Here is a 115,343-nt window from a genome sequence, read left to right on the forward strand (position 1 = left end):
TGTAAATACTCCAGATTGAGATGATCCTGAATTGATATTTCTATAGGCATAAACCAATAATGATTGTAGTCCATCACCATCACCGCAACTGTTATTATTGTCATTTACAGAGACAGTAGTGACATTGCCTGTTATTGTACCTCTATACACCCTCACATTACTTGATCCACCCGTAACTTGTACTTCATTTAAGGTGTAATTTCCAAGGTTAGAACTAACTTGAACTGTAGTTCCTTGATTTTCATTCTTATAAACAACTTCGACCACTGCTTGATACACATTAGAAGGTGTTGGAATATTTACTAATGCATCAGGACTTGTATTGCACAAATTTGCACCTTGCCCATAAGTATCTACTCTTTGTTGATCACCGCAATCAAAAGTGAATACATTTGAGTTTTGACCAAATGCGTCATTTAAAATAAATGTTGTTATTAAAAAAAATATTAATTTATAATAAAAATTAATAAAATTAAGATTGACATGGGATGTCATACTTTTGCTTTTCATTCTCAAAATTTTTAGGTTCATTATAATTGAAAATTTTTCAATCTTCAAAACTTTAGACACATAAAGATAGAAAAGCCACTATCTAAAAAATTTTAAAATACCAAAGAAAACATTTAGATGTTAAACAAAATTATATTATTTTTATAAATAGCATTTGTGTGTACTAATTCGTGGAATTTACAATAAGGGTATTTACAAAAGAGCCCTCACGCTTTTGTGAAGGCCCCTCTTTATGAAAGCTATTCTTTATTGCAGTTGAGATTAAGATTTAGGCCGAGAATCTACTTAATCTTAGACTTAATCTTAATTTCCATTGACCTGTATTGTCGCTGTTCCACATTTAGGTGTTGGGCAGTCATTCGGAAGACCTCCAGTACATTGCACATTTCCGATCACGTCAATAAATCCTTGACAAGTTGTTCCCGTTACTTGATCTGTAACCGTAATTCTAAATGTTGCACCACCGCCAGCAGTTCCTGGTCCTAATGTATAAACTTGAGGCACTCCATAAGTTCCTGTTGTTGGATTTATTGTGGTACCGCCATTTACAGATACTGTAAAATTGGACAAACTATTATTTAAATTAGTTACTAATATTCCAACCAACATACGATTGTCCGTTATCTTGGAAAGTGTGCCATTGTCATCGCATTCATTACTCAGTAACGTGATTGGATTTATGGCACAACATCCTGTAGGAGCATTAAATGTAGTGCTACAAGTCGTGCTACAATTATTGAAGTCTGTTACTGTAACTGTATAAGTTCCAGCACCAAGATTCATTCTAGTTGACCCCATAATACCTCCACCCCAATTATATGAAAATGGTGCAGTGCCATTAGATACATTTACGGTCACAGACCCATTGGTCGAATTACTACAAGTAGGTTCAGAATTTTGAGTAATTGTACAACTTGGAGGATTTAAGTTGGATGCCACCATTGCGGAACAAGTTGCCGTACAACCTGTGGTCGTGCTCGTCACCGTCACGGTATAGGTTGCATTGCTCAATCCTGTGATCATCGAGGTAGTGCCTCCATTGCTCCACAAATACGTTACTCCGGTGGCTGTTGCTGTGGCTGTACCATTTGGTGTAGCACAATTGCTATTGTCCGTCTTTGCGCAGGTTACAGTAGGTGGTGTCACTGTGCTACCAACTATGGCCTGGCAAGTATTGGTACAGCTTGTCGTAGTATTGGTTACAGTCACTGTATAGGTGCCTGCACTCAACCCGGTGATATTCGCTGTCGTTGCCCCTGTGCTCCATAATATCTGATTAGCATTGGTGGTCACCATCGCAGAACCGTTCGGAGTAGCGCAATTGGTATTATCCATCGGAGTACATGTTGCTGTAGGCAAGGTTGTCGTCGTTGCTACTATAGCAGAGCACGTATTGGTACAACCTGTAGTCGTGCTCGTCACCGTGACGGTATAGGTCGCATTGCTTAAACCTGTGATCGTCGAGGTAGTGCCTCCATTGCTCCACAAATAGGTCACTCCTGTGGCGGTCGCTGTGGCGGTCCCGTTTGGTGTGGCACAATTGCTGTTGTCCGTCTTTGCGCAGGTCACTGTAGGAGGTGTCACTGTGCTTCCAACTATGGCTTGGCAAGTATTGGTACAGCTTGTCGTAGTATTGGTTACTGTCACTGTATAGGTGCCCGCACTCAACCCGGTGATATTCGCTGTCGTTGCCCCTGTGCTCCATAATATCTGATTAGCATTGGTGGTCACCATCGCAGAACCGTTCGGAGTAGCGCAATTGGTATTATCCATCGGAGTACATGTTGCTGTAGGCAAGGTTGTCGTCGTAGCAACTATAGCAGAGCACGTATTTGTACAACCTGTGCTCGTGCTCGTCACCGTAACTGTGTAGGTCGCATTGCTTAAGCCTGTGATCATCGCGGTAGTACCTCCATTGCTCCACAAATACGTTACTCCGGTGGCTGTTGCTGTGGCTGTACCATTTGGTGTAGCACAATTGCTATTGTCAGTCTTTGCGCAGGTTACCGTAGGTGGTGTCACTGTGCTGCCTACTATCGCTTGGCATGTATTCGTACAGCTTGTTGTGGTATTAGTCACTGTAACGGAATAGATGCCTGCACTCAAGCCGGTAATACTCGCAGTCGTTGCGCCTGTACTCCATAATATTTGATTCGCATTGGTGGTTACCGTTGCAGAACCATTAGGAGTAGCGCAATTGGTATTATCCATAGGTGTACATGTTGCTGTAGGCAAGGTTGTCGTCGTAGCAACTATAGCAGAGCACGTATTTGTACAACCTGTGGTCGTGCTCGTCACCGTAACTGTGTAGGTCGTATTGCTTAAGCCTGTGATCATCGCGGTAGTACCTCCATTGCTCCACAAATACGTCACTCCGGTGGCTGTTGCTGTGGCTGTACCATTTGGTGTAGCACAATTGCTATTGTCAGTCTTTGCGCAGGTTACCGTAGGTGGTGTCACTGTGCTGCCTACTATCGCTTGGCATGTATTCGTACAGCTTGTTGTGGTATTAGTCACTGTAACGGTATAGGTGCCTGCACTCAAGCCGGTAATACTCGCAGTCATTGCGCCTGTACTCCATAATATTTGATTTGCATTGGTGGTTACCATCGCAGAACCATTAGGAGTAGCGCAATTGGTATTATCCATAGGTGTACATGTTGCTGTAGGCAAGGTTGTCGTTGTAGCAACTATAGCAGAGTACGTATTTGTACAACCTGTGCTCGTGCTCGTCACCGTAACTGTGTAGGTCGCATTGCTTAAGCCTGTGATCATCGCGGTAGTACCTCCATTGCTCCACAAATAAGTCACTCCGGTGGCTGTTGCTGTGGCTGTACCATTTGGTGTGGCACAATTGCTATTGTCCGTCTTGGCGCAGGTTACCGTAGGTGGTGTTGTATTATTGTTGATAGTGGTTTGACAAGTACTTGTACATCCAACAGAAATGTCATCTGTCACCGTGACTGTATATGTTCCAGATGCCTTTCCCGTAATGCTAGCAGTGGTCTCTCCACTACTCCATAGGTAGGTGATGTTTCCTTGTCCTCCTGTGACTGTTGTGCTCACAGCGCCATTTAGTGGCGTACAATTCGTTTGGTGAGATGGGTTACATGTGATTGATACACTGCAAAGTGGTGTTAGATAAAACCCAACATCATAAGTATGATTTACAGCTCCTTCTATGGGGCTAGCATTTATTGTAATTCGCGGTAGCCCACTGACTAAAGTAGCGTCTGAATCATTGGAATTATTTGCTGGGGCTGGAGATTCGTTGTTAGGAACAGTAAGGTTATAGTTGTTACCACCTAATACTAATTGTCCACCGCTATATTGACTTGATCCAAAAACTAAATAATAAGGTGAAGATGGCTGAATCATAGCATCCATCCCTGTGCCTACCCAGTTTAAATTTGGATCTGCCATTTGCGGGTTACTAGATGAAAAATAATATTCTCCTGATGAATTTGTAAGAGTGGTAGCTATCAAAGTACCATCTTGTTTATAAAGTTGCACTCGGACACCACTCAGTGGTGATTCATCAGGATCTTGTGTTCCATCATTATCAGCATCTACCCAGACTCTATTTCCAATTTCTATAAAGGTAGGCAAGGCACATCCTACTTCTATGTCTCCCAAACCTGCGGCTTTACCTTGTGTTCCAGCATCATTAGCAGTACCACCTGTAGTTCTATATAAGACAAACCCATAGTCTGTCAAGCCAGTTGTATTATTATAATGTCTCACACCCCCTGACCAGCTGATGCCATCCACGGGATCTACATGTGTCACTATAATCTGCCCCGAACCCGGACGCAATGCCAAGCCTCCAATAACACATTCAGAGTGTCTAAGTTTTGGAGTTGCGTCACCATTAAACCAATCGTCATTATAATATTCCCCAAAACCAGGTCCTTGATTATTATCAGGATCATATCCCATATTAGGTCCAGCTTTTGAAGCATTTTCTAGTACAAACCTACCCGTACCATTGTTAAAAGCTCTTAGTACGTCCCCACCAACATACCCTGTATATTGACGACCATTATCGCCCCCGGGGTGCTGATTTCGATATCCTGTTTGCATAGCACCTCTGTCTCCAAATCCCAATACCAGTGTGCCATCTACATCAATTTCTAAGTCTGTAAACATGGGTTGTGGATAAACGACATCATCTCTATTACTTGATGTATTGGTTATTATAAAATCATTAAAGTCATCAGTCCAAGGAAACCAACCTGTTGCTGTTCTATCATCTGCAGTAGGAAAACCTTTAGGATACGTCAATGGAAAATCAAATATTGTAGTCCAAACACTTGTTAAAGGATTTAATCTATATACATATGCCCTTAAATTTGATTTTGTACCACTACCACTGCTTGCATCGCATACAGCACCTACATAAACTTGACCTTTGTACCATTTTAATGCAAATGGCCTAAACTGCCCATTAGTACACCCAGGGTCTGGTATGGTCCAGTTGGCATCAGTAGATGGCGTAGTTGCTGACGTATTATATCCTGTCAAGTCTATACGATATACTTTTTTATCAAAAAGGTTGACCATATACAATTGATTTCCATTTTCAGTGATATCAATATCACCAATACCAACTTTACCAATACTAGTAAAACCTTGATTGTCAACACTCCAAGCAGATAAAGAAGATCCAAGGCCTCTCGTTGCATTACTTGCAAGTGTTCCTACATTGATCCCAAAATCTGTATTTACATTCCAACTTGTGACGACACCAGCAACATTGGGATTGAGAACATATATTCCACCCAATCCTTCTGGCCCCATACCCACATGTCTTTTTATGGTAGCAGATGTAAAAATTCTGTTGGTGTATTTATTATGTGCTACACCCCAAAGTGACCCTACTTCTGATGCAGATGCTAGTACATCCATTTTGGAAGGGTCTTTGGCCCCACTTGCGTCGTAGTCAAAGCGCACAAAAGCATCTGCACTCCCTGCCCCACCGCCTGCTAATGGATCGCCGTTGACATAACAAGGTACAAAAATAGGCGGCTCGTCGTCGCAATAATCCACATTATTTAAGACACCTAAATCCACATTACAATTATTTGAAGCAATAAATTGTACTGTGGTATTTCCATCAGTACCCCTTGGAGTACCTTGACGAGCATATCCAGGCAAATTACTAAATTCTACCCTAACAGGGTATTTTCCTGCTGGAATCCCCGTGATCACCCATCTACCATAACGTTGGCTTGTGGTTGTGTATACGGTACCATCAATATCAATAGCTGTTACTGTGACATTATTAATTCCAGTTTCTACTTCATCTGTCTGCTTAATTCCATCAGCATTAAAATCAAAAAAAACTGTGCCCCCCTAAATTTCCCGAAGCACACGCTAAAGGTTGACAAGCCGTTGGCGCGTTAAAGGGATTACTAGTTGCATTACAGCTAGCTGTGCTTGAAAATGCAGCAGAAACATTTAAACCTGTTGTACCATTTGCAGGTATTTCGAAAGCCACTAATTGTGGTGAAACAATAAATTGAGTAGAATTTACAAATGTACTTATACCATCATTATATTGTACTGTAATCGTCCCAGGAGTGATAATACGGGTAGCTGGCACTGATCCAGGAGGACCAGTGATTATGATATTTTGTCCTGTAGGAGCATTTGTCCATCCAACCTCAACTGTTATCGTAGACCTTGACTGGCCCCCTGATATATAACAACCTGATGTCCCAGCATCCAATGTTATACTACACTGTGCGTTTAGTCCAAAATTAACACATAAAATAAATAATGTAATGGTAATAATTCTAAAAACTTTCATAAAGAATAATATTAAAGTAAATAATAATTTAATGATTATTCTATTATCAAAAATCAGGTAAGAAGCAACTTATTGGTTGTTCTTTTTATCTAGGCTGCACAATATTAGATCTATCTAGGCTGCACAATATTAGATCATTTCATATTACAGAAAAATAGAATAGAAATAGATATACATTTTAATGTACATGAAATTTTGATTTTTATTAATATTTATATTTTATAAGCATTAACAAGATTGCTTGATATAATTTAATATCACCTTTCACTCTTTATTTTTTTTGTATACTTTATATCTTATTAAATTTACCAGAAAACAAGAATCCTTTCTCATTAACCACCGTGTAATAATACTGTCCTGAATGCCAAGTATTGATATTTATGCTAAGTTTTGTGGCTTCAAGCTTTTCAAAATGTAAAATCCTTCCCATTACATCTTTAACGTAAATAAAGCAATCCTCACAATACTCATCTCCATACAAAATAAAGGATTCAGTAGCTGGATTGGATAAAACTTTCCATGCTTTATCGTTTTTAATAAAAAAGATGTGGATAACATTACTGTAACTTATTTGACTATCAAAATCTATAATTTTAAGCCTGTAAAAGACAGAAGGCATTTTTGTATTATGCTTAAATTGATAAACTTTATTGAAATTCAATTCATGAATAGTACCAGCAATTTCCCAATAGATTCCATTTTCTGAGTATTCGATTTCATATTTTTCAACATTAATTTCTTGGGCAACTATCCAGTTTAAAACGTTAGTATCATCTTTTCTAATACCATCAAATGAAATCAAAGAGATAGGAAGTGCTCCAGCCAATTTAAACTCAATTTGATCAATGATCAAGTTTGCTCCAGATTGATTCCATATCCGAATAGAAGTAGCATCGAATACAATGGTGCTAAATGGTAACCATTCTGTATAAGCCAATTGACCATTTGTGTTAGACAATGATAGTATTCCTAAAGTATTTCCACCTAAGACAGCCTTAGATGTGTTATTTCCCGTGGTCTTGTATCTTAATCTAACTTCGTAATTTCCATTTTCGATGACATGGAAAGGATAAGATACCCATACACCACTTGACAATGAGAATTCATCATCTGATAAAGTACTATTTCTCCAATTAGTGCCTCCGTTATCTCTATTAGAAACCATCCATCTATCCCCTCTGATCATTGTAGTTCCACTCATTTGTATGGGATATCCAATCGCTACTGCTTGAGCAGGAGCATTTTTTATGGCATCAATCCCTTGCATTTTATAAGAATTACTATGCGTAGGGTGTTGAAAAAAGCCCCATCTTTCGTCACCACCTAATACAAAGAACGTAAATAAGTCACCCCCATACTGTGTCCAAATATTTTGATGTGAAATAATTTCATCCTTAATACGAGAGTCTTGTAAAGCTTGAGGTGCCAAAGCATTCATTCCACCAGCACCATTTTGGTCACCGAATGAAGGGCCTCCTTCATAGACTATCCTTTTGATGCCAAACGCAGATGTTATAAATGATGAATACTCTAATTTTGGTATTGCAAAGTTTGCGGGCACAAATTCGCCCATGTCCCATAAATTATTAATACTAGCACCTTCATCTATGGTTGAAGCTTGATAGTATCCTGATCCGCCCCCACCATAAATATAATAATTAACTGGCCGAGAATAATTTTTTTCAATAAAAATAAGGCCTTGTGTTCCCGTCCTGTTAGCATTGCCATAATCTGAGTCATTTTTGCCTTTTTGCCATTCATATAATGGCCTCACACGTGAATGCATTTGGTCATTTCCAAAACATTCCTAAAAATATTGCTAATTTGCACGATTCGTCTGGCTGCCCAACGATATCTTCTAAAATTTTGATTCGTGGTCCCGTCATAAAAAATATTAGAGTTGCTGGGTTCGAGAGCAACCTGTTCGTCAATATAAGAGAAAGCAGGAAATCCACTATTCCATATTTCATTACTATACTCTACATAGAGTTTTAAGTTTGGATTTAATGGTGGAAAGACCGGGTTTGCTTGTGGGCTAGAATACGGATTACGACCATCACTTCCATATTTGATTAACTTTGCGAGATTATTTATATAATTATCATCAGCTGCATGTGGAACATTAATCCAACAATCAGTATTGGTTTCATTGGCTAATAAAATGACATATTCCCAACTTACACCTTTACCTTGGTAACTATGCCATTCATTTCCATTTATAGGATTGTCTTTTTGATAAGTCACTATATTCCATGCAACAGATTGTGTTGCATATGCTGGGTATGTTCTTGTCTCCCAGTCCTTATTGATGTCTTGTTTATCTGAATTAGATCCCGTAAAATCCATGTACCTCACGACATTAAAGCGACTTAAAGCGTCTTTTATTTGATTTGTAAATGTGGTACTAGGAGAATATGATTGGTTGCTACCTGGAAAAGTGGGGCGCATCATTTTTATATCCCTTACCCCGTTTGCACCAACATTAGTCAACCTCAGTCGAATATAGTGCTTTAATGGGTCAGTTACGGTAAATATTGCAGTGGTTTTGTTTTGTGATGCATTATACACCACATTAGTTATAGTCCCGCCGTATCCAGTAGGAGTTGCTTGACCCGTAAAAGTCAAAGTATAAACACCATGTAAATCATCAGTATTCCCAAAAAACACCTCAGCATTTTCCATGGGCCATCCGTCAACATCCACTGTAGCTGCTAAATTATCATCAAGACCAACCCACTGCCTAGCATGTTTCATTGCATTAGCGAAAATGGCTGGACATTCTTCATAATCTTTGGCACTATTTAGACCTATGCCTATATAATTGGTTTGTGATATAAGTTGACCTGAAAAAATAAATAATAATAAAAGAATACTTGGGTGCTTAAAATAAATCATAAAATCTTTTTAAGAATTTGACACCAATATTTTGCCATACCCTAAAGATTTTATAAACACCTACATTTGTATGTATATGAATTAAATTAAAAAAGGACCGTCAAATATCACAAGACAGTCCTTCGAATCAATAATCGAGAGAAATTAAAACAACAATATGCTGAATTCCATTAACTTGCTGTTTATTTTCTTAAGATAGAGCTTTATTCTTTTAAATAAATTCTTATAGCTGCACCTTTATTATTTACATTTAATTTTTTATATAAAGACTTTATATAATACCTAACTGAATCCATTGATTTTTCGATTCCGACAGCAATCTCATCATAGCTTTTGCCTTCAGATAAGAGTCTCAATACTTCATTTTCTGTGTAATTCAATCTATATTTTAAACCTTCTTTTGAAATTCCTGTAGCGCTATCAAATTTAGGTTTATAAAAGAGATTTTGCAATGCTGTTTTAATTTCTTGGTCTAATAAAAATACATCATTCAAGATCAGTTCATTTATTGCACAGGCAGATCTAAAAAATGTCACAGAATTTAAAACACTACATATCGAATAATCAAATAAATTAGACATCGGCAAGTCTCTAACATTATCTATAACTAAAACAATTTTGATTTCTTTGTTCATAGACCAAATCATTTTTAATATGCCATGGTGAGACTCTTTCCATTCTCCTAAACAAAGGTATATAACAATGGCTTCAGAAATGTCTTTATATTCTAAAAGTGCTAAAACATCATGATCTAAAAAACCCAGATTCACATTTGGATTTTCTAAAAAAATATTAAAATTACTTTTTTTGTATGCCTTGGCATTGTATAATATTGCAATTTGATTCTGTCTTTCGTAATCATATTTATTAAGTGTGTGCTCTTTTTCATTTAAAAGATTTGTGATGGTCATGTGACAAAAATTTTAATAATTTAACAACGGATTATTTGAATAAATGTAGAGAAGCAATTTTAGCTTTCATGTTTATATTCGGTTATTAAACATGCAAACTTCAATCGTTTCCCTACAATAAGATACTTACAAAAAAATTAAACTTAATCTATTGGCACATTTCAATTGTAATATCCTAGTCCAAAAATAACACTTATTGCATTAAATAAAACCAATATATATCACTCTTGACATTTTTGTGTATTTAGAACTTAATTTTATATGGCATTTTCTCAAATATGTACATTTTTTTTGTATTTATTTCCAAATTATCTATTTTTTTTTAAAAAAAAAGAGTGTCAAGAATAGACGAATTGAAAGTACGTTTATTTCGGTTACTAAATTAAGTATCTAATTCTAACTTGTACAGTTAATAATGCTTCAATCTTACAAAAAAAAAAGCCAACACTCTTTTGTGAAGGCCCCTCTTTATGAAAGCTATTCTTTATAAAAGTTGAGATTAAGATTTAGGATGATAATCAAACTGATCTCAAACTTGATCTTAGTCTTAACCTTAGTTCCCATTCACCTGAATCGTCGCTGTACCACATTTAGGTGTTGGGCAATCATTCGGAAGACCTCCAGCACACTGCACATTTCCGATCACATCTATAAACCCTTGACAAGTCGTTCCCGTTACTTGATCTGTAATAGTAATTCTAAATGTTGCACCTCCACCAGCAGTTCCCGGTCCTAATCTAAATAACTGCGGAATTCCATAAATCCCAGTAGAAGGAGTTATTGAAGTACCGCCATTTACAGAAACCGTATAATTTGTTAATAGACTATTTTGGTTTGTCACAAGTATTCTTGCTAAGATACGATTGTCCGTTATCTTAGAAAGTGTTCCATTATCATCGCATTCATTACTAATTAATGAAATAGGATTAATGGCACAACAAGATCCAATTACTGTCACATTCACCACTGAAGCATCATCCGAACAAGGCATGATTCCTGCTACCGTATATTGAAAAATGGATGATGTGGCGCCTGCTGTTAGTGCATAAGTTCCACCAACCGCATCGAATACACCACCACTTCCAGAAACCCTTGTCCAAACACCACCTAAATCTTCATTACTGATATTATTAAATAAATTTATTACGACCGTTCCACCCTCACACCCTTCTGCTATACCATCATTGCCTGCATTTGGCGCTCTTACTATATTAACCGTCACTACTTCCGTATCTGTAGGACAGCCACCACCACCTACTTGGTAGGTAAATGTACTTGTCGTAGCACCAGGTGCTGGTGTAAACATACCTGTGGCAGCTACGAAGGTGCCTCCTGTACCTGTGGTTCTTGTCCATGTCCCACCTGCATCTTCTCCTGTCAATAAGCTATATAAATCTATCGCTGTGGTACTGTTGTCACAGACTGTTGTCGCACTTCCTGTGCCTGCTGTGGGTGCAGGATTTACTGTGACTGTCACATCTTCTGTATCATTTGGACATGGAGCCGTACCTGTGACTGTATATCTAAACACACTTGTTGTTGCTGTGGATGTGATCGTATAGGTACCACTTGCAGCTGTAAAAGTACCGCCTGTACCACTTACTCTTGTCCATGTGCCACCACTTTGCTCTCCTGCCAATAAATCAAAAAGATTTACTATTACATTATTTCCAGCACACTCTGTGACTGAACTTCCTGTTCCTGCATTCACTGCCGCATTGATATTTACTGTTACTACTTCTGTATCTGTAGGACAGCCTCCACCTCCTACTGTGTAGGTAAATGTACTTGTCGTAGCACCAGGTGTAGGTGTAAACATACCTGTGGCAGCTACGAAAGTACCTCCTGTACCTGTGGTTCTTGTCCATGTCCCACCTGCATCTTCTCCAGTCAATAAGCTATATAAATCTATGGCTGTGGTACTATTATCACATACGGTGGTACTACTTCCTGTACCAGCTGTAGGTGCTGCTGTTACTGTAACCGTGACATCTTCTGTATCATTTGGACATGGAGACGTACCTGTGACTGTATATCTAAACACACTATTTGTTGCTGTGGATGTGATCGTATAGGTACCACTTGCAGCTGTAAAAGTACCGCCTGTACCACTTACTCTTGTCCATGTGCCACCACTTTGCTCTCCTGCCAATAAATCAAAAAGATTTACTATTACATTATTTCCAGCACACTCTGTGACCGAACTTCCTGTTCCGGCATTCACTGCTGCATTGATATTTACAGTCACTACTTCCGTATCTGTAGGACAGCCTCCACCTCCTACTTGGTAGGTAAATGTACTTGTCGTAGCACCTGGTACAGGTGTAAACATACCTGTGGCAGCTACGAAGGTACCGCCTGTACCTGTGGTTCTTGTCCATGTACCTCCTGCATCTTCTCCTGTTAATAAGCTGAATAAATCTATCGCTGTCGTACCGTTGTCACAGACTGTTGTCGCACTTCCTGTGCCTGCTGTGGGTGCAGGATTTACTGTGACTGTCACATCTTCTGTATCATTTGGACATGGAGCCGTACCTGTGACTGTATATCTAAACACACTTGTTGTTGCTGCGGATGTGATCGTATAGCTGCCACTCGCTGCCGTAAAAGTCCCTCCTGTACCACTCACTCTTGTCCATGTGCCGCCACTTTGCTCCCCTGTCAACAAATCAAATAGATTTACTATTACATTATTTCCAGCACACTCTATGACCGAACTTCCTGTTCCTGCATTCGCTGCAGCATTGATATTTACAGTCACTACTTCCGTATCTGTAGGGCAGCCTCCACCTCCTACTGTGTAGGTAAATGTACTTGTCGTAGCACCAGGTGATGGCGTAAACAAACCTGTCGCAGCTACGAAGGTACCGCCCGTTCCTGTGGTTCTTGTCCATGTACCACCTGCATCTTCTCCTGTTAATAAGCTGAATAAATCTATCGCTGTCGTACTGTTGTCACAGACTGGCGTCGCACTTCCTGTGCCCGCTGTAGGTGCTGACGTTACCGTGACTGTCACATCTTCTGTATCATTTGGACATGGAGATGTACCTGTGACTGTATATCTAAACACACTATTTGTGGCTGTAGATGTGATCGTATAGCTGCCACTCGCAGCAGTAAACGTACCGCCTGTGCCACTCACTCTTGTCCACGTGCCGCCACTTTGCTCTCCTGTCAACAAATCAAATAGATTGACTACGGTTCCCGATCCTGCACACTCTATGACCGAACTTCCTGTTCCTGCATTCGCTGCAGCATTGATATTTACTGTTACCACTTCTGTATCTGTAGGACAGCCTCCACCTCCTACTGTGTAGGTAAATGTACTTGTCGTAGCACCAGGTGCTGGTGTAAACATACCTGTGGCAGCTACGAAGGTACCGCCCGTTCCTGTGGTTCTTGTCCATGTACCACCTGCATCTTCTCCTGTTAATAAGCTGAATAAATCTATCGCTGTCGTACTGTTGTCACAGACTGGCGTCGCACTTCCTGTGCCCGCTGTAGGTGCTGACGTTACCGTGACTGTCACATCTTCTGTATCATTTGGACATGGAGATGTACCTGTGACTGTATATCTAAACACACTATTTGTGGCTGTAGATGTGATCGTATAGCTGCCACTCGCAGCAGTAAACGTACCGCCTGTGCCACTCACTCTTGTCCACGTGTCGGCACTTTGCTCTCCTGTCAATAAATTAAATAGATTTACTACGGTTCCTGAACCTGCACATTCTATAATGGAACTTCCTGTTCCTGCATTCGCCGCAGCATTGATATTTACAGTCACTACTTCCGTATCTGTAGGGCAGCCTCCACCTCCTACTGTGTAGGTAAATGTACTTGTCGTAGCACCAGGTGATGGCGTAAACAAACCTGTCGCAGCTACGAAGGTACCGCCCGTTCCTGTGGTTCTTGTCCATGTACCACCTGCATCTTCTCCTGTTAATAAGCTGAATAAATCTATCGCTGTCGTACTGTTGTCACAGACTGGCGTCGCACTTCCTGTGCCCGCTGTAGGTGCTGACGTTACCGTGACTGTCACATCTTCTGTATCATTTGGACATGGAGATGTACCTGTGACTGTATATCTAAACACACTATTTGTGGCTGTAGATGTGATCGTATAGCTGCCACTCGCAGCAGTAAACGTACCGCCTGTGCCACTCACTCTTGTCCACGTGCCGCCACTTTGCTCTCCTGTCAATAAATTAAATAGATTTACTACGGTTCCTGAACCTGCACATTCTATAATGGAACTTCCTGTTCCTGCATTCGCCGCAGCATTGATATTTACTGTTACCACTTCCGTATCTGTAGGACAGCCTCCACCTCCTACTGTGTAGGTAAATGTACTTGTCGTAGCACCAGGTGCAGGCGTAAACATACCTGTGGCAGCTACGAAGGCCCCTCCTGTACCTGTGGTTCTTGTCCATGTACCACCTGTATCTTCTCCAGTCAACAAACTAAATAAATCTATGACCGTCGTACTGTTGTCACAAACTGTTGTAGGGCTACCTGTACCTGCTTCGGGGCAAGTATAGAATCCTACATCATACGTGTGATTTACAGCTCCTTCTATAGGAGACGTAATTTGTATAGTAGGAAAACTGCTAATAATTGTCGCATCACTATCATTGATATCATTTCCAGTTCCAATAGTAGAATTTGCTACTGTTAAAAAATAATCAGTTCCCGACAATGTTAACATGCCAGATGAAAATTGTGTCTCTCCAAATACGATATTGTAGGCTGTACTGGGCAAAACAATGGTATCTGCTCCTGTTCCTATCCAATTTAAATTAGGGTCAGAAGCAGATGTTGATGAAAAGTAATACTGACCTATCGAATTTGTCAATGTTTCTGCAATTTTGACACCGCCTTTATATAAGCTTACCCTTACACCGTTTAATGGTGTTTCATCTGGGTCCTGAACACCATCAAGATCCCTATCATACCATACATAATTACCTATTTCTATATACGTGGGACGCGCACATGCCAATTCAGCATCTCCCAAGCCAGTTGCTTTAGCAAAGGTTCCAGCCTCCGTGTTTGTACCAGTTGTATTATATAATTGAAATGCATTTTCACTCAAACCAGTAGTATTACTTAAAAATCGTACACCACCTGCATTGGCATTATTATCAATTGGGTCCATAACCGAATGTATAACTTGTCCAGAACCGTTCCGAATAGCTAAGCCGCCAACACCATTCTCAGCATGTTGTAATTTAATACCAAATGGCGAAGATGTGCCAAAGTCAAAGTAAAAATTATCGTTATAAAATTCACCAAACCCAGGTCCTTGGCTATTGCCGACACCTGCTCCTATACTTTCACCTACGATTCCATTATTTTCTAACACAAATGAAGTCCCAGTACTTCTAAGTCCTCTCAATATATCTCCTCCATTTATAGTATTAAAGTTTCCTGTTCCCGCTGCATTAGAAGTACCAGTACCATCAGGAGCTAAATTTCTAAATCCTCCTTGAAATCCAGTCAAATCTCCGAAAGCCAATACAATAGATTCGTCTACATCTAAATCAATATCCAATAATATTGGTTCAGGATGAATTAAAATGGAGTCTCTTCCATTTCCAGCTACGCCGTTTACTTTTGTATTCCAGTCATATGTCCAAGGATGCCAACCTGTTTCATTTGGATAGTTTCTTTGTGGATATCCTTTGGGATAAGTTAATGGAAAATCAAACGCGGGTGCAGCTACAAAAGTGGTAGTATTATTATTAAAAGTATATACATATGCTCTCAGATCTTTCTTATCTTGAGACGTGATAGCATTACATACACCACCCACATAAACTAGCCCCTTTTTCCATTTCAGTGCCCAAGGCTTGAACTCACCTCCTGTACAGTTTGGATCAGGAATGTCATAAGAAGTTACATTCGCTGCAGTAGGTAATGTATTTGATGTGTTATATCCATTTAAATCTACTCTGTACAGTTTTTTGTCAAATAGATTTACAAAAAATAAGAATCTTCCATTATCTGAAATATCAATATCACCAATACCTACATTTCCTATAGCTAAATAAGCTGCAGCATCAGCAGAAGGGCCTCCTGTAGTTGTTGCCAATCCTCTTGCACTATTGGAAGGTATGGAACCTACATTGATACCCAAATCAGCTGCTACATCTAAGGAAGCTACAACTTTACTGCCTGATGTGATTGATGGGTCAATAAAATAAATACCACCAAGACCCTCAGGACCAAGACCTACATGTCTTTTGAGCGTGGCAGAAGCTATTAATTGTTTCTTTAGATTATTATAGGCAATCCCCCAGGTAGAACCAACTTGTGCCCCTGTTGCTAAATGCTGAATCAACGCAGGATTGTCCCCACTGGCTGTGTATGGAAATCCTACTATAGCATCCAAATTAGCAACTGCACTACCTGAAGCTAATGGGTCTCCATTAATATAACAAGGGACATAAACTGTAGGGTTTGCATCGCAATAGTCTTCGTTATTCAGCACCCCTAGATCGATGTTACAACTTGGAGCATTTACAAATTGCGTTGTAGTATTACCATCGGATCCATTTGGAGTTCCCATTCTCAAAATTACTCCAAGCGTAAATTCAACCCTCACAGGATATTTATTTAACGGCACATTTACGGACCAAAAACCAAATCTACCACTAGTTGTATTGTAAACTGTTCCATCTACATCTATGACACTTATGGCAACATTAGATTGTCCTGAAAAAGCTTCTGAACTATTCTTAACGCCATTCGCATCATAAGCAAAAAAAACTTGGCCTCCTACATCGTTTGTAGGGCTGCAACTCATCGGAAAACAACTCACAGGTAAATTAAAGGTACCGGAAGTATTACATCCAGCATTGGTAGTAAAAGCAGCAGTTATGGGATTTCCTGTACTTCCATTAGCATCCAGTGTAAATGCTATGATCTGCGGTGATACTAAGTTTGTAACCCCTGTCGTATCATCATACACTAATGTCCTCATACCCGTGTATACATATCTTGTTTGCCCACCCGCGACTACAGCTATACTATCATTTAGGGGAGCATTTTGCCAGGCAACTTCTATACTTAATGTAGCTTTAGCTTCTCCACTGGCAATATAACATCGAGAAACAGTAATTTTTGGAATGTAATACTACATTGTCCAAATGAAAATGACCTACTAAGGTAAAAATAATTAAAAATAAAATTTTTGCTTTCATGTTTTTTTAAATGATTTTATAATTATACATATGGCGTATTAATGTATAAGGTCATTATCATTTATATAAGAAAACAGGTTGGTTGGTTCAAATTAAAGTGCAAATAAAATACACTTTAATTAATAAGAATACACATCATAATGTTCAGTACATTTTTATGTATAATAATATTGAATATTTTTATCATATGTTAAAATAAAGACGGTTTAATTTGTTTTACTTTTCCAAATTTAAAACTTTACTAAGGTGTTGCCATAAAATAGGTTTCTCAGTTGATAAATCTCATTCGAAAAGACGACTTATGTTTATTTTTTGGTTGAGAATAAGTGGGTTCCAAAATGTCGATTCCACTTACTCTACTACATTCCAATTTTCAAAGCTTCATTTCGATTCATGGAAAGGTGAGGAATCTGATTTGGATGTAAATTGACAAAGTACAATTAGTTGTTTTTAACAGATATTCGTAGCCACTTCTCACATTAGAATTAAACCAAAATTGCGTTTTTGTCAGTTTATAATGTAGAATCAGGTTTTAAGTAAAAAAAAAGAGCCTTCACTCTTTTGCAAAGACCCCTCTTTATGAAAGCGTTATTCTTTATGTTGCTTGATTTGAAGAACTTCTTTATCCCGCCTGATGCGGGACATCGCTGCGCTTCGTTTGCTAGATATACAGATTTGCTTGCAAGCAGTTCTGTGATTCAGCAATTCAACAATTCAGCAAATCAACAAATCTGCATTTTTATTTAATTTCCATTCACCTGAATCGTCGCTGTACCACATTTAGGTGTTGGGCAATCATTCGGAAGACCTCCAGCACACTGCACATTTCCGATCACATCTATAAACCCTTGACAAGTCGTTCCCGTTACTTGATCTGTAATAGTAATTCTAAATGTTGCACCTCCACCAGCAGTTCCCGGTCCTAATCTAAATAACTGCGGAATTCCATAAATCCCAGTAGAAGGAGTTATTGAAGTACCGCCATTTACAGAAACCGTATAATTTGTTAATAGACTATTTTGGTTTGTCACAAGTATTCTTGCTAAGATACGATTGTCCGTTATCTTAGAAAGTGTTCCATTATCATCGCATTCATTACTTATTAGCGAAATAGGATTAATGGCACAACATCCTGTAGGAGCATTAAATGTAGTGCTACAAGTAGTGCTACAATTATTGAAGTCTGTTACTGTAACTGTATAAGTTCCAGCACCAAGATTCATTCTAGTTGACCCCATAATACCTCCACCCCAATTATATGAAAATGGTGCAGTGCCATTAGATACATTTACGGTCACAGACCCATTGGTCGAATTACTACAAGTAGGTTCAGAATTTTGAGTAATTGTACAACTTGGAGGATTTAAGTTGGATGCCACCATTGCGGAACAAGTTGCCGTACAACCTGTAGTCGTGCTCGTCACCGTGACGGTATAGGTCGCATTGCTTAAACCTGTGATCGTCAGGTAGTGCCTCCATTGCTCCACAAATAGGTCACTCCTGTGGCGGTCACTGTGGCGGTCCCGTTTGGTGTGGCACAATTGCTGTTGTCCGTCTTTGCGCAGGTCACTGTAGGAGGTGTCACTGTGCTTCCAACTATGGCTTGGCAAGTATTGGTACAGCTTGTCGTAGTATTGGTTACTGTCACTGTATAGGTGCCCGCACTCAACCCGGTGATATTCGCTGTCGTTGCCCCCGTACTCCATAATATCTGATTAGCATTGGTGGTCACTATCGCAGAACCGTTCGGAGTAGCGCAATTGGTATTATCCATCGGAGTACATGTTGCTGTAGGCAAGGTTGTCGTCGTTGCTACTATAGCAGAGCACGTATTGGTACAACCTGTAGTCGTGCTCGTCACCGTGACGGTATAGGTCGCATTGCTTAAACCTGTGATCATCGAGGTAGTGCCTCCATTGCTCCACAAGTAGGCCACTCCAGTAGCCGTTGCTGTTGCTGTCCCGTTTGGTGTAGCACAGTTGCTGTTGTCCATCTTTGAGCAAGTCACTGTTGGATTTGTAGTAGTATTTGTTATCACAGCCTGACAAGTAGCTGTACAATTAGGTAGAAAATCATCTGTAACAGTAACTGTATAAGTTCCTGATAATTTGCCTGAGATGGATGAAGTCGTTTCACCACTGCTCCACAAATAGGTAATCGTACCTTGTCCTCCCGTTACGGTTATGCTTGCGCTGCCATTTATAGGGGTACAATTGGTTTGTGGCATAGGATTACAAGTTACCATTATATTGCATGAATTGCAAGTAATAGCAGGCGTCATCACTGTATAGTCCACAAAACAATTAGCGCGAAGAAAAACTCTTACTGTGTACTGTGTATTATGAACGAGATTAGGTATAGTTGCTGTTCCACCAACTATTTGAGTAGCTCCAGCAAAATTTGGACCAGTATATGTTGCACCCGTACTAAAACCATATCTTGTAACGAAAGTAGCTCCTGTAATATTAATACTTGCATTATTATTCGGTGTGCTTCCTGTACATGTGCCTTGGACAGGTGTAACTGTCGCAGCCGGCGTACCAGCACAGATGGTAAACATAGATGTTTGTGCAGTGCAACCTTTACCAGGACTTGCACCCAATGATAAAGCGAATGTTCCGCAACCTTCCCCTGTGATGGTAACACTATTGTCACATGGGTCAAAAGTCATACCTGTAAGCGTACCTTGTGGCACCCAGGATGATCCACAAACAACTCCGTCACAGTCATCAAAAGCTTCCACATTCAAAAAGTATTTAGCCCCTACGGTGGCACATACTCTCCTGTTAAAAGTTGACTGTAATGTAGGGCAGCACTCTTTTAATATCCCTATAGCTTTGGCTGCTGTAAAACCTCCTGGTCCTGAATTACCCGGCACACTTGCGCCTAGATAATTCAAATTAAGGTCAAAAGAAGACACACAATCATCATTATTAGATGCTGTGGACACATGAAGACAATTGCAAGTTTCGCTGTATGCTACTCCTGCCGCTAAATACCATCCTCCATCACCATCAGTACCATCATAGGCAGTGGCGGCCACAAACTCACCGTTGCTATTATACTTTAAAAGTCTTGCTGTTGCCTGATTAGACTGTCTTTCTACAATATATAGATTTCCTGCCATATCTGTAGTCATACCTCTCATGAAAGTATTAGGAACTGTCTCTTTTACTCCTACAGTTAGTGTACCATCTCCAGGACTTATCCACTCTGGGATACATACTCCGCTACCAAAATCTGCTGCGGTATATCTTAGCACTGCTGCTTTATTTTCTGTATTATTTCCTGTGCCTTTATATGCAGAATAAAAGTATCCAGTTCTTTTATCATAATAAAATCCCCAATCATTTCCCTCTCCTTCACAATTATCAATACCATTGATATAATTTCCAGTGCATAAATTAAATGCTCCTACATCAGACTGGCTATTTCTATTAATGTAAAGCGTATTTCCAATGGAAGCAAAATTCCATCCACCTTCACCTGAAATCACAAAATTAGATTCAGGAAAGATATTACCCTCACAATCCAATTTCCTTACATCACCACTACTCGTTTCGGCGATGTACAAAAATCCGTTAAGATCAAAAGCGATACCATGTGGCTCATCCAGGTCATCACCTGTGGTATTATTATCATACCATGCCAGTGGATTGGTAGGTGTGACCACACCACTTGCATTAACCTCTGTAAGACTGCCATCTGCATTAACAAGGTACTTATGCACTTTCCCTCCTCCTGACGGCTCATTGAGATAGATGTATTCTTGACAATTACAAACCCCTGCTGGCATACAACTTACAGGAGCAGTATAGTTTACGGTACCTATACAAGTATTATCTGCTGAAAATACTGCATTGATTGTTTTATTACCTCCATCAGATATTTGGCCAGTAATTGTATAGTTCAGTGGGCTAGTAAAAGGCGCATTGAATACTTGAGTGCCTCCTCCAATGATACTAACAGTAAGGGTACCGGTCGATGGGGGGTTGCTAAAAATGACTTGTCCTGATACCGAATATCTATTATTAGCTGGATTACACGTTCCAGGTGTAGCAGTTACATTGGTAATCATACAGATTGCTACCGCATTAAATTGCAAATCCAAATCCCCTAGACCTGCTGCCTTCCCAAAAACGGTTGGGTCGTCGGTAGGAAAGGCTTGTTGAGAATAGATGGTGTTATTCATCCATAATCCACCATTATCTTTGATCTCCCCTGTGGTTGCATCTATAAAGCCTACTGAACCTTGGTCACCTCCCGGTGACATAGGAATGAGTATTTCATTTTCGCCTGGTTTTATTGCTAAACTTCCTCCAAAATCCCAATTATCGTGGGCATAGTGATTCCTAAAAAAACTAATAGAATTATAACCAGCTGTTCCAGTAGGACATTGTCCACCACTCTCAATAGTCCAAGGCCCGCCAGCTGCACCACATGCCTTTAACATTTGACCTCCAAAACCATTATATTGTACAGCATCTTGTCCTCCACTTGGAAAGGTATACCCTGATATTACAGTTGACCAATCCTTAGAAATATTTCTAAGACCAATTATCATGTTATTTCCATCAAATTCAATATCTGCTATAACAGGACGTGGTAAGTCTCGTAACCATTGACCCCCACTTGTTGGATATGCTGAATTGGCAGGCAACCAATAATACCACTTCGATTCATTACTACCTGCATCTCCCCCCGAACACTGCCCATCATTCCATGTTGCACCTTGAAAACCAAAAGATAATACCGGAGTCAAATTATAAGTAGATGATGTAACATTAAATTCAAATACATGTGCTCCAAGATTTGGCGTTGTCAAACTGGAGCAATTGTTTGTATTATGTGTAGATGGCAATGAAACTGATTCTCCTGAACTAATGATCCCTACAAATACTTTGGTAGCTGTAACTTTCAACCCAAAAGGACGAAAATCTAAATTTTCATTACTAGTATATGTACTATTATATGTTGGCCCTCCTGTAATACCTGGTATAGGGTAAGTCCCCAAAATTGTTCCTGATGGTAATGCTATTTTATACAATGACCTATTGAACAAATTCATAGCCCACAGTGTATTGCCATCAGGCGAAACATCAATATCTCCCCAACCTACACGTCCTATATGATTAAAAGAAGCAGGGTCAGCATTCATACCACTACCATTGGAAGCTCTTGGTGTTGTCCCCGCAGCTGCGCCAATATCAAGCAATACCGTAACTGTAGATGGTCCACCACCAGATGTAGGCGGTGTAAGCGCGTATATAGCTCCTGCAGATCCAAATCCAGCAGGATTGCCTCCGTTTCCGGGTCCAAGCATGGCAAAAGATTTAACATATGCTGCTGCATAAGCTCTATTTTGTGTAGGTGAATATGCAATACCATATACAGAACCCACTTGACCTGCGTTAGCCCATATCTTATCATGTGTTGGCATAACATTGCCAGGTACTTCTACCCTTGTATTATATGGGTCTGATATAACTGCAGCTGCGGTGTTTTGTGGTGCAGTTCTGATATCTCCTCCTACAAAACAGGAGATAATAACATCAGGATTTGCAGGATAGGTTTGACCCATCAAAAAGGTGCATCCTGATAGAAAAATCATTAGAACTAAAATCTTTGCTTTCATGAGAATGAATATTTTTTATATTAATAAAACAATTAGAGCATCACGATACATGATGCAAGCTTATAGGTAAAATATCATTCTTTGTCAGATAGGTGGTTCAAAATTTAGACATCTTGCAAAAAAATGAAAATAAGTATCGCTCGATGTGCAAAATTCTGATGCAAATGTAAAATGCTAAATATTATAAATAATAATAATATAAATTAAGTACATTTTCATGTATATCATTTTTAATTAAATGATGATTAAATGCCGTTTAATAAAGTAAAACCATTTTAAATTCTAAATTTGCAGCAAAATAGTACTGATTAATGTTGAGATATAAAGGCTTTTTGATATTGATAATTATTCATCTTTGTGTGTTCAAAGCAAAAGGTATAGATACTTTTAAAGATAGGGCTGCTTCTCTGAAGGCTATCAATAAATTATACAAGGAAAATAGAGACTCTTTGGTGGTCCAGCTTGGCCTTGAATATCTTAAGAAATATCCCAATCAAGTTTCTGATTCCATATATTGTAAAATACAAAAGAAGATAGGTGACAGCTTCCAAAGATTAAAAGACTACCAACTAGCTCAAAAACATTTAAACACTGCGTTGACATGTTTTAAGGAAATACCCGATAGTATTGGTATGATGAACACTTTGTACAAACTAAGTTTAAACGCTTTTTATCAATCTCAATACAGGGAAGGTCTTGAACAATGTGATCAATTGCTTGCTATTGCAGATCCATGCAAAAATATACAATGGGTAGAAGCGATGAATTTCAAAGGTGTTATTTATAGAAATACTGGTTCATATCAGAAAGCTATCAAAACATACCAATTAGTTCTGCAATACATTGACAAAAGTCATGAATATTACAAAATGACGATCACAAATCTTGCAAGTGCTTTAGAAAACAACGGAGATTATCTTGACGCCATTAGTTACCTTAATATACTTTTAAAATTATCATTAGATGAGCAAAATATAACGGGTCAGGTATTAGCATATAATGGTATTGGGTATTGCTATTATGCTCTAGGTAATGATACTAAGGCATTAGAAATGTACCATAAGGCTTTTCATTTAGCTCCTAATGCAGAAAAACAAATAGAACTTTCCACCTTAAGGGAACGTATGGGCCTGTCGTATAAAAGACTAGGGAATATAAAAAAGGCTGAAGCACTATTTCAACAAAATTATAAAGAAGCAATACAAGAAAAAGATTCTAGCTCATTAGCTTATGCGCTGCTTCAACTTGGCGAAATGGATCATCAAAATGGTAAATATACTGAATCAGAAATAAAACTTTTCGAATCACTCCAGTTATTTGAACGTTTTGACATCAGGAGTGGTCATACCTTTGCATTACTTGAACTAGCAATATTATATCGCAAAAAAGGAGAAAATGCATTGTATCAAAAATATATAAAGGCGGCTTATCAGAAAAGTAAAACCCTTGATGATAAAATTTTAACACTTACGATATACAATGAATTGGCTAGTATTAAAGACAAAGTGCCTTTTTTAAAAATGGAAGATTATGAATCCATTAACAATATTTTGTTTGAAGAGTATTCCAATAAAAACAAGTTGACTACCCAGCTTTTGCAAATGCAAATGAAAGAAATACAATTAGAAAATTTAGTCAATCAACAAAAGCAACAAAAATTGATTGAAGATAAAAAAGACTTATTTACTAATCTAATAATCCTCGCTGTAGTATTAATATTGCTTTCGATGTTTTTCATTTATTATATATTTCAAAATAATAAAACTATCAAGTTATATAAACTTATAGAAGATCAGCATCAAAATATGAAATTGTATTACATGGCTTTATCTCATGATTTAAAACATCCATTACTGTCCATACAGAGCCAAATCAAACAATTAGAAACAACTAGCCAAAGTGAAGAAGAAAAGAATATTATCACAAAAAGAATCTTATCAGTACTTCATTTGAGCCAAAGATTGATCCATATTTTTGATCTAGAGTCGTCTGAATTACATTTTAGGAAAATCAATATTATAGAACTCATGGATGATATTTTAGATATGCTAGATCATGAATATCAAGGAATAAAGTCAATGGTACATGTTAAAAGCGAAACGCATACTTTTGTTGCAGATACTTTTTTAATGCGACAATTATTCAATAATCTATTGATCAATTCCTTGCAACACAATTCAAATAAGGAAAATTTGAAAATTTTGATACATCATTTCAATGAAAATGACATTCAATATCTTGAATATAGTGATAATGGAAAAGGAATTCAGAATGAGTTAATTGATCAGATTTTCCAACCAGGTTTCACTACTAAAAACACCAATAATAAATCTGTAGCTGGATTAGGAATGTTTATTATAAAAAAGATCATTGAAAAACATAATGGCTTGGTTAAGATTATACCCAATGCAAACTTTAATGGATTTAAAATAGTATTACAATTACCTATAAAAGCATAAAATTAAAACATTATAAATTCCTATATTTATTTATAGCTTGTACTTTTGAAGATACATTGAGTTTTGAATACAAACTTCTAATTCTTCCCCGCACACCATCTAACGTAATTCCAATTTTATCACTTATCTTATTGTAAGACCACCCTTCAGCCAAGAGATTTAACAATTCCATATCTTTTTTAGAAAGCTTTGCTTCTAGCTTTTTAGAATTTTCCCCTTTCGATAGATACTGAAGCAGTTTTGTAGCCATAATAGGAGATATTATAGCTCCTCCATTTCTGATGATATTAAAGTTTTGTATGAGTCTTTCAGTGTTAAAATCTTTAATGATATAGCCTCTAGCACCCAAATGAATGGCATCAATCAAATGATTATATTCTTCACTAATGGAATACATTATGATTTCTATTTTGGGAAAAGAAGCAATGATTTGTGGGATAAAATGAATACTTAATGAATTGGCTAAATATATGTCAAGAAATAAGTAAATTTTTTGATTTTCAAATACCTTTAGCCTTAGAAATTCTTCAATAGAATTTGTTGCAGACAAACAAACCACATTTTCTGCTTGTAAAGTAGCTTTCCTAAATGTATTTAAAACATTATCATCATCATCTATGATGGATACATTCATGGTAAAAAATTTGCTCATTGAATATAAATTTTGATGTAAATGTATGTCTTTCACACATAAACCAAAAATAGAAACATAATAAATAGCATTATCATGTACATTTAATTCTGCGAATTAAAATTTTAATTAAGTTGATTAAATAAAAATGAATTTGCTTCTATTGGTTCAAAATTAAATCCAAATTTATTGCACAAATGGATTCAAAAGATGTGTAAATTTGTTACCAAGTTATAATAGTTATTAAATTTTATGATGTTTAAGTATACACAATATGATTTCAAATTCTAGTCTTCATTACCAAATCCTTAAAGGAATAATTGAAGTTGGCTATGCACCAACAATAACTGAGCTTTCAATTATTTTCAATTCTGATTCTTACGAAATAATTAAAGCATTAAATGACTTACAAGATTATCATGGAGTTGTTTTGCACCCCAACGAACCAAAAATATGGGTTATTCACCCATTTTCGTTAGCACCTACAAATTTTTATGTTGAAACCCAAAACGGACAATGGTGGGGAAACTGTGCTTGGTGCTCCTTAGGTATTGCAGTCATTTTAAAAGAAGACGTCAAAATCACCACAAACATCGGTGCAGAAACCAAACAAGTGGAAATCAATATTGTAGACGGAGAAATAGTAGAAAATAATTATTTCATTCATTTTCCTATTCCCATGAAAAATGCTTGGGATAATGTAATTTATACTTGCAGCAATATGTTAATATTTGAAAACGAACAGCAAATAAAAGCATGGTCAAAAAAACATAACATACCTGAGGGAGACATTCAACCAATAGAAAAAATATGGGCATTTTCAAAAAATGGTACGGCAACCACTTAAACCCAGAATGGACTAAATGGACCGTGGAAGATGCCAAACGTATATTTAAAGAATATAATCTCGTTGGAAACATTTGGAACTTAGGAGACTCCAAAGATAGATTTTGATTTATGAGCTATAATTGAAATTAAACCTTAAACATCCAACCATAAACCTTAAACTTACCCTTAGTTTTCTTAATGAAAACCTATTGCTATCTAACGCTTCAGCTCAAAGCTCTTAATTTCCCTTAGTGACTCCTCTGTGCCTTATGACTAAAATTACTTATTCATAGTTTACTTTAGTGACCCTTTAATGCTTTGAGTGGATATGTTTCTTCAATTCCAATCGATCATAAAACTCATTGCTAGAGCAAGTTTCAGTCTGTTTTAAGCATGGTTTTCTACCCCATAGTGGATAGACTTGTCTACCCCATAGTGGGTAGATAAATGTAGCTTGTGCTTATTCCACACAACATCCACCTTACAAATAAAAATTAAATCTTACCGTATCGAATGCATGCCACTTTTTTTCAGAAAGATTAAACTCTGGAGAAGTTACAGTTAAACCATAGGTCAAACTAGAGTTTTTAAATCTCAAAGAAGTAAACAGCTTTGAATTAAATACTATTCTTTGCACTTCATTGGACTTTAATTCTCTAAATGAATTCGGGTCGTCATCAAAAGGATCATTTTCGAAAGTTTGGTAAATCCCTACACCTTCAAGCATAGTATTGTGTATCACATAATTCAAATTGGGCGTGCAGAAACATCTGATATCAACGCCAACACTAGAAATAATAATAACATCGTATGGCGCAGTCTCAATATTGTAATTTTATCTGCAGATCAGGAAATAGAAGTATCTATGGATGTTTCCAACCCATCAAAATTTGCATCTCAAATAGTTTTCCAAGATCTTACCAAATTTCCAACGAGACCATTTTTCAAAACAGGTCAGATCACTACAATACCAGACGAAGCATTGTTGAAAATTTGGGTTCGAGGAAAAGCAAAGCCAGTAGGTTTTAAGTTTGACGGTAAATCTATGTTAGTAAACAGTGTACTATCTTCACTTGACAATCTGATCATACCACCAAATTTTAAAGGTAAGCTCAAAATCAGATTTAAAAAGAACAAATACACCCCAAATAGCGAATTCCATTTTAGTGTAAAACAGTACCTATTTGGCCGCAATAGCAAAAAAAATATTGTAGGCGGTGTAGACTATACCATCCAAAATTTCATCACACAGTAATCACAGTTTAGGTATGTTGTCGTCTTTTGTGCGTCAGCATACCTTTTTTTACTTCAATTTTCCTAACCATAAGTCGGAGTCTGTTTTATGCCTAACATATACAACTTGTCATCCTTAATGGGTACCGAAATTCATTTCGGTAAAAAATATCCACCGTTGGCCGAAGCGTCTCCGCTACGATGCAGTATCACCAGTCATCCTGCCTGTACTCCGTTCCCGTTGTCCAAAGTCTCGGAATCGTGGACCCTTATCCAACGGTCTCCTGACCGCCGACAAGAATCCATTTTACTGGCCTTTTAATCTCCGATTGAAAGCAACAATTTTTGCTCTCTAACACTTCAGCCTAAATTTCTTAGTTCCCGTAGTGAAAACCTTTGTGCCATTAGTGGTAAAGTATCTTTAACGCTTCAGCGTCACAAGAGTGGTTAATCAAATAAACGATGTGGTCTCATGAAATACGTTGACAGCAAAAATGTGGAAAACTTTTCACAAATTTGCAAATATGAGTACAAAAGAACGAGAAAAGTATTCTCAGAGAGCTTTAAGAAGCAAAAAGTAGACTTAATAGAAAGTGGCAAAATGACCACTGGATCAGTTGCTGCCCAATTTGATGTGAGTTATGCGGCTGTTTACCAATGGGTCAAAAAGTATGGAAAGGTCAGTCCACCGGATAAGATAGTCATTGAGACGGACAGCGATTATCTGAAAGTTTTGGAATTGCAGAAAGAGAAGTCTAATCTTGAGCGGATCTTAGGCAAGCAACAGATCAGAATTGATTATTATGAGACACTTATCGAAATGGCCAAAGAGCATTACAAAGAGGATATTGAGAAAAAATTTTTAAAAAAGTAATCACCCGTCTTCATAGCAATAAAAAGTCGTACAGTATGCAATCAGTGTATAGAGAATTAGGGCTGAGCAGACAAGCCGTGCATCAGCAGTGGAGTCGGGATGATAGACAAACAATGCAATATGAGCAAATTATCCCCATAGTGAGGGAATGGAGGATCAAACATCCACGTATGGGAAGCCGTGCATTGTATTATAGTATAAAAAATGTTGGTGGCATTGACCTTGGACTGGGAGTCAATAGGTTTGAACAACTCATGAGTACTTCAGGTTTGACCATCAAGCCTGGTAGAACAAGAATAGTAAAGACAAGTGACGGAAAAGGTAAAGGCGATTATCCCAACCTGATCAATGGGCTCATATTGGATAATGTGAATCAACTCATTGCTGGTGATATTACGTATTATAATATTGATGGTCAGTGCAGTTACATATTCACGTTAAAGGATATTTATTCGCAAAGGGTACTAGGACTGATACCGTCTTTAACTATGGAAGCTTCCATCGCCATACAGTGCCTGGAACAAGTATTTATGTTGCGTAAAGATATAAATTTACAGGGATGTATCCATCATTCTGACAATGGCTCTCAATACAACTCAACAGCTTATAAAAAAATGTTGACAGATGCAGGGATGCTAATTAGCAGAGCTGAAAATTGTTTGGAAAATGGAAGTGCCGAAAATTTAAATTCCATTGTTAAAAATATGTACCTCAAACCTTGGAGTATACGCACCTTCAAAGAGCTAGAGCAAGCGTGCCAGGAATTGATTTATATCAATAATCACCAAAGAGCCATCGAACAATTAGGACAGCTAAGCCCTGTACAATTTGAACAATTAGTGGCAAAGTTGCATCCTGAAGAAAGACCTAAAAAAGTATTATATGATTTTGACAGCTAAGCGGGACATGGGGTTTTTAAGGCATGATTCCCTAAATTGGAATGTAGGTTATAAAAAGTCAAGGAGCATTTTAAATGTGCTCCTCGACCGAACCTTACGTTCCACTTTGAGTAATTATGATATTCCTTCCAAGGTTGCTCCCCAGCAGAGCCTTAGTCCGCTTCACATAATCGTCAAAACAAAGGTACAGTATTATTATTTATTTCTTAACTTTACGTTTTCCACATGTTGTTATAAGTTACAACATTGTTGTCAACGAAAATCATGAGAGCTCACGACTCAACTTTAAACATTCAACATTAAACCTTAAACTTTCAACCATAAACCTAAAACTTACCCTTAGTTTCCTTAATGAAAACCTTAGTGCTATCTAACGCTTCAGCGCAAAACTCTTAGCTCCCTTAGTGAAAGCTTTGTGTTCTTAGTGGTAAAGTATCCTGATAAATAAATTTTACTTTGTACGGCAGCTACTCAGAAACATTTTATCTTTTTCTATCCTTATTGAAACTTAATTTTTCATTTTGTAGTTAATGTACTTAAATAAATATTTCATCTAGCTTGAGAGTATTATTACAAGATATTGCTGAAATCCAAACAGGTGTATTTGCAAAACCAAATGTAGATGGTGATGTGGTATGCCTTCAGGCCAATGATTTTGATGAAAATGGAAACCATTTGGGATTTTGGACACCAACTATTTCTGGAGATAATCTCCACTCAAAACATTTTCTAAACCAAGGTGATGTCTTATTTGCAGCCAAGGGAAACAAAAATTTCGCAGCTGTTCGTAACCATAGTCTACCTTTAGCTGTAGCATCCACCTCTTTTTTTGTCATTCGGCTTTATAATACTGATATCTTGCCCGAATATTTAAAATGGTTCCTTAATCATCATGATACACTAAACATACTAAAATCCGAAGCCAAAGGAACTGCTATTCCTTCTATTTCCAAAAAGTCCTTAGAACAAATAGAAATACCATCCATTCCTTTACACAAACAAAACTTAATCCTAAAAATTGATCAATTAAGGATCAGTCAAAAAGTACTCTTGCAAAAAATCGCATCTTTGAGAGACCAATTAATTCAACGACAATTAAACAAAGCAATAAACAGTTAATATGACCAAAACAATCACACAAAAAGACATCAATGATGCCGTTTGGAAAGCTTGTGATACCTTCCGTGGTAGTATAGACCCTAGTATTTACAAGGATTATATACTCACCATGTTGTTTATCAAGTACCTGAGCGATGTCCACGATGACAAATTTGACGCTTATCTAGCCAAATATAATGGAGACCAGGAACGAGCCAAAAGAGCTATGCAACACGAACGTTTTGTGGTTCCTGAGCATAGCCATTTTAACTATCTCTACGAACATCGCAATGATTCCAATATTGGTGAGCTAATAGACATCGAACTCGAAGATCTCGAAGAAGCCAATAGAGAGAAGCTCTACAGCGATGATGGTGCAGGTATCTTCCAAAATATCAATTTTAATAGTTCTGTCTTAGGTGATACCAAAGATAAAAATACGAGACTCAAAAACCTCTTATTAGACTTCAACAAAGATGCACTCAACCTGCGTCCATCAAGATTGGCAGGCAATGATATCATAGGTGGAGCGTATGAATACCTCATATCCAATTTTGCTAGTGATGCCGGTAAAAAAGCTGGGGAATTTTTCACACCTGCAGAAGTTTCCACTTTACTCGCGAGATTAACAAAGTCAGCTCCAGGTTCACGAATATGTGACCCAACTTGTGGCTCAGGATCATTACTAATCAAAGCTGGCCAGGAAGTCGGTTCTGACAATTTTTCGCTTTATGGTCAGGAAGCCAATGGATCCACTTGGGCATTGGCAGTGATGAACATGTTTCTACATGGATTTGACAATGCTACTATCCGATGGGGAGACACCATCCGAAATCCGAAGCTCAAAGAAGGAGATGCGCTGATGAAGTTTGATACCGTAGTGGCCAATCCACCTTTCTCATTAGACAAATGGGGCAAGGTCGAAGATAAAGACGGTGACAAAACCACCATTTCTTACGATCCAGAGACAGACCAATATCAACGATTTTGGCGTGGAGTTCCTCCCAAAAGTAAAGGAGACTGGGCGTTTATCTCCCACATGATTGAGACCACCTACGAAGGCAAGGGCAAAGTAGGTGTAGTGGTCCCGCATGGTGTCCTATTCCGTGGGGCAAGTGAAGGCAAAATCAGACAAAAGACTATCGAAGAAAATATCCTGGAAGCTGTCATCGGACTTCCTGCCAATTTGTTTTTTGGCACAGGCATTCCAGCGGCCATCTTAATCTTTAATAAAGCGAAGGGCGATAATAAAAATGTTCTTTTTATCGACGCTAGCAAACACTTTGAAAACGCCAAAAACCAAAACAAACTTAGAGAATCAGACATAGCGCACATTGTAGATACCTATCGCAAATTTAATGAAGGAACTTTGGCACCAGGTGTCATAGAAGATAAATATAGCTACGTAGCCACGCATGATGAAATCGTCGAAAACGACTTTAATCTCAATATACCTCGATATGTAGACACCTTTGAAGAAGAAGCGGAAGTGGATATTGCTACAGTACAGACAGAAATCGAGCGCTTAGAAAGTGAACTTAAGGAAGTAGAATCCCAAATGAGTAGGTATTTACAAGAGTTAATAGACTAAGACCTTATGGCAAAAGAATTAAAAAAGGCAGCAGAAGGATTTAATGAGGTATTACTTTATACCACTCCAAATGGGAAAGTAAAGGTAGAGATCTATTTGCAAAACGAAACCATCTGGCTTACCCAACAGAAAATTGCAGAGCTTTTTGGGGTACAACGACCGGCGATCACAAAGCATTTGAAAAATATTTTCGAATCAGGGGAATTAAAAGAAGAAGTGGTTAGTTCCATTTTGGAACAGCCCACCCAACACGGTGCAATAGCGGATAAAATCCAAGTATCTAAAGTAAAATTTTATAATCTAGATGCCATCATTTCAGTAGGCTATCGTGTGAATAGTAGCCAAGCCACTGCTTTCAGAATATGGGCAACAGAAAGGCTAAAAGAATACATCATCAAAGGATTTACTATGGATGATGAACGGCTCAAAAACCCTAACAACATCTTTGGCAAAGATTATTTTGAAGAACAACTCGCACGCATACGTGACATACGTAGCAGTGAACGCAGGTTCTATCAAAAGATCACAGACATCTATGCACAATGCAGTGCCGACTATAGACCAGATGATGATATCACTAAAACCTTTTTCGCTACTGTACAAAACAAATTGCATTGGGCGATCACAGGACAGACAGCTGCAGAAATTGTATCATCCCGAGCAGACAGCACGAAAGAAAACATGGGTCTGACCCACTGGAAAAATGGTCCTGATGGCAAAATCAGAAAAACAGATGTAAGCATAGCCAAAAATTATCTGGATGAAAAAGAACTAGATGGGCTCAATCGTATAGTCTCCATGTATCTCGATTATGCAGAGTTACAAGCCAATAAAGGTGTCGTAATGAATATGAAAGATTGGATAGTGAAATTAGATGCATTTTTGCAGTTTAATGAGCAAGCCATATTACACAATGCAGGCAATGTAAGTCATGAAGTGGCCAAAGCACTCGCGGAAGGAGAATTTGAAAAATTCAGTAAAAACCAAGACATAATTTATGAGAGCGATTTTGATAAACTGGCAAAAAAGCTAACCAATTAAATCCTAATCCTATACAATACATAATATCAGCATATATGTCAAAAGAAAAAAATTCAACCATCAATGTACAAGGCACAGCAATCACTATCATCAATCAAAAGGAAGACGATTTTATAAGTCTGACTGATATGGCTAAAAAATTTGGGGGAGATGATTTAATTTATAGTTGGATGCGAAACAGAAACACACTGGAGTTTTTGGGGATTTGGGAGCAAATACATAATTCCTATTTTAAAGGTGGCGAATTCGAGACCTTTAAAAAAGAGGCTGACCTAAACAGTTTTCATCTTACACCAAAAACGATGAATCGAAAGTTCAAATGCCTCAATTAGATAAACAATAAAATGATCCAACAATTTCAAATCAGTTTAAATAATTTCAAACCAATGACAAAAAAATCAAATAGAAGTTGGTTATGGTTTGCAGGTGCAGTTATATTATGGCTTGCAAGTTATTTCGTAATTAGATTTATATTTAAATTAGAAAATGGAGCAGCTGGCACATTTGGTGATCAATTTGGTGCCATAAATGCATTATTCACTGGTCTGTCTTTTGCAGGTATTATTATAACACTGAGACTACAACAAGAAGAGTTATCAGCTCAAAGAAGAGAATTTATGACTAGTAGAGCTATGACGATTGTTTATAAGCAATTAGAGTTGATCAGTTTTGAATTATCACAAATCCAAAGGATAGAAGGTATGAAAACAAAAAATGAATGGATATATAAAAGAGAATATGATGGTGTTATAGCATTAACAAGGTGGGAAGATATTCTCATTAGTTCAACAAATAAAGTTGAAGCGTTCGAAAATTTAAAATCTGGGGAGTGTAAGAAAGATTGTGTAAACTAGTATCAAGGAGTTAGGCTTCCATCTGTGGGGGGGTACCCCCCACAGATGGAAAATTTTTTAATATGTTTGTGCGACCAAGTACAGACACATTTTTTAACCTAACAAATTTAATAGTTATGCAAAGTAACAAATTTAATCTTAATCTCTCTGAATTTCTTCAGGATGTCAAGTCTCTTAATGATTTTGACAATGTTATGAATGGCCTTTACAAAGATGGCATTCAAGAACTTTTAAAAGCTGAACTAAGTCATCATTTAGGCTATTCAAAACACTCGCCCGATGGGATTAATTCAGGTAATTCCCGGAATGGGTCTTATAAGAAAAAGATACGCACTACACAAGGACAGGTAGAGTTGGATATTCCACGGGATCGTAACGGTGAATTTGAGCCTATCATTGTTCCCAAGGGCCAAACTACCACTGAGAAAGTAGAATCTGTCATTACATCTCTTTACAGCAGAGGTATGAGCACCGATGACATAACAGCTCAAATTCAGGAAATTTATGGCTTAGACGTTTCTAAAACCTTTGTTTCAGATATTACAAACAAAATGATTCCGGCTATCCAGGAATGGCAAAACAGACCTTTGGATAATACTTATTACATCGTTTGGATGGATTGTATTTGTTTTAAAATCCGGCAGGATAATAAAATCATCAACAAGAGTATTTATATCGTTATAGGACTGAAAACCAATGGGATCAAAGAAGTTTTGGGCATCTGGATGAGCGCCAACGAGTCTGCCGCGTTTTGGCTTTCTGTCTTAAATGAGCTCAAAGACAGGGGCGTTAAAAAGATGCTCATTGCATGCACTGACAATCTTACAGGATTCACTCAGGCCATTCAAACTGCTTTCCCCGATACCGTATCCCAGCTTTGTATCGTTCATCAAATCAGAAACTCTATGAAGTTTGTCCCATGGAAAGATAGAAGGGCCTTCCTGGCTGATTTAAAAACTGTTTATGCCGCTTTAAATATGGAAACTGCTCTCATTGCTTTTGAAGCTTTTAAAGCAAAATGGGGGTCTAAATATGCCTATGCCATTAAAAGTTGGGAAGCAAACTGGTCAAATCTATCTCCCATGTTTCAGTATCCTACTAACATTCGTAAAATTATGTATACCACTAATACCATTGAAGGCCTCAACAGAGCCATCAGAAAATTTACCAAAACCAAAACACTTTTTCCAAATGATCAGGCAGCCTTGAAATCTGTATATCTTGCTATTCAGCAAATTCAAGTTAAATGGACAATGCCAATTCATAACTGGCATATTACTCATAATGAAATTTTAATTATCTTTGAGGATAATTTGATTCAGCCATAATTCTTTGAAGTTTTGTTTACACAAAATATTTTACAGCCTCATAAGCTCTTGTTTCTTTTCTTTCAAAATCTCATTACATTCCATAGCAAATTTACCTGGATCCCTTCTCCTATACAACTCGTGGGTATAGATATGAATATCATTAATCTCAACGCCCCAAAAATGACTCAAGGTTCTATGTATTTCATCTAAACTTGCTTTTCCATTGTTAAAACATCCTTTCAGATTACAATAGTTCACTAATTCTACATATTCTATTTTGGGCCTTGTCCACTCCAAATGAAACATTGGGGTCAATTGATTTCCATCAGATTGACCAAGACAGATTTCCAAATACTTTTCAATCATTTCGTAGGAAATAATAATAGCAATTATGTCCACCTTAGTAGAATTCCTGACAAACCATTCTTTATCACTATCTGAATCCTGCGTTCTGAAATACACAATCTCATCAATGATATTTAATGAATCATTTTTTAATTGATTTAAGGCTTCCTGATAGTAATTTTTATCCCCAAATGGCCTTCTTGCTTCAATATTAAGTAATTTCTTGTAATAGTGAAAATACCTTGTGAGCTCCGGTTTATCTGTTTTGTAGTATTGTATTTCTTCCTCCTCCTCTTGGAATGTATATTTGTTCTCTTCTTCTTGGAGTTCGTTAAGAATAGTTTCAATAAATCCCCATCTTTCTTTAATAACCTTTATTGGCAGCTTGCTCACATGGCGGTACCCCTGACACTTGGTGTCAAAATCTTGTACGCACCCTTGTAGCTTCTGCAATAGCATGCTATCACATTTGATTTATTAATTTGCATAATATTTAGGCTTTTCTTATTCTGCTTATAATAAATCATAAAACGATACTGGTTTTAGTTTTTGTATATAAATCAAAACAATTAACATTTTTGCTATTGCAACATAAAAAAAAGCAGTCTATTGACTGCTTTTCCTATTATAACAAATTGTGGAAATACTATTTTGCCTTTTTGATATCCGTCTTTTTAATATCGTCCTTTTTCGATGCGAACAGTTTTTCGCTAAGCTGGTCCATCTCCGCTCCTACTCTACTCTCTACAATCTTGCCATAAATCTGGGTGGTCTTAATGCTACTATGCCCTAACATCTTACTCGTGGCTTCCATACTCACGCCATTGGCCAATAGTACTGTAGTCGCAAACGTGTGTCTTGCAATGTGGGTGGTTAGTGGTTTTTTAATTTCGCAAATATCGGCAATTTCCTTCAAGTACGCGTTAAGCTTCTGATTGCTCTTCATAGGTAACAATCTGTTTTTACTTATGCAAATAGGATGATCTTTATATTTATCTATGATCTCCAGTGCAGGCTCCAGGAGTGGCACGTTACTAACGTTGTCATTTTTCTGTCTTGATTTATAAATCCAATTTTTTCCATTGATGCCGGTCCCTATATGTTCAGGAGTCAGTTGAGTGGCATCTTTATAGGCATACCCTGTGTAGCAGCAAAATACAAAACAATCTCGTACTTCACTTAATCTTGGTAATGTAATCTCTTTTTCAATGAGTCTTTGCAACTCTGCCCCAGTCAAATATTCTCTCTTAGTTTCTTTTACTGAACATTTATGCCCGGCTAAAATATTTTTTTCAACCCATTCATACTTTACTGCAAAGTCAACTACACGGATCAGATATTGCATGTATTTAACTAAAGTATTTTGATGTAGCTTCGCTTCAGTTTTCAAATAATGCTCAAACTCAATTGCAAAAGAATATTTCAAATCCGTAAGAAGGATATCTTTTGATTTAAAACTATACCTAATAAAGGCTCCAATCTTAGTTTTGAAAGCGCCATACCTCCTGAAGGTATCTTTTTCAATTTCTATTCCGACAAGTGAAGAATACTTTTCATTGTATACTTCACAAACTTCAAGCAATGTTTTGGATTGCTTTTCTTCTTCACCTTTCAACTTTCGTCTTAAGTCATCAACTGTCACATCCAGATTTTGTGATTTCATTTCGTTATACATCCGGATGACATCCATTTTTAGCCTGTCCATGTATTCATTCATGGTCAAGAATTTTGCACTATTCCCCCTGTACTTTCCATTTTCTGAATCCCATTCAGAAAAATTGGCCTTGTATCCGGTACCAATATAAGCTCGCCTACCATTCAGGTAAATCTGCATAAGCACCGGTGACGCACCGGTATCTTTTTTATCCGATCTCAGGATAAAAGTCACTTTAAGAAGTTCTAACTTTTTCATTTGTATTGCATGGTTTTAAAACGTGAAAAAATATTTTCCTGTTGCCATGCAGCGGCTGTAAAGTGAAGTTTTGTTGCAAGATATCAGTTTTTGACCATAAGGCTGTCGCAAATAACAAACTTATTTAGTATCACTTGTCGCAAACTGTCGCAAATAAAAAGGTAGTTTTAATCCAAGAATCTCCCAATTAGCTGCGAATAACATTTGCGACACCTATTTTCATAATTGCGACTGTCGCAATATTGTCGCAAATAATAGGCGTTCTGTGTTATTGTCGCAGTATTGTCGCATAAAATTTAGTCGAAAAAACATCATTTTAAGCATTTTGACATTCATAACTCCTTGAAAAACAAACGCCAAACAGAATTTTACTTCTATTTGGCGTTATGTTTTGCGGACTGGACGGGACTCGAACCCGTGACCCCATGCGTGACAGGCATGTATTCTAACCAACTGAACTACCAATCCTTTCTTTGCTTTTCTTCAAAAGCGACGCAAAGATAGGTATACTTTTATAATGTCAAAACACTTTGCCAAAAATTATTTTTTATTTTTTTTATAGCCATATTTCTGTTTATCAAGCTTCATATGGTTAACTTTGCAGCTTAGAATATGTTTAAACTTTTATCATTTGGCTCCAAGTGGCAAATTTAATTTTAGCCGGCATTATATTTTTCGCCGTACCGTGTCAAGCTATGCTTGAGCTTTCGGGACGCTTCTGTCCCGATCAAGACATTTTTCAAAAAATCGTCTTGACCGGCTACGACTGCAAAATATGCCTTGTCCAAAATCAAATTTCCTCACTTTCGCTCAAACATAAAAATTTGAACATACTCCTAGTTTGATTATGTAACCTATTAGCAGGATAGTATGGTATTTCTAGATTTTGAAAAGCCACTTGAAAACCTTTATGAACAGCTTGATAAACTCAAACAAGTGGGTGATGAAGGCATTATTGATATGACCGAAAGTATCAAAGAACTTGAAAAAAAGATTCAAAATTTAAAAAAAGATATTTATGCCAATCTGACAGGATGGCAAAGGGTACAGCTTTCCAGGCATCCGGAGAGACCTTATACTTTGTATTATATAGATCAGATGTGCAAAAGATTTACTGAGTTGCACGGTGACAGATATTGCAAAGATGATAAAGCTATAGTCGGAGGAATTGCCAAACTTGACAATCAGAGTGTCGTCATACTCGGACATCAGAAAGGAATCAACACTAAAATGCGCCAATACCGCAACTTTGGAATGGCAAATCCTGATGGATATCGTAAGGCGCTTCGTCTCATGAAATTGGCGGAAAGGTTCAATATGCCTGTAATATGCCTTATCGACACTCCCGGGGCTTTTCCCGGACTCGAAGCTGAAGAACGCGGTCAGGCAGAAGCTATTGCACGTAATCTTTTTGAAATGGCCCAACTCAAGGTGCCTATTTTGTGCTACATCATCGGTGAAGGCGCTTCAGGTGGTGCATTGGGCATCGGCCTTGGGGACAGGGTGTGCATGCTTGAAAATACTTGGTATACAGTGATATCTCCCGAATCATGTTCTTCCATACTATGGAGAAGTTGGGACCACAAAGAAGAAGCGGCAGAAGCTTTGAAGTTAACCCCTGAGCACATGCTTGATTTCAAACTTATCGACGATATCATAAAGGAACCTCTCGGAGGTGCCCATACTGATCCGGAGAAAATGGCAAAAACGCTTAAATCTCATATTAAATCGGCCTTGGCAGAATTACTTCCAATGGATCCTGATCAACGAATTACTATGAGAATCGAAAAATATTCTCAGATGGGTAGAGTCACTACCACCGATGATTAATTGAAATAAAAAAATGATTGATAAGATAAAAGCGTGGTTTTTTTATAGGGATTTTCGGGTTGATGGGTTAACAAATAAAACCCAAAATGCCGGATTAAATTCAGAACAGAATATAGCCATATTATTTGATGGTACCAATGAAGAAGACAGGAAGACGGTACATAGGTTTAAAAAAAAATTAAACCCGGATGGTAAAAAGAATATTTATTCATTAGCATTTATAGACAATGCTTTGCCATTGGACAATGTAGATTATGCAGCTTACAATCACAAAAATCTTAAATGGTATGGCGTGCCTTTCGGCTCCAAAGTAGAAGAATTTATGGAGCAAAATAACGATATGCTGATTGTTTTGTGCAAAGAAATGAAACCACATTTTGAATTCATCATTGCTCATTGTCATTCGAGATTTAAAGTCGGACCGGATATCAAGCACTCTGAAAAATACTTGAACCTAATTATAGAATGCAATGAATATAAAGATATTGAAAGCATAGCAAACTCGATAATAAAAGGAATAGATAAAATAGCAGTTAAATAAGAATTAAAAAATGAAGGATCAACGGTTTATAGGCACAGGTGTAGCCATCATCACACCATTCAGAAACAACGAAATAGACTTTCCGGCCTTTGAACGGATCATCAATTATGTTATCAATGGTGGTGTAAATTATATAGTTGCCCTTGGGTCCACTGGTGAAACTGCCACCCTCAATGAAGATGAAGCAAGAAGTGTTCTTGACTTTTGTATTGAAAAAATTGACAATCGAGTGCCACTTGTTGCAGGAAATTTCGGGTGGAATGATACCAAAGAGTTGGTAAAAAAGATCAAAGAATATAATTTTAACGGTATTGACGCTATACTTTCATCCAGTCCAGCTTACGTCAAACCATCTCAGGAAGGTATATTCAGACATTACGCTGCTGTAGCGGATGTGTGCCCTAAACCTGTGATTTTGTATAATGTACCTGGAAGGACCAGATCAAATATGGAGTGGGAGACCACTGTCAGACTGGCAGAGTACAGCAAAACATTTGTCGGGATCAAAGAAGCTTCCGGAGACCTCATCCAAACCACAAGAATCATAAAAAACAAACCAGATCATTTTATTGTCACATCAGGAGACGACGAGGTGGCACTTCCTATGACTGCTGTTGGTGGCGACGGTGTCATTTCTGTGATGGCCAATGCTTTACCCAAGGCATTCAGCCAAATGATCAATTTTGCGCTCGATCAGGATTATTATGCAGCACGGGAATTAAATTTCAAAACTTATGACTTGCACAAATGGCTGTATATAGAAGGTAATCCTGTAGGTATCAAGTCCGCTATGGAAATCCTGGGGTATGGTACCAATGAAGTCAGACTACCTCTTGCACCTCTATCTGAAATCAACTATGCCAAACTTAAGGACGAATTAGTAAAAATTGTAAACTCCATTGATATTGGACAATAACCAGAGAGTAAGCTTTATATTATAGTGGACATAAAATATTCTGCGAAAAATTTAAATCATAATGTATTGTAATTTAAAAAATTATGATTATAAATTTTCGCAATCAATTTTCTGTTTGGTATATTCACTGAAAATGAGCATCATAACGCTACACTTATCTGATATCCGATGTAAGCTACATAGCAAAAAATAAAAATAATCCCTTCTACTCTTGTAACTTTGTGACGTTCCATGGTGTAAGCTGACATCAGAAGCAAAACGCTGGCAAAAATACAAGCCAGCAAATCAAAATCGGTGATATTTCCTTTGGGCAACGGAGAGATAATCGCACTTGTGCCCAAAATAAAAAATATATTAAATATATTACTACCTACAATATTACCCACTGCTATGTCTGAATTTCGCTTCAAAGCTGCCACCACGCTGGTAGCAAGTTCAGGCAATGAAGTGCCAATAGCTACGATTGTAAGCCCAATGATCGCCTTGCTCATCCCGAATCCTTCTGCAATGCCAACGGCTGCATCTACAAAAAACTTACCTCCGCCCACCAACAATATCAAACCGAAAACAATATAAATGACTGACTTTGCAACCGTCATTTTTTGTATTTCAAGGTCTTCATCTTCTCCGCTACTCTTTGCAAGGTGAAGCATATAATACATAAATATGGTCATAAAACCCAACAAAATAATACCATCAGCCAAAGAAATAACATCTTTTTGATGTCCGGAAAATCTGATATCATTGATCATCAAGTATAGCACAATGGCTGCTAAAAGGCTCAGGGGAATCTCTTTCAACACCGTATTTTTCAATATAGTTAATGGGAAAATTGTTGCTGTAATGCCCAAGATCAAAAGAATGTTTACAATATTACTACCTACAACGTTACCTATAGCAATTTCTGCATTTCCTGTATAGGCAGAATAAGCACTTACAGCCAACTCAGGTGATGATGTGCCAAAGGCGACAATAGTCAATCCAATGACAATATTGGGAATATTATATTTTTTAGCCAGAGAAGAAGCTCCATCAACAAGAAAATTAGCCCCGTATATGATAGCTGCCAGACTCGCAGCAAGGATGATAAAATTCAGCATATGTGTAATCCAAAATTAAAACGCAATGATAGCTAAAAGAAGATAATTTTGTAAAGGTTTTAAAACTCATTAACTTTCCATAGCATAAATTCGTTCCAGATTTTTACTCTCCACTGCAATGACCAACTCCACAATCATGTTTTTTTCTTTATCAGATAAGTTATGGAAGAGACCAAAACCGGCATTAAGAATTTCATAACCCGTCGTGATGCCTATTATATCAGTTTCACTGTATATATCGGGCTTCTTTTTCATTTTTATGATCAATTCACTGATCACATCAAGTCCTTTTTTCAGCAGTACAATATCCGTCAGTAACCTAAACAACTCCTCTGAACTCTCAATAAATGCTTCCACTCGGTTTCTTGGCAAACTGCGTATCAAAGTATCAAATTCTTCAACCGAAATAGGTGGTTTCAATCCTTTGCGCTTTGCAACTGTAAATAATATCTCTTCAAATTGAGTAGCTACTTTAAACGAATCCAATGTATGCATTGCCGCTCTGAGTGCTTTTGGGAAGCTAAAACCCAATTTAAATGCCATGCCCACACCGCTACCCAAGAGGTCAAATAGATGTTTTGGATTCTTAAAATGATTATCAAGGTTATCAAAAGCACTGTTTAGTGCACGCCTGGCATCACGATCCGGATATATATAATGCAAAAAGAATTCTCGCAACTCGTCAATGCGTTCTTTCGTGATAAAAGGGTCTGAGAGAACCACTTTTTTGATATTTTTATACTGATATCTTTCATTGACTGTTATTCTCAGCGTCTCAATGATCTCTTCACTCAATGTAGTGTCCGAAACCTGATTAGGTTCAGTAATCATATTTGTACTCATTTCCGATTTTCAAATAAAAGGTTAATACCTTACAATAACAATACAATTTCATGTGAATTAGTTCATGAATTTGTAACTTTGTAGTTTAAAAATTAAAAATTTCATGTTAAATTTAATTTTATTTGGCCCTCCGGGTTCAGGTAAAGGAACTCAAGCTGAAAATTTGATAGAAAAATATGGATTATTGCATATTTCTACGGGAGATTTATTCAGGAGTGAGATAGGTAAGAAAACACCTTTGGGTATAAAGGCTCAGGAATATATGTCAAGAGGAGAGTTGGTACCCGATGAAATTACCATTGGAATGCTCCAAAACAAGGTAAATGCCAGTCCTGATGTAAGTGGAATTATTTTTGATGGATTTCCGCGTACTATTTCACAAGCTCGTGCTCTGGATGAATTTTTATCAGACAGAGGAACCACAGTCACCATACTGGTATCACTTGATGTACCTGATGATGAGCTCGTAAAAAGAATCCTGCTCAGAGGAAAAACTTCAGGCAGAAATGACGATAATGATGAAACCATCATCAGGAACAGAATAAAAGTATATGAAGAAGAAACTGCCCCCATTTTTAATTATTACGCTGAATATGGAAAATCCATAAAAGTAAGAGGTGTGGGTTCCGTTGACTCGATATTTGAAAATATAGCATCTCATATAGATACTTTGTGCTGAAACCTAAATTTACTGTTTGGTCTAAACGACCAACCTTTCATCCTCATCAATAATCAACTGTGGCAGAACAAAATTTTGTAGATTACGTAAAAATTTGCTGCAGATCAGGAGCTGGCGGTGCTGGTTCTTCTCATTTTTACAGGGACAAGCTCAATAGTATGGGTGGTCCTGATGGTGGTGACGGTGGACGTGGAGGACACATCATCCTGAAAGGCAACTCCAATGTCTGGACACTGCTTGCATTAAAATACCAAAAACACGTCATCGCTACACCCGGTGTCAATGGCTCAGGTAACAATAGTACAGGTGCTGATGGAAAAGACATCATTCTGGAAGTACCTCTTGGCACCGTAGCCAGAGACTTTGAAACAGGTAAGATTGACTTCGAAATAACTACCCACAATGAAACCAAGATACTTGCTCGTGGCGGCCGCGGGGGCATGGGAAATGCCAACTTCAAGTCTTCTACCAGACAAACTCCGGACTACGCTCAACCGGGAGAATCAGGTACAGAAGTCTGGAAAGTCCTTGAACTAAAGGTACTGGCAGATGTAGGTCTGGTAGGATTTCCAAATGCCGGAAAATCAAGTCTTTTGGCTAGTATTACAGCAGCAAAACCTGAAATAGCCAATTATCCGTTTACTACTTTAGTCCCCAATCTAGGGATAGTCAAATACAGAGACCACAGATCATTTGTCATGGCAGACATTCCGGGTATCATCGAGAATGCACATCTTGGGAAAGGTCTGGGACTGCGGTTTCTCAGGCATATCGAAAGAAATGCCGTGCTTTTATTTATGGTACCAATAGACACTGAAGATATTTCAAAAGAATACCACATCTTATTGAATGAGCTAAAGATGTATAATCCTGATCTGGTAGACAAACCTAAAATACTTGCTATAACTAAATGTGACATCACCGACGAAGAATATCTGGAACTGATCAGACCGGAAATAATGGTGGATATTCCGTTTTGCTTCATATCTTCAGTGTCACAAAAAGGATTGACAGAACTTAAAGACGCTTTGTGGAAGATGATGAATGAGTAGAAACAGGAAATGAATTACATAAATCCTCGAAATACAGTTACTTTTTCCCTGCCAACAAATATAAAACTGCCATGCGTATGGCTACACCATTTTCTACCTGATCAAGGATGATGGACTTACCTGAGTCCGCTACGTCACTGGTCAGTTCCACACCTCTGTTGATAGGTCCCGGATGCATGATCACAATATCCTTATTGATCTCCTGGAGTAATGCATTGTTGATTCCATAGTACAGGGAGTATTCTCGCAGCGATGGTATGTATTTTATATCTTGTCGTTCAAGCTGGATTCTTAGTACGTTGGCAACATCGCACCATTGCAGGGCTTTTCGGATGTCATATTCTACCTCCACGCCGAGTGAAGTGATATATCTGGGTATAAGAGTAGCCGGACCACAAACTTTAACATTGGCGCCCAATTTTTTTAGGCAAAAGATGTTACTCAAGGCCACTCTGCTATGAAAAATATCTCCAACGATGACAATATTTTTCCCTTCCACAGCACCCAGCTTTTCTTTGATGGAGTAAGCATCAAGTAGTGCCTGTGTCGGATGTTCGTGGGTACCATCACCGGCATTGATGATATTGGCATCGATATGTTTTGCCAGAAAATGGTGCGCTCCGGGAGCGGGATGACGCATGACCACCATATCCACTTTCATGGCCAGTATATTGTTTACGGTATCGAGCAAGGTCTCTCCTTTGCTGACAGAAGAAGATGAAGCTGCAAAATTCACCACGTCTGCGGAGAGTCGTCTTTCAGCCAATTCAAATGAAATCCTGGTCCTTGTAGAGTTTTCAAAAAAAATGTTTGCAATAGTGACATCACGCAATGAAGGCACTTTTTTGATTGGTCTGTTGATGACATCCTTAAACTCATCTGCTATACTGAAAATCAACTCAATATCCTCTTTTGTAATATATTTTATTCCTAAAAGATGTTTTGTACTGAGTTGGGTTTGCATTTATGAATTGTTAGATTTAATCTATTTATTATTTTATTTTATGTCATTGGTCTTTGCCTGCAAAGAGTAAAACAGCATCTTCCCCATCTTTTTCTTTCCACCTTACCCTGACGTAAGCTTCTTCTACAGCATCTACTGCTATGCCGAGATAATCAGCTTTGATAGGAAAATGTCTGTTGAAACGTCTATCCACCATGCACAACATTTCGATCTTTCTGGGTCTTCCAAGATCCTGTATTGCAGCTATTGCCGCATGTACCGTCCTACCGGTGTATAAAACGTCATCTATCAGAATGATATCCCTATTTTCTATAGTAAATGAAATATCTGTGGCTGAAGCCCTGATCGGTGTATCCCTCCTTCTGAAATCATCCCTGTAAAAGGTAATATCCAGCATGCCATATTTGAAATGCTGTCCTCCCAACATCAGGACAAGCTGCTGTCTTATCTTTTCTGCCAGTAGAACACCTCTTTCCTGGATACCCACGATACACAGATTTGTTGTGTCAGGATGGTTTTCAAGAATGTGATGACACAATCTCTGAATTGTAAGTTGAATTCTCTCTGATGTTAATATGACTCTTCCTTCATGCATAATCGGGGCAAAGATAAGAATCTAATTTTATGATTACAAGATAACTCAATGATTAAAGTTTGAAAGTGTGTCTCAACCAGACTTGCCATTAATCACCATTTCATCGATCCTTAGGATTTTTTATAATCTTCTTCCTGAAATAGTGATAAACATCATTATTGTTACTAATCACCATCATTAAAGCAAACCCATTAAACGATTTCATTTTAGTCTAATTTTGCACAAAATTAAATACATAAAAAAAATGAAAAATTTATTAACTATTGCCATTGCAATGATGGTGTCATTTGCGGGCAAGTCACAATTCTACGTTTCAGGAGGTGCAGGGTATACTTTGGGCATGCCTGAACAAATCCTAGGTATCAACACCGTACAGACTTCAGCGACAGCTACTTCTACCACAAATAATTACGGCACTTATGGTGCAGGGACAAATTTGCGATTGAATTTAGGTTATTTTTTCAATGACAAGCTTGGGGTGGATTTAGGTTTTGCCTATCTCATGGGCAAACAACAAGACGTAACTACATTTACTTATGCTGCTGCAAATGCTTCATCATACCAAAAAGCGACTTCTACCGCTATTGGATTTGCTCCGGCACTTGTTTATAAACTAAATAAAGGATTGTATGGCAGAATTGGTATTGCGACAAAAGTAGGTGGAAAAGTGGATGTCGATATATATGGAAAACAACCATTTGCTGCTGCACCAACCACTGCATACACAGAGACAAAGGCAAAAGCTGAAATTCATGGCCAACCGCCTTTTGGTTTCATAGGAGCTTTAGGATATGAGATAAGTCTTGGAAAACTTGGAATTTTTGCAGAAGCTGAATATCTCGGCATCAATGTAAAAAGAAAATCACTGACGATGAACGAATTTGACACAAGTGTGTATCAAAATAATGGAACACTTATACAGGCCGGAGCAGCCACTCTTGAAAAATTGCCTCCAGGTAACTTTAAAGAAGTAACTTATAAAGAAAGTGCGACATCAACATCAGGAGCAGAGCAATTGGCTCTAGTGAGTCCATATTCATCACTTGGTATCAATATCGGTGTAAAATTCTCATTTGAATAACGAACGACAAGCGACGAATGAGTTGCAAATTGTGTAGGTCGTCTCTTTAGGGATTGAGGGCAGCGGGTGGCATCTTCTTTTCTTTTGCTCTCCTCACCCCTTGCCCCCTAAAGGGGCTACCGTTTACACATAAGTATGAAAGTTCCGGCATGATAAATATTTGAAAATATTTTTGAGAAAAGTGCCTCTTTTTAACTGTATTTACCCATCCCCGACCCTTCCCTAAAAATGGAAGGGTGACTCGCAACGCTTGGCATTTGAACGTAATTCATGAAAAATAGTTTTTATTTTATAAAGAAGGGTTCAGAATCACACACCACCTAAGATGTGTGTAAACGGTAGCCCTAAAGGGGAGAGCCCTGATTCACCTGAATCCGGAAGCGTAGATCGACCCTCCAGTGCTGATGTAAAACAAAAGGAATTTTTATTAAAGTGCAAAAATGGGATACACCTGGATTCCGGTTGATTACTTAGGATTCATTAAGCTTTTTTAACTCATGCAGTTTCAGCATACACTCTATGGGTGTCATCGTGTTGAGGTCAAGTGATTTTATCAATTCTTTCATTTGTCCTACTACAGGGTCTACCGTCTCAAATAGACTCAACTGAAAATTATTGGGCATGATGTTTTTTGCATTGGTACGCAGGTTGGAGTCTGTTGCGGGATTTTCGATTCTTTTTTGTTCCAGATCCTCCAGTATTTCCATAGCCCTGGATATGATCTCCCTTGGCATACCTGCCATCGCTGCTACGTGTATACCAAATGAATGTTCACAACCTCCTTCTACAAGTTTTCGGAGAAATATCACTTTGTTACCTATTTCTTTGGTGGTCACATTATAGTTCTTAATTCTGGGATACTTCTCAGCAAGTTCATTCAATTCGTGATAATGAGTGGCAAAAAGCGTCTTTGGAGTAACCCTTCCATTATGCAGAAATTCAGCCAATGACCATGCGATGGAGATGCCATCGTAGGTAGATGTCCCACGCCCTATTTCATCAAGGAGAATGAGACTTCTGGCCGAAATATTATTCATGATGCTTGCCGTTTCATTCATTTCGAGCATAAATGTTGACTCACCACTCGATATATTATCACTTGCTCCGACCCTGGTAAATATTTTATCTACTATACCTGTTTTGGCAGATGATGCGGGTACATATGAACCCATCTGTGCCATCAGTACGATCAAAGCAGTCTGCCGCAGCACGGCGGACTTACCGGACATATTCGGACCAGTGATCATCATGATTTGTGTATCCGTACTATCCAGATGAATATCGTTGGGCACATAATCATGTCCAAGTGGTAGCTGTCGCTCGATGACGGGATGGCGTGCGCCTTTCAGGACAATTTCGTAACTCTCATCCACTTCAGGTTTTGTATATCCAAATTTTTCTGCTATCGTGGCAAAGGATAAAATACAATCCAAAATGGCTACATTCTTTGCATTCTGCTGGAGAGCATCGATATATTCTGTGGCTTTCAGGACAAGGTCATGATACAATTTTTCTTCCAGATCGCTGATTTTTTCTTCGGCAGTCAGGATTTTTGTTTCAAGCTTTTTGAGGTCTTCAGAAATGTATCTTTCGGCATTGGCCAAAGTTTGTTTTCTGACCCAGGAAGCAGGAATTTTTTCATGATCCTTATATTTATTTGTCACTTCCAGATAATATCCGAATACATTATTAAACCCGATTTTCAGGCTGGAAATACCCGTTCTCTCAGCCTCAGTAACTTGTATTTCTAATAGCAGTTCCTTGCTGTTGCGTATGACATTGCGTAGGTCATCAAGCTCCTCATGATGTCCCGACCTGATGACGTTACCTTTAGACACAATTGCCGGTGCTTCTTCGCTGATGGTTTTTCCTATGTCTTCTTTCAGCTTAGCGCACAGATTGAGTTTATCTGCCAGCAATATCAAATGTTCATTTTCACTATTTTTCAATATTGCCAGAATATCAGGCAGCAGGTCGAGTGATTTTTTTAGTTGGAGGAGCTCGCGCGGTGATATCTTTTCCATAGCCAGTTTTGAAGCGATCCTGGCGATATCTCCGGTCAGGCGTAGAAGGTCAGTGAGAGCATCCCTGTCAAAATACTTTTCATAAAAATAAGACACCATGTCCAATCTGGCTTGAATCCTGTCTACAGACAATAATGGTAACAGTATCCAGTTGCGTAGAAGTCTCGCTCCCATGGGTGTCACAGTTTTGTCCATAACATGTGCCAGCGAACTCCCGGAATCATGCGCACTCTTGAGCAGCTCAAGATTTTTGATAGTAAATCTGTCCAACCAAACAAAGTGTTCTGACTGAATCCTCGTGATACCTGATATGTGCGCTGTCTTTTCATTTTGTGTAGCATTGAGATAATGAATGACAGCACCAGCCGCTACTTGTGCTAATGGAAGCTCTTCTATCCCAAATCCTTTTAGATTAGAAACATCGAATTTATTGAGTAATTTTGTCCGGGTGTAGTCGGGCATGTACACCCATTCTTCGATGCCATAGTAGTAGTATCTCTCGCCAAATGTTTTTGTATAATCCTTCAGAAATGCTTTCGAAAATATAATTTCTGAAGGACTGAACCCATCAATCAGCTTCTCAATAGTGGCCGAATTGCCCTCTGAAACTAAAAATTCGCCCGTCGAAATATCCAGGAACGCAACACCCAACTCATTTTTTGTAGTAAAATAAATGGATGCCAGAAAATTGTTGGATTTCCTGTCAAGGATGGTATCGTCTGTAGTCACTCCTGGGGTCACCACATCTGTAACTCCACGATCTACAATTTTTTTCTCTTTACTGGGTTTTTCCAATTGTTCGCATATGGCAACCCGATGGCCGGCCCTGACAAGTTTGGGCAGATATGTATCCAGTGAATGATATGGAAATCCTGCCAACTCGATATCATTGCCTCCATTGTTTCGTTTCGTAAGCACTATACCCAGTATTTCAGATACTTTGATAGCGTCTTCTGCAAAGGTTTCATAAAAGTCCCCTACCCTATACAATAATATAGCATCGGGATGTTTGGCTTTCAACTTAAAGTATTGTGACATCAGTGGCGTCACTTTACTCATTTCGTCAACTGATGTAATAGTCTGTTTTGCCAAAATGATATTTTCTCAGGTTTTGAAAAAAGTGCAAGGCAAATGTAGGAATTCCGTTTGATAATTGGAATGATTTCAGAATGCTTCTTAAAATTTTCCGGGTTTCATCTCAATGTCGTTTAGATAAAACCACATTTTGAAGTCCTGTCCTCCAAAGGAAGAATTTAGCCTGCCTGAGCAACGTTAGAGCAAGCATTGAGAAATATTGAGGATTTTCATGGAGCTAAATGACCTTAATTTCTTAATGGTTAAAAACGGTATCATGACAATCTCAAACCATTTAGGCATGGAGAAACATTTAGGATCTTCATAGACAGGGATGAGTAAAAACAGATAAAAACATCCTTAACTAAACGACATTGGGTTTAATCTTCCTGATATTCTTTAAAAAAATCAATCACTCTTTGAGTATTGACCTTGCCAAATAATAAGGATTTTCATGGAGCTAAATGACCTTAATTTCTTAATGGTTAAAAACGATATCATGACAATCTCAAACCATTTAGGCATGGAGAAACATTTAGGATCTTCATAGGCAGGGATGGGTAAAAACAGATAAAAATATCCTTAACTAAACGACATTGGGTTTAATCTTCCTGATATTCTTTAAAAAAATCAATCACTTTTTGAGTATTAACCTTGCCGATTAGTTTTTCTATTTCATCGGGATTGGATTCCTTCAATCGGGTGATGGAACCAAAATGTTTCAGTAGCTTTTCGCTTGTGACTTTTCCTATTCCCGGGATATTGGTCAATTGTGTGCCCAAAAAGTTTTTTGATCTTTGATCTCTGTGAAATGAAATTGCAAACCTATGAGCTTCATTGCGAGCCTGCTGAATAAGTTTTAGAGATTCAGATTTTTTATTGATGTACAAAGGCAATGAGTCTCCGGGAAAAAATATTTCTTCCAGTTTTTTAGCAATTCCTATCACTGTGACTTTATCCAGCAATTGGAGCTTTTCCAGACTTATCACCGCTGAACTCAATTGACCTTTGCCGCCATCGATAATGATGAGTTGAGGAATCGCATTGCCCTCATCCAACTGTCTTTTGTACCTTCTGTACACCACTTCTTCCATTGAAGCAAAGTCATTAGGGCCTTCGACTGATCGTACTTTGAAATGACGATAATCTTTGTTGCTCGCTTTGGCATTTTTGAACACTACACAGCTGGAGACTGGATTAGTACCCTGAATATTGGAGTTGTCAAAACACTCTATATGCATGGGCATCACTTCCATCCTTAGATCTTTTTTTAACGTAGTAAGTATCCGTTCGGCTGAAGATACTTTCTTTTGTTTGGAGATTTCATCCCTTCTTTTTTGAAGGATATAGTAGTCAATGTTTTTTTCTGCAAGCTCGATGAGTTTTTTCTTTTCACCAATCTTCGGAACTGTAACAATCAGCTTAATATCAGGTAGTATGATATCAATGGGCACAATCACTTCCGGAGCTACCGAATCAAATCTTTCTCTTATAGCAGGTATGGCAAATGCTAGCAGATCAGCCGGATCATCATCCAGATTCATCACCATCTCCTGAATATCAGTATTGACCAATGATCCGTTTACTATCTTTAAATAATTGACATAAGCCAGCTGATCATCTTTTGTGATGGCAAATACATCTACATCCCTTATCGTAGTACTCACCACCGATGATGATGATTGATAGTCTTCAAATGCATGCAGCTTTTCCTTTATCAATTGAGCTTTTTCAAACTCAAGATTTTCGGCGTAGGTTTTCATGGTATCGGTGATATATCTCTTTACACCGCCCAAATTGCCCTTTAATATATTTTTTACGGCTTCAATTTTTTGATCATAATCAGCTACAGGTTCAAAACCTTCACAAGGTCCGAGACAGTTTTTGATATGATATTCCAGACAGACTTTAAACTTACCTTTTTTAATATTATCGGCAGTAAGGTTCAATGTGCAAGTCCTGAGCTGAAAAAGTTTTTTGATAATGTCCAATAGGATGTTCACTCTGTGTTTGGATGTATAAGGTCCAAAATAAACTGAACCATCTCTGATCATTTTTCGGGTAAAGAAGACTCGTGGAAATGGTTCATTCTTAATACAGATGTATGTGTATGATTTTCCATCTTTCAGCATGACATTGTACCGTGGTTGAAACTTTTTGATCAGTGAATTTTCAAGCAACAGTGCATCATGTTCGGTTTCGACTACGGTGTACTCAATTCTGGAGGCATTTCTGGTAAGCAAAACAGTTTTGTATTGAGTATGTTTTTTATCACCGAAGTAAGAGTGAAGTCTATTTTTAAGACTTTTTGCTTTCCCTACGTATAGAATGATTCCTTCCGCATCCAGATACCTGTATACTCCCGGTTGATGGGGAATATTGTCGGCAATAGCTTTAAAATCTTCAGTGGTCATTGGAAAAAATGGACTTAAGCTAAAAATTTTGTAAACCTTGTTTTTCCTTCAAGAGCATTTGTTATAAAGCCGAGGTGGCCTCCATTGACTATCCACATTTCTACTCCATATTGATGGCAGATTTCTGCAGCATGTATTTTTGTAGTCATTCCGCCTGTACCTAATGCTGAAGTTTTTTCGTTGGCAAAATGCAGGATGTCTGATGGTTTTTGCACTGTTTGAATGAATTCAGCTTTCGGGTTTAAATGCGGATTGTCAGTATATACCCCATCTATATCTGAAGCGATGATAAGAATATCTGCCTTAACAATACCAGCCACCAATGCTGAGAGCTTGTCATTATCACCAACAAGAATTTCTTCATTGGCTACTGTATCATTTTCATTGATGACGGGTATGTATCCGTGTTCCAGTAATTTGGAAATGGTGTGTTTTGTATTTTCTCTGGCCACTTGATGGTCGAAATCCATATAAGTGAGCAGGCATTGTGCGATATGAAGACCAAAACTCTCAAATATTTCATCATAAACCTTCATTAACTTAGGCTGCCCAATTGCAGCCATTGCTTGTTTTGAATCTGGATATCTTGTATGTCCACTCAGATCCACATATTGTTTTGCTGCAGCAATCGCACCTGAAGTTACAATTATAATATCGTATGCATCTTGAAGCGCTACCATTTGCCTGGCAAGGTCTTCTATTTTTGCATATGACAATCGATTGCTTCCTGATGTCAGGGTGGAAGTTCCAATTTTAATGACTAATTTATTTTTCATCTGTTGATTTTTAATTGTCAGATGGCATTGATAAACTATCTCCATCTATACTGTTATCGAATTCTCGTTTGACAACTTTCTTTATTTTTGGTGCTGTCGAATATTCATTTCGCATGATAATAACCATCAAGGTTTGTGCCCGCTTGAACATGTTAGTCGGGCAGGCCCAACAAAGATGGTTCATGCTCATTTCATAAAGATATACCAAACAGAAAATTGATTACGAAAATTTATAATCATAATTATTTAACTTACAATACATTATGATTTAAATTTTTCGCAGATTATTTTCTGTCCACTATAGTATCTTAGTAAGCAAATTTTAAGGCATTTGTTTTCAAGGCATAAAAGTAAGGTAACTATTTGGACTTTGATAAATTATTGTCCTAATACATCGTATAATGTTAATGACAAATATTGAAAAATACAACGCTGTCTTAAAGAATAATACTACTTTTGAAGATGATTAATACAAGTATAAAAGAGAAATTGATTTCTGGTATTAAAGATGTGGAGCGTATCGCTGCTGCGACCAGGTTGAGGAGAATGTTGAGGCATCCATTGAGATATCTGGAGGCAATATGCCATCGGGAATTGATATACAAAAAAACAAAAAAAGAAAGAGTAGCTATTTGCAAGACTTTTTTTAATACCAGGATGCATCTGCTCTTGCCTTCAGGAACAGACATTTATTTGACTGGAGGTAAGTCCCATCCATCTGAAATACGTCTTGCAAAATTCTTAATAAATCAACTGAATCCCGGTGATATTTTCCTCGATGTCGGAGCACATTATGGATACTTTACTTTGCTGGCATCTTCATTGGTAACAGAAAGCGGTAAGGTTTTTTGCTTTGAAGCATCACCTTCAACCTATCACACCCTAAAGAAAAATACAAACTTCAGTAAAAATATCAATATATACAATTATGCAGTTTCTGACGAAAAGAGTGATTTATTATTTTATGAATTCCCCAATCTATATTCAGAATACAACTCATTGGATGTACAGCAATTCAGAAATAAGGTTTGGTATTCAGAATATAAGCCACAAGAAGTTCATGTGCAAGGTATAGTCCTTGATGAATTTTTATACACAGAAAATGTACATCCTTGCATTTTAAAAATTGATGTGGAGGGCGCCGAATACAAAGTTGTTAATGGGTTGAAAGAATACCTGATATCCTTCTCTCCAATAGTAGTCATCGAATATCTATGCACCGAAAGATGTAACGATGCACATCTAAAGGCAGAAAAATTGCTGAATTCTTTACAATATCAATCCTTCCGCATAGACTATAATGGAGACCTGCAAAAAGTAGATTTGATATCATCTTATCTGACTCAAGAGGGCTTAGAATCAGATAATATCGTATTTGTAAAGAAAAATAGCCGCGTTTTATAAAAGAGCATACACCTAAGTGATGGCTACATCGACCTGACACCATGAAAATACCTGAATATCTTATACCCAACAGAAAATGATTTGCAAAATTTAAATCACAATTATTTGAAAATTAATAACTTGTGATTTGTATTTTTCGCACAATATTTTCTGTTCACTATAAATGAATAATCACATTTTAGATTTGAAGAGTTTGTTTAAATTTTGTTTTTGGATAATAAAATGGAGTTATTTTGAGCGAAAAGAAGCATATTTTGCATTCCGCCGCGGCGGCTGGGCAATTCGACCTGCCTGACTTTCGAACTTTAAAATAATTTGCCTTGAAATTCGGCAGGCAGGCGAAAAATTTAACGAATTTGCTGCCAAAATAAAACATTTTATTGCTAAACGGTGAGTGTATAACAAAATGCACGAATTCAAATTTTCTTCATCGCTACCCTCATTTCCTGAAGAGCCTGGCAGGCTCTGAAGAGCTTGCCAGGCTCTTTAGGGAATGAGGGTAGCGGGCAGTTTAAACAATTTTAGTGCAAAAATGGGAAACCCCAGCTATTGCAATATATTTATGATATATAGGCTTGTTTATTTCGGAGGACAAGTTAGCATCAAATTTCTTTATTAGAGAAAATAACTTCTATTTTGTTATACACAACTAAACAATAAATTTCAAACATCCTTTCCAATGCATGTTTGGATTATACCCATTTTTTGTTAATTTTTTGCAAAATATGGAAACTTTAAAACATCTTGCAGTTTCCTGAGTTTACTTTTGCATTATGAATGTAAAAGAAAATCTGGTTTCCACAGCATTTGATCTGTTCCTGAAGTACGGTATCAAAAGTGTCAGTATGGATGATATATCCCGCAAGCTTGGTATATCTAAAAAAACCATTTATTCCGTTATCAATACAAAAGATGAGCTGATCGATGATGTGCTCATTTCGCATCTGCAAAAAGACAAATGTGATATCAAATCCATCCTTGACCAGTCACACGATGCCATCGATGAGATGGTCAGAATCACCCGACACATTCTGACATTTATCAGTAGTATGACGCCTTCCATCATTTATGATCTCAAGAAGTATCATCCACAAGCCTGGAATAAAATCGAAAAAGAGCATTTCAGTTTTATACAGCAGACAATTTATAATAATCTGATCAGAGGTCAGAAAGAAGGTTTGTATCGTATGGATTTTGATCCGCTGATCATTGCCATGTTGTATGTCAACAAGTCACATGCTATCGTAGATGAAGACAGATTTCCGCTTGACTCATTTGACAAGATAAAATTAGTCAAGGAGATGATTTTTTACCACTTGCATGGTATTGTGTCAGAGAAAGGTAAAGAAATTATAGTAAATGTAAATATATAAATTACTTAAAATCAAAATAATATGTTCAGATTTTCGTTTTTATTTGTTTTACCGGTTTTGATCGGGTTTCAGGTGACCGGTCAGCAATCGTTCACGCTCGATGACGCTGTAAAGTACGCAACAGAACACTCCAATGCGATCAAACTAAAAGATATTGCAGCCCAGGATGCCAATGCCCAGGTTAGTGAGTTTAAATCTATAGGCATACCCAAAGTCAATGGCTTTGTCAATTATCAGTATTATCTGGCAGTCCCGAGACAACCTGTTGCAGATTTTATCACACCGAGTGTCTATGGTGTATTATTCAATGAGAAAGTCATTCCTGAACGTGAACTCGGACCTCCTGACGTATTTAAATTTACTTTCTTTCAGCCCAATCAGCTCGCTGCCGGTATAGAAGCAAGTTCCATGCTTTTTGATGGATCATATCTTTATGGAGTCAAAGCTGCCAAACTTTACAGAGATCTGGTAGCACAGGAAAAAAACATTACAACGTTTCAGTTGAAAACAAATGTTACCAAGGCTTACAGTGCAGTACTCATTGCCATCGAAAATAAAAATGTGCTGGCAAAAAATCTCCAGAACATAGAGAAATCGCTCAATGAAGTAAAAGCACTTTACAGCAATGGTTTTGCTGAGTCTCTGGATGTGGATAGGCTACAATTGTCATTTGATAACCTGACGACAGAACTCGAAAGAATAAATCAAATGATAGAACTTTCCAAAAATGTTTTGAAGTTTCAGATGAATTATCCATCAGCTTCTGATATCATCCTGACCGATGGATTGGAAAGTGTCATAGGAAAAAATGTTGAAAATGTCCCTGCTGATGTCGAAAATCTGGATTACAATCAAAGGCCTGAATATGGTCTGATCACCCTGAGTGAATCACTAAATGATCTTGATTACAAAAGAACAAAAGCGGGCTATCTTCCCACGGCAAGGGCATTTGCTTCAGCTCAAGGAAGTCTTCAACGTACTAACTTATTTGATAATGATGAAACAGGTGTGATACCGCAATCGGTAGTAGGCCTGTCCGTCAATGTACCGATCTATGATGGAGGAGACAAATCTGCAAAACTTCAGCGTATCAGACTGAAAACAGAAAAGACAGCTATTGAAAAGCAGGATTTTGAAAAAAGTATGACCCTGCAGGTAAAAAATGCTTTGCTCACCTATGATAATGCAAAAAAAATCGTTCAGAACAGAAAAAAATCGGTAGAAGTAAACCAAAATATTTTCAACAAAACCTTGATCAAATTTAAAGAAGGGGTGGGATCGAGCGTAGAAGTAACTCAAGCAGAATCATCACTTTACCAGGCACAGGGAGCCTACACCAATGCACTGTACGATCTGCTGACTTCCAACATAGAACTTCAATCCACTTTAGGTAAATTATAATACATTTTCAAAAAAATTAAAAATCAAAATATCATGCAAAAATACATTTTTATACTCCTGTTAGTTAGCGCATTCATCTCCTGCGGAAAAAAGGAAGACAACACACTCGAAGGGAAAAAAGTCCTTTTGGCTGAAAAGAATGCCGAACTTGCCAAATTGCAGAAAGAAGTCGCAGATATCCAGACGGAAATTGACAAACTCGAACCCAAAAAAGAAAAGGCACCTCTTGCAGTGACCACTTTGTCCGTTGACAAAAAAGAGTTTAAAAGATTCATAGACCTGCAGGGATCAGTGGCTACTGATGATGTGGTCAATGCCAGCAGCGAAATGGGAGGCAGAATCCTCAGACTATATGTTAAGGAAGGTCAAAATGTCAAAAGAGGACAACTTGTGGCAACCACAGATGCTGAAGGCTTGGACAAACAGAAAGATGAAATCAAAAAAGCACTTGACCTCGCTGTAGATGTGTATGAAAGACAAAAAAGGCTATGGGATCAAAACATAGGCTCTGAAGTACAATATTTACAGGCAAAAAATGCGAAGGAAAGGCTTGAAAAGACACTTTCAACGATGGATGTGCAGTCCAGAAAACGCAATGTATATGCTCCTATCTCCGGTGTAATCGATAAAGTATATCTCAAAGAAGGAGAATTGGCCGGTCCCGGAACTCCCATAGCTGTGATGCTCAATATGTCAACGGTGAAAGTAGTATCCGATGTACCGGAAACCTATCTCGGTAAAGTAAAAAATGGAGATAAAGTGGTCGTTCAGTTTCCTGCCTTAGATAAGGAAATAACCCAGACAGTGACTATGATAGGAAGAACAATAGATCCTTCCAACCGTACATTTAAGATGGAAGTCAAACTCATCAATGGTTCCGGAGAACTTAAACCCAATCTTTTGTCGGTCATCAAACTCAACGACCTGACTATAAAAGATGCATTGTTCATCCCTGTTGACATCATTCAGCAGGAAGTGTCCGGCAAAAAATTTGTCTTTGTTGCCAAAGACCAGAGTGGTTCAAAGGTCGCTGTAAAATCATACGTTACCACCGGTGAGAGTGCTGACAATCAGATAGTCATCACTTCAGGACTTACTGCAGGTGACCAGATCATTGTAAAGGGCGCCAGAAACGTCCTGGAAGGACAAAAAATCACTATTGAATCTCTCTAAAGACCATTTAAATACAATAATATGATGGATCAAAATAATCAGGAGATAAGACCGGCCAATAAAATAGAATTTGGCTTATCTACCTTTTCTGTAAAAAATGGTACAAGCGTCATGCTCCTCATGGTCATGATTGTCCTTTTAGGGTTAATGGCCTATTCTTCTATGCCAAAGGAGCAGTTTCCGGAGGCATCCTTACCTACAGTATTTGTCAACACACCTTATTTTGGCAATTCAGCGGTTGAAATTGAGAATCTGATCACCAGACCGCTTGAAAAACAGATTGAAAATATCACAGGCGTAAAAAATGTCAATTCGACATCGATTCAGGATTTTTCAGTGATCATTGCTGAATTTGAAGCCGATCTTGAGATGGACGCCGTAGTCAGAAAAGTCAAAGATGCAGTCGACAAAGCTAAGCAAGACCTTCCAACAGACCTGAAGGAAGACCCTTCAGTTTTGGAAATCAATCTCTCCGACATTCCCATCATGACGATCAATATTTCCGGCAATTACTCCAATGATGATCTTAAGAAGTATGCAGAAATCCTTCAGGATCGGGTAGAAAACGTCAGACAAGTATCAAAAGTGGATCTCAAAGGTTCCCTCGAAAGAGAAATCCGTGTAGATGTGGACCTGTTCAAAATGCAATCACTGAAAGTGTCATTTGGAGATATTCAGAATGCCATTTCTTCAGAAAATCTCACCATGTCCGGTGGCGAAATTACTAATGATGACTTCAGAAGAAATGTCAGAATCGTAGGACAATTTACAGATGTCAGACAGATAGAAAACATGATCATAAAATCGGAAAACCAGAGACCCATCGTACTCAAGGATATTGCATCAGTGGTATACGGGTATAAAGACAGAGCAAGTTTTTCGAGAGCTGATGGATTGCCTGTAATATCGCTTGATGTCATCAAAAGAAAAGGTCAAAACCTCCTGGAAGCGGCAGATCAGATACAGGCAGAAGTCGAAAAAGCAAAAACTGAATTTCCGGAAAATATCAAAATCAGCCTGTTCAATGATCAGTCAGTCAATACGAGAAGTGAGGTTTCCAATCTTGAAAACAGCATCATTTCAGGGGTGATTCTGGTAGTATTGATTTTATTGTTTTTCTTGGGGCTGCGCAATGCGTCTTTTGTGGGACTCGCTATTCCATTGTCTATGTTATTGGGTTTTTGGATTTTAGATACTATGGGCATCACTCTCAATATTGTAGTACTGTTTGGTTTGATACTGGCATTGGGTATGCTCGTGGACAACGCCATAGTTGCAGTGGAGAATATGTACCGATACAAACAACAAGGTTACAGCAATCTTGATGCAGCCAAATATGGTGTTGGTGAAATTGCTATCCCTATCATAGCATCTACAGCTACAACATTGGCCGCATTTATTCCATTAGGGTTTTGGCCTGGAATCATGGGAGAATTTATGAAATATTTCCCAATAACATTGATCATTGTGCTCACTTCTTCATTATTTGTAGCATTGGTGATCAATCCTGTGATAGCTTTAAAATATATGAAAATAGACGAAGAAGTGACTGACAGCGCTGAGATCAAAGTCAAAAGAAAAAAACTGCTAAAGTTGATTGGAATATTGGCAGTCATCGGTATGTTAGCTTATGTTGGTGGTGTCATGTGGTTTGGCAATTTGATGGTGATTGCAGCTGTCATATCAATTCTGAATTATTTTGTTTTGAGACCAGCATCATTTTCTTTTCAGCAGAATTTTTTGCCGTGGCTTGAAAATTTTTATGACAATTTTGTAAGATTTTCCCTGAAGCATCCATTTTTGACTGTCGGAATTAATTTTGTATTCCTCATTATTTCCGTGATGCTTTTTGCAATAGTTAAACCAAAAGTGGATTTCTTCCCCACATCTGATCCTTTGTATGTCAATGCATTTATTGAACTCCCGATGGGAACAGACATAGAAGCCACCAATAGAATAGTCAAGGACATCGAATCCAGAATTGATAAAAAGCTGGAAGGAAAGCGCCACATAGTTGAAGCCGTGTTGACTCAGATTGGCGAAAATACCTCTGATCCCAATTCTCCGCCTGAACCCGGCGTGACTCCAAATAAAGCAAGGATTACGGTCTCGTTTGAAGCTTATAGAGATCGGGAAGGTTTGTCAACTAATGATATCATGACCGAATTGCGTGAGGAGGTCAAAGACTATCCGGGAGTGGAAATCGTCATTGATAAGAACGCAGATGGTCCACCGGCAGGAAAACCTGTCAACCTGGAGGTCAGAGGTGAAAATATAGATACGTTGCTCACTCTGTCAGAAAACATCAAAAACTATCTCAATGATATGAATGTATCTGGTATAGAAGAGTTGAAAGCCGATATAAAACTTGGAAAACCAGAACTTATAATAAATATTGACAGAGAAGCAGCCAGGAGGTATGAATTATCAACCTACAGTATTGCCAACACTATCAGGACGGCCATATTTGGTGCAGAAGTGTCCAAATACAAAGAAGGTGAAGATGAGTATCCTATAATGGTAAGACTTAATGATCAGTCGAAAAATGATATTTCAGCTTTGATGAATCAAAAGATAACCTTCAGAAATCCGGCTAATGGACGATTGGTACAGGTACCTATATCTGCTGTTGCTAAAATTGAATATACTTCCACATACAACTCAATAAAAAGAAAGAACTCTCAGAGGATCCTTACTATCAATTCTAATGTGTTGACAGGATTTAATGCCAATGAGATTGTAGCCAAACTTAAGGATGGTATGAGCAGGTATGATTTACCGGAAGGATTTACGTATGAATTTACCGGACAGCAACAACAACAAGCTGAAGACATGGGTTTTCTAAGTAAAGCATTCCTTATCGCTGTTTTTCTGATATTTTTGATCCTGGTTTCGCAGTTCAACTCATTGTCTATACCATTTATTATCATCGCTTCTGTAGGATTTTCGCTTATTGGGGTATTTCTGGGATACAGTCTTACAGGGATGACCATTTCAGTGATTTTCTCAGGAGTAGGCATCATATCTCTCGCTGGCGTGGTGGTCAACAATGCTATCGTATTATTGGACTTTATTCAGGTGGAGACGAAGCATGCCAGAGAAGTTAAAATGCTCCAACATGAGGATCAATTGTCTCCTTCAGAAGTATTGGACATTATCGTAAGGGCAGGAGGAACAAGACTGCGTCCGGTATTACTCACAGCTATCACTACAGTATTGGGCCTGATACCTCTTGCCATGGGAATAAATATCGACTTTTTCAGTTTTGTGGCTTCATGGGATCCTAAGTTTTTTATAGGTGGCGACAACACAGCTGTATGGGGACCTATGGCCTGGACGGTGATCTACGGACTTACTTTTGCCACATTTTTAACGCTGGTGGTGGTACCGGTGATGTATTGGTTGATATACAGATTAAAAATGAGGTTGAAATACGGTAAAAACAGAACAATGGATATCGGAAAAATAGGATTGGAATGATTTGAAATCGACCATTAAGCCGTGGAAATAGCGCAATTTTAGTAGTTTCGCTCATGTATACAAAGTTTAGGTTAGATGAATCTTCATTTATTCAATTAATTCAAGTCTTATTATGACTTAAATCATTGTATTTGATGTAAAATAGCAGTAATTTTATTACCTAAAATATGTAAACCCTGAATATCATGGAAAGTCTCTCAAATTTAATACAGGAATATAAAGAACATCCACTGGTAGAGGGTCACATACATGGTGAACCCTTAAAACAGTTTGACGTATGGTATAATCAGGCGCTTAATTGTGGTTTAGCCGGTCCCAGTGTTTTTACACTTGCTACAGTCAGTGAAAATGGAACGCCGGAGGCTCGTGTGATGTTGCTGAAAGGAGTGGACAACGGAGGTTTTGTATTTTACACCAATTATGAAAGTGATAAGGCAAAAGATATGGCTGACTTTCCTGTGGCATCTATGTGCTTTTTTTGGCTTGAACTGGAAAGGCAGGTTCGAATATCAGGTCCTGTGCATAAGGTGTCCCGGGCAGAGTCAGAACAATATTTCTACTCCTTACCTCGGGAGAGTCAGATTGGTGCGTGGGTATCACCGCAGAGTAAAATTATTGCTTCAAGAGATGTAATGGTAGAAAATCTCAAAAAGATAAGTGATAAATACACAGATACAGATGTTATTCCATTACCTGAAAATTGGGGTGGATACCGCCTGATTCCTGTTGAAGTAGAATTCTGGCAAGGAAGGCCTGACAGACTTCATGACAGGCTTCTTTATTCTGAACATGAGGATGGAGGTTGGGAGATTGTCAGATTAGCACCCTGACAATTGTTCTATTAACAGTAACTACTCCACACTATTAAAAAGGTAATCCTTCAGATGGATAACACCTAGATATCTGCCGTTTTCTTCCACTGGAGCAACACTGATCTTAGCATTGACCAATAATCTGGGAACATATTTAGCATTTAAAGTCGAAGGTATGGAAATAGCTGGCTTATTCATGATTTCATAAACACTTACATCTATAGGATTTCTATCCTTGATAATGACTTGTCTGATTATATCGGCAATGACTATGATACCGTTGGCATCTTTTTCGTCTCTCTTCTCTATGATGAGTACATCTGTGTCATGTTTTTTCATCATGAGTATGGCGTCATGAACATTGGATAATCCATCAATGTAATAAAGTTTGTCGGAAGCAATATCTTTGGCTGTTAAATATTTATTCATTTTTACAATGGTTTATTGTTATTTTTAATAATAAGGTTACAATCGCTCTTCTTTGAGTTTTTCTTTGATTTTTGCAATTTGTTTGTCCATACCGGTGACTTTGTCTATGCTCAAAACGAATGCAATGCCTCGACCAGGATCTGTTAGTCTGCATTCTGTACACAACGCATCAAGAATCTTGTTGACACTATGTTCTTCTACGACAAACAAGACAACATCGGTTTTGTCATCCAGTACAATACCAAAAATCCTTGCTTCTGTAAGTCCGGACCCTCTTGCAGGAATGATGACATCACCGGTAGCTCCTGCACTTTTGGCAGCTTTCACTACATCATTAGTCAGTTCAGGCCTCACCAGTGACATGATTAATTTAAACTTCATGGCTTTTATTCTTTTTATTTACTTTAATGATTAATTCTATGATCGTAGCATATCCTAGCACTGTGATGATTGGAAATAAACAAGCAAAAGCGATTAAACCAAATCCATCCAATGCGGGGTTTCTCCCAGGCACAGTACTTGACAAACCTATACCTAAAGCAGCAACTATTGGTACAGTTACGGTAGATGTAGTCACCCCTCCCACATCGTAAGCCAATGATACTAATTCTTTTGGGGCAAAAATAGTCAGAATTATGACTAAAAAATAACATGCAATAATAAAGTAATGAATAGGAATGCCTGATACAATTCTAAAAGTACCCAGTGCGAGTGCAATAGAAACACCAAAGGCCACTGTTAATCTCAATCCCCATTGATTGATACTACCACCTGAAACTTGATTAGCCTTGATTGAAACTGCAATTAGCGATGGTTCAGCAATAGTGGTAGCAAAGCCCATTAACGCCGCAAATATATATACCCAATAATATGCCTTCCAACTAGTGACATCTCCATAAGACGCAACAATAAATTCTCTTGAAGAAAGTTGTTCTGCCATAATATTTCCTATCGGAAATAATGCCTTCTCTAACCCCATTAAAAATAGGGTCAAACCCAATATGACAAAAATAATTCCGATAATTACTTTTCTAAGATTTGGAATAGATTGCTTCAATATAACATACTGAAATAATCCAATCAAAATTACAACAGGTGCTACATCTGTGATGGTATTATAAAACACGTTTCCAAAATCAAAAAATATTTTAATCATACTAAGTGGTTAAAAAACAATCATTCCAAAAACTATTACAAATATGATAGGAAATAAAGAAGCGAACGCAATAAGGCCAAACCCATCCAGTAAAGGATTTCTTCCTTTAATAACACTTGCCAAACCTACCCCCAAGGCAGTCACTAGAGGCACTGTAATAGTAGATGTGGTAACACCACCTGTGTCAAAGGCTAATCCTATTATCTCTTTAGGGGCAAACATTGTCATTATCATTACTACAAGATAACCGCCGATAATCATGTAATAGAGCGGCCACCCTTTTATAATCCTTATCACTCCCGTCACTATAGCCAGTCCCACGGATAACGCTACAGTAATCCTTAACCAAAAAGAATAGGATGATTTTGCTGCATCACTTGACTCAATAATGTTGGCAGCAGCTGATACACGTGCTGCTTCATTGGCCACGGCTATCAATGCAGGCTCTGCTATCGTTGTAGAGAAACCCAATAAAAAAGAAAATGATAATAACCAAAAAATACTCCCTTTTCTGGCTAATGCATGGGAAAGAGATTCACCAATTGGAAATAGTCCTATCTCAAGACCTTCTATAAAAAGCATAAGACCTAAAACTACCAATAAACTACCCACCAAGACCTCTCCTAAATTTGGAAATGGCTGTCTGATCACCACCAATTGGAAAAAACTTACAACCAATATAATGGGAACCAAATCAAGGCAAGCACTTTTAAATTTACCAAGTACTTTAGCAAGTAATTTTAAAAGGATATTGTAAACTTCCACTAAAACTGGCTTTTGGCAAAAATAATAAATTATTTTGACATATCAATGCTATTTTAGAAGTTTTCTAACCGTTTTTATTTATACCTAAAAATCTAAAATGAATTTCCTATTCCAGACCAAAATTACTTCATTCTGACGTATGAAACAACATTACCATGCCGTCAGGTGTGCTGACGGTTCCTTCACTAAATTGAGCTCCCACTCAATTTTGCTGTCGCACCGTTCAGTCATGCACCATAGCGATGCTATGATTTGTCGTCAAAAATGCTTATTTTATTGTACTTTTGATCTTCATTACGGAACTCATTTTAGATTTTTAGGTTATATTTCTTATTCGATTCGCTCCATATTTTGACCATCATGCCTTATTGTTTATCACTTTGTAAGCGCAGTAATCTCAGCGAAAGAATCCATCAATCTTTCCATCACCTTTATATATTTCGCTTCCCACATTTTCAGGTTTTCGGTCGATTTTTGTGACAATTCATACCTGTAAGCCGGCATCATCCATGAAGCATACCCACTGTATGGATCTGATGATGCATACAGTGACTTGTACCAGCTTCCGAATGGATTGCCATCTTTGTCTATCCATTCCCTTTCGAGTGATAGTAGGATTTTGTTTATTTTGTCCGCGTTTTTGCCTGATGATTTGTTTAAGGCTTTTTCGCATTCTGCTCCAGCATTTTTGAGTTTTTCAGAAATTTTTATGAGATTTGCGAATGAAAAGCTGGTATCCGTTCTTTCTATTTGGTCCAGGCTCTTTTGGAGCGACTCAAAATGCATCTTACTATCCTGTCCGTATTTGGAAAGACTATAAGGTATGGTTTTATCATTGGCAAGTTTGAGCATCGCTACGCCAAAAATCTGCTCTACCATTGGACCCATTTTGAATGTGGAGTCTGTAAATTTGGTATAATACGCATAGTTATCATAAATCGAGTGGTAGATAGAAACACCTCCTGTGCCTGCTCCCCATGAAGGGATGCCTATGTGAGTGTAAAAAGCCAGATGATCAGATCCTCCACCTAAGTTTCCGATTTCAGGCTCATGCTTTTTGCCTTTCCAAATGTCAAAAACTGATTTTGAAGAATCGGGGTAAGTCACTGCCCTGGCAGCTTCGATCATGACTCCCTTGAGTGTGGGACTTGCAGCTCCGCCAAAACTTCGCCCACTGACTGCAGCGTCTGCATTGAGATAGGCTACTCCTTTTGCAGAAAGTTCGTCTCTGAATTGTTCTACCCATTCTGTTGATCCCATAAGGCCAACTTCCTCTGCATCCCAATGTGCTATCTTTATGGTACGTTTTGGTCTTATGCCTTCTTTTGCCATTTTTCCGAGAGACTCACTCAATGTAATGAGCATTGCAGTACCACTATTGGGGTCCAGAGTACCAAAATTCCACGCATCATAATGACATCCGGCTATGACCCATTCGTCAGGAGACGTACTTCCTTTAAGCGTGCCCACAACATTGTATATACGCTGAATAGCCCTGTCCTGATGCACATTTAGTCTCACAGAAAGTTCACTTCCACCTTCCAGCCTGTAGGTGTAGGGCAGACCACCTTGCCATGATTGGGGCACCGTTTTTCCTTTCATTCGTGAGATGATCTCACGTGCAGAACCATATGGCAAAGGCATCACAGGTATTGTCAGCAGTGTCGGGACTTCTTCCGGTTTGATTCTTTTTATTTTATTTTTCCCATCCATAGGCAATGCAGGCTCAAAAGGAGTCAGGGGATCTCCTGTCCATGGCATAGTCAGGAGAGATCCTCTTTGAATGGAAGATTCATCATAGTAAGGACCTTCAGGATACACGAGCCCTTTCATATATCCGCTATCTCCCGGATCTGTAAATATGATCAGGCCGATGGCTCCGTTTTCCTGTGCAAATTTCGCCTTATACCCTCTGAAATTACCACCATATCTCGCGAGCACTATTTTTCCTTTGACAGATACACCCAATTTTGCAAGTTCTTCAAAGTCTTCCTTGCGGCCATAATTGACATAAACAACTTCACCAGTGACATCACCGGATCCTGTAAAGGAATTGAACCCGGGAGTCAGGTCTTTGTGTCCTGAATAAATGTCTTCCCTGTAGATGTTTTCTCGGCTGTTTAACGGCACTCTAGAAGGTGTGACAATTTCAGCAACCGCATGCCCGGGCATGACGGGCAGATACACGTCATAAGGAAATACTTCCACTTCAAGTCCGGTTTTTTTCATCTGTTCCACTATATAATCCCGTACCTTTTCATTATTTTTGGAAGTGGTGATATGGGGCAGCTGTGTCAGATTGTACAGATGCTTTTGATACCTTTCAGCACTTTGCTGGTTAAGAAATAAAGTTTCTATTTCAGAATTATTTATATTCTTTGTATCCTGACCAATACAGATGCTGGTAATAAAAAGTAATAGTAAAATGTTGATCTTCATATTGTTGTTGATTTTGACTTATTGAATTGACTACTTTTTTAGGTATTGGGTTGTTGGTCTTTGTACTTTAGTTTGAACTCCATTGAACTATATTGAACTATATTGAACTCCATTGAACTCCATTGAACTATATTGAACTCCATTGAACTATATTGAACTCCATTGAACTATATTGAAATCCATTGAACTCCATTGAACTATATTGAAATCATTCTTCCTCGCCAAAACTCATTCTGGAAGGCACTCTGATCAGTTTACCGAAAAATACAGCATTGGTCAGCATTCGGTCAGTGCTGTACCAGGATCCTCTGAATACCGGATTGTCTGCAAACAGGATGACTCTGCCCTGACCAACCGGTGAAATGATGGCTGAAGCTGCATTTTTCATAAATTCATTCAGATTTTTTGTGGATATATAGCCGTCGATATGAGGGTTTGCCGCATATTTACTGATAGTGGAATATTCGTTTTCACTTGGACTTAGCCAAACTGTGTTATTCTTATATACCGGGATTTCATTTTGAGTATATCCGAATCCCAAAGGATGTGTTATATCAATATTTGCTCTGAAAATAGCACCTCCAAGACTTTCTTTTCCCAACAGTTCCATGGCTTGGTCAAAAGGTTTTCTTTCGACTAAGGGTTTTTCTTTTTTAGGTTCTTCTACCAGCTTTTCTCTGACAAGCTTGTTACGGATAGCCCAGGATGCGGCACTACCTGAAGTGATCAGCGTATTGCCTTGTGACAGCCAAATACTAATTTTTCTCACATCGATAGAATCCAGTGTTGAATAACTGCCGGAAACCATGATCAATGTATTATATTTATTGAGGTCAAGTTGTCTGAATCTGTTTAAAGGCACTTTTGGTAATGGCATGTGCAATCGTTGGTCAAAATGATGCCAGACTTCTCCTGCATCATACGAATTGGTGCCGTCACCGATCAGAAGCAACGGGGCAGGTTTTTCAAGTGCCCTGACGTTTCCGCTTCCTATGTCTATACCTTCAGCACTGTAACCTGTTTTCAGAGCATGGATATTGATTTGATATTTGTTCTGAACATATTGAAGATGCTTGAAAACTTCATCTGATGTCAGTTTCTGTTTGGCCACAGGAAGTACTAATGTGCCGTATTGGGCCTTAAATGTTTTATTCTCAGCAGTGTTGACAGTGTATGGTTTAAAAGATGTGGCCAGTACCATACCTTTGCTTTGCAGATAATTTAACGCGGGAGCTGTATTAATGTCACTCCAGTCCAGGATATAAGCATACTCTGATTTTATTATTGGTGCAACTTTTACAATTCCGGAGAGATCTTTGATTTCATCACCAATAGTAGGAAGTATTTTTTCTCCCTGATATTTGATATTGTAAAAATTGGCCAATGACCATGCTGATGCATCATAAAATACACTGTCATGGTACATCTGATACGTCTCAAAAAAACTCTGTACCATTCTGTATTGGTGCTGTTTGGTAGGTACGATATAGCCGGTTTTATCTTTATTTTGATAAACATGAACTTTATGAATCAATAGCTTATCTAAAAATGCTTTAATTCTGTTCTGATCCTGATCATGTTTGAAGGTGTAAGCTTTTATTTTATCACTATCGGCATTGCTCAAAGCAGACTTAAAAAAGAAATTCTGGTATTTTCTCAATTTAGTTTTATGGTCTGTGGCTGCCTGGATGGTTGCCATTGCAGAGACGTATTGATTGCGTATTGTAAAAGCAAATGTCATCTCCCCATAGGGTGTGTTTTGTACGTGCCCACGCGAACTTGCCTGTTCAAACAATAAGGCCAACCCACCCTGGATGTCTCCATATGATGAGCCATAGCCGGGATAAGTCCCGTCAAAAACTTCCTTGGTAAAATATAATGAACCTATTTCGTCGGTTGCTTTGACAAAATACTCCGCAAAAAGATTATTGAGGTCAATATAGTTTTCAGCAGGCATAATGGGGTTTTTCGAACCATTGGTTTTCATGGGTTCAAAAAAGAAGGAACTGTTAGTGCCCATTTCATGAAAATCACCTATCACATTGGGATACCACTGATGATACCAGTTGAGTTTGCTTCTGCTTTCCGGATTAATGGCCAGAAACCAGTCCCTGTTCAGGTCAAACCAATAGTGGTTGGTTCTTCCACGAGGCCAGTTTTCGTTATGTTCGGCATCATCATTATCTGCAACCAGTGCATCAGATCTGTACATATTGGCCCATTGGGTATGTCTTTCTCTTCCATCCGGGTTGATAGCCGGGTCAATAAAGATGACAGCATTTTTGAGATAATTTTTTATTTCCGACTTTTGGGATGCCACAAGGGTGTACGCTGTGAGAATGGCTGATTCGGTGCTGGATGGTTCATTGCCATGGACACTGTATCCGAGATTGATAATGATTGGCAAATCTACAGCTTGTTTTTCATCATATTTTGCAATCTGTTCGATGTGTTGTTTTCTGATATTCTCCAGATTTTTCAGGTTTTCAGGACTTGAAATGATTAGCATACTTAAAGGCCTGCCTTCAAAAGTTTTACCATATTCCATGTACGAAGCATGATCGGAGACTTCATCCAGCTTCTTAAAATAAGAGATAATTTGGTCATGTCTGGCATGATATTCTCCTATGCCAAAGCCAAAAAAATCTGATGGTGCAGGGACTGCCTTATCGAAAGGTGCATATTTGGCATAAAAATAATCTTGCGAAAAAAGAGGTATGAAGAAAATGAAGAATGCAAGAATAAATAAAAATCTCATGATTTAATTGTTTTCAGGTTGTTAATTAAGGAGACAAAACAATGAATAAATCAGCATATTTTAAATTATTTGAACTAATATCTTCAATTAATGTTTTGGATTATGATTGCAAGACCTATTTTCGCACTCTTTTTGAAACAAAAGTACCTTTCTTAGAAACCAAACTTAATACCTGAACTAATTCAATGGCGACAATAAAATTTAGATTTGAAGATACGAGTATTCCGGAAGTGCTGGCCGAAGGGGTAGAGGAGGGTTATTCTATACTGGAAGCGACCGAAGATTTTGATGTACATCTCAACCACAATTGCGGCGGAGTTTGTGCATGCTCGACTTGTCATATTTATGTGGTCAAAGGTAGTGATGATCTTGAAGAGATTTCGGACAAAGAAGAAGATTTTATAGACAGGGCCATCAACCCACGGATAGAATCCAGGTTGGCCTGCCAATGTATCATCCTTGATAAAAACGCCAATATTGAAGTAATCATCCCTGATCAGAAGCAGATCATCGGGCATGAACATTGATGGGAATTTATTATAATCAAAAAATCTTTAAAATTTTATAGAAAACACAGTATCTTTAATGCTTAAACCTTATTACTGAGTATGGATAAACAAGATTTACTAGATAGAATCACATCAAATCCAGAAATTTGTCATGGCAAGCCAACCATAAGGGGAACAAGATACATGGTACAAAGTATCCTTGAGTATCTTGCTTCCGGAATGTCTCATGATGAGATACTATTAGATTTTGATGATTTAGAAGATGATGACTTGAAGGCATGCCTAACATTTGCAGCCAAAATGACAGAAATAAAGAGTATAAGTCCATTAGTTGCTTGAATCGTGAAATTCCTAATTGATGCCCAGCTACCAAAAGCATTAGCGATTTTTTTGAATAATCAAGGGTATCAATCTATTTATACATTGGATTTACCAAGTAAGAATAAAACATCTGACAGTGAGATAATTGAATTATCAATTAGGGAAAATTTAATTCAGGTAATCTCAAAAGATTCGGACTTTTATAATTCATTTTTACAAAAGGGAGAACCTTATAAACTGATTTATTTAAAAGTGGGCAATATGAGCACAACAGAAATAAGTTCACTTTTTGCCAATAATTTATCAGTTATCGTTAATCAAATCACAGCAAACTTTGTGATTGAAATATCTAAGAAAAATATTATCACAATCATATAGAGTTTGAAGATTACTGCAGTACTATCGAAGTAATCATCCCTGATCAGAAGCAGATCATCGGGTATGAACATTGATGGGAAAGTGAGGCTGTAAAATATTTTCCCTTCACCTGTTCAACTAATCGCATCCCAGTTCCATTCATCTGCTTAAAGCTGCCAAAAACCGCGAGGATTGGGATCCATAAACATATCTTAAAATATTTGTTTTCGGAGTAGACTTAAAGAATAATATAGACATACTCTATTTTGTCTCCATCTTTTTCCTTGACCAAATCAAAGCAATTACAAAAGCACTGATCAAATGCCAGATACTCCACCAGGCTGCTATTAATGCCATTCCGCCTTGTCCTTCAAAAAAATTAAAAATAAGTATAAGTGCCAGGCCTGAATTCTGAATGCCTGTCTCAATAGAGATTGCTCTGGCATCCTGAACAGGCAGTCCAAGGAGCGATCTGGAAAAATGATATCCTAAAAACAAAGCCAAACCGTTATGAATCAGCACAATAAAAAACACAATACCAATGTACTCTACAAGGTTGTCAAGGTTGCCTTTGATGGCAAATAATACAAAACCAATAAAAATACACAAACTCAACATTCTGACCATTTTTTTGATTTTATCAGTAAAAACAGGAAATAACTGAACACATATTTGAGCCAGGATCATAGGGATGATGATCAATTGGAGTATCGAAGAAGCCATATCCAAAAATTGAATTTCAAATACAGGATAACTTGTATTTCCTTTTGACAAAAGCGTTGAAAAAAATGAAAAAATAATCGGTGTAGTAAATACACACATCAAAGTAGATATCGTAGTAAGCATCACGGAAAGTGCAGCGTTGGCACCGGACAAATGTACTGCATAATTTGAAACATTGCCTCCCGGGCTTGACGCAATAAGTATCATACCCATAGCCAAAGCAAATTCAGGTTTAATGATCCAAATCAAGACAATAGTCAAAACCGGAAGCAGGATCCATTGAGAAATTAAGCCTGCAATGATAGACTTCGGGTTCTTTATGATATACGTAAATTCTGAAAAGTGGATATCTAATGCCACTCCAAACATCAAAATACCTAAACATATATTTAACAATGTGATCTGTCCCTGATCAAAATTGATATTAATCTGATCTAAATTATTCATACTAGTACTGATTTGTCACAAATTACATGTCCACATTACTTATCTCTGAATTCGTAAATTTCTTTTTTTTATAAAAAGTGTGAAATTAATAAGTTTTTCCACTTATTCATACCCTTAAAGTCAACATTACTAAAATCTATAAATGTAAAAATATTATCATAATATGCACTTTTTAGTCACTAAAGAAAATAAAAATATAAAATTGGGGTTAAATACAAATGTGTAAAGCTTAACTTTGCACTTTTTTATTTTACTTTGTTAAAGAATTTAATATATTTGCATTTTAAATAATATGTAAGTATATAAAAATAAATAAATTGGATATTTATGAATTGGATGATAGATATATCAAAAGGGATGTTATTGCTGGCTCTAACAACTTTCTTCCCTTCTTCTGATGATCAGACTACTCATTTGCAAAATCAAAATGTTAAGAATTCTTCACAAAAAATACTGAAGGATCCGGCTTTCGAACACCTGTTTGATCTCCATTTACAAAAAAACATTGATCAATATGAGTGCCCTGGTATGGCTGTACTTGTGATGCAGGAAGGTCAGGTAGTGTACGAAAAAACCTTTGGTGTAAAATCAAAATTTACAAAAGAAAGTATTACTCCTGAGAGTGTGTTCAGATTAGGCTCCGTTTCCAAAGGTTTTGCAGGAATTCTGGCTTCAATTCTTATTGATAAAAACATAATAAATCTGGAGGATCCGCTCGTTTTATATATTCCGGAACTCAAGCTGAAAGCTAAAACTGAAGACCAATTATTGCGTGTAAGGCATATTCTCTCTCAATCCACCGGGTTGACTGAGCATGCCTATTCCAATCTTGTATACGAAAATAAAGACCTGGAAACAATCATCACTTACCTGAATAAGCTTACTCCGAGAGATAAAACAGGAATCGCTTATGCTTATCAAAATGCTGCTTTTGGGCTTATCGAAAAAGTCATAGAATCTGCAACGGGAATGACTTATGCAAGAGCCCTGGATCATTATTTGTTTTCGCCATTAGGAATGTGCAATACAAGCTGTACTTTTGATGGCCTCCAAAACGCAGAGAATGTATGTATCGGTCACAGGTATTACGGACCAAAAGCTGGGTATCGACCTATCAATCATCTTCCGCATTACTACAATGTGGCATCAGCAGGTGGCGTCAACGCTCCCTTGAACGATATGGCTAAATGGTTGTATGCTGTCATGGGTTACAAACCTGATGTCATCTCCGAAAATGCAAGAAATATAGCATTCAGCCCATATGTAAATACTTCCAATCAAGGTAAATATTTTAATCATTGGCCTGGTATCACAGATTCACACTATGCACTCGGTTGGAGATTGGTCAATACAAAAAATAATCAACTGGTATACCATGGTGGATTGGTCAATGGTTTCAGAGCGGAAATTGCTTTTGATAAAGAAAAAAATTTAGGTGTGGTATTCCTCTTTAATTCAGTGACAAATTACAGTAATAAGGCGGTGCATGAGTTTTATGATTTGTGGAATGCGTATCAGGCTACAAATGAAAAAGATAACTTCATCCTTTAGAAATTCAGAAATGCGATCAGATATTGGTATCTAAAATGTAGGAACTTCATCTGACCTTACGAATGGAAGAGTAACAAGTTTTTCTGTCTTATAATATGTATCAATACCTGATATACAAACTGTACCAGCAGATATAGGATCTATGCTGGAGTCTTCTTTCTGATAGCTGCTGTCCAATATGATATGTTCCACATTACCTATCACCATGATGGTATTATTGATCTTAAGCGGAATAGTTTCTGCCAATGACATTCCTATTTTGATCCTGCTTTCGGCTACATAGGGAGCATAAAAAGAATTGATAAACTGGGGTGTGAGTTTACATCTGTCAAATTCAGACAAATCCCTTGGAAAATCGGCAGATGTGAAGTGTGCTCTTTCTATGATAGCCGTATTGATGTGATTGATTGTATAAAATCCTGTACTTAATATGTTTTCCATGGTGTGCCTTTCACCCACCATTGGTCTCATGATAAATGCTATCAAAGCAGGATCAGACCCAAGATGGACTACAGAACTAAAGATGGCTAGGTTGGTCGCCCCTGATTCTGATTTGGTACCTATCAAATTTCCAGGCTTATACCCTGTGATGCTGTTAATCAGGGATAGACGTGGCACCATATCCATCCCAATGATGTCTTTTTTTGTATAATGTATCATATAAGTCATTGCAAAATCGACGAAAGAAAGCCCTGATGCTCATAACCTGCCAAAACACTTTTATTGAAGGTAGTACATCTCTAATCGACCCAGTCAGCCAAAAAAGATTGGTGTCCCTGGTACCTCCATTATTTCTATTGGATGCAAAGATAAGTTTTTTGCCATCATAAGAAAACATAGGGAATGAATCAAATACTTTATCAAAAGTGATTTGTTTTAAACCTGTGCCGTCAAGATTGATCACATAAAGATTAAACTGATAACCACGAGGAGCCGCATGATTGGAAGAAAAAATTACTTTATCTCCTTTTGGGTGAAAATAAGGAGCCCAATTGGCCTTTCCAAGATTTGTTATCTGTTTCAAATCTGTGCCATCTACATTACATACATACAATTCCATATTAGTAGGCATTACCTGTCCCTCTTTCAGCAATTCTTTATACACTTTCACATCTTCTTCTGTTTTGGGTCTTGATGCTCTGAAAATAAGTTTTTTGCCATCAGGAGAGAAAAAAGCACCACCATCATATCCTAGTTGATTGGTGACTTGCCTGACATCTGACCCGTCAACATTCATGGTGAACAACTCCAGATCTCCGGTTCGCATCGATGTAAAAACAATTTTATCACCGTTGGGAGAAACTGTAGCTTCAGCATCATATCCCGGAGTATCTGTTAGTTTTTTAATGATATTTCCCTTCAAATCTCCATGATAAATGTCAAATGTCTCATAAACAGGCCAAATATACTTTCCGTCAGCTCTTCTCTCAGGTACATGGGGACATGACGCAAATGCTTCGTGAGTGGACGCATATACAATACTCTTATTTCCGGGCATAAAATAACTGCAAGTAGTCCGACCCTTGCCGGTACTTAACAATGGTGGAGCTCCTGCTTTTCTTTCCCATTTTTCAAGGTCAAAAAAATATATCTGGTCGCAATCTGCACCCCACAATTTATTGGTGGCCTGAAAGACTATTTTTTTATCATCAAAACTCCAATAAGCCTCAGCATTGTCCCCGCCAAAAGTAAGTTGTCTGATATTTTTAATGTGTACTTCATTTGCATACCTTAATGAATCCGAACCTGAATCGAGCTTTGTGTATAAAATGCTTTTTTTTACTGTCTGGCAAGACAACAAAATGAATGAAAATAATAAAGCAAAATATAATCTGTTCATCTGTTTGATATTTTAAAGATTTTGGACAAAATTACACTAAAGACTACTTTTGATAGTCAGTCTTGTGTCATTTTTTAAAAATGTCATGATATGATTGAAATCATCATCCAAATGTTGTAGAAAATCTTATAGGTGAATGCCATTTTTGTACTGAAATTGTTTATACTACCCGCAAACGGTGCGTGACGTAGGCAGGCAGGCTCAATTCTTAAAGAGCCTGTCAAGCTACGCTTGAGACAACCCACCATTAAACTCCTAACAATCGGGATAATCTATTACCTAAATATCTAAAATGAGTTCCGTAATGAAGATCAAAGTACAATAAAATAAGCATTTTTGACGACAAATCATACTGTGTGCAGCTATGCTGTAGTCATCGCTACAGCATAGCTGCACACGGTATGGTGTATGACTGAACGGTGCAACAGCAAAATTGAGTGGGAGCTCAATTTAGTGAAGGAACAGTCAGCTCACCTGACGGCATGGTCATGTTGCTTCATAGGTCAGAATACAGTAATTTTGGTCTGGAATAGGAAATTCATTTTAGATTTTTAGGTATTAAATTCAGAATTTAAAAATCAATGTCGTTTAGATAAGAAATTTTTCTTTGTTTTTACCCTATCTAAATCTTTCCCTTACAAGGGAAAGACTTCATAAAGTCGCCTAACTAAACGACATTGACTTAAAAATCATATAGTATTATGTGATACACCAAATCTTATCGTCTGGTCCTGCTTCTGGTTTTACTGCCCGCATTGCTCCTTTGCATATATTTAATCAACTCCAAGAAAAAAATCAAAATGATAGCACCGCCTACTGAGCTAACTAAATTACCAAAAAAGCCATGCATCATAGGTACTTTGGCTAATTTTACGAGCCACGAACCTAAGTAACCGCCTATAACTCCGACAACAATATTTCCAAAAAAACCAAATCCCTCGCCACCCAGAATCCTGCTGGCTACATAACCACTGACAGCTCCAAAAAAAATTGTCGCTACCAGCGACCAGTCAAACGATCCTAATGACCAATCCATATTACAAAATTTACCGTCAAAGATATTGGAAAATTTCAAATTCTACTTCCTCAGCTTTTTTAAAAAGCAAAGAAAAGTAATAAAGAATACTATTTACACTATTCAATTGAAACGGGGTTTGGTATTCTTAGTATAGAGTTTGTTCAAATTTTAAACATTACTATTAATTCCTTATATTTTTTTCCAATAATCTTAAAATAATTTGCCATAATTCTTCATACGGAAGGATTTCGACCATATTGCTTTTTTCGTCTGTCATAAAGGTAAGAGCTTCCATTTTTGCATAAATGTTTTTTGTATGAGCTTTTACTCTGATCGGGTGAAAGCCTACCTCTGCCATCTTGATAAGCAATTTGATAAAATAAAATGATCTTATTGCTTCCTTCTTGTTTAAATATTTATAGATATATTGGTTCAGTGTCTCTGTCAACGCATAGATACTATCATATTTGCGTTTCAGGAGTAAAAAAAGAATCTTGAGTATGATGATCTGTATATGCAATCCTGCTTTATCTTTAGTATAGAAAGCAATACTATTTAAAAATTTGTTACTATTGAATGTATTTATATGGGCTACATCCAGTTTGTTCCTATCAAGTATTTTTGCTTCTAATAGAAACTGAATAAAAGCTTCTCTTATCTTCCATTGCTCTTCTACTATAGGAATTTTGTTTAGGTTTTTATGGTCTATCCGGGATTTGTACAAGCTAAAAAGTTCATTATAAAATTGACCTCTGAGCAGGATAGTAAAGTAGTTTAATGCATCTTCAAACCAAAGCCTGTGGCCCTCGGGAGCGATAGATAGTGCAGTTTTATATTCTTTGGCAGCAGCATCATACTGTTTTAGATGAAAATAAGAAAGGCCTACATTGATGATACATCGGTATCTCATCATTTTGTCGTTGGTAAACATAGTATCGCAACTCTGAATACCTTCCCTTGCGACCATTAAACCTAGATTAAATTGACCAGTGAGCAAGTAATAAAAATTTGCAGTAGAAAAATATGTAAAGTGGATTTTCCATGAATTATGTTTTTCCTTTAGTACTTTAAGTTCTTCCAGCATACTGTTGACTTCTTTTATTTTCTCTGTATTAAATCCACCCTTTGCCAAAACATACCAATTTGAAATGGTCGCATTGTATCTCATTGCTATATTCTCGGCGTGGTATATTTCTGATAACAGCAGGTTTTCTTCTTTCATTTTGAAAAAAATAATATTATCAGGCTGTACAAATCCATAGAAATTCATGAGAATGTTTGTCAAGGGTATAGCTGATTCGGTAAGATAGTTCTCTTTACAAAAAGCTAAATTTTTCTCAGCTAATCTAACAGCTTCCTTTTGATATCCATTTTTATATAATGAAGTGATGATAAGATTGTTTTTATCAGCTACGAGTGAGCGCATACTGAAATTGTCAAAATTTTTAGACGAGCCGGATGCCACAAAGATATCATCCTGCAGCTTCTGTTCCAATCTGTGCTTCAGTACCCGAAATTCCGTATTTTTATCTTTGTTGCCATACAACTGAAAGCAAACATCAACATCAGATATCCCAGGATTTTGGCGCAATAACTCTTCAAAAGCATCTAACTTCTTCCCGTAGTTAGTATTCGACTCTTTAAGATTGATCTTTATTTTGAATAATGCCTGAATCAACTCCATATATGCAAGTAAAAAAGCGTATTAAATAAAAAAATGTGAATTTACAAAATTCATTATTTAGAATGTAAATATAACACTAATAATCAAGTATTTAGTGTGATACGTAAGTATAATATTGTCATTTTTAAATGTAACATTTGACGTATATTCTTAAGCAAAACAGAAGCGACACTCATCTACTTTTGCTATTGTTTAATAATTAAATATTTCTTTGCTATGGCTGTATGACTGAACGGTGCGACAGCAAAATTGAGTGGGAGCTCAATTTAGTGAAGGAACCGTCAGCACACCTGACGGCATGGTCATGTTGTTTCATAGGTCAGAATACAGTAATTTTGGTCTGGAATAGGAAATTCATTTTAGATTTTTAGGTATTACGCAACAACAATAATAAAGGCTGATAATATGAAAGACATAAAAGATAATTTACTGATATTGGTGGTCATGACTATAATTAATTTGACCGTACTTTGGAATTACATCGCTAATGGAGAGACTAAACACGGGGTAGGATATTTTATATTTTTCTATGTAGCTATTTTGACAATTCACTTTTTTACAAAAAAAATTCCACCTTTAATAGATATAGAAGTAAAACATCCTAAACATGAGCTATTAGTTGCAACTCTATTTTCAATATTGGGTTTGCTCTTTTTGAGCTTGAATTTTATGCAAAAGTCAGGTGTAATACAAAAAAATTTATTTACATCAGTTCCTATTTTACTTGGATCGTTTCTCTTTTCTACTCCATTAGGGATATTGATCTATTTATTACTGAAAAAATATAAAATTTTGCAACTTGGGTTCACAATTAAACCATTGATTTATTTTTTGCTTGGTGCATTAATTTATGGATTGACAGGGCTTTTTGCATATGTTTTTAACGAAGACGGCATTATTTGGAAAGAAGGCCTGCAAGAACTTGGCGGTGTAGCGGGGATTTTTGTTCAAGGAATAATAGGTGCCGCTTTATTCGAAGAATTTAGTCGATTTGTCATTCAGTCAAGATTTGAAAAAATCATTAAAACTTCCGGGATAAGTATTCTTTTTGCAACAGCCATTTGGGCTTTTATGCACTTTCCTGTCACTGTTTATAAAGGAGCAAACATATCATACACCATTGTATATTGCATTCAAATCATACCACTGGGTTTTGTTTGGGGATATCTGACACAGAGAACAAAATCTATTCTTCCTTCTACTCTTATTCATGGTCTAAACTTATGGGGATTTCAGAATGGTTAATCCTTTGAAATGAGAGTTAAAGCCTTTTGATGAGATAAGACTTCAATATAAAAGTATGAGCCCGACCTACTTAATCGAACATAAGGATAAATTTAAGTATAAGACACCTCAGATCTGATTCATAAATCCTATTAAAAAAAATCGGGTGTATTTCATTTTTTCGCCTCACATTAAAAAAATCATCAATTTTTTTTTCGATTCAGTCAAGATGCCTTAATATATTGTATCGTAGCTAAAAGTTGCGACGAACAAACGATGCTTTAGAGACATGATCCTGCAGATAAATTACTCCCGCCTATCGGGGCAGGAGCGTAGCTCTGTCATCTTTGTAGAAAACATTAGCACCTGAAACATAAGGGGCGTAGCCCTGACATCTTATATTTACCACATCTCTTAAGATCACAGGGCTACGCCCCTACTTGATGGTGTGTGGATATTTTTGCTACAAAGATCTCAGGACTACGTCCCTATATTAATCTCGGACATAAAGATTAGAGATAATAGAAGGGTGTATTTCATTTTTTCGCATCACATTAAAAATCATCAATTTTTTTTTCGATTCAGGCAAGATGCCTTAATATATTGCATCGTAGCTAAAAGCTACGACGAACAAACGTTGGTTTTTTGTTGATATATTGATACATTTGCACGGATTACATCATTTATGATAAAAAAAGACGCTGCTATAGGTTTTATTTTTGCTACCCTTTTACTGGATGTGATTGGGTTTGGGATCATCATTCCTGTTTTGCCCAGGTTGCTTTCAGAGATGCTAGGTATAGGCATCAATGAAGCCAGCAAATACGGTGGTTATCTTCTTTTTGCATTTGCAGTAGCTCAGTTTATTTTTTCACCGGTGATTGGCAACCTTAGTGATCAGTATGGCAGAAGACCGGTTTTGTTATTATCTTTATTGGGATTCAGTATTGATTATCTCATCCTTGCATTTGCACCTGATTTCTGGTGGTTTTTTATAGGAAGAATCATTGCCGGTATCACGGGGGCAAGTTTTACCACAGCGGCTGCTTACATTGCAGATATCAGCACTCCCGAGACCCGTTCAAAAAATTTTGGTATGATAGGCGCTGCATTTGGATTGGGTTTTATCATTGGACCACTTCTGGGAGGTGTGCTCGGGCAGTTTGGCGTTAAAATCCCCTTTTATGTAGCCGCAGCACTGAGTTTTATGAACTTTTTGTATGGGTACTTTATTCTTCCGGAATCCCTGCCGTTGGACAAGCGCCGCAAATTTGATATAAAAAGGGCTAATCCATGGGGCTCATTAGTACATATTGGCAAATATAAGAATGTCAGATATTTGCTACTTGCGTATTTCTTTTTGTATGTGGGTTCGCATGCTGTCCAAAGCACCTGGAATTACTTCACAATGTACAGATTTGGATGGAGCGAAGCCATGGTGGGGTATTCACTCGCCATTGTAGGCATCCTGGTGGCATCGGTTCAGGCTATGCTTGCCCAAAAATCGGCTCTCTTTTTCGGACTTGAGCGTAGTATTGTCATCGGATTTGGTCTGTATACGGCAGGTATGTTTTTATTTTCCATCGCCAATCAGTCTTGGATGTTATTTTTATTTTTAATCCCTTATTGTTTTGGAGGTATCGCCATGCCTAATCTTCAGTCATATATGGTAGGTAAAGTGGAGCCCAATCAGCAAGGCGAACTGCAAGGGACGTTGACCAGCCTCATGAGTATTACGACCATCATTGGCCCAATCATGATGACCAGCATTTTTTATTACTTCACTACTGGATTAGCCCCATTTGCATTTCCAGGCATTGCTTTTTTTGTTGGAGGAATTTTGATGGGTATCAGTTTGATCATCACTTGGAAAGTACTGTTGCCTAAAGCTCCTAAATGGTATTAACAGAAATTTTTTGTCAGCTTAACCTGACAGTTCTCTACCTACCAAATCTTAAGTCAATATTGATTATATAAAAAAATCTGGCAAAACGGGTCTTGCCAGATTTCATTCATGAGTCATATTTTCCAATCATCAAAAACTCGCAATGTATTCTAATTCATTCTTGCGTTTTCAGTGTGCTCCAAACGTGTATTTTCAGTTTTTTTCTTCAATTCAGTTGCCATTTTACTGGCTTCTTCTTTGATAGCTTCCATTTTTTTGTTTACAGTTTCGACCACGTCCGTAAATTTAGCATTCAGGTCTTCACCAACATCGTTGGTTTTTTTTGAAAGTTTTGCCCTGGTGACACTACCTTTATCCGGAGCAAATAAAACACCAAGTATTGCACCGACTCCAATAGCACTCAGGATACCGAAAAGTATTCTACCGATTCTCATTTTAATATTATTTTAATCAAATGAAGAAATATCAGGAATATTCTCCTTAAAACTATTAACCCTGATTTGATTATCCCTACTATTGAGATAACCCTACATTGGAAATTTCAAAGATCTACATCCTTTGTCAAAACAAATATATATCAAAAAAAATGAATTGCTAGGTGACGTGGGTCATATAAGCACATGATAAATATCATCAAAATATCCTCATTACCAAATCAGATAGTTTTGCTGCTTCAAGCTCCCAGTTGTGAAACTGTTTTGCCTTCATGCATTCCGTATGCATATGCTCAAGTTTTTCTTTGTTTTTGAGCATTGAGTTGATCGCGTGGGCAATCTTATCCTCACTTAAACCATCTATAGTGATGCCTACTTCATATTTATTTATAATATGGCGATACTCAGGAAAATCCATATTGACAGATGGTAATCCTGCATGCATATAATCAAAAAATTTATTGGCCAATGAGTAATAATAACTCTCACTGCTTGAATCCAGCAAATTAATACCTATTGTTGCTTGCTCCAACAGGGTTTTTGTTTCATTTGGATTTTTCCCTCCTTTAAAAATGATGTTTCGGCATGCTTCCGACTCCTCAGCCATCTTTTTAAGCTCGCTGGTGATGTCTCCTTCCCCAACTATCCATAATACAGCATCAGGAATATGTTTCATACTTTTTATCATTTGATCAAGTCCGCGTCCCTTATTAAGCATACCTACATAAATGATGACAGGTACATTATTAGTGACAGGTACTTCATTTTGAAGATGCGCTTCCTTTATTGATTCAAGATATGGAACATTATACAAAGCAGTGAAGGAGACAGCCCATTTTTCACTCATCAGTTTTGCAAGTGCATCACCGACAGTGATGTGAGCATCAGACTTAGGGATAAAGTTTTTTTCAATGATTGACCATACCCACCTGACAAATGGCTTATGAATGAGTTCAGGTACTTTTGTAAAATATTCATGAGCATCAAAGATTTGGCGGCATCGTTTCATCCACTTTACTACACCTCCTGCAAGCAATGTATCGGTATCTACCGAATAGATGATGTCATTTTTACCGATATTTCTGAACAAAAAATACGTCAAACGAAGATTGTACACAAGGTAGAAAGAAAATCCTTTTTCAAAAAAACAATGTAATCTGACCTGATGAAACTGTTTATGCTCCAAAGGCAATGATATTTTTCGCTTTCTTCCCACCAAAATTACCTGATGCCCCATATCGGACAGCGTATTGCAAATCCTGATCATCCTATTATCCTGAATGAGGTCATTAGTGACGGTACAAATGATTTTTTTTGATACCTCTTTCATTTAAGCTGGGGGAAATATAAGTCCGGAATTGTCGATCAATATTCTGCCTTCGGATTCAAAATCTTTTATGGCCCGCAAGACTCTTTTTCTTTTGTTGAAAGGATACAAATTGACATATTGATGGATATCGACTGTTTGTTGACTTGCAGATATCAGGAGATGATTATATAGCTTTTCAAGTTGTTCATCTGTCAGAATGATCTTAGATTTTCCAACACAAATATCACAACGACCGCAATCTTCGACCTTTTCTCCAAAATACTCTACCAGGATTTTCTGTCTGCATTTCTCTTCATTTTTGGCATACGTGATCATAGCATTGAGTCTGTCACCGGCCATTTTTTTGCGCTCCTGATACAATCTTTTATTGATGCTAAAAGAATTTTGTTCAGGTCTGTCCTGCATGAAAGTAATCTGAGGCTCTGCAGACCTTTGGTTATAGCTGATATATCCTTCTGCCCTTAAGATTTGGAGATAGTGTGTCAGTTGATGTTCCTCCATTCTTAATTCCTGTGCTATTTTGACCTCGTCAATTTTGACCGGTTCTATAAAAAGGCCTTCATACTTCCTGAGCAGATGGACCATCACTTTGGTTTTAATATTATTTTCTCTGTGCAAAAAGTCCAGGTACTCCTGATCTGCCAGAATCATCAATCTGGAAGGTTCTTTAAAAGCTTCCGAAAATGCTACCCAACCTTCTTTTTCCAGCATATTCAATATGTGAAATACTTTTCGTACCGGTAGGTTTAGGTATTCAGCAAAATCAACAATGTGAAAATCATATGTTTCCATCATACCGGCACCATAGGCGACTTTGTGAAATCTGCAAAGCCTGTCATAAACGCTGCTGATAATTTCAAGTGATGGATACTGATCTTCATAATTTTTTCTTGCGGCTTCGGCATCAGATGCATCTGCGACGATGACCGCAAAAGCAGGCAAACCATCACGCCCTGCCCTACCCGCTTCCTGATAATACTCTTCGATACTTGGAGCTATATCCATATGAATCACCAATCTCACATCGGGTTTGTCAATCCCCATTCCGAATGCATTGGTTGAGACCATCAGCCGGACTTTGTTTTGCATCCAGGCTTGTTGGTTTTTTTCCCTTATTGATTTTTCCATACCACCATGGTATGAAGCACAACTGATACCGCTGTAGGTGAGCCATTGAGCTATTTCTATAGTTTCTTTTCTGTTTCTCACATATATTATCGCACTACCACGTACCTTATCCAGAATCTGCAAGATTTCGTTCATCTTGTTTTCAGTTTCTATCACCGTAAAACTGAGGTTATCCCGAACAAAACTCTTTTTAAAGATGGCAACATTTTTCAGACAAAGTTTTTCTGCTATATCCGTAATCACCTTGGGAGTCGCTGTAGCCGTCAAAGCTATCACAGGAACCTTGGGATGTATATCACGCAGAAGTGATATGTTAAAATATGATGGTCTGAAGTCATATCCCCACTGTGATATACAATGAGCTTCATCGACTGCTATAAGGCTAATTTTGGCTTTTGCGATACGAAGTGAAAACATCTCGGATTTGATCCTCTCCGGCGAGATATACAATAATTTGATATCGCCATATACAAAGTCATCCAAAATGGATCTATTTGTTGGTAAGTCAGATTGGAATGCAGCGATTTTGCATTGATGTTTCTGACTCTCAATTGATCTACCTGATCCTGCATCAATGCAATAAGGGGTGATACAACAATAGTCTTACCTTGAAACATCATGGATGGTACCTGAAAACATACAGACTTGCCACCACCTGTAGGTAATAAAGCTATGGTATCCTGTAGCTTCATCACGCTATCAATAATGAGGTCCTGAGGTGATCTGAACTTGTCGTATCCCCAGTACTTTTTCAATATATATGTACTATCTTCCAATCAAAATGTTAAGTATATTAAAATTTCAACTTTTTAGCTTTAAATCCACCAATTAGTCCACACAGACGTAAATCAATTGTAAAAATAAAAAATAATGCTGATTATAGAGCTATTATCGCCTGCAAGATGCAAACAAGTCGAGATTAAGGAAGATAACCTACCTGACTCACCAAGGATTGGGTAAATTTATTAAGCTTTCTCTTTGAAACGGGTATTGAAAATGGCTAAAATTTCGGGCAAATGACTTTGCTACCCTTTCCAAATCCTCTTCTACCTTTTGAGTCGGCAAGAAGAACATTCACTGTGATGGTTGAAATTAAATAATAATCCTTGACCGAGGCTCCTCCCCTTACTGACCCGGTCGGCAATTGAATGGGGTCTGACTGGCCTAAAAATTCATTCATTCTGTTGCCAAGATTAGCTGCAAGAACTCCATTACTTGCACTTAGATCATCATAGTTGACATAATTAGTACTGACGTCATCAAGATAATCAGTAAAGGTCCTTCGCATCACTACTTCAATACCTAAATTTATTGTTTCTGATAGTATAAACTTTGCTCCACCTCCGAAACACAGTCCTGCACTTAATAAATTGTATTTTGAACCAAATCCCGGCATTCCCTGACCTTCTGTACCTAATGGCTGTAATCTTACCTCATTACCTCTGTATATGGTAGTTGGGTCAAATCTGAATCCACAAAAACCAATGGTGGCATAAGGTAAAAAGACCGAACTACCCTCTTCCATATCATAACCAAATATGTAATATTCTCCCATCACAGCACCCTCGACCAAGGAAGACTTAAAACTGAGGTTTCGTAAGTTTTGCCAATCAAGTGATGAGTTGGAGTCACTGCCTTTTACCTTACCAAAGACAAGAGATGCTTTGGCCCCAAATTTTTTTTGAAATATTTTCCTGTAATGCAATTGCAATGCCATTCCACTATTATTGACCACATTGGTAGTGAACGATGGCGCATTCAGGTCTCCCCAATAGGTAGATGCTCCCCAACCAAATCCAATTTCGCTATATTGGGCATACATTTTATCTGATTTGAAGCCGATAAAAAACACAAATCCCAGTAATAAAAATTTAAACCGCATAATTTATTTATCTGTCAAAAACATCTTCAATATATATAAACACTTCGTTTACAAAATCTTACAAAGCTAATAGTATAGCATTATCAAAATATTTATATTTATATACTATAGCCAATGAACAATATTCAAAACATTTAACTTTATTGTATTGAAAAATATTATGTATCACCCTAATATTTATAACCAAAAAAATCAATTTGTCTCAGACGTGCCGTTTATATTCTAAATTGCATGTCAGGTTCAAAAATGAAAAAGTTTATTTTTTTTTGAGGATGAGTTTGTACAATTTTTTATAAATATATATTGATTTCTTTAACAATTAACAAATTACAATATCAGCGTGTATTTAACAAATTGCACTTTTGCAGTGTTCTTTTTAATAAACGGCAAAAACGTGGTTGAACTGGGCGGGTTGTCTCAAGTATAGCTTGACAAGCTCTTCAGAGCCTGCCAAGCTATGCTTGGGAATGAGGGTAGCGAGGAAGGAATTTTGAATTTATGCAGTTTGTTATACACACAGTATCAGCTTTTTGAAAGTATCAAAAACCTTTAAAATACAAAATAATACATATGAAATATTTTTTTAATGTAATACTATTTTTGGCATATTCGTTTCAGTCCATAGGACAAACATCAGTTCCGAAAGACTGGTTTTTTGGCAGCCCGGGTGAAACATACAATGGTATTTCTATCCAAAAAGCGTATACAGAGATATTGAAAAATAAAACGCCCAAATCTGTTGTAGTAGCGGTAATCGACTCAGGGATCGATATAGACCATGAAGACCTTAAGGAAAATATATGGACAAATCCCGGTGAAATTCCCGGAAATGGCATTGATGATGACAAAAACGGATATGTGGATGATGTACATGGGTGGAGTTTTTTGGGTAATGCTGACGGACAAAATGTAGCACAGGATTCATATGAAGCTACTAGAGTTTTTGCTGCGCTGCGATACAAATATGAAAACGCCAATCCTGCAAACTTAAATAAAAAACAGAAAGCAGAATATGATGACTACGTCAGGGCAAAAGAAATAGTCGAAAAAGAGACAAACAAAGCCAAAATGAATCTCAGTCAATTGGATATGGTGGAGCAGAAGGTTATGTCCTCACTTGACGAATTAGAAAAATCGATCGCAGGCAGAACTTTTGATAAAAATACCTTAGATTCTCTAAACACAGAAGGAAATTACCTACTGACACTTTCAAAAAATCTTTCTGTAGAATATCTGTCAGATCCAAACATCACCAGTATAGCCGATATAAAATCTATCATCTCAGAAGAAATAGCACAGGATAGGAGAGATCCTTCCAATAAAGTTAACATATCCTACAATCCGGATTTTGACCCAAGAAAGACAATAGTAAAAGACAACTACGCTGATCCATATGAAAAATATTACGGAAACAATGATGTGAAAGGACCTGATCCATTGCATGGAACACATGTAGGAGGAATCATAGGAGCAATGAGAAACAATGGCCTCGGGAGTGACGGCATCACACCTAATGTAAAACTCATGTCAGTCCGTGCTGTCCCCGATGGAGATGAAAGAGATAAAGACGTAGCAAACGCCATCAGATATGCTGTAGATAATGGTGCCACTGTCATCAATATGAGTTTTGGAAAAGGATTCAGTCCTGAAAAGAGTGTGGTAGATGAAGCTGTCCAATATGCAGCAAAAAAAGATGTTTTGCTGGTACATGCCGCCGGTAATGCAGGAGACAATAACGATGCAACACCTACTTACCCAAATGATACTTACCGGAAAAAGTCAGGCTTTCTTTGCAAAAAACACAAAACTGCCAAAACTGGGTCACTGTAGGTGCCTTAAATTATAAGAAGGGCATCAATACGATAGCTCCATTTTCAAATTACGGATTGTCACAAGTAGATTTGTTTGCTCCAGGCATGATGATCTACAGTACCACTCCTGAAAACACCTATGCGCCATTACAAGGTACAAGTATGGCAGCACCTGTAGTGGCTGGTGTTGCAGCAACTATCAGGTCAGTTTATCCATCTCTTACTGCAGAACAAGTGAAAGAAGTATTGATCAATTCAGTCAATAAAATCAATGAAGAAGTGGTAATACCCGGGGGAAGCGGGGACAAATCGGCATTTTCAAAATTGTGTGTTTCAGGGGGTATTGTAAATCTTTACAAAGCACTTGAGTACGCTGCAACTGTAAAAGGTAAAAAGAAAATAAAAGAAGTGAAAGCATAAGGCCATTAGTCAATGAAATTCATCCAGCTTGGAATTCAATTGTACAACACCAAACATTCATTAATATATGAAGATGAAACCTTTTAACCTTTAAACCTCTATAATTCACAATACTCCGATAACTTTTAAAATACATTAGGATAAAAAATATATATAAAAAGTAAATGCGTAAATTGGCCCTTGAGCCAACCTGTAATCACAATCTCTCACAAAAATGATTACACAAGACGCATTTACTTCCGGCAAAAGCCTTATAGGTACAATATTAGATAAAATGGTTGGCATCAACAAATGGCAGAAAGTATTTTTTATGGAAGTAACCATGTTATTTCTTACCATCAAAGGAAAAATCAATTTTACTCAGATGGGAAGATATAGTTCGTCGCCTGAAGTGAGGTTTCGCAACATGTTCAAGAAGGCATTTGATTTTGTATCAATCAATTCTTTATTTATCACCCAACAATGTGGCGATGAATTGATAGTGGGGTTTGATCCTTCATATCTTTCAAAGAGTGGGAAACATACACCTAATGTAGGCTATTTTTACTCTGGTGTAGCAGGCATGATCAAGCGAGGTATGGAATTTGGATGCTTGGCCATCATAGATGTCAAGCAAAATACAGCCTATCATCTTGATGCCGTACAGACACCACCGGTGAAGAAAGAAGATGCAGAAACTGGTCTGATCAAACACTATTGTAAGATATTTGTCGAAAGGATTAATACAATAAAGAAACATAGTGAAATCCTAGTAGTAGATGGTTGGTTTAACAAACAAAAATTTGTAGGATCAATGACCAAATTGGGGTTAGAAGTGATCTGTAGATTACGCCCCGATGCAAACTTAAAGTATCTTTACAATGGTCCGAAGATGGAAGGAAGAGGTCGCCCTAAGAAATACTCATGCAAAGTAGATCTCAAAAATATAGATAAGAGTGTATTCAAAAAGACAGTTGATGATGGGAGCAAGGTTATATACGAAGCAGTGGTGTATTCCATAAGTCTAAAGATAAATATCAAAGTGGCCTATACAGAATATTTAAATGAGAAAGGTGAAGTTACAAACACCATTCTTTATTTTAGCACCAACACGTCTAGGGATTCCATCGACATAGTCAGATATTACAAAGCCAGATTTCAAATGGAATTTATATTCAGAGACGGCAAACAGTTTACCGGATTGGACAACTGTCAGGCAAGGTCAGTGGAGAAAATCCATAATCATGTAAATTATGCCATGACGGCAGTCAATGTAGCTAAAGCAATCATACGGCAAGGCATAGAAAAAGATCAGCCCTGCAGTTGCTCCATTCAAGATATCAAAACAGAGTTATTTAATCAATTTCTGCTGGAAAGAATATTTATCAACTATGGTATTGAACCAGAGTTGCAAAAAAATAATGAATTAAAACGCAAAATATTAGATTTTGGGAAAGTCGCAGCTTAAATTTGTTATCGGAGTATTGATTCATGGACATATTAAAATTCCCTGTAGGAAAATTGAAGCTGCCTGACACAGTTGAACAAGATCATCTGCACGGTTTTATAGACTCTATCAGTACTTTTCCTGATGTGCTTGCTTCACTGATCAGCACTTTTTCTGATGAAGAGCTCGACACGCCATACAGGCCGGAAGGCTGGACTGCGAGACAAGTGATACATCATCTCGCGGATAGTCACTGCCATGCCTTGATGCGATTCAAATGGTCACTGACAGAAGACAAACCGACTATCAAACCCTATCTGGAAGCTCAAAATGCCTTGCTTGTGGATTATCTCCTTCCTGTGCAACCATCTTTGGACATACTCAAGGGAATCCATGAAAAATGGGCGACAATCATGCTGCATATGAAGTCTGAAGACTGGATCAAAGGGTATTACCACCCAGAAACCGGACGTTTTTTCAGATTAGATCAGGTGGCAGCTATGTATGACTGGCACTGCAGGCATCACCTGGAACATATCAGATTGTGCAAAAAGACAACCTGATGGTCGAAGTTTGTAACTCCCCGATGGTCGAAGTTTGTAAATTCGATCACATACATCAAGCATTTGCAATGCGTTGATTGTAAGCAAGATACTAAAAATAGCACATCACCTGATGGTCGAAGTTTGTAACTTCGAACCCATACATTAAGCATCTACATGAGATGCGCTATTTTCACATACTTAATACCTTATTTGCTTCATGTTCAGGTTAAATAAACATGTTAACCTATAACCACCAACAGTGCAAAAATTTACCTATTTTTGCCCCGTTAATTTAATAAAAGAATGCAATACCTTCTCCTGGAAAACGTCAGCCGCTCCTACGGAGACAAAGTCCTTTTCAAAAATGTAAATCTTTCTGTCAGCAAAGGAGACAAAATCGCTCTAATTGCTAAAAATGGTAGCGGCAAGACCACACTTCTCAAAGTGATCAGTGGCGAAGAAGGTTCTGACGGGGAAAATGCAAAAATCACCATCTCAAAGGAAATCAAGACGGCCATCCTGAAACAGGATCCTACATTTGATCCAACAGCCACCGTGCTCGAAACCATATTTGACTCCGACAATGAAGCTATCATCGCTGTCCGTGACTACGAAAAAGCACTCACCACAAAAGACGAAACGCTCCTTCAAAAATGTGTGACCCGTATCGAAGACCTGAAAGCATGGGACCTGGAGTCACGCATCCATGAAATCCTCAACAAACTCAAGCTGACTGACCTCAACCAGAAAACAGGAGAAATGTCAGGCGGACAGAAAAAAAGACTGGCACTGGCAAAGATCCTCATCGATGAACCTGATTTTCTCATCCTCGATGAGCCGACAAACCATCTGGATATCGAAATGATAGAGTGGCTCGAAAACTTCCTCCAGCAACCCAACCTGACTCTCTTTATGGTCACGCATGACCGGTATTTCCTTGAGCGCATTTGCAATGAAATCTTAGAACTTGACAATGGTCAGACCTATATGTATCGGGGCAACTACTCCCAATATCTCGAAAAAAGAGAAGCCAGAATACTCAACGATGCCGCCAATCTCGAAAAAACCAAAAAACTATTTTCAAAAGAACTGGACTGGATGCGCCGTCAACCACAAGCCCGAAGCACAAAAGCCAAATCACGTATCGATGACTTCTACGAAATAAAAGAAAAAGCTCAGGTGCGTCTCAATGATGATGAGATGAAAATCAATATTGCTGCTTCCAGATTAGGGTCAAAAATCCTGGAGGCACACTCTATTGTAAAAAGTTTCGGAGATAAAAAAATATTGGATGGATTTACCTACAAGTTTAAAAAAGGCGAACGTATCGGCATAGTCGGTGCCAATGGGACGGGCAAGTCCACATTCCTTAAGGTATTGACTCAACAATTACCACCTGATGGCGGAAAAATAGTAGTGGGTGACACTATCGTATTTGGATATTATACGCAGGATGGACTCATCGTCAATGAGGACAAAATGGTGATAGATGTGATCAGAGATATTGCAGAGTACATTCCACTTGACAAAGGACTTAAACTATCTGCTGAGGCACTTCTTGAAAGAGTTCTTTTTCCACGACCACAGCAAAGGGTGTTGGTATCACAGCTGAGTGGCGGCGAAAAGCGAAGGCTTTACCTTCTTACTATCCTGATGAAAAATCCAAATTTCCTCATACTGGATGAGCCTACCAATGACCTGGACATCCTCACGCTCAATGTTCTGGAAGAGTATTTGCTGGATTTTCCCGGATGTCTGATCATAGTCACCCATGACCGGTACTTTATGGATAAGCTGGTAGATCATCTTTTCATTTTGGAAGGCAATGGTGTGATAAGTGATTACAACTATACATATTCTGAGTATCGGGAACTCAAAAAAACAGAAGATCGGGAGAAACAAGAAACCAAAACCCAAGATACTCTGACAGCTCCATCAGAAGAAACGTCAAAAGGTAAAGCATCCTTTGAGCAAAGAAAAGATTTTGCACGATTGGAAAAAGAAATCAAAAAACTGGAAGAAAAGAAGGCCACGATTACTTCCACATTTGAAGATGCATCGCTCAGTCCTGAAAAAATCATGGAGCTATCCAAAGAGCTTGATCAAATCACTGTTCAACTAGCCGAAAAGGAAGAAAAATGGTTCGAATTGGCAGAAATGATGTGATTTCAGCTAAATTTTATCTTTTTTTTACAAATGGATTTAAACCTTTAACTGTGCATCATGTCCAAAGTGCATAATATTCAAAATTTGAAAATACCGGAAGATTTTGAGATATATTCAATGATATCATCACCTGAAACGCGCAATCAGGGATATCGTATGCTCGTACAAAAGTTTAAAGAAAAATTGTACTGGCATATAAGACGATTGGTACTTAATCATGAAGACGCAGATGATGTTTTACAAAACACATTTATGAAAGTTGTGAGAAACATAGATGGTTTTCAGCAGCAATCATCGCTATACACATGGATATTCAGGATTGCGACCAATGAAAGTCTGAATTTTATCAAAAGTAAAAAATCAAGACCTACCATGGAAATGAGTGATCTGGTTTACTTCAAGTCTGCAGGAGAAAGTCTTATGGATGCATCAAAAATACTTGATCTCTTGCAGGTTGCTATACAAAATCTTCCTGAAAAACAAAGACTTGTATTTAATATGAGATATTATGACGAGATGCCATACCATGATATAGCAGAGATCACCGAAACCAGCGAAGGAGCGTTAAAAGCATCTTATCATCATGCAGTCAAAAAGATAGAAGAATTTTTAAAATCCAAAGTAGAGTAAAAAAGACATCAATGAATCAAAATTATACATCAGAAGTAAAAGAAGAGTTAAAGATGCTCGCGCCTGTCTTGTCAGGATTGCCGAAAGCAAACATTCATAAATTGCCGGAAGGATACTTTGAAGACGTAGAAGAAAAAATAATGAGTCAAATATTGCTGACAAATTATGAACTCACGAAATCTGTACCGTCCGGCTATCTTGAAAAAGTTGAAGATGACATCTTGAGCAAAGTTATATCCGTACATACTGTTAAAGAAAATCGCATTGTTGGTATTTTGAAGTACAAAAAGCTAATCGCCTCTATTGCAGCAATGATGCTCTTTGTTTTGGCCACATGGTTTGTTTTCAACCGGGTAGAAGAGACATCAGGCGAAATCGTGATAAATGCAGAAGAACACGATACTTATCTTGAATATATCCACAAAAATATAGGTGATTATGATATCAATATGCTTGTGGACAAGGGACTTATTGCTGAAGAAGACCTGGTTATGGAATCATCTGTCTTCGAACAATTTGATGCAGAAGATACAACAACCTGGATGGAAAGTGACATAAATTTTTAACACATTTAATACTGATTTTTTTAAAAAAATATAAATTAAAACATATAAAATTTAATATCATGAATAAGATTAAATCATCATTTTTATTGTTTTTGCTTCTCGCATTTTTTATCACCAATGCTCAGGACAGGCAAAGCAGGGATCGTGTGAAAGATAAAATAAAAGCACAGAGAGTAGCGTATATCACCGATCAGCTTGATCTCAGCGAAACAGAATCTCAGAAATTCTGGCCTGTATATAATGCATACACCACAGAACTCGAAAATCTGAAGTCATCTCTTGATATTCAATTCAAAAGAGACCTTAGTGATAAAGAAGCTGAAGACATGCTGACAAGTATGCTGGACGGACGTGCAAAAGAAATCGAGATTCAGAAAAGATATGTTCAAAAACTAAAATCCGCTATACCAGCCAAAAAAATTGTAATGCTCTACCGTGCAGAAAGAGAATTTAAAGAAAAACTGATTTCAGGAGTCAGGGAAAGGAGAAAAGAAAGAACGAAAGGATAGAAATAATAAAATATTCTTCAATAATTGTAACCATATGTTCACACATGTCGTAATGAATTAAACAAATAAAATTTAACAAATTATGGCATCAGAAATTATTGCAACAATCGGTCTCTTCATCACCTTAATTGTGTTGATAGTATCCTATTTCAGAACCCGGCATACAGAAAGAATGGCACTCATCAATTCTGGAAGAACAGCCAGAATATTTGATGAGAAGGATGGAGAATCTAATGGAGCATTGAAACTTGGTTTGTTTCTCTTATCCATTGGTTTGGGTCTTTTGATAGGTTTGATTGTCGACAACATACTTAATTCAGAACCATCAGGAGTATTTGTAAGTATTCTTTCATTAGGTGGGATGTCACTCATCATTTATCACTTCTACATAGAAGGTAAGAGAAAAGAAAGAATTAAAGATCCGGAAGACATGGTATAGTCATCGGAAAGAAATGATAAGAAGCCTGGTTGTCTTCAATCAGGCTTTTTTTATTAACCCTGAATATATAACCGCTTGATCCTGGTGGAAATTCTGCTCAATATCTCATAGGGTATCGTGCCACAAGTTGTTGCCAGGCTTTCGACAGGTTTGTCTTTACCAAAGACCACTGCTTCATCCCCGACATTTACATCAGCTCCGCTGCCTAAGTCAATGATTGTCAAATCCATACATACATTACCTATGATAGGAAAATCGGCTCCGTGGATGTTGACACTATATCGACCGTTACCGGCATTTCTGAGCAGACCGTCGGCATATCCTATGTTAATGACAGCTATTTTGCCCGACTTTGATACCTGACCTCTTCTATTGTATCCTATGAAGGCATCCCTACTTACATCCTTTACTTGTATCACATTTGCTTTTAAGGTGTGTACTTTCTCAAGTTGTTCATTCAAAATGCCTGTACTATCGATACCGTATAAGCCCAATCCAAGTCTTACCATGTCAAAATGGTATTGCGGAAATCTGACAATGCCAGCAGAATTGAGAATATGTTTAAGTGGTTGATATCCCAGTGCCGATGTAAGGGTATCAAAATGTTTGGTCAAAAGCGCTACCTGATGCTCTGTGAATGCATCATCTCCGGCATCCTCACTGCTGCTGAGATGGCTGAACACCGAAGCCACCTTTATCAAACTGGTATTTTTAAGTTGCTCTGTTAATAAGGGAATATCATCACTCATAAACCCCATTCTGTGCATGCCTGTATCTATCTTGATATGGATTTTAAAAGCTGATTTATTGGTCAGTTTTAAATAATCGATCATTTCTCTTAACTGTTCATTGCTGTACACTTCCGGTTCGAGATCATAGTTTGCCATATCATTCACGCTATTGCGATCAGGGTTCAGGATGATGACAGGCAACTTTATACCTGCCTTCCTCAATTGGATGCCTTCGTCAATATATGCTACGGCGACATATGCCACCTTTCTATGCTCGAGAAATTTGGCCAGCTCTTCACTACCGCTACCGTAGGCTGAAGCCTTGATGACAGCAATGATTTTAGTGTCCTTTTTTATATATTGAGAAAAAACCCTGAGGTTGTGTCCCAAAGCTTGAAGATCGGTTTCTAGTGTGGCGGTATGTATTTTTTCTGAAAGAAAATCGACAATCTTTTCCAGTTTGAATATCCTGGCACCTTTTAGCAAGATCATCATTTGAGAAAGATCTAATTCATGAACTTTTTCTAAAAGTTTTTCGGTTGTTTTAAAATGCTTAAATGAGACATCCGGATTGAGAAAATTTTTCAGATACTCTACAATATTTCCTATACCTATGACATATTTGACCTTATGTTTATTGATAATATCTGCCAGTGCCTGATTTAATTCCGACTGAGTAAGCCCTGTCTGTAAAAAATCAGATATGACTACTACTTTTTCTCTCAGACCTGCTTGCTGCTCAACAAAATCCATGGCCATTCTAAAGGATTGTATATCTGCATTGTAAGTGTCATTGACCAAAATACTTCCATTGATCCCATTTTTCAGTTCCAACCTCATAGGCAAATTGTGTAAATGGAGCAGACCTGCTTTTGTATCTTCAATCGATACACCTACAACGAATAAAGCTGCCAGACAGTGTAAAGCATTGTCAATAGATGCCTTCTCGACAAAAGGAAGCTGGAACTTCAGAATTTGATTATTGTAATGTATTTTTATTTCAGTACCATGCTGCGTCTGTTTCATATCCTTGATGACAAAAAGGGTAGAATGTTCGCTCCAACCCCAGCTATATAACTCCTTATCCTCATACCACTCCCGAATGGCAAGACTTACTATGATATCGTCTTCCTCAAAAATGATTGCTTTGGCGTCTTTAAATAATAGCAGTTTTTCAAAAGTTTTTGATCTGTATTTTCAAAACCTTCAGCATGGGCGTCACCTATCATGGTGAATAAACCGATGTTGGGTTTTATCATTTTTTCCAGGGCTGCCATCTCCCCAACTTTTGAAATGCCTGCTTCAAATATACCTAACTGGTCGCTGTCCCTGATCTGCCACAAGGATAACGCTACTCCGGTTTGTGAGTTATAACTCTTGGGACTTTTAACTACTTGTCTGTCCGGGACAAGCTGTGACAACCATTCCTTGATGGTAGTCTTTCCGTTACTTCCAGTGATAGCCAAAACTTCTAAATCCGTAAATGAAGCCCTGTGATAAGCTGCTAATTTCTGAAGGGCCAGAAGTGTATTATCAACCTTATAAAAATTGATATCAGCATCAATAAGTCCTGTATCTTGGCTTACAACAATATTTTTTATGCCTTTTGACACTGCCTCTTGTATAAAATCATGGCCATCATTGATACTGCCGGACAATGCAAAAAAAATAGCTGAATCGGGAGTATTGACAGTGCGGGTATCGGTGGTGATAGTTTCAATTTCAAGTTCAGGGTGCGCAATCCAGATGGAAGAAACTTCTAATATTTCAGCAATTTCTCTGGCTGTATATCTTTTCATTTGCAAAAGTATTATAAATCAAATCCGATATCTTTCCTATAGTATTTATCCTCATATGTGATATGATCAGCACTTTGCAATGATATTTTGACTGCTTTTCGGAAGTCCGGATCAATGGTAGTGACTGCCAGCACTCTACCGCCATTTGTCACTAAATCTCCGGATTTTATGGATGTTCCTGCATGAAAAACTATGCTCTTGTCAATATCATTTATACCAGAGATAAGTTTACCTTTTTCAAATTCACCTGGATAGCCACCAGATACCATCATGACCGTAGCAGCGGATTCTTTTATGATAGCAATCTTTGTTTCGGCCAATTTTCCGCTTGCTGCATTGATGAAAATTTCAACCAGATCGCTTTTGATTCTTGGTATGACTACCTCCGTCTCCGGGTCACCCATTCTGCAATTGTACTCAATGACCATTGGCTGACCGTTGACACTGATCAAACCAAAAAATACAAAGCCTGTATAGTCCATCTTTTCTGACGCAATTCCTTTGATCGTAGGTTCTATGATCCGCGATTTAACTTTTTTCCACATGGCATCATCTACAAAAGGTACAGGCGAGACCGCACCCATCCCGCCGGTATTCAGGCCGGTATCACCCTCTCCCACTCTCTTATAGTCTTTGGCTTCCGGCAGGAGAATGTAGTCTTTACCATCAGTCAGAGCAAATACAGAAAATTCAATACCACTCAAAAACTCTTCGATGACTACTTTTTCTGATGCTTTTCCAAATTTACCATTGAGCAATTCTGCAAGCTGATTTTTAGCCAAGGTAAGATCATCACAGATCAAGACTCCTTTTCCGCCAGCTAGCCCATCAGCCTTCAACACATATGGTGGAAGAAGACTTTCCAAAAAGGAAAACCCTTCATATAAGGAAGATCTATTTACTTCATAATAGGCAGCAGTAGGGATCCCGTATTGCTGCATAAACCTTTTAGCAAATGCTTTGCTGCCTTCGAGCATTGCACCTGCAGCGGATGGTCCAATGATGAGTATATCTTTAGTTTCACCTGTTCTTATAGCATCAGTTAGCCCGTCTACCAGTGGCGCTTCGGGTCCTATCACCAGCATCCCTATACGTTTTTCGATACAGAATTGCCTGAGACCTCCAATATCAGATACCTCTATTGACACATTTTCCCCACATGTACCTGTACCCGGATTTCCTGGTGCTATATACAATTGTTTACACAATGGACTTTGTGCCATTTTCCATGCCAAAGCATGTTCTCTTCCTCCACTTCCTACTATAAGAATTTTCATGAATTTACCATTATTTAACAGCACAAAAGTACTGCTTAAAATTGGACAATGTATATACAGCGTATGTGGAAATTTACTTTTTTCAAGCTAATTTTCAGGGGTTTAGTTTGCTAAACAGTAATGTTAGATTCTTCGATAGTTTTAAAATGTGAACTCCTTGAGTTTATCAATTACATTTTTTTATTGTCCTGAAGGATTCTTATTACATCTTGCTCACTTATTTTGGTAATAGTCGCTAACACAGGTGTTGATAAATTATTTTCAAAACCATTAAGGATTACTTCGATTTTTCCTTCGATTTTTCCTTTCAATTCACCTTTTGCTTCCGCATCAGCGATGAGGGTCTTCTCTGTTCGGATACTATCCCAATACTTATCGTAAGCTTCCAATTCAGCTTTGGTATAACCGCTTTCTTTGGTTAGTTCAAGTGCATCGGCTATCTCTGGCACGGATTGCAATTCTTTAAGCAATACTTCATCTATCATTTCCTGACCGTTTTCTATTTCTGACATATAACGCATCCATAAAACGGTAAGTTTCTTTTCTGAGATATTTTTTTGTTTAAACTTCGGAATTTCTACAAATACCAACTGTAAGCCATCGATAGTTTTACTTTTATCTTCTGTATGGACTAACTTATAGTGGTGGTAAAAGCTATCAGATTCTGAATCAAATATTTCATTGATCAAACTTAAGGCATAGACTGGTTTCAGTCCTAATATAAACCTTTTCCAATTTTGGCTTGATAGACTTACAAATCATTCAGGAGCTCCAGGGCAAAGATCGGATCGTGATAGAGAGAAAGGCTTGATTTATTATAATGTTTTATTTAGATAAGGAATTTTTCTTTGTTTTTACCCTATCTAAATCTTTCCCTTATAAGGGAAAGACTTCATAAAGATGTCTTAACTAAACTACATTGTGTTTTAATTATTATTCTTTGATCATCTTATTATAGTTTTCAATGATTTTTTCGCTTTTCATCATTGATGTGCTATTTAGTTCAAATGCTTTTTTTTGATAAAATAAAGCTTCTTTCTCATTTCCAATTTTATGATGGATTTGCGCATAAGTATCGTAAAACGCTGGTATCTCTTTTTGTATGCTTAAGTTAGATTTTGCAATGATATCAATTGATTTTTTGGACCATATCAAGGCTTGGTTTAAGTAATATAAATCATTAGTTTTTTCAAAAACGGTATATGCCGCATTATTTAAATCCATAGCAATAAATTGAGATGGTGGAGAAAATTTAATTTTACCATCTTTAGATCTATTAGAAAATGCAATATTTCTTTGTTCTTCGTCAATTCTATTTAGATCTTCAATGGAGTTCTTCAGTAAATATTGATTACAAAAGTTAATCTGAGTTTGGATAAATTTTTCATCCATTTTACACTCTTTATAAAAATCAATCAACATTTTATCAGCATACTTCATACCTTCCGTAGAATAACTATATTGGTTTTTTGTAATAACCACCAATCTCTTCATCATATTCTCGTCTTTGCTTTCACGTATTAACGAATGAGAAATAAACCTAAATCTATTATTTATTTTAGCCCTTTCTTTATTTTCTAATAAATACCAAAGGCTATCTTTTATTCTTTGATCTATTGTATTTAGAAATTTGTAAGTATTTGAATAAATATTCGAACCTTGTCCTTGTAGGAAAATTATTGTTTGTTGGCTATTTAGTTCCTCGTTTGAAAGTTTTTTGATATAATCATCCATGATATCAATGGGATAATTATCTACTTTCCTCAATTTTATAATATAATCATATAGGTCTTCTTTTGTATCTGATGATAGATATTTTGATTTGGCTTTCATGATTGTTTCTAAATATTTTGCATTTTCGATGCCTTGATTAGCAAATTTAAAATATTCTTCAGGCACAGTAGCTGTAAGGTAAATTGTATTAAGCAAAAACCTTCACTATTAAAAATACTGTGATATCCTAACTGAAAAGATTTATAACTATTTAATATTTCTTCAAAAAGTGCTGATTTTCTTTCTGCTTTTATATTGATAAAGTTTGTGTTAAATTTTTCAGTTAACATAAAATTATTCATAGCAAATTCTCCAACTTGCTCGCATTCCTGACAATCATTTGAAAACGCGAATAGATGTATTAATTTGTTTTCTGTTTTTGCCTGCCTTTTTACAGAGTTCCAATCTTTAAGTTCACTAAATTGTACTTGGCAAATTAAATTATTTGCAAGTAAGAAGATTATAAACGTAACTAAATAATTCACACCTGGAAGTTTTAAAACAAATTTACAAAATATTTTTATAATTGTTAATTATTGTTTGATATTTTTATAAAATAATTTTCTATGCGTTTTTATTATAAATTGATTGCTAACTATTAATTAACCTGTTGCTCTGTTAAAAAAGCGATAAATAATGAAAAATATGTTGTGTATATCAATGTAATTCAGCAACTTAGCGTTAATATCTTAAATAATACTCTACTTTTGAAACTGTCTGTCCATAACATTTGCATCTCGACAATAAAATGTCTCCCAAAATTATCCACACACCGAACATCGACTATGGAGTTTTTGATAATGGGAATATCCGGTACCAATTCCGCAGGTAGATACTCGATAGATACGACACGCTGATCATCACTCAATGGCAAAAGAGCATTGAGAAAACTGGTCAGTATATAGGCATGGTTACCAAATACTTTCTTAAATACCAAATCATTTTTTGGGTCTAAATACCTCATATCCAATATTGCGCCCTTAAATTTTTTACAAAATCAACAAATTCATAGACTAAATTATCAGTATTTTCATGACCACCTCGCCTTTCAATGAAAATTGCCCCACTATTATCTACTCTTCTTACTTTTTATCCGGCCATCTGCCCGGAGTATATGGTGCTTTGTTTCTATTGAGTTCTGCTTCTATTTTTTCTGTTTTAGAGTGTAATTCCTTAATTTCAGGATATAACTCATTGTATTGTTTTTCTGCGATAGAAAAAGCATCTTTAAATGTCTGAGGCACGTCTGATGTACTATTCCAGATGCTGTAAACTACTCCATAAACCCTGTCACTGATCGCAGGCTTTGTTTCAAATTCTCTTCTGGCTCTGGTGTCATCACCATACATTTTGAGCTTTACAGGTATGATGTCCTTTTTGACAGCATTGATTTTTTGCAACATATCTGTCAATGGAGCGGGCATATCATGAATGGCGGTTTCAGCATTTTTCAACCTTGTTTCGATGTCACCTAGCAAGTTGCTTGTTGCACTGAGTTGTTTGACCATATCGCTGACTTTTGAATAAAATGCAACATTTTCTCCCATTTTTTTGGCAGGAAGGCTGGATTGATTCAGCAAGGTAGCTTTAAAAGACGTCGGTCCGGCCATTTTTGTCAGGACACCATCATGATATTTTGAAAGTGTGACCTGATATTCACCAGGCATGACGAGGTGCCCTTGAGGAGCTGCGCCAAATAACTGATCCGGCGCTGGTGTGTACCTTTGTGTGACAGGATTTGCTGGCGCGTATCGCATATCCCATGTAAATCGCTGCAAGCCTTTACCTGCTGATCTTTTGATGTGCCTGACTACATTTCCTGAAGCATCTGATATCGTAAACAACAAATAAGGATCTTCCTGAGTGTCCTCCAGTCTTAGGCTATCTATAGTAGGATAGTACACTTTTTCCTTTTTCTCATACGCTGCTTTTTCCCGTTCCTTTCTGATATCTTTCAGCTTTTTGGTCTCTTCATTTACATAATAAGTAATAACAGCTCCCATTTCAGGATTTGGAGTATTAAAATAATTGCTTCCCAGATGCCCTTTGTCTCTAAGGCCTAACGGAAACCTTGGTATGTACATAAGTGCATCTTTTACGGGAGCAATAATAGCTTCTTTTGCCAAGTCATCTTTTTTGATATGTCTGAGTGGTGAGTAATCATCCAGCACATAAAAGCCTCTGCCAAATGTAGCCAATACCAGATCATTTTCTCTCCTTTGAATCTCAATATCTCTTACCGCAATAGTCGGAAGACCACTACCTAATTTCAACCAATTAGCACCACCGGAGGAGCTGAAAAAACACCCAAACTCCGTACCCACAAAGAGCAAATCCTTGTCCACATGGTCTTCTGCTATTGAGTAAACACTTCCTCGAACTGGCAGATCCGAAGCTATATTCGTCCAGGTTTTTCCACCGTCCATGGTTTTAAGCACATATGGTTTAAAATCTCCGTAACGATGATGATTAAAACATACATAGGCTGTATTTTTATCATGAAGAGATGCAATAATCTGATGCACATAACTCATGGATGGTAAGCCTGATAAGTTGTCAAACTTTGTCCAGTTTTTACCACCGTCAGCAGTGTGATGAATCAATCCGTCGTCGGTGCCTACCCAAAGTACATTTTCATCCAGCTTCGATTCAGCTATACTTGTGGTCTGGCCGAAGATATCCGTACTTCCGTTTTTGGCGATGGCATCTACAGACCATATCTTGCCCATGACTTCGATTTTGTTTCTGTCTATCTGTCTGCTCAGATCAGGACTGATCACTTTCCAGCTATTGCCCTGATCATCGGTCCGGAAAACCTTATTTGCCCCAAAATACAATCTTTTGTTGTCAAACTGACTGATGAACAACGGCGCATCCCAGTTCCATCTGTATGCTTCATCTTTTTCTCCTTCTATTGGCTTTATGGGCAAGTATTCTCCACTTTTTCTGTCATATCTGACCAAACCACCGTACTGACTTTGAGCATAGATGATATTCGGATTGCTTTGATCTTCCTGTGTCTCAAACCCATCACCCAGAGATGTCACGTACCAGTCGGCATTGACGATACCATTGGCAGATGTAGTGCGGCTTGGTCCTCCAAGGCTCAGATTGTCCTGTGTTCCTCCGTGCACTGAATAAAAAGGATATTCATTATCCGTTGCCACTTTATAAAATTGGGTTACAGGAAGATTGGATTTGAAGTCATAGGATTTGGCGTGGTCATAAGTTTCATAAATTCCTCCGTCACAACCTACCAGCAAGTGATTCGGGTCTTTGGGGTCGATCCATATTTCATGATTATCGATGTGTTTGTTGATTTCTCCGAGATTAGATACCGTTTTTCCACCATCATAAGAAACTTTATAGTATGTATCCGTAATGAAGATTTTATCAGCATCATGCGGGTCACAAGTGACTTCCTGATAGTAATTACCTGATGTAAATGTGCCGCTTCTTTTTTCCCAGCTTGCTCCTTTATTGGTAGTACGGTATATCCCACCTTTACTATCATTGGCTTCTACTACAGCATATAGCATATCAGGATTGACAGGACTGATATCAAGCCCTATTCTCCCTATATCTCCTCCCGGCAGACCACCTTCGACCTTGGCCCAAGTGGCGCCTGCATCTGTGGATTTGTATATGGCTGATTCTGGTCCGCCTCCTATGTATGTAAACACCTTTCTCATTCTTTGGTGAAATGCAGCATACAACACTTTATTGTCTCTTGGATCCATGACAAGATCGTTGCATCCTGTGTATGCACTTACTGATTTGACGCAAGTCCATGTAGCGCCTCCATCTGTGGTCTTATACACACCTCTTTCGCCTCCTTCACTCCACACAGGCCCATAGGCCCCGACATAAACAACATTGGGATCTTTGGGATCGACTATGATCTGGGAAATGTGCTCAGAATTTTTTAAACCCATATTTTTCCAGCTTTTACCTGCGTCCATAGATTTGTACACCCCATCTCCATAACTCACTGAGCGCTGATTATTGTTTTCACCTGATCCTACCCAAACGGTACTGCTGTTATTGGGGTCAAGGGACACACACCCGATCGAATACGAACCCTCTCCATCAAAAATAGGGTGATAAGTGATACCTCGGTTGGTCGTTTTCCAGACACCTCCGGAAGAAGTTGCCACATAATATTCACTATGATTTTTGGGATTTACTGCAAAATCTGATACACGTCCTGATGTCACAGCTGGGCCTATAGACCTGAATCGGAGGTTGGCAAATAAAGATGTATTGTAAGGATTGTCCTTTTTTTCAATCTTTTCAGATTTATCACTTTTTTCAGTTTTTTCCTGAGTTTTTGATTTTTGACTATTTAATGGTGCAGTAAACGTTACCATTAAAGCAATGGCGACAAATGGAATGAATCTTCTTGACATTTTAAAAAATGGATTTAATGATGTGGAAATAAATAAATACTCAAATAAAAGGTCGAATTTAGCTATATGTTCATTCTATCTCAGATTTAAGAACAAATATCTTTATTTTTGACACATTTTATTAAAATTTCCTCTTCAAATGCAACCCAAAATAAATTTTACTGTCCTTCTCAATAGATAAAAGATGTATCAAAACAATAAACCCTTATCCAACAATAATTAAAAAACCAAGTGGTCATTCTGGCAGAAGATAAAATAGTAATAGATGGCTGTATAGCCGGAAAACGGGATGCACAATACCGATTATATAAAACATACAGTAAAGCGATGTTCAACATCTGTGTGCGTATGATCAATGATGTTAATGAGGCTGAGGATATTTTACAAAACGCATTTGTGGATATTTTTACAAAATTAAAGATGTTCAGATATGAATCTACACCAGGTGCCTGGATAAAGAGAATCGTCGTCAATCACTGTATCAATCATATCCGATCTAAAAAACAACTTCTTCTGTTGTCAGAACAGCTACCTGACATTACCGATGACTCCAACGAAGAAAGTGTCGAATACGATGTTTCTCTCATAAAAAATGCCATCGGTCAGCTACCTGACGGATACAGGTCCGTGTTTTGTCTGTATGCAATGGAAGGATATGACCATAGTGAGATTGCAGAAATTCTGGACATTAATGAATCTACCTCAAAATCTCAATACAGCAGAGCAAGGGGTAAAATATATGAAATATTAAAATCAAATGGAAGTATTGAAAAAATTTTCCAGTAATAAAGTAAAGTAAAAATGAATCAACTAGAAAAATATATCAAAGAGCATAAAACAGAATTTGATGACCACACTCCTGACAGAAGTATTTGGCTGAGTATTGAGAGTGAGATGAGTCGAAGTGAAAAACATAAAATCATAACCATAAAGCCATGGATGGCGGCAGCTGTTGCTGTTTTTGTGATGTGTTGTGGAGTACTGATAGGTTTGAATATCAAAAAAGTCATACCCAACTGGATTACGCCAGAAATTCAGATTTTCAACAACTGAAAGATACTGAAACTTATTACCAGACTCAGGTCAATCTTAAGTTGAATGAAATCAAAGATCCTGAATCTAAAACAAATGTCGTCAACGACCTGAAACAACTCGATGAAATATACGCTCAACTAAAAGCCGAAATCATCAGGTCTGGTTATGCCAATAGTGATATCATTATTCAGGCCATGATAAAAAATCAAAAAACAAAAACCGAAATTCTGGAAAATATTTTAAACAAACAAAACCAAATAAAAAATGAAGACCTCACACTTTAAGTCATGGATGCTATCTCTTGTTTTTTTATCCACTCAATTAGTTCCCCTCACTGGGGCTGGGCTGGATTTTGAACTCAAAAAAGCATACTCAAAAGAGTTTACCGCAGATAAAGCTACTCTATTGGAACTCAGCAATAGATATGGCAAGATAGATGTAAAAACATGGGATAAATCCGCTGTAAAAATGGACGTAACCGTTATCATCAAAGCATCATCCAAAAGCAAGGCAGAAGAAAAAATGGAACAAATTTCCATCAATCTGGCCAAAAACGGCAATAATATCACTGGTGTCACAGAAATAGGAAATAAAGAAAAGTCATGGTGGAGTGGATGGACCGATTTTGGAAATAACACCAAAATGGAAATAAATTATGAAGTTTATATGCCATCAGGAATGTCATCCATCATAGAAAACAAATATGGTAATATATATCTTCCGGATCTGAAAGGTAAGACAAGCATCAACCTTAAGTACGGGAATCTTCAGGCAAGAGATATCAGCAATGACCTGCTCATGGATATTTCTTACGGCAAAGCTACAGTGGGTATAGTCAGGAACCTCAGCGGAACACTCGCTTATTCAGACTACAGAGGCACTGCTGCTGCTGTAGTGATTTTGACCACAAAATATAGCAAAGTCAACCTGGATAATGCATCCACACTGACGGCAAGCAGCAAATATGATGGATACAAACTGGGCAGTATAGGCACCATCACACTCACAGGGGCTTACGATGATGTACAGATACAGTCAGTCAACACTGCCACCATCAATACCAAATATACTGGTGTGGATATCTCATCTCTAAGCACTACTATGACCGCAGATATCAGTTATGGAAGTCTCAAAATAGAAAACCTCAAAACAACAGTAAAAAGTATTACTGTAAATACCAGTTATGCACCTGTCAAAATTTATGGTACAGTTCCTGCAAAAATTGACATCAGCGGCAAGTATTTTGATGCAGACCTTGGAAGTGATTTTATTTCAAGACACAATGTAAAAGATGGCTCCACCAGAGAAATCAAAGGATTTAAAATCAGTGAAAAAGCGTCAGCAGATATTAAAATAAAATCCAGTTATGGTGATGTGATCATCCGGTAGAAATCATTGTAAGCAGAAAAAAAGGGGCTTAATTGCCCCTTTTTTACTTAACAAATTTTTAATAATATAATTGAATATAAAATCTGTATTTTATCTTTTCAATATGTACCTAGCTGTAAGTGCACCATAACCGCCTCTGAATCTATTGTAAGAACCTGTGTAATCCCAGGAATCTAATAGTACAAAAGTTGGTGCCCAGTCAACACTTACATTAAGAGGAATGTTGTCAAATGTATAATCAAGACCTAAAACACCTGAAACACCAACTTCATAATAATTATCTAAACCAGCAACACCATAATCCCAAGTGGTGAAAGAACCACCAAAGCCCCAATACCATGTAAGTCTTTCAACAGAAGTTATAGGTTTGTGCTTTAAGTAATAAGCCCCGGCTGCAATACCGCCCCATCTGATACCTCCAAAAATGTCTAATAACCAATCAAACCATAACCGAGCTTTGCTCCAATCGCAGATTTGTAATCCTGAGCCTGAACAGTAGAAGCCATCATAAAAAAGGCAACAAATGCCGTAAAAATTCCTTTTTTCATTTTCTTTTAATTTTTTGGTTAATAAATGACAAATTTAAAATGATTTTCTAAAAATATATTATGATTTATACTAAAATGTATCGTGCGACCAGTAATTAGTGGTTTTTACCTACTAAATGGTGAAATTCTTATATAAAAAATGTAAAAAAAGAATCATCTCATTATCTTAAACTACCTTTTCTTCTTTTTTGTTTTGCCAGAAGATGCATTACTACTACCATTATTACTTCCAAAAGCAAACTTACCGCCTATACCTACCGATACCAGCCCTATATTGTCAACTCCTGTAGCACCGACCTGATAATATCCTATATCCAGGCCAAACTTATGCCGCGATCCAAAGAGAAATCCAAAATTTCCACCAAGATAGTTCCAACCTTCCGTACCACCTATTGTCGTGAACTGATATATAAATCTTGGACTTGCATAGATTGAAAATTTTTCTGTAGGGTGGAAACTGGTATATAAAGGTAACTGCACATTCCAAAGTCCAGTGATCAATCCGAAAGTACCTGCTTCTGCCCCAAGGCCCAATGCGAATTCAGACGACCTGTCACCAATCAACTGATATTTTGCGCCAACCCCTAAGTTGAGATTGGTGTTCATGCGCAAGGTTACATCCAGTTTCTCAGTAGCACCATACTTGCCTGCAAGTTCGATATTCGGGAAAGCGAATCTCGGAATTTCCTCAATTTCATCCAACTCTTCAAGATCAGAAAATGTCGGTGATTGCGAAAAATTGAGTGAAATCATGGCTTCCCCATTGCCTTCGCCTACCGATCTGCCGTCCTGATATCCGGTGAGTGAAGCACAGCTTGAAAAATAAAGTACAGCAAAAATAATATTACTTAGATATAAAATTGATGTTTTCATGTTGGTTGGAATTTTATAAATAATTCAATCAAAGGTAAAAAAAAATAAACGGAATCAAAATTTATCTAAATAATATTATAATTATCAATGATTTTTTTTAGAAAAAAGTAAAAAGATAATTCTGAGTAATTAATTTTACACTTTTATAACATTATGATTAAAGGATATTTATATATTTTTATTGATATAATATTGGTATTGTTATTTTCAGTATTTATCATTAAGGTATCATATACTCAGCCGGTCTTCGAAAACAAAACAAGGCTCTACAAAAAATCACTTCCCAGCAGAAGCGTAATACCCGGAGGTATCCTTGACCTTGATGGCGATCTTGTGGATGATATAGCCATTTTAGATCGTGGTATCTGGTTAAAATCATTCATCAGTAGTGGCCGGCATTTTGGTATCAAGTTGACTGATTCCTTAAGATTAGCTCAAAACAGCGAAATCACCCTTGCCGCCGGTGATCTCAATAATGATGGTACACCCGAAATCATCACAAGTGGCGAATATAGCCTGATCAATGTGAGTTCTTTTATAAATAACAAAATCACAAAAAAAGCCTTCCAATCGGGCATTTATGCTCAAGGGTCCAACACCATAGATATCAATAATGATGGATGGCTTGACTATTTCCTGACCAATGATGATGGTCCAAGTCGAATCTATCTAAATGACAAAAATGGAAACCTTATTTTGACACCGGTCATTGACTTCATGAAAGGTGACACCACAGATGGATCAGGAAATTATGGTAGTGTCTGGACAGATGTTAACGGCGATTTTCTACCAGATCTGTCCATTTCCAAATGCAGGGCTTATATTACCAGAGCTGATGATCCGCGCAGGATCAACAGATTATACATCAATAGGGGTAACGGTTTCTTTGAAGAAAAAGGAGCAGAATTTGGATTAAACAGCGGCGAACAATCATGGGTTACGGCTTTTGGAGATCTGGACAATGATGGAGATCAGGATGCCTTTGTAGTCAACCACTATGCACCTCACATACTTCTGGAAAATGTGGGTAACCAGAAATTTGTTCCGGTAACCAAGGGTCCTGCTATCTCTTCCTTTGGTTTTCAGGCTATCATGATTGATCTGGACAATGACGGTTTTCTGGATATCGTCACTGCTGGTGTAGATGGTGCCATCATCTTTCACAATCAGGGCAATATGACATTTAAAATCCTGAGAGATGTTTTAGGGCCGAATCTGCCAAGGTCACTGACTGCTGGTGATCTTAATGATGACGGTTTTCCCGATATTTATGCACATATCAATGAACCAATCAATCTGCCTGGTCTCAAAGATGACGAGCTTTGGTTGAACACACCAAACCAAAACCATTTTATAAAATTAAATCTGGAAGGTAACAAATCCAACAGATCATCTGTTGCCGCTCATATCTCTCTTTTTACACCTAAAGGAGTACAAATCAGATATGTCAAAGGTGGCGAAAGTTATGGCATATTTAACTCCTTCCAGCAAATTTTTGGTTTAGGTACTTCGGATAAGATAGATAGTGTGCGGGTCCGATGGCCATCCGGGATCACGGAGACTTTCACTCAACTAAAAGCTGGCAATACTTACTTCATTCAGGAGGGGAAATGCATCACTCCACATCTTCCTGTCTATAATGATGAGATAATATGGAAAGGAAACGCTGTTTCTTTGGTCGCGCCGACAGGCTATACTTCCTACTTATGGAATAACGGGAGCACCACTTCCAGAATTGAAACCAACATTCCTGCAAAGTATTTTGTCAAAATGACAGATTCTAAAGGATGTACCACCATTTCTAAGCCTATAAATGTAATATCAGGATGCTTCTCACCAGGTACCAAACTGATCAATGATGTACGTGAAGTAAAAATTTGTAAAGGAACATCAGTAGAAATCGCATCTGTAAAAGCTGACAAATACCAATGGAGCAATGGAAGTACTGATCAAAGTATGCTGATCAATAAATACCAGACATTGACACTTGCATCCACGGATTATTGCAATACAACTTTAACTGATACCATCAACATAAAAATGGTTGAATTTGATTGGTCTCTCAAAGGCGACTCTATCAAAAAGGGAAGTACAGCAACTTTAAAATCCAATTTGCCGATGACCCAATGGTTTGAATATCCTGATTTAATAAATCCTGTATTTACCGGTCCCTTATATAAGACTATACCTCTGGATTCTACCACCAAATATTTTGCTCAGGCTAGTGAAGTCATCGATCTCAAAACCAAAAAAGTGGGAGCTTCCGCCTTTCCTGTTGCAGATTTGTATGGCGCCAATACTCTTGCTGGTGGCTTAGTCTTTAACGTCGAAAGGTCTTGCATTATCAAATCAGTACTTGTCAATTCTGATACCAAAGGAAAACGAAGAATCATTATTGCGCATAAAGATGGAAATATACTGTTTTCAAAAGATATACTGATTGATGTCGGTACTTCCAGAATTCAGCTTGATGCAACTTTACAACCAGGCATCCAATATAAAATGTACACCGATGAAGACTTCAACATGAAGGAGCTAGGATACAAATCTCCCAGATTGGTACGAACATTTAACAATACCCAATACCCATATCTTATTGATAATGTACTCACAATTAATGCTTCCACTTTTGGTGCTATTTATTACTACTATTTCTATGACTGGGAAGTGCATTATGATCATGTGGTATGTCAAAGTGAATTAAAAGAAGTCATCGCTTATGTCGATAAATCTACTTCCACAAGTGAAGATTCAGATAGAAAATCCACATTTAAAATATCGCCTTCTCCTGCGTTTGATAATATCACCATCATTTTTCCTGAAAAAAGCAAAATAGAGAAAATCAATATTCAGGATATAAGCGGAAAAATCATCAAATCTTATCCGTTAAAAGAGTCTTCCATAGATATTAGTAATTTTGCACCTGGCATTTACTTCATCAGTGCATATTCGGATAACAGGGTGATTACTCAAAAATTTGTAAAAATATAATATCCCTCATCGCCTTTTTGATTTAAAAAAAGTTGTCATGAGGGCTTCACACTCTTCATGCCTGATACCATATTCCAGTTTTGTAGTCGGATGTAATAATTCTTTTCCGTAGCGCATAAACCCTCTCTTTTCATCGCTTGCACCATACACAATTCTATCGATCTGAGACCAAAACAAGGCTCCTGAACACATGATACAAGGCTCAAGTGTCACAAATAATGTACAGTCTTTCAGATATTTACTGCCTAAATAAGCTGATGCCGTAGTGATTGCCAAAATTTCTGCGTGAGCAGTGACATCATTCAGCAGTTGAGTTTGATTGTGTGCTCTGGCTATGATTTGATTGTGAGAAACTATTACTGCTCCTACCGGCACCTCGCCTGTATCACGAGCTTTCTCAGCCTCTTTAATGGCCTGAAGCATATAGTATTCATCTGTGTAAACAGTCAACATGTTTTCTTTCAGTTTTGCACGCAAAAGAAATATATTTTAAATTGAAAAGATAGAGAAAACAGAAAAATATAATATTTGGAGTAAATATTCAGGCAAAGTTTTTGTCCTCAAACGATATCTTTCTACTTTTGCGCATGGAATACTTAAATACAATTCACCAGATTGAAGAAGCACTGACATTTGATGATGTGCTGCTCATACCCTCCTACTCAGAAGTTCTTCCCAGAGAAGTAGACATCTCTACCCAATTTACCACAGATCTCAGGATCAAAGCACCCATAGTCTCGGCAGCGATGGATACAGTGACAGAGTATAAACTGGCTATTGCTATGGCAAGAGAGGGCGGACTTGGCATCATTCATAAAAATATGACTATAGAAGCTCAGGCCAACCAAGTTAGGTCTGTCAAAAGATCTGAAAGCGGTATGATCCTCGATCCTGTAACGCTCACACAAGATGCCAAAGTAAAGGACGCTCATCACCTCATGTTTATCAATAAAATCGGTGGAATCCCAGTAATCGATAATCAAAATAAACTCATAGGGATACTGACTAACAGAGACCTTAGATTTGAAACAGAAGCCGATCGTAGTGTCACAGAAATCATGACCAAGGATCGTTTGATCACCGCACCAAAAGGAACTACACTCGGACAAGCAAAGGAAATACTTCAAAAATATAAAATAGAAAAACTACCGGTCGTTGATGAAAACAATACTCTCATAGGCCTGATCACTTACAAAGACATCATGAAACTTGAAAATTTTCCAAATTCTGCCAAAGACACACACGGAAGATTGTATGTAGGTGCTGCTGTAGGTGTTTCAAAAGATCTTTTCGAACGTGTAGATGCTTTAGTACATGTAGGGGTGGATGTGATCTGTATTGATACAGCTCACGGACATTCAAAGGGAGTATTGGATGCTATAGCATCAGTAAGAAAAAAACATAAAAATCTACAAATTGTAGGTGGTAATGTAGCTACTGCAGAAGGTGCAAAAGCTTTGGTTGATGCCGGCGTCAATGGTGTGAAGGTAGGTGTTGGTCCTGGTAGTATATGTACGACAAGGATTGTTGCAGGTGTTGGAGTTCCCCAGCTGTTTGCTATAATGAATGCAGCAAAAGGGCTGGTAGGTACAGGCATACCTATCATCGGTGATGGAGGTATAAGATATACTGGAGATATTGCTAAAGCACTGGCTGCTGGGGCCAGCACCATCATGGCAGGATCCCTTTTTGCAGGAACTGAAGAAGCACCCGGAGAAACCATTTTGTTTGAAGGAAGAAAATTTAAAGTATATCGTGGTATGGGATCCATAGGTGCCATGGAGCTCGGTAGTAAAGACAGGTACTTTCAGGATGTAGAAGATGATGTAAAAAAATTGGTGCCTGAAGGCATAGAAGGCAGAGTTCCCTTCAAAGGATCTGTTTCAGAAGTTATGGTCCAATACCTCGGAGGGCTACGTGCAGGCATGGGTTATTGTGGAGCACCCAATATCGCTTCAATGCAGAAAGCTAAGATGGTCAGAATTTCCGGTTCAGGTATTTTGGAAAGTCATCCGCATAACATTACAATCACCAAAGAATCACCGAATTATAGCAAAAAAGGCTAATGCTCCCACTCGGGTATTAAAAAAAATATTTTTTTTTTTACAAAACATTAAACCTTTAAGTAATCTATTGAATACTGGATTACAAAAATTTAATGAAAATATTAAAAAAATACGAATATTAAGAAACTAAATATGTTGGTTTTTCGTTTACTGTAGAGTTGCAAGTTATGATATCAGTACGTACATTTGCAGTATCCAAAGGCAGTAATTAAGTTATCTTACCCGTGGTGCTTTAATACTATCTTTGGGTTTTAAATTTGACAATAGGTAATGCAGTAATCTTGTACTGTATCAAAAATAAAAGGTGATTCACCTGTAAGAAGTAGTTTTCTTATTTTGAGACCTTAGTCGAAAGAGCCCTCGTAAGTTAGTTACCTGGGCTCTTCGCATTTTTATGGGGTTCTCTATATGGCTGTGATGACTGTGAAATAAAACAAATTTAGAGTATGTTTAAAATTTATCCT

General features: G+C 37.6%; 88 protein-coding genes, 1 tRNA gene and 1 pseudogene (1 of these 90 running past the window's edge). 44 read left to right on the top strand and 46 right to left on the bottom strand.

Annotated elements, in window-relative coordinates; translation table 11 throughout:
• The 9 genes from IPK35_17320 to IPK35_17360 form a co-directional block, all read right to left on the bottom strand.
• Positions 1–510, bottom strand: the beginning of a protein-coding gene (locus IPK35_17320; GenBank protein MBK8054975.1) for a hypothetical protein. 4,878 nt of this gene lie to the left of the window's left edge; only the first 510 of its 5,388 coding nucleotides appear in the window; the start codon lies at positions 508–510; the stop codon falls past the left edge of the window.
• Between the two features lie 303 nt (positions 511–813).
• Positions 814–5,667 (bottom strand): hypothetical protein, encoded by a 4,854-nt coding sequence (locus tag IPK35_17325; GenBank protein ID MBK8054976.1) that lies wholly within the window; start codon positions 5,665–5,667, stop codon positions 814–816.
• A gap of 178 nt (positions 5,668–5,845) precedes the next feature.
• Positions 5,846–6,322 carry a hypothetical protein gene (locus IPK35_17330; GenBank protein ID MBK8054977.1) on the bottom strand — a complete coding sequence of 159 codons (477 nt, stop codon included), beginning with the start codon at positions 6,320–6,322 and terminating at the stop codon, positions 5,846–5,848.
• Between the two features lie 289 nt (positions 6,323–6,611).
• A complete protein-coding gene (locus tag IPK35_17335) occupies positions 6,612–8,096 on the bottom strand; it encodes a hypothetical protein (protein MBK8054978.1) in 1,485 nt (494 codons plus the stop codon).
• Complete coding sequence (locus IPK35_17340) at positions 8,093–9,217, bottom strand: hypothetical protein (GenBank protein ID MBK8054979.1); 1,125 nt, start codon at positions 9,215–9,217, stop codon at positions 8,093–8,095. The genes IPK35_17335 and IPK35_17340 overlap by 4 nt, the downstream gene beginning before the upstream one ends.
• 203 nt (positions 9,218–9,420) lie before the next feature.
• Entirely contained in the window at positions 9,421–10,128 is a 708-nt protein-coding gene (locus tag IPK35_17345; GenBank protein ID MBK8054980.1) for a hypothetical protein, read from the bottom strand.
• A 553-nt stretch (positions 10,129–10,681) separates the two neighbouring features.
• A complete protein-coding gene (locus IPK35_17350) occupies positions 10,682–17,113 on the bottom strand; it encodes a hypothetical protein (GenBank protein ID MBK8054981.1) in 6,432 nt (2,143 codons plus the stop codon).
• Positions 17,114–18,076: 963 nt separating this feature from the next.
• Positions 18,077–18,820 (bottom strand): SprB repeat-containing protein, encoded by a 744-nt coding sequence (locus IPK35_17355; GenBank protein MBK8054982.1) that lies wholly within the window; start codon positions 18,818–18,820, stop codon positions 18,077–18,079.
• On the bottom strand, positions 18,796–22,968 hold the full coding sequence (locus IPK35_17360) for a hypothetical protein (GenBank protein MBK8054983.1): 4,173 nt from the start codon (positions 22,966–22,968) through the stop codon (positions 18,796–18,798). Before IPK35_17360 ends, IPK35_17355 begins: the two co-directional genes overlap by 25 nt.
• Before the next feature lie 311 nt (positions 22,969–23,279).
• On the opposite strand from IPK35_17360, the gene IPK35_17365 reads away from it, so the two are divergent.
• On the top strand, positions 23,280–25,427 hold the full coding sequence (locus tag IPK35_17365) for a tetratricopeptide repeat protein (protein MBK8054984.1): 2,148 nt from the start codon (positions 23,280–23,282) through the stop codon (positions 25,425–25,427).
• Positions 25,428–25,437: 10 nt separating this feature from the next.
• Here the strand turns inward: IPK35_17365 and IPK35_17370 are convergent, their stop codons facing one another.
• On the bottom strand, positions 25,438–26,079 hold the full coding sequence (locus tag IPK35_17370; protein MBK8054985.1) for a response regulator transcription factor: 642 nt from the start codon (positions 26,077–26,079) through the stop codon (positions 25,438–25,440).
• 253 nt (positions 26,080–26,332) lie between these two features.
• On the opposite strand from IPK35_17370, the pseudogene IPK35_17375 reads away from it, so the two are divergent.
• Positions 26,333–27,012, top strand: a pseudogene (locus IPK35_17375) (alkylmercury lyase family protein).
• 355 nt (positions 27,013–27,367) lie between these two features.
• Here IPK35_17375 and IPK35_17380 read toward each other — a convergent pair.
• A complete protein-coding gene (locus tag IPK35_17380) occupies positions 27,368–27,628 on the bottom strand; it encodes a hypothetical protein (protein MBK8054986.1) in 261 nt (86 codons plus the stop codon).
• Between IPK35_17380 and IPK35_17385 the strand changes: the two genes are divergently transcribed.
• The 9 genes from IPK35_17385 (at position 27,620) to IPK35_17425 (ending at position 35,804) form a co-directional block, all read left to right on the top strand.
• Positions 27,620–28,141 (top strand): hypothetical protein, encoded by a 522-nt coding sequence (locus IPK35_17385; protein MBK8054987.1) that lies wholly within the window; start codon positions 27,620–27,622, stop codon positions 28,139–28,141. The two genes, IPK35_17380 and IPK35_17385, sit on opposite strands and share 9 nt — an antisense overlap.
• A gap of 450 nt (positions 28,142–28,591) precedes the next feature.
• On the top strand, positions 28,592–28,993 hold the full coding sequence (locus tag IPK35_17390; GenBank protein ID MBK8054988.1) for a transposase: 402 nt from the start codon (positions 28,592–28,594) through the stop codon (positions 28,991–28,993).
• Between the two features lie 35 nt (positions 28,994–29,028).
• The gene (locus IPK35_17395; protein ID MBK8054989.1) at positions 29,029–29,892 is read left to right on the top strand and encodes a DDE-type integrase/transposase/recombinase; all 864 of its coding nucleotides are present in this window, start codon (positions 29,029–29,031) and stop codon (positions 29,890–29,892) included.
• 558 nt (positions 29,893–30,450) lie between these two features.
• The gene (locus IPK35_17400) at positions 30,451–31,011 is read left to right on the top strand and encodes a restriction endonuclease subunit S (GenBank protein MBK8054990.1); all 561 of its coding nucleotides are present in this window, start codon (positions 30,451–30,453) and stop codon (positions 31,009–31,011) included.
• A gap of 1 nt (position 31,012) precedes the next feature.
• Positions 31,013–32,581, top strand: coding sequence for a type I restriction-modification system subunit M (locus tag IPK35_17405; protein MBK8054991.1), 1,569 nt, complete (start codon positions 31,013–31,015; stop codon positions 32,579–32,581).
• Positions 32,582–32,587: 6 nt separating this feature from the next.
• Positions 32,588–33,622 (top strand): virulence RhuM family protein, encoded by a 1,035-nt coding sequence (locus IPK35_17410; protein ID MBK8054992.1) that lies wholly within the window; start codon positions 32,588–32,590, stop codon positions 33,620–33,622.
• A 35-nt stretch (positions 33,623–33,657) separates the two neighbouring features.
• Positions 33,658–33,954: a KilA-N domain-containing protein gene (locus IPK35_17415; GenBank protein ID MBK8054993.1), complete on the top strand. Its 297-nt coding sequence runs from the start codon at positions 33,658–33,660 to the stop codon at positions 33,952–33,954.
• A 12-nt stretch (positions 33,955–33,966) separates the two neighbouring features.
• Positions 33,967–34,476 (top strand): hypothetical protein, encoded by a 510-nt coding sequence (locus IPK35_17420; GenBank protein MBK8054994.1) that lies wholly within the window; start codon positions 33,967–33,969, stop codon positions 34,474–34,476.
• A 116-nt stretch (positions 34,477–34,592) separates the two neighbouring features.
• Positions 34,593–35,804, top strand: coding sequence for an IS256 family transposase (locus tag IPK35_17425; protein ID MBK8054995.1), 1,212 nt, complete (start codon positions 34,593–34,595; stop codon positions 35,802–35,804).
• Positions 35,805–35,834: 30 nt separating this feature from the next.
• Here the strand turns inward: IPK35_17425 and IPK35_17430 are convergent, their stop codons facing one another.
• From IPK35_17430 to IPK35_17440, 3 genes are all read right to left on the bottom strand, one after another.
• On the bottom strand, positions 35,835–36,590 hold the full coding sequence (locus tag IPK35_17430; protein MBK8054996.1) for an RteC domain-containing protein: 756 nt from the start codon (positions 36,588–36,590) through the stop codon (positions 35,835–35,837).
• Between the two features lie 187 nt (positions 36,591–36,777).
• Complete coding sequence (locus tag IPK35_17435; GenBank protein ID MBK8054997.1) at positions 36,778–38,043, bottom strand: site-specific integrase; 1,266 nt, start codon at positions 38,041–38,043, stop codon at positions 36,778–36,780.
• Between the two features lie 394 nt (positions 38,044–38,437).
• A tRNA-Asp gene (locus IPK35_17440) sits at positions 38,438–38,511 on the bottom strand.
• 402 nt (positions 38,512–38,913) lie between these two features.
• On the opposite strand from IPK35_17440, the gene IPK35_17445 reads away from it, so the two are divergent.
• From IPK35_17445 to IPK35_17455, 3 genes are read left to right on the top strand one after another with little or no spacing between them, the layout of a single operon-like run.
• Positions 38,914–39,873 (top strand): acetyl-CoA carboxylase carboxyltransferase subunit alpha, encoded by a 960-nt coding sequence (locus IPK35_17445; protein MBK8054998.1) that lies wholly within the window; start codon positions 38,914–38,916, stop codon positions 39,871–39,873.
• Positions 39,874–39,886: 13 nt separating this feature from the next.
• Positions 39,887–40,414, top strand: coding sequence for a hypothetical protein (locus tag IPK35_17450; GenBank protein ID MBK8054999.1), 528 nt, complete (start codon positions 39,887–39,889; stop codon positions 40,412–40,414).
• 10 nt (positions 40,415–40,424) lie between these two features.
• Positions 40,425–41,330, top strand: a complete 906-nt coding sequence (locus tag IPK35_17455) for a 4-hydroxy-tetrahydrodipicolinate synthase (protein MBK8055000.1) — start codon at positions 40,425–40,427, stop codon at positions 41,328–41,330.
• Between the two features lie 140 nt (positions 41,331–41,470).
• Here the strand turns inward: IPK35_17455 and IPK35_17460 are convergent, their stop codons facing one another.
• Both IPK35_17460 and IPK35_17465 read right to left on the bottom strand, forming a co-directional pair.
• Complete coding sequence (locus tag IPK35_17460) at positions 41,471–42,430, bottom strand: calcium/sodium antiporter (protein ID MBK8055001.1); 960 nt, start codon at positions 42,428–42,430, stop codon at positions 41,471–41,473.
• Between the two features lie 69 nt (positions 42,431–42,499).
• Entirely contained in the window at positions 42,500–43,273 is a 774-nt protein-coding gene (locus IPK35_17465) for a hypothetical protein (protein MBK8055002.1), read from the bottom strand.
• Between the two features lie 103 nt (positions 43,274–43,376).
• Between IPK35_17465 and IPK35_17470 the strand changes: the two genes are divergently transcribed.
• Both IPK35_17470 and obgE read left to right on the top strand, forming a co-directional pair.
• Complete coding sequence (locus tag IPK35_17470; protein MBK8055003.1) at positions 43,377–43,952, top strand: adenylate kinase; 576 nt, start codon at positions 43,377–43,379, stop codon at positions 43,950–43,952.
• A 59-nt stretch (positions 43,953–44,011) separates the two neighbouring features.
• A complete protein-coding gene (gene obgE / locus IPK35_17475; protein MBK8055004.1) occupies positions 44,012–45,004 on the top strand; it encodes a GTPase ObgE in 993 nt (330 codons plus the stop codon).
• 37 nt (positions 45,005–45,041) lie between these two features.
• Here the strand turns inward: obgE and IPK35_17480 are convergent, their stop codons facing one another.
• On the bottom strand, positions 45,042–45,968 hold the full coding sequence (locus IPK35_17480; GenBank protein ID MBK8055005.1) for an aspartate carbamoyltransferase catalytic subunit: 927 nt from the start codon (positions 45,966–45,968) through the stop codon (positions 45,042–45,044).
• Positions 45,969–46,011: 43 nt separating this feature from the next.
• Positions 46,012–46,563 carry a bifunctional pyr operon transcriptional regulator/uracil phosphoribosyltransferase PyrR gene (gene pyrR / locus IPK35_17485; protein ID MBK8055006.1) on the bottom strand — a complete coding sequence of 184 codons (552 nt, stop codon included), beginning with the start codon at positions 46,561–46,563 and terminating at the stop codon, positions 46,012–46,014.
• A 244-nt stretch (positions 46,564–46,807) separates the two neighbouring features.
• Between pyrR and IPK35_17490 the strand changes: the two genes are divergently transcribed.
• Positions 46,808–47,644, top strand: coding sequence for an outer membrane beta-barrel protein (locus tag IPK35_17490; GenBank protein MBK8055007.1), 837 nt, complete (start codon positions 46,808–46,810; stop codon positions 47,642–47,644).
• Positions 47,645–48,114: 470 nt separating this feature from the next.
• On the opposite strand, the gene mutS is transcribed toward IPK35_17490, so the two are convergent.
• From mutS to proB, 3 genes are all read right to left on the bottom strand, one after another.
• Positions 48,115–50,727, bottom strand: a complete 2,613-nt coding sequence (gene mutS / locus IPK35_17495) for a DNA mismatch repair protein MutS (GenBank protein MBK8055008.1) — start codon at positions 50,725–50,727, stop codon at positions 48,115–48,117.
• Between the two features lie 617 nt (positions 50,728–51,344).
• Positions 51,345–53,156: an excinuclease ABC subunit UvrC gene (uvrC, locus tag IPK35_17500; GenBank protein MBK8055009.1), complete on the bottom strand. Its 1,812-nt coding sequence runs from the start codon at positions 53,154–53,156 to the stop codon at positions 51,345–51,347.
• 14 nt (positions 53,157–53,170) lie between these two features.
• A complete protein-coding gene (gene proB, locus IPK35_17505; GenBank protein MBK8055010.1) occupies positions 53,171–53,932 on the bottom strand; it encodes a glutamate 5-kinase in 762 nt (253 codons plus the stop codon).
• Between the two features lie 462 nt (positions 53,933–54,394).
• On the opposite strand from proB, the gene IPK35_17510 reads away from it, so the two are divergent.
• The 6 genes from IPK35_17510 (at position 54,395) to pdxH (ending at position 63,593) form a co-directional block, all read left to right on the top strand.
• A complete protein-coding gene (locus tag IPK35_17510; protein MBK8055011.1) occupies positions 54,395–55,336 on the top strand; it encodes an FkbM family methyltransferase in 942 nt (313 codons plus the stop codon).
• Positions 55,337–56,109: 773 nt separating this feature from the next.
• On the top strand, positions 56,110–56,709 hold the full coding sequence (locus IPK35_17515; GenBank protein MBK8055012.1) for a TetR/AcrR family transcriptional regulator: 600 nt from the start codon (positions 56,110–56,112) through the stop codon (positions 56,707–56,709).
• A gap of 21 nt (positions 56,710–56,730) precedes the next feature.
• Positions 56,731–58,110 carry a TolC family protein gene (locus IPK35_17520; GenBank protein MBK8055013.1) on the top strand — a complete coding sequence of 460 codons (1,380 nt, stop codon included), beginning with the start codon at positions 56,731–56,733 and terminating at the stop codon, positions 58,108–58,110.
• A gap of 33 nt (positions 58,111–58,143) precedes the next feature.
• A complete protein-coding gene (locus IPK35_17525; protein ID MBK8055014.1) occupies positions 58,144–59,283 on the top strand; it encodes an efflux RND transporter periplasmic adaptor subunit in 1,140 nt (379 codons plus the stop codon).
• A gap of 24 nt (positions 59,284–59,307) precedes the next feature.
• Positions 59,308–62,763 (top strand): efflux RND transporter permease subunit, encoded by a 3,456-nt coding sequence (locus tag IPK35_17530; GenBank protein ID MBK8055015.1) that lies wholly within the window; start codon positions 59,308–59,310, stop codon positions 62,761–62,763.
• A 182-nt stretch (positions 62,764–62,945) separates the two neighbouring features.
• Complete coding sequence (gene pdxH / locus IPK35_17535) at positions 62,946–63,593, top strand: pyridoxamine 5'-phosphate oxidase (protein ID MBK8055016.1); 648 nt, start codon at positions 62,946–62,948, stop codon at positions 63,591–63,593.
• 21 nt (positions 63,594–63,614) lie between these two features.
• Here the strand turns inward: pdxH and IPK35_17540 are convergent, their stop codons facing one another.
• The 6 genes from IPK35_17540 to IPK35_17565 form a co-directional block, all read right to left on the bottom strand.
• Positions 63,615–64,004, bottom strand: coding sequence for a CBS domain-containing protein (locus IPK35_17540; protein MBK8055017.1), 390 nt, complete (start codon positions 64,002–64,004; stop codon positions 63,615–63,617).
• Positions 64,005–64,040: 36 nt separating this feature from the next.
• Positions 64,041–64,385, bottom strand: coding sequence for a P-II family nitrogen regulator (locus tag IPK35_17545; GenBank protein MBK8055018.1), 345 nt, complete (start codon positions 64,383–64,385; stop codon positions 64,041–64,043).
• Entirely contained in the window at positions 64,375–65,160 is a 786-nt protein-coding gene (locus IPK35_17550; protein MBK8055019.1) for a DUF1538 domain-containing protein, read from the bottom strand. The genes IPK35_17545 and IPK35_17550 overlap by 11 nt, the downstream gene beginning before the upstream one ends.
• Before the next feature lie 9 nt (positions 65,161–65,169).
• Positions 65,170–65,925, bottom strand: coding sequence for a DUF1538 domain-containing protein (locus IPK35_17555; GenBank protein ID MBK8055020.1), 756 nt, complete (start codon positions 65,923–65,925; stop codon positions 65,170–65,172).
• Between the two features lie 375 nt (positions 65,926–66,300).
• Entirely contained in the window at positions 66,301–68,364 is a 2,064-nt protein-coding gene (locus tag IPK35_17560; GenBank protein MBK8055021.1) for a M28 family peptidase, read from the bottom strand.
• A 208-nt stretch (positions 68,365–68,572) separates the two neighbouring features.
• On the bottom strand, positions 68,573–71,122 hold the full coding sequence (locus IPK35_17565) for a zinc carboxypeptidase (protein MBK8055022.1): 2,550 nt from the start codon (positions 71,120–71,122) through the stop codon (positions 68,573–68,575).
• A 185-nt stretch (positions 71,123–71,307) separates the two neighbouring features.
• Here IPK35_17565 and IPK35_17570 point away from each other — a divergent pair, with 185 nt between their 5' ends.
• The 3 genes from IPK35_17570 (at position 71,308) to IPK35_17580 (ending at position 72,330) form a co-directional block, all read left to right on the top strand.
• Positions 71,308–71,649, top strand: coding sequence for a 2Fe-2S iron-sulfur cluster binding domain-containing protein (locus IPK35_17570; GenBank protein MBK8055023.1), 342 nt, complete (start codon positions 71,308–71,310; stop codon positions 71,647–71,649).
• 81 nt (positions 71,650–71,730) lie between these two features.
• Positions 71,731–71,970: a DUF433 domain-containing protein gene (locus IPK35_17575; protein MBK8055024.1), complete on the top strand. Its 240-nt coding sequence runs from the start codon at positions 71,731–71,733 to the stop codon at positions 71,968–71,970.
• A gap of 3 nt (positions 71,971–71,973) precedes the next feature.
• Positions 71,974–72,330 (top strand): DUF5615 family PIN-like protein, encoded by a 357-nt coding sequence (locus IPK35_17580; GenBank protein MBK8055025.1) that lies wholly within the window; start codon positions 71,974–71,976, stop codon positions 72,328–72,330.
• Positions 72,331–72,570: 240 nt separating this feature from the next.
• On the opposite strand, the gene IPK35_17585 is transcribed toward IPK35_17580, so the two are convergent.
• A complete protein-coding gene (locus tag IPK35_17585; GenBank protein MBK8055026.1) occupies positions 72,571–73,479 on the bottom strand; it encodes a bile acid:sodium symporter family protein in 909 nt (302 codons plus the stop codon).
• 327 nt (positions 73,480–73,806) lie between these two features.
• Between IPK35_17585 and IPK35_17590 the strand changes: the two genes are divergently transcribed.
• A complete protein-coding gene (locus IPK35_17590) occupies positions 73,807–75,030 on the top strand; it encodes a beta-lactamase family protein (GenBank protein ID MBK8055027.1) in 1,224 nt (407 codons plus the stop codon).
• Between the two features lie 30 nt (positions 75,031–75,060).
• Here the strand turns inward: IPK35_17590 and IPK35_17595 are convergent, their stop codons facing one another.
• The 4 genes from IPK35_17595 to IPK35_17610 form a co-directional block, all read right to left on the bottom strand.
• On the bottom strand, positions 75,061–75,687 hold the full coding sequence (locus IPK35_17595) for a flavin reductase (GenBank protein ID MBK8055028.1): 627 nt from the start codon (positions 75,685–75,687) through the stop codon (positions 75,061–75,063).
• Positions 75,626–76,870, bottom strand: coding sequence for a PD40 domain-containing protein (locus IPK35_17600; GenBank protein ID MBK8055029.1), 1,245 nt, complete (start codon positions 76,868–76,870; stop codon positions 75,626–75,628). The genes IPK35_17595 and IPK35_17600 overlap by 62 nt, the downstream gene beginning before the upstream one ends.
• A 718-nt stretch (positions 76,871–77,588) precedes the next feature.
• A complete protein-coding gene (locus IPK35_17605; GenBank protein MBK8055030.1) occupies positions 77,589–77,906 on the bottom strand; it encodes a GlsB/YeaQ/YmgE family stress response membrane protein in 318 nt (105 codons plus the stop codon).
• A 163-nt stretch (positions 77,907–78,069) separates the two neighbouring features.
• On the bottom strand, positions 78,070–79,572 hold the full coding sequence (locus IPK35_17610; protein MBK8055031.1) for a hypothetical protein: 1,503 nt from the start codon (positions 79,570–79,572) through the stop codon (positions 78,070–78,072).
• A gap of 405 nt (positions 79,573–79,977) precedes the next feature.
• Here IPK35_17610 and IPK35_17615 point away from each other — a divergent pair, with 405 nt between their 5' ends.
• Together IPK35_17615 and IPK35_17620 are read left to right on the top strand one after the other, a co-directional pair.
• Positions 79,978–80,817 carry a CPBP family intramembrane metalloprotease gene (locus IPK35_17615; protein MBK8055032.1) on the top strand — a complete coding sequence of 280 codons (840 nt, stop codon included), beginning with the start codon at positions 79,978–79,980 and terminating at the stop codon, positions 80,815–80,817.
• Positions 80,818–81,481: 664 nt separating this feature from the next.
• Complete coding sequence (locus IPK35_17620) at positions 81,482–82,702, top strand: TCR/Tet family MFS transporter (GenBank protein MBK8055033.1); 1,221 nt, start codon at positions 81,482–81,484, stop codon at positions 82,700–82,702.
• Positions 82,703–82,851: 149 nt separating this feature from the next.
• Here the strand turns inward: IPK35_17620 and IPK35_17625 are convergent, their stop codons facing one another.
• The 5 genes from IPK35_17625 to IPK35_17645 form a co-directional block, all read right to left on the bottom strand.
• Complete coding sequence (locus IPK35_17625) at positions 82,852–83,136, bottom strand: YtxH domain-containing protein (protein MBK8055034.1); 285 nt, start codon at positions 83,134–83,136, stop codon at positions 82,852–82,854.
• A 199-nt stretch (positions 83,137–83,335) separates the two neighbouring features.
• On the bottom strand, positions 83,336–84,466 hold the full coding sequence (locus tag IPK35_17630) for a glycosyltransferase (protein MBK8055035.1): 1,131 nt from the start codon (positions 84,464–84,466) through the stop codon (positions 83,336–83,338).
• On the bottom strand, positions 84,467–86,077 hold the full coding sequence (locus IPK35_17635; GenBank protein MBK8055036.1) for a RecQ family ATP-dependent DNA helicase: 1,611 nt from the start codon (positions 86,075–86,077) through the stop codon (positions 84,467–84,469).
• The gene (locus IPK35_17640) at positions 85,969–86,370 is read right to left on the bottom strand and encodes a DEAD/DEAH box helicase (protein MBK8055037.1); all 402 of its coding nucleotides are present in this window, start codon (positions 86,368–86,370) and stop codon (positions 85,969–85,971) included. Before IPK35_17640 ends, IPK35_17635 begins: the two co-directional genes overlap by 109 nt.
• Before the next feature lie 224 nt (positions 86,371–86,594).
• A complete protein-coding gene (locus tag IPK35_17645) occupies positions 86,595–87,476 on the bottom strand; it encodes a hypothetical protein (GenBank protein MBK8055038.1) in 882 nt (293 codons plus the stop codon).
• Between the two features lie 570 nt (positions 87,477–88,046).
• On the opposite strand from IPK35_17645, the gene IPK35_17650 reads away from it, so the two are divergent.
• The 9 genes from IPK35_17650 to IPK35_17690 all read left to right on the top strand — a co-directional run bounded on the left by IPK35_17650 (position 88,047) and on the right by IPK35_17690 (position 95,988).
• Entirely contained in the window at positions 88,047–89,306 is a 1,260-nt protein-coding gene (locus IPK35_17650; protein MBK8055039.1) for a S8 family serine peptidase, read from the top strand.
• Entirely contained in the window at positions 89,267–89,707 is a 441-nt protein-coding gene (locus tag IPK35_17655) for a S8 family serine peptidase (protein ID MBK8055040.1), read from the top strand. The genes IPK35_17650 and IPK35_17655 overlap by 40 nt, the downstream gene beginning before the upstream one ends.
• A 214-nt stretch (positions 89,708–89,921) precedes the next feature.
• Positions 89,922–91,154 carry a transposase gene (locus tag IPK35_17660; GenBank protein MBK8055041.1) on the top strand — a complete coding sequence of 411 codons (1,233 nt, stop codon included), beginning with the start codon at positions 89,922–89,924 and terminating at the stop codon, positions 91,152–91,154.
• Positions 91,155–91,177: 23 nt separating this feature from the next.
• Positions 91,178–91,696 carry a putative metal-dependent hydrolase gene (locus IPK35_17665; GenBank protein MBK8055042.1) on the top strand — a complete coding sequence of 173 codons (519 nt, stop codon included), beginning with the start codon at positions 91,178–91,180 and terminating at the stop codon, positions 91,694–91,696.
• 285 nt (positions 91,697–91,981) lie between these two features.
• Positions 91,982–93,844, top strand: coding sequence for an ABC-F family ATP-binding cassette domain-containing protein (locus tag IPK35_17670; protein MBK8055043.1), 1,863 nt, complete (start codon positions 91,982–91,984; stop codon positions 93,842–93,844).
• 117 nt (positions 93,845–93,961) lie between these two features.
• Positions 93,962–94,474, top strand: coding sequence for an RNA polymerase sigma factor (locus tag IPK35_17675; protein MBK8055044.1), 513 nt, complete (start codon positions 93,962–93,964; stop codon positions 94,472–94,474).
• A gap of 11 nt (positions 94,475–94,485) precedes the next feature.
• Positions 94,486–95,040 carry a hypothetical protein gene (locus IPK35_17680; protein ID MBK8055045.1) on the top strand — a complete coding sequence of 185 codons (555 nt, stop codon included), beginning with the start codon at positions 94,486–94,488 and terminating at the stop codon, positions 95,038–95,040.
• Positions 95,041–95,099: 59 nt separating this feature from the next.
• Positions 95,100–95,549: a hypothetical protein gene (locus tag IPK35_17685; protein ID MBK8055046.1), complete on the top strand. Its 450-nt coding sequence runs from the start codon at positions 95,100–95,102 to the stop codon at positions 95,547–95,549.
• Positions 95,550–95,631: 82 nt separating this feature from the next.
• Positions 95,632–95,988 carry a hypothetical protein gene (locus tag IPK35_17690; protein MBK8055047.1) on the top strand — a complete coding sequence of 119 codons (357 nt, stop codon included), beginning with the start codon at positions 95,632–95,634 and terminating at the stop codon, positions 95,986–95,988.
• Between the two features lie 53 nt (positions 95,989–96,041).
• On the opposite strand, the gene alr is transcribed toward IPK35_17690, so the two are convergent.
• The 7 genes from alr to IPK35_17725 all read right to left on the bottom strand — a co-directional run bounded on the left by alr (position 96,042) and on the right by IPK35_17725 (position 105,977).
• Complete coding sequence (gene alr, locus IPK35_17695; protein MBK8055048.1) at positions 96,042–97,745, bottom strand: alanine racemase; 1,704 nt, start codon at positions 97,743–97,745, stop codon at positions 96,042–96,044.
• An 89-nt stretch (positions 97,746–97,834) separates the two neighbouring features.
• Complete coding sequence (locus tag IPK35_17700) at positions 97,835–98,518, bottom strand: hypothetical protein (GenBank protein ID MBK8055049.1); 684 nt, start codon at positions 98,516–98,518, stop codon at positions 97,835–97,837.
• Positions 98,519–98,529: 11 nt separating this feature from the next.
• A complete protein-coding gene (gene purD / locus IPK35_17705) occupies positions 98,530–99,795 on the bottom strand; it encodes a phosphoribosylamine--glycine ligase (protein MBK8055050.1) in 1,266 nt (421 codons plus the stop codon).
• A gap of 170 nt (positions 99,796–99,965) precedes the next feature.
• A complete protein-coding gene (locus IPK35_17710; protein ID MBK8055051.1) occupies positions 99,966–100,484 on the bottom strand; it encodes a PD-(D/E)XK nuclease family transposase in 519 nt (172 codons plus the stop codon).
• Positions 100,485–100,728: 244 nt separating this feature from the next.
• Positions 100,729–101,724: a hypothetical protein gene (locus IPK35_17715; protein MBK8055052.1), complete on the bottom strand. Its 996-nt coding sequence runs from the start codon at positions 101,722–101,724 to the stop codon at positions 100,729–100,731.
• A gap of 511 nt (positions 101,725–102,235) precedes the next feature.
• Positions 102,236–102,532 carry a PD-(D/E)XK nuclease family transposase gene (locus IPK35_17720; GenBank protein MBK8055053.1) on the bottom strand — a complete coding sequence of 99 codons (297 nt, stop codon included), beginning with the start codon at positions 102,530–102,532 and terminating at the stop codon, positions 102,236–102,238.
• A 118-nt stretch (positions 102,533–102,650) separates the two neighbouring features.
• Positions 102,651–105,977 carry a glycosyl hydrolase gene (locus tag IPK35_17725; GenBank protein MBK8055054.1) on the bottom strand — a complete coding sequence of 1,109 codons (3,327 nt, stop codon included), beginning with the start codon at positions 105,975–105,977 and terminating at the stop codon, positions 102,651–102,653.
• 327 nt (positions 105,978–106,304) lie between these two features.
• Between IPK35_17725 and IPK35_17730 the strand changes: the two genes are divergently transcribed.
• The 4 genes from IPK35_17730 to IPK35_17745 are packed head-to-tail and all read left to right on the top strand — an operon-like array spanning position 106,305 to position 108,401.
• Positions 106,305–106,763 (top strand): RNA polymerase sigma factor, encoded by a 459-nt coding sequence (locus IPK35_17730; GenBank protein MBK8055055.1) that lies wholly within the window; start codon positions 106,305–106,307, stop codon positions 106,761–106,763.
• A 15-nt stretch (positions 106,764–106,778) separates the two neighbouring features.
• On the top strand, positions 106,779–107,030 hold the full coding sequence (locus tag IPK35_17735; protein ID MBK8055056.1) for a hypothetical protein: 252 nt from the start codon (positions 106,779–106,781) through the stop codon (positions 107,028–107,030).
• A 41-nt stretch (positions 107,031–107,071) separates the two neighbouring features.
• Positions 107,072–107,296: a hypothetical protein gene (locus IPK35_17740; GenBank protein ID MBK8055057.1), complete on the top strand. Its 225-nt coding sequence runs from the start codon at positions 107,072–107,074 to the stop codon at positions 107,294–107,296.
• Positions 107,277–108,401, top strand: coding sequence for a hypothetical protein (locus IPK35_17745; GenBank protein MBK8055058.1), 1,125 nt, complete (start codon positions 107,277–107,279; stop codon positions 108,399–108,401). The genes IPK35_17740 and IPK35_17745 overlap by 20 nt, the downstream gene beginning before the upstream one ends.
• A gap of 719 nt (positions 108,402–109,120) precedes the next feature.
• On the opposite strand, the gene IPK35_17750 is transcribed toward IPK35_17745, so the two are convergent.
• Positions 109,121–109,822: a hypothetical protein gene (locus tag IPK35_17750; GenBank protein ID MBK8055059.1), complete on the bottom strand. Its 702-nt coding sequence runs from the start codon at positions 109,820–109,822 to the stop codon at positions 109,121–109,123.
• 192 nt (positions 109,823–110,014) lie between these two features.
• On the opposite strand from IPK35_17750, the gene IPK35_17755 reads away from it, so the two are divergent.
• Positions 110,015–112,813: a VCBS repeat-containing protein gene (locus IPK35_17755; GenBank protein MBK8055060.1), complete on the top strand. Its 2,799-nt coding sequence runs from the start codon at positions 110,015–110,017 to the stop codon at positions 112,811–112,813.
• 6 nt (positions 112,814–112,819) lie between these two features.
• On the opposite strand, the gene IPK35_17760 is transcribed toward IPK35_17755, so the two are convergent.
• Complete coding sequence (locus tag IPK35_17760; protein ID MBK8055061.1) at positions 112,820–113,266, bottom strand: nucleoside deaminase; 447 nt, start codon at positions 113,264–113,266, stop codon at positions 112,820–112,822.
• 134 nt (positions 113,267–113,400) lie between these two features.
• Here IPK35_17760 and guaB point away from each other — a divergent pair, with 134 nt between their 5' ends.
• Positions 113,401–114,879, top strand: coding sequence for an IMP dehydrogenase (guaB, locus tag IPK35_17765; GenBank protein MBK8055062.1), 1,479 nt, complete (start codon positions 113,401–113,403; stop codon positions 114,877–114,879).
• Positions 114,880–115,343 lie beyond the last annotated feature (464 nt).

Source organism: Saprospiraceae bacterium (assembly GCA_016713025.1).
Classification (GTDB): domain Bacteria; phylum Bacteroidota; class Bacteroidia; order Chitinophagales; family Saprospiraceae; genus OLB9.

Excerpts from the sequence above, each read along its gene's own strand:
- IPK35_17460 (MBK8055001.1), bottom strand. The coding sequence starts at position 42,430 with ATGCTGAATTTTATCATCCTTGCTGCGAGTCTGGCAGCTATCATATAC.
- IPK35_17510 (MBK8055011.1), top strand. The coding sequence starts at position 54,395 with ATGATTAATACAAGTATAAAAGAGAAATTGATTTCTGGTATTAAAGAT.
- IPK35_17600 (MBK8055029.1), bottom strand. The coding sequence starts at position 76,870 with ATGAACAGATTATATTTTGCTTTATTATTTTCATTCATTTTGTTGTCT.
- IPK35_17465 (MBK8055002.1), bottom strand. The coding sequence starts at position 43,273 with ATGAGTACAAATATGATTACTGAACCTAATCAGGTTTCGGACACTACA.
- IPK35_17725 (MBK8055054.1), bottom strand. The coding sequence starts at position 105,977 with ATGTCAAGAAGATTCATTCCATTTGTCGCCATTGCTTTAATGGTAACG.
- proB (MBK8055010.1), bottom strand. The coding sequence starts at position 53,932 with ATGAAAAATAAATTAGTCATTAAAATTGGAACTTCCACCCTGACATCA.
- IPK35_17660 (MBK8055041.1), top strand. The coding sequence starts at position 89,922 with ATGATTACACAAGACGCATTTACTTCCGGCAAAAGCCTTATAGGTACA.
- IPK35_17490 (MBK8055007.1), top strand. The coding sequence starts at position 46,808 with ATGAAAAATTTATTAACTATTGCCATTGCAATGATGGTGTCATTTGCG.
- alr (MBK8055048.1), bottom strand. The coding sequence starts at position 97,745 with ATGAAACAGACGCAGCATGGTACTGAAATAAAAATACATTACAATAAT.
- IPK35_17340 (MBK8054979.1), bottom strand. The coding sequence starts at position 9,217 with ATGATTTATTTTAAGCACCCAAGTATTCTTTTATTATTATTTATTTTT.
- IPK35_17630 (MBK8055035.1), bottom strand. The coding sequence starts at position 84,466 with ATGAAAGAGGTATCAAAAAAAATCATTTGTACCGTCACTAATGACCTC.
- IPK35_17365 (MBK8054984.1), top strand. The coding sequence starts at position 23,280 with ATGTTGAGATATAAAGGCTTTTTGATATTGATAATTATTCATCTTTGT.
- IPK35_17665 (MBK8055042.1), top strand. The coding sequence starts at position 91,178 with ATGGACATATTAAAATTCCCTGTAGGAAAATTGAAGCTGCCTGACACA.
- IPK35_17585 (MBK8055026.1), bottom strand. The coding sequence starts at position 73,479 with ATGAATAATTTAGATCAGATTAATATCAATTTTGATCAGGGACAGATC.
- IPK35_17680 (MBK8055045.1), top strand. The coding sequence starts at position 94,486 with ATGAATCAAAATTATACATCAGAAGTAAAAGAAGAGTTAAAGATGCTC.
- IPK35_17545 (MBK8055018.1), bottom strand. The coding sequence starts at position 64,385 with ATGAAGTTTAAATTAATCATGTCACTGGTGAGGCCTGAACTGACTAAT.
- IPK35_17560 (MBK8055021.1), bottom strand. The coding sequence starts at position 68,364 with ATGAAGATCAACATTTTACTATTACTTTTTATTACCAGCATCTGTATT.
- IPK35_17625 (MBK8055034.1), bottom strand. The coding sequence starts at position 83,136 with ATGAGAATCGGTAGAATACTTTTCGGTATCCTGAGTGCTATTGGAGTC.
- IPK35_17345 (MBK8054980.1), bottom strand. The coding sequence starts at position 10,128 with ATGACCATCACAAATCTTTTAAATGAAAAAGAGCACACACTTAATAAA.
- IPK35_17415 (MBK8054993.1), top strand. The coding sequence starts at position 33,658 with ATGTCAAAAGAAAAAAATTCAACCATCAATGTACAAGGCACAGCAATC.
- IPK35_17425 (MBK8054995.1), top strand. The coding sequence starts at position 34,593 with ATGCAAAGTAACAAATTTAATCTTAATCTCTCTGAATTTCTTCAGGAT.
- IPK35_17350 (MBK8054981.1), bottom strand. The coding sequence starts at position 17,113 with ATGAGGACATTAGTGTATGATGATACGACAGGGGTTACAAACTTAGTA.
- IPK35_17525 (MBK8055014.1), top strand. The coding sequence starts at position 58,144 with ATGCAAAAATACATTTTTATACTCCTGTTAGTTAGCGCATTCATCTCC.
- IPK35_17670 (MBK8055043.1), top strand. The coding sequence starts at position 91,982 with ATGCAATACCTTCTCCTGGAAAACGTCAGCCGCTCCTACGGAGACAAA.
- IPK35_17455 (MBK8055000.1), top strand. The coding sequence starts at position 40,425 with ATGAAGGATCAACGGTTTATAGGCACAGGTGTAGCCATCATCACACCA.
- mutS (MBK8055008.1), bottom strand. The coding sequence starts at position 50,727 with ATGAGTAAAGTGACGCCACTGATGTCACAATACTTTAAGTTGAAAGCC.
- IPK35_17565 (MBK8055022.1), bottom strand. The coding sequence starts at position 71,122 with ATGAGATTTTTATTTATTCTTGCATTCTTCATTTTCTTCATACCTCTT.
- IPK35_17550 (MBK8055019.1), bottom strand. The coding sequence starts at position 65,160 with ATGATTAAAATATTTTTTGATTTTGGAAACGTGTTTTATAATACCATC.
- IPK35_17610 (MBK8055031.1), bottom strand. The coding sequence starts at position 79,572 with ATGGAGTTGATTCAGGCATTATTCAAAATAAAGATCAATCTTAAAGAG.
- IPK35_17410 (MBK8054992.1), top strand. The coding sequence starts at position 32,588 with ATGGCAAAAGAATTAAAAAAGGCAGCAGAAGGATTTAATGAGGTATTA.
- IPK35_17480 (MBK8055005.1), bottom strand. The coding sequence starts at position 45,968 with ATGCAAACCCAACTCAGTACAAAACATCTTTTAGGAATAAAATATATT.
- IPK35_17675 (MBK8055044.1), top strand. The coding sequence starts at position 93,962 with ATGATATCATCACCTGAAACGCGCAATCAGGGATATCGTATGCTCGTA.
- IPK35_17390 (MBK8054988.1), top strand. The coding sequence starts at position 28,592 with ATGAAATACGTTGACAGCAAAAATGTGGAAAACTTTTCACAAATTTGC.
- IPK35_17570 (MBK8055023.1), top strand. The coding sequence starts at position 71,308 with ATGGCGACAATAAAATTTAGATTTGAAGATACGAGTATTCCGGAAGTG.
- IPK35_17395 (MBK8054989.1), top strand. The coding sequence starts at position 29,029 with ATGCAATCAGTGTATAGAGAATTAGGGCTGAGCAGACAAGCCGTGCAT.
- IPK35_17700 (MBK8055049.1), bottom strand. The coding sequence starts at position 98,518 with ATGAAAAGATATACAGCCAGAGAAATTGCTGAAATATTAGAAGTTTCT.
- IPK35_17605 (MBK8055030.1), bottom strand. The coding sequence starts at position 77,906 with ATGGATTGGTCATTAGGATCGTTTGACTGGTCGCTGGTAGCGACAATT.
- IPK35_17470 (MBK8055003.1), top strand. The coding sequence starts at position 43,377 with ATGTTAAATTTAATTTTATTTGGCCCTCCGGGTTCAGGTAAAGGAACT.
- IPK35_17650 (MBK8055039.1), top strand. The coding sequence starts at position 88,047 with ATGAAATATTTTTTTAATGTAATACTATTTTTGGCATATTCGTTTCAG.
- pyrR (MBK8055006.1), bottom strand. The coding sequence starts at position 46,563 with ATGCATGAAGGAAGAGTCATATTAACATCAGAGAGAATTCAACTTACA.
- IPK35_17420 (MBK8054994.1), top strand. The coding sequence starts at position 33,967 with ATGATCCAACAATTTCAAATCAGTTTAAATAATTTCAAACCAATGACA.
- IPK35_17445 (MBK8054998.1), top strand. The coding sequence starts at position 38,914 with ATGGTATTTCTAGATTTTGAAAAGCCACTTGAAAACCTTTATGAACAG.
- IPK35_17730 (MBK8055055.1), top strand. The coding sequence starts at position 106,305 with ATGTTCAACATCTGTGTGCGTATGATCAATGATGTTAATGAGGCTGAG.
- IPK35_17645 (MBK8055038.1), bottom strand. The coding sequence starts at position 87,476 with ATGCGGTTTAAATTTTTATTACTGGGATTTGTGTTTTTTATCGGCTTC.
- IPK35_17435 (MBK8054997.1), bottom strand. The coding sequence starts at position 38,043 with ATGAAAAAGTTAGAACTTCTTAAAGTGACTTTTATCCTGAGATCGGAT.
- IPK35_17540 (MBK8055017.1), bottom strand. The coding sequence starts at position 64,004 with ATGAATAAATATTTAACAGCCAAAGATATTGCTTCCGACAAACTTTAT.
- IPK35_17405 (MBK8054991.1), top strand. The coding sequence starts at position 31,013 with ATGACCAAAACAATCACACAAAAAGACATCAATGATGCCGTTTGGAAA.
- purD (MBK8055050.1), bottom strand. The coding sequence starts at position 99,795 with ATGAAAATTCTTATAGTAGGAAGTGGAGGAAGAGAACATGCTTTGGCA.
- IPK35_17360 (MBK8054983.1), bottom strand. The coding sequence starts at position 22,968 with ATGAAAGCAAAGATTTTAGTTCTAATGATTTTTCTATCAGGATGCACC.
- IPK35_17685 (MBK8055046.1), top strand. The coding sequence starts at position 95,100 with ATGAATAAGATTAAATCATCATTTTTATTGTTTTTGCTTCTCGCATTT.
- IPK35_17520 (MBK8055013.1), top strand. The coding sequence starts at position 56,731 with ATGTTCAGATTTTCGTTTTTATTTGTTTTACCGGTTTTGATCGGGTTT.
- IPK35_17760 (MBK8055061.1), bottom strand. The coding sequence starts at position 113,266 with ATGTTGACTGTTTACACAGATGAATACTATATGCTTCAGGCCATTAAA.
- IPK35_17620 (MBK8055033.1), top strand. The coding sequence starts at position 81,482 with ATGATAAAAAAAGACGCTGCTATAGGTTTTATTTTTGCTACCCTTTTA.
- IPK35_17450 (MBK8054999.1), top strand. The coding sequence starts at position 39,887 with ATGATTGATAAGATAAAAGCGTGGTTTTTTTATAGGGATTTTCGGGTT.
- IPK35_17370 (MBK8054985.1), bottom strand. The coding sequence starts at position 26,079 with ATGAGCAAATTTTTTACCATGAATGTATCCATCATAGATGATGATGAT.
- IPK35_17330 (MBK8054977.1), bottom strand. The coding sequence starts at position 6,322 with ATGAAAGTTTTTAGAATTATTACCATTACATTATTTATTTTATGTGTT.
- IPK35_17750 (MBK8055059.1), bottom strand. The coding sequence starts at position 109,822 with ATGAAAACATCAATTTTATATCTAAGTAATATTATTTTTGCTGTACTT.
- IPK35_17690 (MBK8055047.1), top strand. The coding sequence starts at position 95,632 with ATGGCATCAGAAATTATTGCAACAATCGGTCTCTTCATCACCTTAATT.
- IPK35_17530 (MBK8055015.1), top strand. The coding sequence starts at position 59,308 with ATGGATCAAAATAATCAGGAGATAAGACCGGCCAATAAAATAGAATTT.
- IPK35_17430 (MBK8054996.1), bottom strand. The coding sequence starts at position 36,590 with ATGCTATTGCAGAAGCTACAAGGGTGCGTACAAGATTTTGACACCAAG.
- uvrC (MBK8055009.1), bottom strand. The coding sequence starts at position 53,156 with ATGACCACTGAAGATTTTAAAGCTATTGCCGACAATATTCCCCATCAA.
- IPK35_17515 (MBK8055012.1), top strand. The coding sequence starts at position 56,110 with ATGAATGTAAAAGAAAATCTGGTTTCCACAGCATTTGATCTGTTCCTG.
- IPK35_17735 (MBK8055056.1), top strand. The coding sequence starts at position 106,779 with ATGAATCAACTAGAAAAATATATCAAAGAGCATAAAACAGAATTTGAT.
- IPK35_17745 (MBK8055058.1), top strand. The coding sequence starts at position 107,277 with ATGAAGACCTCACACTTTAAGTCATGGATGCTATCTCTTGTTTTTTTA.
- IPK35_17720 (MBK8055053.1), bottom strand. The coding sequence starts at position 102,532 with ATGAGGTATTTAGACCCAAAAAATGATTTGGTATTTAAGAAAGTATTT.
- IPK35_17575 (MBK8055024.1), top strand. The coding sequence starts at position 71,731 with ATGGATAAACAAGATTTACTAGATAGAATCACATCAAATCCAGAAATT.
- IPK35_17615 (MBK8055032.1), top strand. The coding sequence starts at position 79,978 with ATGAAAGACATAAAAGATAATTTACTGATATTGGTGGTCATGACTATA.
- IPK35_17590 (MBK8055027.1), top strand. The coding sequence starts at position 73,807 with ATGAATTGGATGATAGATATATCAAAAGGGATGTTATTGCTGGCTCTA.
- guaB (MBK8055062.1), top strand. The coding sequence starts at position 113,401 with ATGGAATACTTAAATACAATTCACCAGATTGAAGAAGCACTGACATTT.